This is a genomic window from Geobacillus zalihae (assembly GCF_030414215.1).
Classification (GTDB): Bacteria; Bacillota; Bacilli; order Bacillales; family Anoxybacillaceae; genus Geobacillus; species Geobacillus zalihae.
Genome location: NZ_CP129217.1, coordinates 395343 through 510685, shown reverse-complemented (window position 1 = coordinate 510685; position 115343 = coordinate 395343). Strand labels below are relative to the sequence as shown.

The 115343-nt window shown below is 53.8% G+C and carries 107 protein-coding genes, 5 pseudogenes and 2 riboswitches (2 of these 114 cut by a window edge); of the genes and pseudogenes, 46 read left to right on the top strand and 66 right to left on the bottom strand.

Features of this window, described 5'->3' with window-relative positions; all coding sequences use genetic code 11:
* A protein-coding gene (locus QWV57_RS02570; protein WP_011229976.1) for an ABC transporter ATP-binding protein crosses the window boundary here: on the bottom strand, positions 1–179 show its start. It extends 826 nt beyond the left edge of the window; the window shows 179 of its 1005 coding nt (coding positions 1–179); the start codon lies at positions 177–179; its stop codon lies off the left edge, out of view.
* 394 nt (positions 180–573) lie between these two features.
* Between QWV57_RS02570 and QWV57_RS02565 the strand changes: the two genes are divergently transcribed.
* From QWV57_RS02565 to QWV57_RS02555, 3 genes are all read left to right on the top strand, one after another.
* Positions 574–1860 carry a glutamate-1-semialdehyde 2,1-aminomutase gene (locus QWV57_RS02565; RefSeq protein WP_013146305.1) on the top strand — a complete coding sequence of 429 codons (1287 nt, stop codon included), beginning with the start codon at positions 574–576 and terminating at the stop codon, positions 1858–1860.
* 273 nt (positions 1861–2133) lie between these two features.
* On the top strand, positions 2134–3162 hold the full coding sequence (locus QWV57_RS02560) for a hypothetical protein (protein ID WP_015373975.1): 1029 nt from the start codon (positions 2134–2136) through the stop codon (positions 3160–3162).
* A 116-nt stretch (positions 3163–3278) separates the two neighbouring features.
* Positions 3279–4358: an FUSC family protein gene (locus QWV57_RS02555; RefSeq protein WP_060788701.1), complete on the top strand. Its 1080-nt coding sequence runs from the start codon at positions 3279–3281 to the stop codon at positions 4356–4358.
* A 13-nt stretch (positions 4359–4371) separates the two neighbouring features.
* On the opposite strand, the pseudogene QWV57_RS02550 reads toward QWV57_RS02555, so the two are convergent.
* The 5 genes and pseudogenes from QWV57_RS02550 to fabL all read right to left on the bottom strand — a co-directional run.
* Positions 4372–4518 (bottom strand): annotated as a pseudogene (locus QWV57_RS02550) (ABC transporter permease); the annotation flags it as partial.
* A 154-nt stretch (positions 4519–4672) separates the two neighbouring features.
* Complete coding sequence (ntdP, locus tag QWV57_RS02545; protein ID WP_013146310.1) at positions 4673–5206, bottom strand: nucleoside tri-diphosphate phosphatase; 534 nt, start codon at positions 5204–5206, stop codon at positions 4673–4675.
* Positions 5207–5340: 134 nt separating this feature from the next.
* Positions 5341–5550 carry a YgaB family protein gene (locus QWV57_RS02540; RefSeq protein ID WP_013146311.1) on the bottom strand — a complete coding sequence of 70 codons (210 nt, stop codon included), beginning with the start codon at positions 5548–5550 and terminating at the stop codon, positions 5341–5343.
* Between the two features lie 228 nt (positions 5551–5778).
* Positions 5779–5970, bottom strand: a complete 192-nt coding sequence (locus QWV57_RS02535) for a gamma-type small acid-soluble spore protein (protein ID WP_011229970.1) — start codon at positions 5968–5970, stop codon at positions 5779–5781.
* A 58-nt stretch (positions 5971–6028) separates the two neighbouring features.
* Positions 6029–6778, bottom strand: a complete 750-nt coding sequence (fabL, locus tag QWV57_RS02530; RefSeq protein ID WP_015373972.1) for an enoyl-[acyl-carrier-protein] reductase FabL — start codon at positions 6776–6778, stop codon at positions 6029–6031.
* Between the two features lie 60 nt (positions 6779–6838).
* On the opposite strand from fabL, the gene yfhS reads away from it, so the two are divergent.
* On the top strand, positions 6839–7063 hold the full coding sequence (gene yfhS, locus QWV57_RS02525; protein ID WP_011229968.1) for a mother cell protein YfhS: 225 nt from the start codon (positions 6839–6841) through the stop codon (positions 7061–7063).
* Here yfhS and mutY read toward each other — a convergent pair.
* The 4 genes from mutY to QWV57_RS02505 form a co-directional block, all read right to left on the bottom strand.
* Positions 7060–8160 (bottom strand): A/G-specific adenine glycosylase, encoded by a 1101-nt coding sequence (mutY, locus tag QWV57_RS02520; RefSeq protein ID WP_015373971.1) that lies wholly within the window; start codon positions 8158–8160, stop codon positions 7060–7062. The genes yfhS and mutY overlap by 4 nt on opposite strands.
* 105 nt (positions 8161–8265) lie before the next feature.
* The gene (locus QWV57_RS02515; protein WP_015373970.1) at positions 8266–9531 is read right to left on the bottom strand and encodes an L-lactate MFS transporter; all 1266 of its coding nucleotides are present in this window, start codon (positions 9529–9531) and stop codon (positions 8266–8268) included.
* Between the two features lie 16 nt (positions 9532–9547).
* Positions 9548–10339: a formate dehydrogenase accessory sulfurtransferase FdhD gene (gene fdhD / locus QWV57_RS02510; protein ID WP_013522986.1), complete on the bottom strand. Its 792-nt coding sequence runs from the start codon at positions 10337–10339 to the stop codon at positions 9548–9550.
* 260 nt (positions 10340–10599) lie between these two features.
* Positions 10600–10947: a Na-translocating system protein MpsC family protein gene (locus QWV57_RS02505; protein ID WP_013146316.1), complete on the bottom strand. Its 348-nt coding sequence runs from the start codon at positions 10945–10947 to the stop codon at positions 10600–10602.
* Between the two features lie 262 nt (positions 10948–11209).
* Here QWV57_RS02505 and fdhF point away from each other — a divergent pair, with 262 nt between their 5' ends.
* From fdhF to QWV57_RS02480, 5 genes are all read left to right on the top strand, one after another.
* Positions 11210–14173: a formate dehydrogenase subunit alpha gene (gene fdhF, locus QWV57_RS02500; protein ID WP_301100355.1), complete on the top strand. Its 2964-nt coding sequence runs from the start codon at positions 11210–11212 to the stop codon at positions 14171–14173.
* Positions 14166–14654 (top strand): helical membrane plugin domain-containing protein, encoded by a 489-nt coding sequence (locus QWV57_RS02495; protein ID WP_015373968.1) that lies wholly within the window; start codon positions 14166–14168, stop codon positions 14652–14654. The genes fdhF and QWV57_RS02495 overlap by 8 nt, the downstream gene beginning before the upstream one ends.
* A gap of 512 nt (positions 14655–15166) precedes the next feature.
* On the top strand, positions 15167–16150 hold the full coding sequence (locus QWV57_RS02490; protein WP_015373967.1) for a metal-dependent hydrolase: 984 nt from the start codon (positions 15167–15169) through the stop codon (positions 16148–16150).
* A 107-nt stretch (positions 16151–16257) separates the two neighbouring features.
* Entirely contained in the window at positions 16258–16419 is a 162-nt protein-coding gene (locus QWV57_RS02485) for a small, acid-soluble spore protein K (protein ID WP_011229959.1), read from the top strand.
* A 67-nt stretch (positions 16420–16486) separates the two neighbouring features.
* Entirely contained in the window at positions 16487–16648 is a 162-nt protein-coding gene (locus QWV57_RS02480; protein WP_011229958.1) for a YpzG family protein, read from the top strand.
* A 75-nt stretch (positions 16649–16723) separates the two neighbouring features.
* On the opposite strand, the gene QWV57_RS02475 is transcribed toward QWV57_RS02480, so the two are convergent.
* Positions 16724–17065: a YfhH family protein gene (locus QWV57_RS02475; protein ID WP_011229957.1), complete on the bottom strand. Its 342-nt coding sequence runs from the start codon at positions 17063–17065 to the stop codon at positions 16724–16726.
* Between the two features lie 169 nt (positions 17066–17234).
* Positions 17235–18044, bottom strand: a complete 810-nt coding sequence (recX, locus tag QWV57_RS02470) for a recombination regulator RecX (protein WP_301100349.1) — start codon at positions 18042–18044, stop codon at positions 17235–17237.
* Between the two features lie 93 nt (positions 18045–18137).
* Here recX and QWV57_RS02465 point away from each other — a divergent pair, with 93 nt between their 5' ends.
* From QWV57_RS02465 to QWV57_RS02445, 5 genes and pseudogenes are all read left to right on the top strand, one after another.
* Positions 18138–19055, top strand: coding sequence for a TIGR01777 family oxidoreductase (locus tag QWV57_RS02465; protein ID WP_015373965.1), 918 nt, complete (start codon positions 18138–18140; stop codon positions 19053–19055).
* Between the two features lie 244 nt (positions 19056–19299).
* Positions 19300–19854 carry a GNAT family N-acetyltransferase gene (locus QWV57_RS02460; protein ID WP_301100347.1) on the top strand — a complete coding sequence of 185 codons (555 nt, stop codon included), beginning with the start codon at positions 19300–19302 and terminating at the stop codon, positions 19852–19854.
* A 166-nt stretch (positions 19855–20020) separates the two neighbouring features.
* A pseudogene (locus QWV57_RS02455) lies at positions 20021–21075 on the top strand (RNA-guided endonuclease TnpB family protein).
* 229 nt (positions 21076–21304) lie between these two features.
* Positions 21305–21433 carry a YfhE family protein gene (locus tag QWV57_RS02450; RefSeq protein ID WP_013146323.1) on the top strand — a complete coding sequence of 43 codons (129 nt, stop codon included), beginning with the start codon at positions 21305–21307 and terminating at the stop codon, positions 21431–21433.
* An 89-nt stretch (positions 21434–21522) separates the two neighbouring features.
* Positions 21523–21708 (top strand): YfhD family protein, encoded by a 186-nt coding sequence (locus QWV57_RS02445; protein WP_011229952.1) that lies wholly within the window; start codon positions 21523–21525, stop codon positions 21706–21708.
* Positions 21709–21817: 109 nt separating this feature from the next.
* Here the strand turns inward: QWV57_RS02445 and QWV57_RS02440 are convergent, their stop codons facing one another.
* On the bottom strand, positions 21818–22648 hold the full coding sequence (locus tag QWV57_RS02440) for a glycosyltransferase family 8 protein (protein WP_301100343.1): 831 nt from the start codon (positions 22646–22648) through the stop codon (positions 21818–21820).
* 492 nt (positions 22649–23140) lie between these two features.
* Between QWV57_RS02440 and QWV57_RS02435 the strand changes: the two genes are divergently transcribed.
* Together QWV57_RS02435 and QWV57_RS02430 are read left to right on the top strand one after the other, a co-directional pair.
* Positions 23141–24325, top strand: a complete 1185-nt coding sequence (locus QWV57_RS02435) for a CaiB/BaiF CoA transferase family protein (RefSeq protein ID WP_301100341.1) — start codon at positions 23141–23143, stop codon at positions 24323–24325.
* A gap of 107 nt (positions 24326–24432) precedes the next feature.
* On the top strand, positions 24433–25632 hold the full coding sequence (locus tag QWV57_RS02430) for an acyl-CoA dehydrogenase family protein (protein WP_013146327.1): 1200 nt from the start codon (positions 24433–24435) through the stop codon (positions 25630–25632).
* 84 nt (positions 25633–25716) lie between these two features.
* Here QWV57_RS02430 and QWV57_RS02425 read toward each other — a convergent pair whose 3' ends face one another.
* From QWV57_RS02425 to QWV57_RS02395, 7 genes are all read right to left on the bottom strand, one after another.
* Entirely contained in the window at positions 25717–26034 is a 318-nt protein-coding gene (locus QWV57_RS02425) for a DUF3870 domain-containing protein (RefSeq protein WP_011229948.1), read from the bottom strand.
* 151 nt (positions 26035–26185) lie between these two features.
* Entirely contained in the window at positions 26186–28798 is a 2613-nt protein-coding gene (locus QWV57_RS02420) for a DUF2309 domain-containing protein (RefSeq protein WP_301100336.1), read from the bottom strand.
* Positions 28791–30293 carry an NADH dehydrogenase subunit 5 gene (locus QWV57_RS02415; protein WP_301100334.1) on the bottom strand — a complete coding sequence of 501 codons (1503 nt, stop codon included), beginning with the start codon at positions 30291–30293 and terminating at the stop codon, positions 28791–28793. The genes QWV57_RS02420 and QWV57_RS02415 overlap by 8 nt, the downstream gene beginning before the upstream one ends.
* 450 nt (positions 30294–30743) lie before the next feature.
* Entirely contained in the window at positions 30744–31112 is a 369-nt protein-coding gene (locus tag QWV57_RS02410; protein WP_011229945.1) for a Na-translocating system protein MpsC family protein, read from the bottom strand.
* Between the two features lie 431 nt (positions 31113–31543).
* Positions 31544–33250, bottom strand: a complete 1707-nt coding sequence (locus tag QWV57_RS02405; protein ID WP_301100331.1) for an ABC-ATPase domain-containing protein — start codon at positions 33248–33250, stop codon at positions 31544–31546.
* An 83-nt stretch (positions 33251–33333) separates the two neighbouring features.
* Positions 33334–35049: a putative bifunctional diguanylate cyclase/phosphodiesterase gene (locus QWV57_RS02400; RefSeq protein WP_060788726.1), complete on the bottom strand. Its 1716-nt coding sequence runs from the start codon at positions 35047–35049 to the stop codon at positions 33334–33336.
* A gap of 519 nt (positions 35050–35568) precedes the next feature.
* On the bottom strand, positions 35569–37026 hold the full coding sequence (locus tag QWV57_RS02395) for a protein adenylyltransferase SelO (RefSeq protein WP_060788724.1): 1458 nt from the start codon (positions 37024–37026) through the stop codon (positions 35569–35571).
* 193 nt (positions 37027–37219) lie between these two features.
* On the opposite strand from QWV57_RS02395, the gene QWV57_RS02390 reads away from it, so the two are divergent.
* Positions 37220–37621 carry a hypothetical protein gene (locus QWV57_RS02390; protein ID WP_013522973.1) on the top strand — a complete coding sequence of 134 codons (402 nt, stop codon included), beginning with the start codon at positions 37220–37222 and terminating at the stop codon, positions 37619–37621.
* A 192-nt stretch (positions 37622–37813) separates the two neighbouring features.
* Here the strand turns inward: QWV57_RS02390 and QWV57_RS02385 are convergent, their stop codons facing one another.
* The 5 genes from QWV57_RS02385 to QWV57_RS02365 form a co-directional block, all read right to left on the bottom strand.
* Positions 37814–38446 (bottom strand): response regulator transcription factor, encoded by a 633-nt coding sequence (locus QWV57_RS02385; RefSeq protein ID WP_015373952.1) that lies wholly within the window; start codon positions 38444–38446, stop codon positions 37814–37816.
* On the bottom strand, positions 38439–39473 hold the full coding sequence (locus tag QWV57_RS02380) for a sensor histidine kinase (RefSeq protein ID WP_060788713.1): 1035 nt from the start codon (positions 39471–39473) through the stop codon (positions 38439–38441). Before QWV57_RS02380 ends, QWV57_RS02385 begins: the two co-directional genes overlap by 8 nt.
* Entirely contained in the window at positions 39470–40201 is a 732-nt protein-coding gene (liaF, locus tag QWV57_RS02375; RefSeq protein WP_060788714.1) for a cell wall-active antibiotics response protein LiaF, read from the bottom strand. Before liaF ends, QWV57_RS02380 begins: the two co-directional genes overlap by 4 nt.
* Positions 40202–40265: 64 nt before the next feature.
* Positions 40266–40889, bottom strand: coding sequence for a PspA/IM30 family protein (locus QWV57_RS02370; RefSeq protein ID WP_015373947.1), 624 nt, complete (start codon positions 40887–40889; stop codon positions 40266–40268).
* A 27-nt stretch (positions 40890–40916) separates the two neighbouring features.
* On the bottom strand, positions 40917–41276 hold the full coding sequence (locus tag QWV57_RS02365; RefSeq protein WP_238980557.1) for a lmo0954 family membrane protein: 360 nt from the start codon (positions 41274–41276) through the stop codon (positions 40917–40919).
* Positions 41277–41610: 334 nt separating this feature from the next.
* Between QWV57_RS02365 and QWV57_RS02360 the strand changes: the two genes are divergently transcribed.
* A complete protein-coding gene (locus tag QWV57_RS02360; RefSeq protein ID WP_060788716.1) occupies positions 41611–42057 on the top strand; it encodes an SgcJ/EcaC family oxidoreductase in 447 nt (148 codons plus the stop codon).
* 65 nt (positions 42058–42122) lie between these two features.
* On the opposite strand, the gene QWV57_RS02355 is transcribed toward QWV57_RS02360, so the two are convergent.
* The 5 genes from QWV57_RS02355 to QWV57_RS02335 form a co-directional block, all read right to left on the bottom strand.
* Positions 42123–42704, bottom strand: a complete 582-nt coding sequence (locus tag QWV57_RS02355; RefSeq protein WP_060788717.1) for an MBL fold metallo-hydrolase — start codon at positions 42702–42704, stop codon at positions 42123–42125.
* A 323-nt stretch (positions 42705–43027) separates the two neighbouring features.
* Positions 43028–44431 carry a 23S rRNA (uracil(1939)-C(5))-methyltransferase RlmD gene (rlmD, locus tag QWV57_RS02350; RefSeq protein WP_301100320.1) on the bottom strand — a complete coding sequence of 468 codons (1404 nt, stop codon included), beginning with the start codon at positions 44429–44431 and terminating at the stop codon, positions 43028–43030.
* Complete coding sequence (locus QWV57_RS02345; protein ID WP_060788719.1) at positions 44428–45294, bottom strand: DNA-3-methyladenine glycosylase family protein; 867 nt, start codon at positions 45292–45294, stop codon at positions 44428–44430. Before QWV57_RS02345 ends, rlmD begins: the two co-directional genes overlap by 4 nt.
* A 178-nt stretch (positions 45295–45472) precedes the next feature.
* Positions 45473–46264 carry a delta-lactam-biosynthetic de-N-acetylase gene (gene pdaA / locus QWV57_RS02340; RefSeq protein WP_015373941.1) on the bottom strand — a complete coding sequence of 264 codons (792 nt, stop codon included), beginning with the start codon at positions 46262–46264 and terminating at the stop codon, positions 45473–45475.
* A 180-nt stretch (positions 46265–46444) separates the two neighbouring features.
* Positions 46445–47992: a fumarate hydratase gene (locus QWV57_RS02335; protein ID WP_020754329.1), complete on the bottom strand. Its 1548-nt coding sequence runs from the start codon at positions 47990–47992 to the stop codon at positions 46445–46447.
* 230 nt (positions 47993–48222) lie between these two features.
* Here QWV57_RS02335 and yfkAB point away from each other — a divergent pair, with 230 nt between their 5' ends.
* Entirely contained in the window at positions 48223–49347 is a 1125-nt protein-coding gene (yfkAB, locus tag QWV57_RS02330) for a radical SAM/CxCxxxxC motif protein YfkAB (RefSeq protein ID WP_015373939.1), read from the top strand.
* Between the two features lie 29 nt (positions 49348–49376).
* Here yfkAB and QWV57_RS02325 read toward each other — a convergent pair whose 3' ends face one another.
* Positions 49377–50165 (bottom strand): YfkD famly protein, encoded by a 789-nt coding sequence (locus QWV57_RS02325; protein WP_015373938.1) that lies wholly within the window; start codon positions 50163–50165, stop codon positions 49377–49379.
* A 150-nt stretch (positions 50166–50315) separates the two neighbouring features.
* Positions 50316–51368 (bottom strand): calcium/proton exchanger, encoded by a 1053-nt coding sequence (cax, locus tag QWV57_RS02320; protein WP_011229927.1) that lies wholly within the window; start codon positions 51366–51368, stop codon positions 50316–50318.
* A gap of 146 nt (positions 51369–51514) precedes the next feature.
* Here cax and QWV57_RS02315 point away from each other — a divergent pair, with 146 nt between their 5' ends.
* The gene (locus QWV57_RS02315) at positions 51515–52648 is read left to right on the top strand and encodes an MFS transporter (protein ID WP_015373936.1); all 1134 of its coding nucleotides are present in this window, start codon (positions 51515–51517) and stop codon (positions 52646–52648) included.
* Between the two features lie 124 nt (positions 52649–52772).
* Positions 52773–52919 (top strand): BH0509 family protein, encoded by a 147-nt coding sequence (locus QWV57_RS02310; protein WP_011229925.1) that lies wholly within the window; start codon positions 52773–52775, stop codon positions 52917–52919.
* Positions 52920–53263: 344 nt separating this feature from the next.
* Here the strand turns inward: QWV57_RS02310 and QWV57_RS02305 are convergent, their stop codons facing one another.
* Both QWV57_RS02305 and QWV57_RS02300 read right to left on the bottom strand, forming a co-directional pair.
* Positions 53264–54097 carry a YihY/virulence factor BrkB family protein gene (locus QWV57_RS02305; RefSeq protein WP_015373935.1) on the bottom strand — a complete coding sequence of 278 codons (834 nt, stop codon included), beginning with the start codon at positions 54095–54097 and terminating at the stop codon, positions 53264–53266.
* A 51-nt stretch (positions 54098–54148) separates the two neighbouring features.
* Positions 54149–54637: a low molecular weight protein-tyrosine-phosphatase gene (locus QWV57_RS02300; protein ID WP_013146347.1), complete on the bottom strand. Its 489-nt coding sequence runs from the start codon at positions 54635–54637 to the stop codon at positions 54149–54151.
* Positions 54638–54986: 349 nt separating this feature from the next.
* Between QWV57_RS02300 and QWV57_RS02295 the strand changes: the two genes are divergently transcribed.
* The 7 genes from QWV57_RS02295 (at position 54987) to QWV57_RS02265 (ending at position 60391) form a co-directional block, all read left to right on the top strand.
* On the top strand, positions 54987–55211 hold the full coding sequence (locus tag QWV57_RS02295; RefSeq protein ID WP_011229922.1) for a DUF1128 domain-containing protein: 225 nt from the start codon (positions 54987–54989) through the stop codon (positions 55209–55211).
* A gap of 129 nt (positions 55212–55340) precedes the next feature.
* Positions 55341–55445, top strand: a riboswitch (SAM riboswitch).
* Between the two features lie 125 nt (positions 55446–55570).
* A complete protein-coding gene (locus QWV57_RS02290) occupies positions 55571–56278 on the top strand; it encodes a phosphoadenylyl-sulfate reductase (protein ID WP_015373933.1) in 708 nt (235 codons plus the stop codon).
* 273 nt (positions 56279–56551) lie between these two features.
* Positions 56552–57712, top strand: a complete 1161-nt coding sequence (sat, locus tag QWV57_RS02285; RefSeq protein WP_015373931.1) for a sulfate adenylyltransferase — start codon at positions 56552–56554, stop codon at positions 57710–57712.
* Between the two features lie 12 nt (positions 57713–57724).
* The gene (gene cysC / locus QWV57_RS02280) at positions 57725–58336 is read left to right on the top strand and encodes an adenylyl-sulfate kinase (RefSeq protein WP_015373930.1); all 612 of its coding nucleotides are present in this window, start codon (positions 57725–57727) and stop codon (positions 58334–58336) included.
* Between the two features lie 148 nt (positions 58337–58484).
* Positions 58485–59261, top strand: a complete 777-nt coding sequence (gene cobA, locus QWV57_RS02275; protein WP_015373929.1) for a uroporphyrinogen-III C-methyltransferase — start codon at positions 58485–58487, stop codon at positions 59259–59261.
* Between the two features lie 10 nt (positions 59262–59271).
* Positions 59272–60018, top strand: a complete 747-nt coding sequence (locus QWV57_RS02270) for a sirohydrochlorin chelatase (RefSeq protein ID WP_033005041.1) — start codon at positions 59272–59274, stop codon at positions 60016–60018.
* 88 nt (positions 60019–60106) lie between these two features.
* Complete coding sequence (locus tag QWV57_RS02265; protein ID WP_013146356.1) at positions 60107–60391, top strand: acylphosphatase; 285 nt, start codon at positions 60107–60109, stop codon at positions 60389–60391.
* Between the two features lie 166 nt (positions 60392–60557).
* Here QWV57_RS02265 and QWV57_RS02260 read toward each other — a convergent pair whose 3' ends face one another.
* Positions 60558–61325, bottom strand: a complete 768-nt coding sequence (locus QWV57_RS02260) for an arginase family protein (protein ID WP_301100266.1) — start codon at positions 61323–61325, stop codon at positions 60558–60560.
* Between the two features lie 165 nt (positions 61326–61490).
* Here QWV57_RS02260 and QWV57_RS02255 point away from each other — a divergent pair, with 165 nt between their 5' ends.
* Together QWV57_RS02255 and bshB2 are read left to right on the top strand one after the other, a co-directional pair.
* Positions 61491–61838 (top strand): YojF family protein, encoded by a 348-nt coding sequence (locus QWV57_RS02255; RefSeq protein ID WP_013146358.1) that lies wholly within the window; start codon positions 61491–61493, stop codon positions 61836–61838.
* A 13-nt stretch (positions 61839–61851) separates the two neighbouring features.
* Positions 61852–62505, top strand: a complete 654-nt coding sequence (gene bshB2 / locus QWV57_RS02250; protein ID WP_015373926.1) for a bacillithiol biosynthesis deacetylase BshB2 — start codon at positions 61852–61854, stop codon at positions 62503–62505.
* 124 nt (positions 62506–62629) lie between these two features.
* On the opposite strand, the gene QWV57_RS02245 is transcribed toward bshB2, so the two are convergent.
* From QWV57_RS02245 to QWV57_RS02225, 5 genes are all read right to left on the bottom strand, one after another.
* Positions 62630–63442: a PhzF family phenazine biosynthesis protein gene (locus tag QWV57_RS02245; protein WP_129447380.1), complete on the bottom strand. Its 813-nt coding sequence runs from the start codon at positions 63440–63442 to the stop codon at positions 62630–62632.
* Positions 63439–64080 carry a precorrin-2 dehydrogenase/sirohydrochlorin ferrochelatase family protein gene (locus QWV57_RS02240; RefSeq protein ID WP_129447379.1) on the bottom strand — a complete coding sequence of 214 codons (642 nt, stop codon included), beginning with the start codon at positions 64078–64080 and terminating at the stop codon, positions 63439–63441. The genes QWV57_RS02245 and QWV57_RS02240 overlap by 4 nt, the downstream gene beginning before the upstream one ends.
* A 166-nt stretch (positions 64081–64246) precedes the next feature.
* Entirely contained in the window at positions 64247–64816 is a 570-nt protein-coding gene (locus QWV57_RS02235) for a PX domain-containing protein (RefSeq protein WP_015373923.1), read from the bottom strand.
* 205 nt (positions 64817–65021) lie between these two features.
* The gene (locus QWV57_RS02230) at positions 65022–65393 is read right to left on the bottom strand and encodes a DnaJ family domain-containing protein (protein WP_013144260.1); all 372 of its coding nucleotides are present in this window, start codon (positions 65391–65393) and stop codon (positions 65022–65024) included.
* 1 nt (position 65394) lies between these two features.
* A complete protein-coding gene (locus QWV57_RS02225; RefSeq protein ID WP_301100253.1) occupies positions 65395–67848 on the bottom strand; it encodes a putative bifunctional diguanylate cyclase/phosphodiesterase in 2454 nt (817 codons plus the stop codon).
* Positions 67849–68195: 347 nt separating this feature from the next.
* On the opposite strand from QWV57_RS02225, the gene QWV57_RS02220 reads away from it, so the two are divergent.
* Positions 68196–68648, top strand: coding sequence for a C40 family peptidase (locus tag QWV57_RS02220; RefSeq protein WP_020754354.1), 453 nt, complete (start codon positions 68196–68198; stop codon positions 68646–68648).
* A 339-nt stretch (positions 68649–68987) separates the two neighbouring features.
* On the top strand, positions 68988–69995 hold the full coding sequence (gene mreBH, locus QWV57_RS02215; protein WP_015373920.1) for a rod-share determining protein MreBH: 1008 nt from the start codon (positions 68988–68990) through the stop codon (positions 69993–69995).
* A 114-nt stretch (positions 69996–70109) separates the two neighbouring features.
* Here the strand turns inward: mreBH and QWV57_RS02210 are convergent, their stop codons facing one another.
* The 3 genes and pseudogenes from QWV57_RS02210 to QWV57_RS02200 all read right to left on the bottom strand — a co-directional run bounded on the left by QWV57_RS02210 (position 70110) and on the right by QWV57_RS02200 (position 74661).
* Positions 70110–71474 carry a (Fe-S)-binding protein gene (locus tag QWV57_RS02210; protein ID WP_020754357.1) on the bottom strand — a complete coding sequence of 455 codons (1365 nt, stop codon included), beginning with the start codon at positions 71472–71474 and terminating at the stop codon, positions 70110–70112.
* Positions 71471–72883 (bottom strand): glycolate oxidase subunit GlcD, encoded by a 1413-nt coding sequence (gene glcD / locus QWV57_RS02205; protein WP_060788166.1) that lies wholly within the window; start codon positions 72881–72883, stop codon positions 71471–71473. The genes QWV57_RS02210 and glcD overlap by 4 nt, the downstream gene beginning before the upstream one ends.
* Positions 72884–72988: 105 nt before the next feature.
* Positions 72989–74661: pseudogene (locus QWV57_RS02200) on the bottom strand (L-lactate permease).
* Between the two features lie 310 nt (positions 74662–74971).
* Between QWV57_RS02200 and QWV57_RS02195 the strand changes: the two are divergent.
* The 4 genes from QWV57_RS02195 to QWV57_RS02180 all read left to right on the top strand — a co-directional run bounded on the left by QWV57_RS02195 (position 74972) and on the right by QWV57_RS02180 (position 78693).
* Positions 74972–75697, top strand: coding sequence for a FadR/GntR family transcriptional regulator (locus tag QWV57_RS02195; RefSeq protein WP_033024674.1), 726 nt, complete (start codon positions 74972–74974; stop codon positions 75695–75697).
* Between the two features lie 109 nt (positions 75698–75806).
* Entirely contained in the window at positions 75807–76526 is a 720-nt protein-coding gene (locus QWV57_RS02190; RefSeq protein WP_015373915.1) for a (Fe-S)-binding protein, read from the top strand.
* Positions 76527–76543: 17 nt separating this feature from the next.
* Entirely contained in the window at positions 76544–77974 is a 1431-nt protein-coding gene (locus tag QWV57_RS02185) for a LutB/LldF family L-lactate oxidation iron-sulfur protein (protein ID WP_020754364.1), read from the top strand.
* The gene (locus tag QWV57_RS02180; RefSeq protein ID WP_237419770.1) at positions 77971–78693 is read left to right on the top strand and encodes a LutC/YkgG family protein; all 723 of its coding nucleotides are present in this window, start codon (positions 77971–77973) and stop codon (positions 78691–78693) included. The genes QWV57_RS02185 and QWV57_RS02180 overlap by 4 nt, the downstream gene beginning before the upstream one ends.
* Positions 78694–78834: 141 nt before the next feature.
* Here QWV57_RS02180 and QWV57_RS02175 read toward each other — a convergent pair whose 3' ends face one another.
* The 7 genes and pseudogenes from QWV57_RS02175 to hutP all read right to left on the bottom strand — a co-directional run bounded on the left by QWV57_RS02175 (position 78835) and on the right by hutP (position 85498).
* Positions 78835–79173, bottom strand: a complete 339-nt coding sequence (locus QWV57_RS02175; protein WP_020754366.1) for a hypothetical protein — start codon at positions 79171–79173, stop codon at positions 78835–78837.
* Positions 79174–79255: 82 nt separating this feature from the next.
* Positions 79256–80392 carry an amidase domain-containing protein gene (locus QWV57_RS02170; protein ID WP_033005045.1) on the bottom strand — a complete coding sequence of 379 codons (1137 nt, stop codon included), beginning with the start codon at positions 80390–80392 and terminating at the stop codon, positions 79256–79258.
* A 230-nt stretch (positions 80393–80622) separates the two neighbouring features.
* A pseudogene (locus QWV57_RS02165) lies at positions 80623–80799 on the bottom strand (response regulator transcription factor); the annotation flags it as partial.
* Between the two features lie 294 nt (positions 80800–81093).
* On the bottom strand, positions 81094–82026 hold the full coding sequence (locus tag QWV57_RS02160) for a D-2-hydroxyacid dehydrogenase (RefSeq protein WP_301100240.1): 933 nt from the start codon (positions 82024–82026) through the stop codon (positions 81094–81096).
* Between the two features lie 24 nt (positions 82027–82050).
* Entirely contained in the window at positions 82051–82737 is a 687-nt protein-coding gene (locus tag QWV57_RS02155) for a TerC family protein (RefSeq protein WP_060788194.1), read from the bottom strand.
* Between the two features lie 276 nt (positions 82738–83013).
* Positions 83014–84528, bottom strand: coding sequence for a histidine ammonia-lyase (gene hutH, locus QWV57_RS02150; RefSeq protein ID WP_301101995.1), 1515 nt, complete (start codon positions 84526–84528; stop codon positions 83014–83016).
* Between the two features lie 523 nt (positions 84529–85051).
* Entirely contained in the window at positions 85052–85498 is a 447-nt protein-coding gene (gene hutP / locus QWV57_RS02145) for a histidine utilization transcription antiterminator HutP (protein WP_015373909.1), read from the bottom strand.
* A 273-nt stretch (positions 85499–85771) separates the two neighbouring features.
* On the opposite strand from hutP, the gene QWV57_RS02140 reads away from it, so the two are divergent.
* The 9 genes from QWV57_RS02140 to QWV57_RS02100 all read left to right on the top strand — a co-directional run bounded on the left by QWV57_RS02140 (position 85772) and on the right by QWV57_RS02100 (position 94210).
* Entirely contained in the window at positions 85772–86617 is an 846-nt protein-coding gene (locus tag QWV57_RS02140) for an SPFH domain-containing protein (protein ID WP_020756503.1), read from the top strand.
* A gap of 15 nt (positions 86618–86632) precedes the next feature.
* Positions 86633–86812: a type II toxin-antitoxin system antitoxin gene (locus tag QWV57_RS02135; RefSeq protein ID WP_015373907.1), complete on the top strand. Its 180-nt coding sequence runs from the start codon at positions 86633–86635 to the stop codon at positions 86810–86812.
* A 208-nt stretch (positions 86813–87020) separates the two neighbouring features.
* On the top strand, positions 87021–88046 hold the full coding sequence (locus QWV57_RS02130; protein ID WP_015373906.1) for an XdhC family protein: 1026 nt from the start codon (positions 87021–87023) through the stop codon (positions 88044–88046).
* Complete coding sequence (pucB, locus tag QWV57_RS02125) at positions 88046–88684, top strand: xanthine dehydrogenase accessory protein PucB (protein WP_041470391.1); 639 nt, start codon at positions 88046–88048, stop codon at positions 88682–88684. The genes QWV57_RS02130 and pucB overlap by 1 nt, the downstream gene beginning before the upstream one ends.
* Complete coding sequence (locus QWV57_RS02120; RefSeq protein ID WP_301100227.1) at positions 88671–90998, top strand: xanthine dehydrogenase family protein molybdopterin-binding subunit; 2328 nt, start codon at positions 88671–88673, stop codon at positions 90996–90998. The genes pucB and QWV57_RS02120 overlap by 14 nt, the downstream gene beginning before the upstream one ends.
* Positions 90985–91827 carry an FAD binding domain-containing protein gene (locus QWV57_RS02115; RefSeq protein WP_015373903.1) on the top strand — a complete coding sequence of 281 codons (843 nt, stop codon included), beginning with the start codon at positions 90985–90987 and terminating at the stop codon, positions 91825–91827. The genes QWV57_RS02120 and QWV57_RS02115 overlap by 14 nt, the downstream gene beginning before the upstream one ends.
* A gap of 21 nt (positions 91828–91848) precedes the next feature.
* Complete coding sequence (locus QWV57_RS02110) at positions 91849–92334, top strand: (2Fe-2S)-binding protein (RefSeq protein ID WP_015373902.1); 486 nt, start codon at positions 91849–91851, stop codon at positions 92332–92334.
* A gap of 290 nt (positions 92335–92624) precedes the next feature.
* Entirely contained in the window at positions 92625–93053 is a 429-nt protein-coding gene (locus QWV57_RS02105) for a MerR family transcriptional regulator (RefSeq protein ID WP_015373901.1), read from the top strand.
* A 62-nt stretch (positions 93054–93115) separates the two neighbouring features.
* Positions 93116–94210 (top strand): MFS transporter, encoded by a 1095-nt coding sequence (locus tag QWV57_RS02100; RefSeq protein ID WP_301101993.1) that lies wholly within the window; start codon positions 93116–93118, stop codon positions 94208–94210.
* A gap of 188 nt (positions 94211–94398) precedes the next feature.
* Here QWV57_RS02100 and QWV57_RS02095 read toward each other — a convergent pair whose 3' ends face one another.
* The 16 genes and pseudogenes from QWV57_RS02095 to QWV57_RS02020 form a co-directional block, all read right to left on the bottom strand.
* A complete protein-coding gene (locus tag QWV57_RS02095) occupies positions 94399–95556 on the bottom strand; it encodes a saccharopine dehydrogenase family protein (RefSeq protein WP_301100225.1) in 1158 nt (385 codons plus the stop codon).
* A 157-nt stretch (positions 95557–95713) separates the two neighbouring features.
* Complete coding sequence (locus QWV57_RS02090) at positions 95714–97195, bottom strand: aldehyde dehydrogenase family protein (protein ID WP_301100224.1); 1482 nt, start codon at positions 97193–97195, stop codon at positions 95714–95716.
* Between the two features lie 70 nt (positions 97196–97265).
* Positions 97266–98921 carry a thiamine pyrophosphate-binding protein gene (locus QWV57_RS02085; protein WP_301100223.1) on the bottom strand — a complete coding sequence of 552 codons (1656 nt, stop codon included), beginning with the start codon at positions 98919–98921 and terminating at the stop codon, positions 97266–97268.
* Positions 98918–100096 (bottom strand): aminotransferase class I/II-fold pyridoxal phosphate-dependent enzyme, encoded by a 1179-nt coding sequence (locus tag QWV57_RS02080; protein ID WP_301100222.1) that lies wholly within the window; start codon positions 100094–100096, stop codon positions 98918–98920. The genes QWV57_RS02085 and QWV57_RS02080 overlap by 4 nt, the downstream gene beginning before the upstream one ends.
* 712 nt (positions 100097–100808) lie before the next feature.
* Positions 100809–102497, bottom strand: a complete 1689-nt coding sequence (gene thiC / locus QWV57_RS02075) for a phosphomethylpyrimidine synthase ThiC (protein WP_060788177.1) — start codon at positions 102495–102497, stop codon at positions 100809–100811.
* Positions 102498–102651: 154 nt separating this feature from the next.
* A riboswitch (TPP riboswitch) is annotated at positions 102652–102765 on the bottom strand.
* A gap of 134 nt (positions 102766–102899) precedes the next feature.
* Positions 102900–104153 (bottom strand): methyl-accepting chemotaxis protein, encoded by a 1254-nt coding sequence (locus tag QWV57_RS02070; RefSeq protein ID WP_060788178.1) that lies wholly within the window; start codon positions 104151–104153, stop codon positions 102900–102902.
* 240 nt (positions 104154–104393) lie between these two features.
* Positions 104394–104807: an RDD family protein gene (locus QWV57_RS02065; protein ID WP_015373893.1), complete on the bottom strand. Its 414-nt coding sequence runs from the start codon at positions 104805–104807 to the stop codon at positions 104394–104396.
* A gap of 189 nt (positions 104808–104996) precedes the next feature.
* Positions 104997–106523, bottom strand: a complete 1527-nt coding sequence (locus QWV57_RS02060; protein WP_020754985.1) for a PP2C family protein-serine/threonine phosphatase — start codon at positions 106521–106523, stop codon at positions 104997–104999.
* A 6-nt stretch (positions 106524–106529) separates the two neighbouring features.
* Complete coding sequence (locus tag QWV57_RS02055; RefSeq protein WP_033005556.1) at positions 106530–106862, bottom strand: STAS domain-containing protein; 333 nt, start codon at positions 106860–106862, stop codon at positions 106530–106532.
* 106 nt (positions 106863–106968) lie between these two features.
* A pseudogene (locus QWV57_RS02050) lies at positions 106969–107190 on the bottom strand (ATP-binding protein); the annotation flags it as partial.
* On the bottom strand, positions 107171–107332 hold the full coding sequence (locus QWV57_RS02045; RefSeq protein WP_223810967.1) for a hypothetical protein: 162 nt from the start codon (positions 107330–107332) through the stop codon (positions 107171–107173). The pseudogene QWV57_RS02050 and the gene QWV57_RS02045, both read right to left, overlap by 20 nt.
* A gap of 197 nt (positions 107333–107529) precedes the next feature.
* Entirely contained in the window at positions 107530–109182 is a 1653-nt protein-coding gene (locus QWV57_RS02040; protein WP_015373888.1) for a helix-turn-helix transcriptional regulator, read from the bottom strand.
* Positions 109183–109370: 188 nt separating this feature from the next.
* Positions 109371–110780: a phosphomannomutase/phosphoglucomutase gene (locus QWV57_RS02035; RefSeq protein WP_060788179.1), complete on the bottom strand. Its 1410-nt coding sequence runs from the start codon at positions 110778–110780 to the stop codon at positions 109371–109373.
* Complete coding sequence (locus tag QWV57_RS02030; protein WP_129447369.1) at positions 110731–111846, bottom strand: glycosyl transferase; 1116 nt, start codon at positions 111844–111846, stop codon at positions 110731–110733. The genes QWV57_RS02035 and QWV57_RS02030 overlap by 50 nt, the downstream gene beginning before the upstream one ends.
* On the bottom strand, positions 111827–113014 hold the full coding sequence (locus tag QWV57_RS02025; RefSeq protein WP_020754992.1) for a glycosyltransferase family 4 protein: 1188 nt from the start codon (positions 113012–113014) through the stop codon (positions 111827–111829). The genes QWV57_RS02030 and QWV57_RS02025 overlap by 20 nt, the downstream gene beginning before the upstream one ends.
* Positions 113011–114054, bottom strand: a complete 1044-nt coding sequence (locus QWV57_RS02020) for a nucleotidyltransferase family protein (RefSeq protein WP_033005560.1) — start codon at positions 114052–114054, stop codon at positions 113011–113013. Before QWV57_RS02020 ends, QWV57_RS02025 begins: the two co-directional genes overlap by 4 nt.
* 296 nt (positions 114055–114350) lie before the next feature.
* Between QWV57_RS02020 and QWV57_RS02015 the strand changes: the two genes are divergently transcribed.
* Positions 114351–115343, top strand: partial view of a Gfo/Idh/MocA family protein gene (locus tag QWV57_RS02015; protein ID WP_301100221.1) — the 5' portion only. Its footprint extends 186 nt past the window's final position; the window shows 993 of its 1179 coding nt (coding positions 1–993); its start codon is at positions 114351–114353; its stop codon lies off the right edge, out of view.

Below are 115343 nucleotides of genomic sequence, written 5' to 3'. Positions count from 1 at the left end.
CCGTTTTCGCCGATATAGCCGACGATTTCCCCTTGCTTAACAGCAAACGAAATGTCATCAACCGCTCGAACGAGCGTATAACGGCGCGTCCATAAATCGCGAAACGCTCCGACAAGGCCGGAGCGGCTTTTGTGCACTTTAAATTCTTTGCGCAAATGTTCTACTTCAATCGCGTTCATCGTTCTCCTCCTGACCTCTCCTTGGCGTCAAATGAAAAAGGCAGCTTGCGCCCTTCTCCCTATGTTGCATTATACATGAATCGCCGCCATTTTCATCTTTTTTGTTTTCCAGTCTGTTGACGCCATTGCGTTAGGCGCCGCCGCCGATTTGGAAAGAACGGCAAAATGCTTTTGTCCTAAATCAATGCCCACTCACCGATCGACCGTCGGCAACAGTTGGATGTCAGTTCCGCCCATACGGAAACAAACGATTTCCTGTCGGATTTTTTCGAATCGGCACGTCAATGATGGGAGAAACCGATCCGTCTCCCGCTTTACACCTATAGCATTGAAGTTTGAGTCTTCTCGGTTTACTATATAAAGAGGCAGTCAGCGGAAACAGGAGGATCAAACAATGCAGTGGACCAAATCAGAACAATTATATGAAGAAGCGCTCCAGCACATTGTTGGTGGAGTGAACAGCCCGTCCCGCTCATACAAAGCGGTCGGCGGCGGTGCGCCAGTCGTGATGGAGCGGGCGCAAGGAGCCTACTTTTGGGATGTGGATGGAAACAAGTACATCGACTACTTGGCCGCCTACGGACCGATCATCGCCGGGCACGCCCATCCACACATCGCGGAAGCCATCCGCCGCGCCGCCGAGACCGGTGTGTTGTACGGCACGCCAACGCCGCATGAGATCACGTTTGCCAAAATGTTAAAAGAGGCGATCCCGTCGCTCGAGAAAGTGCGGTTTGTCAACTCGGGAACAGAGGCGGTGATGACCACGATCCGCGTCGCCCGCGCCTACACCGGACGAAGCAAAATCGTCAAATTCGAAGGCTGCTACCATGGCCATTCGGACCTTGTGCTCGTCGCCGCCGGCTCGGGGCCATCGACGTTGGGGACGCCGGACTCAGCCGGCGTGCCGCCGAGCATCGCCCAAGAAGTCATTACCGTGCCATACAACGATGTCGAATCGTTCCGCGAAGCGATGAACGTTTGGGGCGAGCAAGTCGCAGCGGTCCTCGTCGAGCCGATCGTCGGCAACTTCGGCATCGTCCTGCCAAAACCGGGCTTTTTAGAAGCGATCAATGAGATTGCCCACAAGGAAGGGGCGCTCGTCATTTACGACGAAGTGATCACCGCCTTCCGCTTTATGTACGGCGGAGCGCAAAACTTGCTCGGTGTGGAGCCCGACTTGACGGCGATGGGGAAAATCATCGGCGGAGGCTTGCCGATCGGGGCGTACGGTGGACGCCAAGACATTATGGAACAAGTCGCTCCGCTCGGACCAGCGTACCAGGCCGGGACGATGGCCGGCAACCCGGCGTCGATGCTCGCTGGCATCGCCTGCCTTGAAGTGTTGAAACAAGAGGGCGTCTATGAGCATCTCGACCGATTGGGAGCAATGCTGGAAGAAGGCATCCTTGCCCATGCTCGCCAATGCGGCCTGCCGGTGACCGTCAACCGCTTAAAAGGCGCGCTCACCGTCTTCTTCACTGACGAAAAAGTGGAAAACTACAAGCAAGCCCAGCGCAGCGACGGCGAGTTGTTTGCGAAATTTTTCAAGCTCATGCTCAAACAAGGGATCAATCTCGCGCCGTCGAAATACGAAGCATGGTTTATCACCCTCGCCCATACGGAAGACGACATCGCCTACACGATCGACGCGGTCGGCAAGGCGTTCCGGCAGCTATAAGCGCTTGCGCCTCTATCACCCTCGCTGAACAGCGCCCGCGTCAGGCAGGCGCTGTTTTGTTTTCACTGCATTTGTTGACAATTTTGTGAACAACGCAGGAGAACGGGAAAGGGTCATTGATTTCCATCTGCCTGCATGGTATGATAAGCACCAAATTCTGAAAATTAAGACTCGCATTTTTCATCCAGCAAGCAGTGGAGGAGGTGACCGGCGCCGAGGGGAGAACGCCCTCCCGACCGCGCCTAAGTATACATGGAGCAACGTACATATCGTTTGGCAAACGAAGCGAACCAGCGCGGCGCCCTGTTGTTGGCGGCCGTGGAAAAGCGGAACATCCCGACCAACGAACATGTCCAAGCTGTCCTTCAGGCGCTTGCCCAATGGAGCGCAAAAGGAAACGCTGCGATTCAGCTGGACATCCCGCGCAAACTATGGATGGAAAAACTCGCGAATACTGGGCAAAATCCGGAAATTGCAACAAACAGCTATTTCACCGTCGGTCATATACACATTGCGCCTTCCGCTGACGCTGAGCGGGTTCGGGCGCACCTTCGTCAATTGTGCAAACAGTTTGGCTTCATTCTTCTGTTCGAAACCATCCGGCCATCCGCAGATGAAAGCGCCTTGTTTTGGCAAATCGCCATGCTGCCAGGCGATGTATTTTCGTTATCAGACCGCTTGTTTCGACTGACGGCCGCTATGGAACGCGAGCCGCACGTCCGCGTTGCTTCGCTCGGCCACACTCATGTGATCTATCAAGCATATACACTGGCTGATTTGTTGCGCGAACCGGATGTATCCCATCCGTTTTTCGCCTCAGCCGCTTCGTTCGCCTATGCCAATGGGGCGGAGTCTTTCTTTTGCCATCAGCGGCTCGGTTCAGCCGGCATGCTTGTCCATTGCGGGGAAATGTCTGTTGGCGCTGTGGAAACGCTCATTTACGACCACGGTTACAGCCTGCTCGAGGCAGCCGGAGCTGCCTTTTGGCCCGACGCGGCCAAACGACACAGCTTGCCGTCTATCGGACAGCTGCCGGCATGTTTGGCCGCCAGCTTCGAACAAGAAGCCGTATGGGTCGCCGGAACAGCCGGAGCGCTTTGGAAAACGGATGATTCCTCCCGTGTATTCATCGCCTCTCGTCCGCAGGGCGGCCATGCTGAACCGCTCGCTCCCGGCCAGCCGCTGGCGCTCATCCGTTCCACAACGGGGCGAACCCAATGGCTGAATGGCGACCATTTCCTCCAAGAGATGGCAATCCGCCTCTCCAATCGGCGCGATGCACATGCTCCGATCGCCTTTTGATCCTTCACGCCCTGCTGATTTCGGCAGGGCGTTATATTTTTTTCCTTGCACTCATATCTAAAAGTGTGTATAGTACTGAATGGTCTACGAAAATGGAAAAGGAGAGGTTTCCATAGATGAAGCTCGGTGCCCGCATTTTCAAAACGGGGATCGCGGTGGCGCTCGCCTTGTTTTTGGCGGCGCTCTTTCACTTTCCGTCACCGGTGTTCGCCGGCATTTCCGCTGTATTTGCCATGCAGCCAACCATTTATCGCTCATATTTGTCACTCATCGAACAAGTGCAGGCGAACGTGATCGGCGCCTTGTTCGCGATTGCGGCGGTTCTTATCCTCGGCCGCGACCCGCTGGTCGTCGGCTTGACGCTCATGGTTGTGATCGCTCTTTGCCTAAAAATGCGCCTTGAATCGTCGACAATTTCCGTGGCGCTTGTCACCGTCATTGCCATTATGGAATACACGGACCGCCAATTTATCGAATTTGCGGCCATCCGCTTTTTAACGATTATGTTCGGCATTTTCGCCGCCTTTCTTGTCAACTTGATTTTCTTGCCGCCAAAGTATGAAAAGAAATTGTACGAAAAAATTCGCGATGAGACGGAAGCGATTTTGAAATGGATTCGCCTTTGTCAACAGCAGGCGGCCGATCATCATCACTTAAAGGACGAGATCGAAACGTTGCACGAGGAAATGACGAAACTGGAGCACTTGTATTTAATGTATAAAGAAGAACGCACCTATTTTCGACGCCAACGCTTCCAAAAGTCGCGCAAGCTTGTGCTGTACCGGCAAATGATCGCCTCAGCCGACCGGGCGCTGTCCGTATTAAAATGGCTCCACCGCCTTGAGAATGAGTTGGGCCGCCTGTCCGACCCGTTTCGCCATGCCATCTGCCTGCACCTTGGCAGCCTGGTTGGGTATCACGAGCAAATGTTGCTGAAGTTTGTCCATCAAGCAAAGCCGCTTCCCCATCACATGTGGGCAGAAGGCATCGATCGCGAACGGGGGCGGCTCGCTTCCATGATTTACGCCGACGGGCAGCCACCTTCCGATTACCGCCTATTTTCGTTACTCGGCGCCATCATTGATTATGGAGACCGGCTTGAGCATTTAGACAAGTTAATTGATAGTTTTCACCATTACCATTACGATGACGAATTGGCCAAACAGCTCGAAAAGTCGGCAGGCGGCCGCTCCTAGCAGGTCGCCTCTCTCAATTTTTCATCCGCGGGTCAAGCGCGTCGCGCAGCCCGTCGCCCATTAAGTTAAAGCCAAGCACCGTCAGCATGATCGCCAATCCAAGGAAAATCATCGTCCACGGTGCTTGGGTCAAGAAGTCTTTGGCATCAGACAACATTTTCTTAATATTTTTGCTTACTACTGCAACTGCTGGATCGTCAACAAATGATAATAGCTTCCTCCCTTTTCCATCAGTTCCTCATGCGCGCCTCTTTCGACAAAAAAGCAGAAAAAACCTGCCAGCGATGCCGAACAGGCTTTTTTCATGCCGCTATTTACGTTTGGTACGCCTGAAACACTCCGTACCATTTGTCGATAAACTCGGGCGCAAACGGCCCTTTCCGCTCCTTAATCCAGCCGATCAGTTTTTGAACGTTGTTTTTTAAAATGCGGTCGATCACATCGGGATAGTGCATTTCGCGGCGATGCCGCTCATACTCATCTTCATCCAGCAGCATGTACGTCATATCGGGAAACACTTTAATATCCAAATCATAATCGATGTACTTCAGCGCTTCTTCATCCCAAACGAACGGCGAGCTTAAATTGCAATAGTAGTACACCCCGTCCTCACGAATCATGGCGATAATGTTAAACCAATGCTTAGCATGAAAAAAACAAATCGCCGGTTCGCGCGTCACCCACGTCCGGCCGTCCGCTTCCATGACGAGTGTTTTGTTATTGCCGCCGATCACATACGATGGCGTCCCTTTTAATACGACCGTTTCCTGCCAAATCCGGTGAATCGTCCCATTATGTTTGTAGCTATGGATTTGAATGATTTTCCCTTCCCGAGGGTAAGCTGGCATCATTCTTCCCTACTTTCCGATGGGAGCTTCTTCGTTATATTATACCCTGTTCCTTTTGCAAAAGGAAAGAAAAGCAGGCCGCCTTACTGAGGAAAAGGCAACTGGCGCGTTGGCTCAAGGACGCATCCTGTCCGTCAGACACCGGATGCCATCTGCCCTAAAAATGCGCGACGGATGGCTTCCACCTCCCGTTTCATTTGCCGCACTTCCTCGCGCAAGGCGGCGGTCGGCGCTTCACGTTCAAGTTCATCCAACTGGCGGGTGATCTCCTCGCAACGCTCCATCTCCTGTTGCAAAAACAGCGCCTCGTCGCCTACATTCGTCCATGCGTGCTCCATCGCCATTCCGTTCTCCCTTCCCCTTTGCCGTGTGATTTCCTTTCATCATTTCGCGTCCGCACCCACAAATCCCTTTCACTAATCTTGTAAAGAGATGACAGCTTTTGTCGACAAAAAAAAGCAGAGGCGCGCCGCCCCTGCTTTTGCCTTCCATCTTCGGCCTATCGCCTGCGCTCTTGCAGCAACATACGCCGTCGTCACAACCGCCAGGCGTCAGCCGTGGATGATCGTTGGTTATTGATTGACATTTTGCGCTTTGCGGGCTTCCGCTTGCGCATTTTGTTGTTTTACGTGTTGCACATTCGTCTCAGCCGCAAATTCCGTCGCAAATTGGCCAGCTTGAGCGGCTTGAGCCGATTGGGCATTTTGTTGTCTTACTTCTTGAATGTTTGTGCCAGCTGCTGTTTTGTTCGGTTGTTTGGCCATTGTTCTCACCTCCACGTGCTTTACTATACCCCGGGGGTGATCGTTCTATCCGCTGACATCACAAAAGTAAAGATCTTCCACCATCGACAATGATCGTCTGCCCGCGAATCATCTCGGCTGCATCCGAGAGCAAAAACAAAACCGCGTTGACGATATCATCGGGTTTGACCGGGCGGCCAGCCGGCGTGTTCGCAGCCGCGTCGGCGAGCAGCTCTTCACGGTTCGGGAAGTGCTTCAGCGCATCGGTATCGACCGCCCCGCCGGAGACGGCGTTGACGGCGATGTTTTTCGGCGCCAGCTCGACAGCCAAGTAGCGGGTCAGCGCTTCAAGCGCGGCCTTCGAGACGCCGACCGCCGTATAGTTTTCCAAATAGCGGATCGACCCGAGCGAGCTGATGCTCACAATTTTCCCGCCGCCGACCCGCTCCATTCTTTTGGCCGCTTCCTGGGCGCAAAACAAAAGCGCTTTGCTGTTGATATTCATCGTCCAGTTCCAATGCGTTTCTTCCAATTCCATCGCCGGGCGCAAGACGCCGGATGCGGCGTTGTTCACGAGCACGTCGACCCGCCCGAACACCTCATCGATTTGGGCAAACATGGCGTGAATTTTCTCAACGTCGCCGACGTTCGCCTTGACGACGAGCGCTTTTCTCCCGAGCCCTTCAATTTCGTGCGCCGTTTCTTCGGCGGCTGTTTTGTTGCGGGCGTAATTGACGACAATATCATATCCTTCCTTGGCCAGCCGCAAAGCGATCGCTTTGCCAATGCCGCGGCTGCTGCCGGTGACCACTGCTACTTTTCCGCTCATGTTTTTCACTCCTTATACATATAATATAGCCGAATTCCATAGATGAGGGAGGGGCTGCCTATGTACGTCGGCCGCGATATGACGGAGCTGTCGATGATTCCGAAAACGGAATGGACCGATGACGAACTCGCTTATTTTCATCATTCGTTCCAACAAATCGCTCCATATTTAAACGTTGAAGGGCAGACGATTCACCGCGAAATCATCGAGGAAATCGAAGCGCGCGGCGGCCTTGGGCGCCGTGAAGCAACGTATACACACGGCACGATGCCGGTGCCTGATTAATCGGGGCGGCGTACTCCGCCCGCCCATTCTTTATATTCGCGCCAAACACGTTGATGGGACACCGGAAAGGCGTACGCCTTCAACTCGTCTTCCGGCGCAAGCCGGTAAGGCTCCTCGACCGGTCCGCCATGAACCAAACGGCCGGGAAACACGGTCAACTGCCAGACTAAATGGGAAAACGCATGCTCAAACGAAACGATCGGTTCTGTAAGCTCCACTTGCAAACCGTATTGCTCCCCAACCATTTGCTCGAGCTTCTCTTTTCCATCTGCACCGTCCGTTTCGCAGCTGGGGAACTCCCATAAGTTCGCAAGCAAACCGGTGCTGTCGCGCTTGCGAATGAGAACGCGGCCTTCATCATCGGCCAGCACCGCTACCGCAAGCGGCACTTGTTTGACCGCTGTTTTTTTCATTTTCACCGGCAGCTCTTCCGCCACCCCTTCGGCGAACGCTTGGCAGTAGGCTTGCACGGGACAAAGAAGGCACGACGGGCGGCGCGGTGTGCAAACAAGAGCGCCAAGCTCAATCAGCGCCTCGTTAAACGCTCCCGGGTTTTCGTACGCCATAATTTCGCGGACGATTTGTTCAAATCGTTTTCTCGTCGACGGTTTGGCAATATCGTCTGTCACGAGAAACAGACGCGACAAGACACGCATTACGTTGCCGTCAACAGCCGGCTCCGGGACGCCATAAGCGAGGCTCAACACCGCCCCGACCGTATACGGTCCGACTCCTTTCAGCCTAGAAAATTCATCTGGATCGTCCGGCACTTTGCCTCCATAGCGCGTTTTCACTTCTTTCACCGCCGCGTGCAAATGGCGCACGCGCGAGTAATAGCCGAGCCCTTCCCACGCCTTCAGCACCTCGTCCTCATCAGCGTCAGCAAGCGCCTCCAGCGTCGGAAACCGATCGATAAACTGTTCAAAATACGGAATGACCGTCTCGACGCGCGTTTGCTGCAGCATCACTTCCGACACCCATACTTTGTATGGGTCGCGGTCTTTCCGCCACGGCAAGTCGCGGCGCTCGCGGGCGAACCAGTCAAGCAAATCGCGCTGAAACTCGCGCGCTGGAAATCGCTCTGTTTCTCTTGTCATTCAACGTTTCCCCCATGATGCCTATTATCCATATCCATTTTATTATATCAAAAAACCCCCGGCGTGGCTTGCCGCACGCCGAGGGGAAACGGAAGGAAATCGTTCTCAACTTTCCTTAGCCGCAGAAACATAGGCGATCGATTCATGTCGAGCACGCAATCGGCGAATATCAATGCGCACGAGCAACGAGATGATGAAAGCGATGACAAACAATCCGCCAAAAAAGGCCAAACTTCCTTCATAAGAACCGGTCGTGTCTTTAATATACGCGGCAAACATCGGTCCGACAAGGCCCGCTGCAGCCCAAGCGGTCAAAATATAACCATGGATGGCGCCAAGCTGCTTCGTGCCGAACAAATCGCCGATATACGCCGGGATACAGGCGAATCCGCCGCCGTAGCACGTATACACAATCGTCAGCATAACCACAAACAGCCATTTGATGGACACGTTCGGCAACAGGAAGAAAATCAAGATTTGCAAAACGAAAAACGTCGTATACGTATTCGGCCGCCCAATATAATCAGAAGCCGATGCCCAACCGATGCGCCCTAACCCGTTAAACACCCCAATGGCGCCAACTAATGCCGCCGCGGCCGTTTGGCTGATGCCGATGCTTTCCACCGCCAGCGGTTTGGCCACCGCTAAAACGGCAATGCCGCACGTCACGTTAATAAACAACATGAACCATAAATACCAAAACCGTCTTGTTTTGACCGCCTCATTGGCCGTCAATTGCGCCAAATCAAGCGAAGGTTTGGCTTTTCCAGCCTTCACTTTTTCCTGAAATCCTTCCGGCAGCCATCCTTCTGGCGGCTTTTCTAAATAAAGAGAAGATAACGTCATAATGACAAAATACGTAATGCCTAAAATGAAAAACGTATTTTGGACGCCGACGGAGGCAATCAAACTGTTCATCACCGGACTCGCGATCGCTGCGGCAAACCCAAACCCCATAATCGCCAGCCCTGTAGCCAACCCGCGCCGGTCTGGAAACCATTTGACAAGCGTTGACACTGGCGCAATATACCCGACGCCGAGCCCAATTCCTCCCAACACCCCGTAAAACAAATACAGCAAGTATTTCGAACCAAGCGCCACGGCCAAACCGGACCCCGTCACCCCGAGGCCAAAGAAGATGGCGGCCAATAGCCCGGATTTCCGCGGTCCGTGCTTTTCCACAAAATGGCCAAGGAACGCAGCCGACAATCCTAAAAACAAGATCGCAATGCTGAACGTGAGCGCTACTTCCTGATCGGACCATCCAAACAATTGTTTTAATGGATTGGTAAAATTGCTCCACGCATAAACAGACCCAATCGAAATATGAATGCCGACAGCCGATAACGCAATGAGCCAACGGTTTTTCACAGCCTCTCCTCCCCTTTTACCCGATTATGATCCGACTCTCATGCGTATACACGTTAAACACCTGTCCGCGCAAAAAGCCAACGACGGTTATGCCGAGTTCATCCGCCAAATCTAAGGCTAGCGTCGTCGGGGCCGATTTTGAGAGCAGGACGCTCACTCCCATTTTCGCCGCCTTTAACAGCACTTCCGACGAAACGCGGCCGCTGAATACAATAAGCTTGTCTTTCACCGCAACTTGATGACGCAGGCAATAGCCATACAGCTTATCGAGCGCGTTGTGACGCCCGATGTCAGAGCGGATGGCGACGATCCCGTCCGGTGTGGCGAGCGCGGCGTTGTGAAGACCGCCCGTCGCCGCAAAGTCCGTCGACTGCTCGTGCAGCGCTTTCATGAGGCGAATGCAGTCATCCGCCTTCACGGCGATGCCGCCGACGATCGTTTTCGCCGTCTTCACATCATTGTAAAAATAAAACTGCCGACTTTTTCCGCAGCACGAGCCGATGAACCGCTTGGCATAAAACTGTTTGGCCGGCAGTCCGCCCGCGGCGAGCTCAACATAAGCAAAGCCCCGCTCCCCATCAATGCTCATTCCTTTGATGTCGCTGTACGTCCGAATGACTCCTTCCGAGGCCAAAAATCCGATTACCAATTCATCTAGATGCGCCGGCGTGCAAACGATCGTCGCAAACTCCTCGCCATTGACCGTTATGGTCAACGGAAACTCGAGCGCGATCTCGTCCTCTTCCTCAACAAAGCGCCCGTTCCGGTATTTCGCAATCGGTCGCCGTTTCGCCGCAAACCCGCTCACCTTGCCATTCCCCCTTTCCATGCAAAATAAAACCGCCGCCTTCCGGACAAGAGGACAAACTCGCCCCTGTCAGCGAAAAGCGGCGGTAGTTTGCGCCCAGCACTTCTGCAGCGAAACCAACGCACATCCGTTTCCGAAACCTGCCTGCCAAGCGGCAAAACCGTTTAGCCGGCAAGGCTTCTACTATTTTCATCGTGCTAACTATTCATAAGCATACCACGAACAGTAACGAAAAACAATTGTTTCTGTTCACAAAATCGTCACAATTCAATCGGTTTTTCAAACACGAACACCGATACGGCCATATCTTCTTCCACTTTAATGTCGCTGAACAAATAAAGAAGCTTCGAACCGACAAGCTCTTCCATGCCGTCCGGCACATGCTGGGCGTACACATCTTGGATCATTTTCGTTCTCGCTGCATGCACCATGTCCCGCCCTTCCGGCGTGCGGGCGATAAATTTTTCCGTCGGCGTCAAATTGCCGTGCAAAATGGTGATCGCCAAATTGTCAACAAAATACGTTTTGATCCGCTCTGGCCCTTTCCCAAACAGCTGTTTGCGCACTTTGCGCACAATATCGTTGAAAGCGGCTTCTTTTTTGGACATTCTCATCCCTCCTTGCGGTCAGCAGAAAAACTTCCGGCCCATCCGTTGTGTTCTTCCTTTCGCCGTACTATAATAAACTATAGCAAATGTATACATAGTGGAAAAATAATAAGGCAAGAAGCGGCCTTGTTATTTTTCTACTAAATATAAAAAGTTTGGATTGGTTGTTTAGTATCGTTATGCTAAAGAACTACTCCACCCACGATGAAGCATTCGTCTCGTCGCTGGTGGAGTTTTTTATTTTAACAAAGGGGGAGCGATGATGGGAGCGCAAATGGTGACGGTAACCATCAACGGGCGTGCCTACCACGCCAAGCCAGGGATGACCATTTTAGAAGTCGTCAATGAACACGGTCTTCCGCATCCGCAAGTTTGTTATACGCCGGAGCTTGGCGCCATTCAGACATGCGACACGTGCATCGCTGAAGTCAATGGAACGCTGCTTCGTGCCTGTGCGACACCGGTTGAGGACGGCATGGTCGTCGAACTCGGCTCGCCGCGGGCAAAGGCAGCGCAAAAAGAAGCGATGGACCGCCTGTTGGAAAATCATCTCTTGTACTGTACGGTGTGCGACAACAACAACGGCAACTGCAAGCTGCACAACACGGCGGAAATGATGCAAATTGAACATCAAACATATCCGTACCGGCCGAAAGTCGACCCGTCCGAGGTGGACATGTCGCATCCGTTCTACCGCTACGACCCGAATCAATGCATCGCCTGCGGGCAATGCGTCGAGGCCTGCCAAAACTTGCAAGTGAACGAAACGCTTTCGATCGATTGGGAAGCGGAACGGCCGCGCGTCGTTTGGGACGGTGGGGTGCCGATCAACGAATCGTCGTGCGTCAGCTGCGGGCATTGCGTCACCGTCTGTCCGTGCAACGCGTTAATGGAAAAATCGATGCTCGGCGAAGCCGGATTTATGACGGGGCTGGACAAAGACGTGCTCAATCCGATGATCGATTTCGTCAAAGAAGTGGAGCCGAATTACACCGCCATTTTCGCCGTTTCCGAAATTGAAGCCGCCATGCGCGAACAACGGATCAAAAAGACGAAAACGGTTTGCACGTTCTGCGGTGTCGGCTGTTCGTTTGAAGTGTGGACGAAAGGGCGGAAAATTTTAAAAATCCAGCCGGTTTCTGAAGCGCCGGTCAACGCCATTTCGACATGCGTCAAAGGGAAATTCGGCTGGGATTTCGTCAACAGCGAAGAGCGCCTGACGAAACCGCTCATTCGCAAAGGCGACGTATTCATCGAGTCGACATGGGACGAAGCACTCGACCTCGTTGCCGAAAAATTGGGCGCGATCAAGCGGCAATACGGCGGCAACGCCATCGGGTTTATTTCATCGTCAAAAATTTCCAACGAAGAAAACTATTTAATGCAAAAACTGGCACGCCAAGTATTTGAAACGAACAACGTCGACAACTGTTCGCGCTACTGCCAGTCGCCGGCGACGGACGGCCTGTTCCGCACGGTCGGCATGGGCGGCGATTCCGGCACGATTCATGACATCGCTTCAGCCGGCCTTGTCATCATCATCGGCGCCAACCCAGCGGAAGGGCATCCGGTCATCGCCACCCGCGTCAAACGGGCGCATAAACTGTTTGGCCAAAAACTCATTGTTGCGGACTTGCGCCGAAATGAAATGGCCGAGCGGGCTGACCTGTTCATCCGCCCGAAACAAGGCACCGACCAAGTATGGCTGATGGCCGTGACAAAATACATCATCGACCAAGGCTGGCACGATGAGGCATTCATTCGCGAGCGCGTCCATTTCTTTGAAGAGTTTAAACAATTGCTGGAAAAATATACGCTTGATTATGCCGAACAAGTCACCGGCGTCGCCAAAGCCGACCTCATCCGCATCGCCGAAATGATCCATGAGGCGGACGGCACGTGCGTCCTCTGGGGCATGGGGGTCACGCAAAACACGGGCGGCAGCGATACATCGGCGGCGATTTCCAACTTGCTTTTGGCAACCGGCAACTACGGCCGTCCGGGGGCGGGCGCGTTCCCATTGCGCGGCCATAACAACGTCCAAGGCGCCTGCGACATGGGTTCGCTTCCTGCCTGGCTGCCTGGCTACCAACATGTCACCGATGATGAGGCGCGAGCGAAGTTTGAAAAAGCGTACGGCGTCCGCATCGATGCGAAACCAGGCCTTGACAACATCCAAATGCTCGAAGCGGCCGAGCGCGGCGAGCTGAAAGCGATGTATATCATCGGCGAAGATATGGCGCTTGTCGACTGCAACGCCAACCATGTGCAAGAGACGTTGGCGAAGCTTGACTTTGTTGTCGTTCAAGACATTTTCTTGTCAAAAACAGCGCAATTTGCGGATGTCATCTTGCCAGCAGCGCCAAGTTTGGAAAAGGAAGGAACTTTCACGAATACCGAGCGCCGCATCCAACGGTTTTACCAAGCGCTGGAGCCTCTTGGCGACTCCAAGCCAGACTGGTGGATCATTCAAGAAATCGCGAAGCGGCTTGGCGCCGATTGGAATTACGCCGGTCCGAAAGAAATCATGGATGAAATCGCCAGCCTCGCTCCACTGTACTCACAAGCGCATTACGACCGGCTCGAGGGCTGGAACAGCCTTTGCTGGGGCAGCCACGACGGCGCTGATACGCCGCTGTTGTACAAAGAGCGGTTCAACTTCCCGGACGGCAAAGCCCGCTTTGCGTTAGCCGATTGGGTCGAACCGGTGCAATATCCAAAAGAGTACGATTTGCTTGTGAACAACGGCCGATTGCTCGAACATTTCCATGAAGGAAACTTGACGTACAAATCCAAAGGCATCGAGCATAAATTCCCAGAAGTGTTTGTCGAAGTATCCCCTGAACTCGCCAAAGAACGCGGCATTGAAGATGGGGCGCTCGTTCGGCTCATCTCGCCGTACGGCCGCGTCAAAGTGCGCGTGCTCGTCACCGATCGAGTCAGAGGCAATGAACTGTTCTTGCCGATGCACTCCACAGCCAATGAGAGCGCCATTAACATGCTGACCGGCCCGCAAACCGACCATCGCACGAACACGCCGGCTTACAAACAAGCCCGCGTGCGCATGGAAGTCATTGAACGGTCCGGCAAGACGCCGCTGCCGCGCACAAATCCGCGCTTTAAAAAGCGGCATCCGCAAAACGGCGTCGAGGTGGAGCGGAAGTGGCGGCGAAGCGACTACGTGCCGCTCACCGAGGAAAACAAGGGGGTGACGATCGGTGGCTAAGCCGATTACCACCATTCAAAAGCGCCAAATGACGGAGGAAGAAAAACGAACTGAAGCGCTGGCCAAGCTAAAAGCCGCTGTCGGCGACAGTGAAGAGGCGGTCCGCGAGCTCTTGGAGTTCATCGAGCAGCTCCATGAAAGCGGCCTGCTCGAAGCGGCCAACGCCTTGTTAAAAGCACGGGAAGACGTGGCGAAAATCGTCGTCGGCCAGCTCAACCAAAAACCGGTGACAACGATGATCAACCATGCGTTCGCCATAGCTGCCCTTGCTGCTTCACTTGATCCGGAGAAAACGGCGAAACTGCTTGAGCACATCGCCGCCGGCGCGCTGGAGGCGTACGAACAAAACTCCGCCGAAACAAAAAAAATCGGGTTGTTTGATTTGCTTAAAGCGCTCAATGACCCGGACATCAACCGCGCGATCCGCTTTTTCCTGTCCGCTCTCAAAGCGATCGGCAAACGGTTCAGAAATGACGGCTAATCGATCGGCTGGCAGAGAAAAGGACAGTTGACCAATGAGCCGCCAAAAGAACGGATGGTGAACCGATCTTCCATCAAAATGGAATGCTCCCCACTTACACCTATATAGACGTTGAAGTGGGGAGCTTCTCGGTTCGAGATGATCAACAAAACGTCCCGCCTCATGCGGGGCGCTTTTCGTTTTTGGTTGAAGCGCTTCCCTTTTCGTCTGACGAACGGCTTGCTTCCTGTTTCTTTTTCTCACTCCACTGTCTATCAATCGTTTCCTTTTTTGAATCTTTGTGAAATTGGTCGTTCCGCCTCTCGCCAACGATTGTCGCCCTATGATACACTAGCCATAACCTTGTTTGTCTCTCGCCTCCTTTCGGCCAATGCCTCAAACGGTTATTGGCTGAACACAAGGTGGGGCATACTAATAGTTGCATGAAAAAGAAAGATGTGCTCCGGCCGAGAGACAACAGACAGTTTCCATCCGAACATGCAACGATGCTGCAAGAAGGAGGCGCCTTCACGTTGGATACAGGCACACATGTTTTGATGGGGGTGGCGCTCGGCAGTCTTGCTTCACTTGACCCTGCGATCGCCCACGATCCGCTCTTATCCCACGCTGTGTTGATCGGCGCGCTCGCTGGCTCGCAAGCGCCGGATATCGACACGATTTTCAAATTGCGCAACAACGCCCAATATATTCGCAACCATCGCGGCATCACCCATTCGATTCCCGCCGTCGTTCTTTGGCCGCTGCTCATCGTCAGCGTGATGGCCGCCATCTATCCGAAAACGGATTGGCTTCGCGTTTGGCTTTGGACGTTTGTTGCCGTCGCCTTGCACGTATTTGTTGACATTTTTAACTCTTACGGAACCCAGGCGTTGCGCCCGTTTACAAAAAAATGGATCGCCCTTGGCGTGATTCATACGTTTGATCCGGTCATTTTTGGGCTTCATTTGGTTGGCGTCGGTGGCTTGTTTCTCGGCGCCCATCCCGGTTATACGTTTCTTGTCGTCTACGTGCTTATCGCTGCGTATTATGGGCTTCGCTTCCGCCAGCAGGCCAACATCAAACGGCTCGTGCACGCCTCGATCGCCGGGGTGACCGAGATCATCACCGTACCGACATGGCGGCCGCGCGAATGGCATTTAGCCATTTCAACCTGCGACGAATTTTACGTCGCCCGCGTCAAACGCGGCGAGCTCATCATCCTTGACCGCTTCCAAAAGCGTGCGCTTCCCGACCATCCGGTGATGAACGCCGCCAAACGCGACGAAAATATCGCCGCTTTCTTATCTTTTTCCCCGGTTTACCGTTGGGAAATGAACGAATACGATGATTACTATGAAGTGCGCTTTACTGATTTACGCTATCGAAGCAAAGGGTATTACCCGTTTGTCGCTGTCGTCCAGCTCGACCGCGATCTCAATATTGTCAGCTCATACACCGGCTGGATTTTCAGCGAAGGCAAACTGCGCAAAAAGCTCGAACTTGCTCCAAACGGCTGATGGGCTCCGCCCCAATCATTGCCACACATAAGCGCTACAGGGTGTCCCATAATAAAAATACGTGTTGGCCATCCAACACGAGCACGCCGTTAAGGAGGGAATGTGCCGTGCGGAACAAAGCGCACAACTTCCCGAACCAAAACAACAACAAGCTCGAAGGCGAACCGCGCGCCAAGGCCGAGTACGCCTCGAAGCGGGCCGACGGCACGACCAACACCCACCCGCAAGAACGGATGCGCGCCTCCGGCGAACGAAGCGATTTCTTTTAACATGAAGGGGGAGCACGGCATCGTTCGCCGCACTCCCCCGGCACATTCCGCAGCGAGGTGAACAATCATGGGTCACCATCGGCACAAAAAATTTTATGACAACTTTTATTCGAACCCGTTTCAGCAGCCGTGGGCCAATCCAAAACACGCCCACTCGCAAGTGAACGGCGAAACGCAGCAAACGCTTGACCTCATCATTTTAGAGCGGCAGACGCGCAAGCAGTCGTAGCGGAACAACCTAGGGAGACACCCTCCCTAGGTTTTTAGGCTCTCTTTCCGTCCGATTGTGAACTTGTCCCGCCCGTCATGATTGAGGCAAATTCGGTTTACGAAGCAGTGAAATCGGCAACGCCTCCTCCTCTCCGTTTCCTTTCAATCGCCATCCCCAGGCAAACACTCCTTTTAAATAGCGCACTTTAAAATACTCTCCGGGCGCCCCTTCAATTTCATAAATCTCCCCAGGATGAAAATCAGCTGGATTAAGCATATACGCCTTCGCCATGGCGATTTTCCGCTCGTAGACGGCGTATTCGTTCACCATCCCCATCTGCTCCGCCTTGCGTGCCTTTTCCGTCAACATGGCGATTTCTTGTTGCAGTTCTTCTTTCGTCATTTCGCTGTACCGTTTTTGTTCTCCTTTGATCATAGACAAGCCTCCTTTTTGAGCATTCCGGATGGATCGTTTTCATCCACATGGAACTCGGCACAAGGCTCAGAACATCTCTTGATTTATGGAACTGGAACGATTTTGTGATCAACATTCAACGACAAAACTGATAATATCCCCTAATTTTTTTAAATCCTTTCATTCGAGATCACTCGTCATTACCGTGCATGCGCAGCCATTCATTGATCAAGTCAAGTGCGAATCCTTTTCGGTACAGGGCTTGGCGCATCTTTTGCTCATAAAGCGGCCGCGGGTGGTGCGCATAACGGCGGTGCGCTTTCTCCGCCTGAACACGGAGCGCCTCCCGTTCTTCTTGTTCAGTATGAGCGCCGCCATCCGCCAAAACGGCGGCAATCACCTCATGCGGAAACCCTTTGCGCATCAGCTGCTGCCGCACCCGTTCCAAAAACGCGCGAGCCGATTCAGCCCGGCGCTGTTTTTTCGCTTTTTCGTAAAGCGAGCGGGCGATGGCCACCTGTTCATCCAACGTATACTCCGCCAAACTCTGCTCGATCAAGCAGCCCAAAACACCGAGCCGTTCCAGTTCAGCGCGGATGAGAAGCGGCCCTTTCGCCGCCGTCTTTTTTTGCGTGCGCACATAAGCCGCCGCAAACGCCTCGTCATCGACATACCGCTCGGCGCGAAGTTTTTTGAGCACTTCATCAATCACCGAATCCGGAGCGCCTTTTTTTCGCAAGTGTGCGGCGACCTCATGCTCCGAACGCATCCGGTGTGCCAAAAAGTAAAGCGCCTGTTGATACGCCTTTTTCACCTCATCGGCATACACAATATGTTGAAGCAGGTCGTCGCTGATCTCCATCCCTTTTTTCAAGCGGAATTGAAGCAATACATCTTGATCAACTGTCAATCTCAACGACGGTGCGCCGTCACGGTGCACGACAATCCAAAATCGTTCAGCATTTTGTTCGGTTGCGACAATGTCGGCAATCGTTCCCATTGTTTGTCCCCCTTATCTTTTATCGTATCATAAGCAGGAACTTCTGACACCAAAAGCGAAGTCATAATATAAACCAATGGAAGGGGAATCAAGATGCGCATCGCCATCAACGGCGGCACTGGGCTGATCGGCCAGGCGCTCGCCCGCCATTTTTCCAAGCAAGGACATGAGATCTACATTTTCACCCGCTCTCCCAAACCTTCCGAAGGCAGCATTCATTACCTTTCCTTCGACAACCACCGAAAGCCTGAAGTTGTCGATGTCGCCATTAATTTAGCCGGGGAGCCGCTCAATCGAAAACGTTGGACGGCGAAGCAAAAAGAGATCATCCTTGACAGCCGCCTTCGATCCACCGAAGCGATGGGCCGCTACATCGATTCACTGTCCCGCCCCCCGTCGTTGTTTATCAACGCCAGCGCCATCGGCATTTACGGCACTTCGGACTCCGCAACATTTACCGAGCAAACGACCGATTACGGCGGCGACTTTCTAGCCCAGACCGTCCAAGCATGGGAAGCATCGGCCCGTCCGATTGAGCAGCTTGGCATCCGCACCGTCTACGCTCGCTTTGGCGTCGTGTTTGCCCGACATGGCGGCGCCTTGCCGATGATGATCAAGCCGTACCGGCTGTTTGTCGGCGGTCCAATCGGCAGCGGACGGCAATGGCTATCGTGGATTCATCTTGAAGACGTCGTGCGCGCGGCCTCGTATATCATCGAACACGAGGAATTGTCCGGCCCGATCAATTTCACCGCACCCTATCCAGTGCAAATGGATGAGTTCGGCCGCATGCTCTCCCGCCTTCTTGGCCGTCCGCATTGGCTTCCGATTCCCGCTTGGGCGCTTCGTCTTCTCCTTGGCGAAATGAGCATGCTTGTGACCGAAGGGCAGCGCGTCATTCCAGAGAAGCTATTGCAAGCCGGCTTCCGCTTTTCGTTTCCAACGTTGGAAGGCTGTCTCACCGATTTGCTTTTGCCCCATGACCGACAAAAAATATCCAAAAAAAATTAACAAAAAAACAATTCCCTTTTCGCCTCCGATCGTGTATGATAAAGGAGACCTTAGGCTAGTTGTCGTCATAATCGCATACGGACAGGAACAAGGGGAAGGCAAATGGTGCGTCACCAGCGCTCGCGCTGGTCCTAGTGGGTTCGATTCCCACCCCGAAATTTTTTTAATGAAGTTTTAATAAAAAAATTTCGAGGGTGGGTTCCCGCTGGGAGGCTGCCCTCGGCATCCAAAGGAGGGATTGGCCATGTTGAAAAAACACGAGCTGCAAGATTGCCATGCGCTGTACGAGCTGATGGTGCATCCGGACGTCTTCCCTTTCGTGCGCCAAAAAGCCAGCTCGTACGAAGAGTTTTTATTCATGACAAAACAGCTCATGGAGGCGGAAGAACGTGGCGAATTGATTTCGCGCACGATTTTAGACGAATGGGGAAACCCGATCGGCACAATCAGCCTCTTTGATATCCAAGATGGCGCCGGCTTTTTAGGCACGTGGCTCGGCAAGCCGTATCACGGGCTCGGTTACAATCGGCGCGCCAAAGAAGCGTTTTTCCATGAGCTGTTTTATGAGCTGTCGATCGAAACCGTGTTTTTGCGCATTCGCAAAGTCAACGTCCGCTCGATCAAAGCGGCGGAAAAACTGCCGTACGTCACGCCGGCCAATGAAACGCGGCGGGCGTTGCTCGAGCAAATCGGCGCGGATGTATACAATTTGTACGAAATTACAAAAGACAACTACACGCTCTATACAATGCGCCATCCTTCCTTTGCCCACAATGAAGAACAGCGCAAAGAGGCATAAGCCGCGGGAGAGCGCATCTGATGCAAAAAGAGGCTGTCCAAACGGACATCCTCTTTTTTACAGATTCGCGAACGAGAAAGCCCACGCTCTTTAGGCGTGGGATGAAAGTGAGCCGTTTTCTTCATATGGAAATGGCATCCTGTCATTGCTGCAAGGAGGTGAATCCATGCCCACGATCACCCTCAGGCTGGAACTGCACAAGCCGACGAAAGCCAAACAAGACATGTATGAACGGATGACAGAAGTGAATACCGCGTTTGCGAATTGGCTGTTGAATCATCCCGAGCTGAATCAAGCGACGAGCAAACATTTAAAGAGTTTTCGTCGCAGCGGTTTCCTTCCGCCGTCGTGAATCAGACGATTCGAGAAGTGAAGGCCCAAAAGAAAAAACAAAAGGCAAAGAAGTTCCGAACATTCTGGTGTTGCTTTAACAATCAAAACGTAAAGGTGGAAAAGAAAGGAGCGTTCTACACGGTTTCCTTCCCCACACTGGAGAAGCGAATTGGCGTGCCAGTGGTTGCGCGCCCCTACCAAGAAGCGTGGCTGAATCGGCTGCTCGATGGAACCGCCAAACAAGGGGCCGCCAAGCTCTACAAAAAGAGAAAGAAATGGTGCTTGGCGATCGCGATCACCTTTGACGTGAAGCCGCGGCACGAAACAAAGGTGATGGGCGTTGACCTTGGGCTTCGCTATATCGCCGTGGCCAGCGTGGGAACGAAATCGTGGTTTTTCAAAGGGAACCAATGCGCCTTTGTGCGCCGACGCTATGCGGCTTTGCGGCGAACGTTGGGCAAAGCCAAGAAGCTCCAGATGATTCGCAAAATCGGCCGCAAAGAGTCACGCTGGATGAAGGATCAAAATCACAAAATCAGCCGTCAAATCGTGAATGTTGCGCTCGCCAACGGTGTTGGCGTGATTCGGATGGAAGAGTTGACAGGCATTCGGAAACGGGCAACATCGGCTAAAGAAGCAGGACGAAGCCTTCATTCTTGGGCATTTCACCAACTACAAACGATGATTGCCTATAAAGCCGAAATGGCAGGCATTCGGGTGGAGTGGGTGAATCCAACTTATACGAGCCAAACGTGTAAATGTGGACATCGAGAGAAAGCGAACCGAAACGGCATCTGCTTCCGATGCCAAAGGTGTGGATACACTCTCCACGCCGACTTGAATGGCGCCATCAACATCGCCAAAGCGATTTCGGGCTTCGCCTCCTAACCTAGCGACTGGTCACAGGTGCGCCGCCCATCGGGGTACATCCTAACCCGATGGGACGGGGTGATGACACACCCCTAAACTTGGGCGTTGTCCGAACCAGAAATGGAGGAGGACGCGAACGACCCAAGAATCCCACGGCTTTAGCCGTGTGGAGTGTCAAGCATAAAAACGGCTGGTTTTGCGCAAAATGGAACTAAAGGAATATTGATGCAAAGCGAGGGAACAAGCGATGGCGGAAAAACGAAAACGCGAAAAAGCGAAGCATACGCTGACAAGCGCCCAAGAAGTAAGCTATGCCCGCGATTTTAAAATGGCGGACCAAGCGGGCGGCTATACGGCCAAAAAGGCGCGCCACTAGAAACGATTGCTATTTATACGCTGGCGCCGTCCATGCCATCCTAATGATTGAATCGTACGATTCACACTTCTCTATAGGGGGCATGGATGATGGGCCGTTCTCGCGGACAACGAACACGCGACAAAAACAAGGCGACTTTGCCGCAAGTGCCGAAACAGCTGAAATCTGACGGCATCGATGTGGAATACTCGGCAGAATTTGCCGACCATGAAGATCTTGAAGCACAGGCACGCGCTGCGGCAGCCGGCATCCGCCGGCAAGAGCGCAAACAGTAATCGAACATGGCGCCCGCTTTGATGGGGCGCCTTTTTCCTGTGAACCGCTTCCGCTTCGCTTTGCTTGGAGTGAGAGACTTTCTTTGTTCAACGCGTCTCTCAAGCCGCGCTACACCGTCGCCTCGCCCTCGAGCTCCAACACTTGGCTGTACCGTTTGTAAAACCGCCCCAGCTCCCCTTTGTAATGGTCTTTCCACGGTTTTTCCTTGCCGCAATAATGGATAAAAACGGTGTTTTCCTCAATCCAAGCTAAATCGTGTTTCGGGTTGGGCAAAAGCTGCAAAAAGTCATAATAGCGTGCGTCGTAGTTGTAGCGGTAGCAGTCGACCGGTTTAATTTTGTCCCAGTACAACCCGTTTAAGACGTCTTGGTCAGGAAGAACAAGCTTGAACCGGTTGTCGCGAATGAACTGGTAAATGTCCGCAAGCCGAACGTGTTCGCGCATCATCGCAATGTTCATCATCATCACACCCGTGTTGAAATACCCTTTCGCGTTCGGCGTTTTTAACCGCAACTTGTTGAACAAGTTTGCCACCTTCGTCGAATGGGTATGCTCAGCCGCAATGAACAAGTTCCCTTCAAAATCCATGTCATACAGCTCATCCATCGGGTTGATCGCCACAATATCCGGATCAAGGTACAAGACACGGTCGACATCTGGCGGCAAAAACAAATGCGCCGCCAGACGGTAATACATCTCCACCGTATAGTGGCGGAAAACAGGCGCATCATGAAACAGTTGCGGATCAACGTAAATCGGCACCAGCTCATGCCCCTGCCGGCGAACAAACTCGCCAAGCGCCTGAATCTCTTCCTCGGCAATGCGCGAGTAAAGCAAGTAAAACGTAAACGGGCGCCGGTTGTTGCAAAACAGCGAATGCATCAAGACTCTCAGCGGCGGAAGATAATTGGCGTCTGTCGTGACTAACACTTGAAACATGCACCATCACTTCCTTTTTTGCGTCATCGATTCCCCTTTCTCTACAATTATATAGAAATTTAGGTGAATGTTGCGCCCTTTTCATGCCAAATTGTCCGACCGGGCGACGATTTCTTGTCATTCCTTTACATTGAAAAGGGCCTATGCCAGCAACGCGGCAATGTGCCTTACTCCCCTCGCCAGCCGGCTTTCGCTGGCGAATTTCTTGTTCGACTATTTACAATTATCAAACAAATCACTATAATAAACGTATAAGCCGTCTCCTGCCAGCTTGGCCGCTTGTGCAGACCGGACGGCCCCTGCCATCTGTCCGATAGCCCCGTTGCCTGACAGGCAGCGTTGGCAGCTTTTATGCATCGACCACAAAAAGAACTGTGCGGCCTGACGGCATCTCCGCGCCGGAATGCCTTCTCAGTCCGTTCAAGCCGGTTCCTATCTTGCACGCTGTATAGGAACCGGCTTTTTGCATGTAAACAGAAAGGAGGGAAATCGATGCCAGGAGCGCTCGATGGCGTGCGCGTACTCGACTTATCGCGCGTGTTGGCTGGTCCGTATGCGACGATGATTTTAGGCGATTTAGGCGCTGATGTCATCAAAGTCGAAGCGCCCGGGGGGTCGGATGACACCCGGTTTTGGGGGCCGCCGTTCCAAAACGGCATGAGTGCTTACTATACCGCCGTCAATCGAAACAAACGAAGCATCACCGTCAATTTAAAATCGGCAGAAGGACAAGAGACGATTCGCCGCCTCGCCGAAACAGCTGATGTCCTCATTCACAATTTTAAGACCGGAACGATGGAACAGTGGGAACTTGGCTATGAATCGTTGTCACGCCTCAACCCACGTCTCATCTACTGCTCCATCACCGGGTTTGGCGAAACCGGTCCGCTCGCTTCGCTTCCCGGCTACGACTACATCATTCAGGCGATGAGCGGCTGGATGAGCATCAACGGCACTGCGGACACCGGCCCGCTCAAAGTGGGAGTGGCCGTCACCGACGTGTTTACAGGGTTGTATGCGGCCATCGCCGTCGAAGCGGCGCTTTTGGCTCGTGAAAAAACGGGGCGCGGACAAAAAATTGATTTATCGCTCTTTGACTGCGCTGTCAGTGCATTGGTGAATGTGGCGGCGAACTACTTAATGTCAGGTGACATTCCGCAGCCGCTTGGCAATGAACACCCGAACATCGTTCCGTATTCAACGTACGAGGCAAGCGACGGTCCGATCGTCATCGCCGTCGGCAATGACCGACAATTTCAAGCGCTTTGCTCGTTGTTGTCCGATCACTCGCTTGGAACCGATCCGCGCTTTCAAACCAATCCCGGCCGAGTCGCCCATCGCGAAGAGCTGAACCGGCGGCTGAACGAGGAAATCAAGCGGCGGACGCGGGCCGAGTGGCAGCGCCTTCTCGCCGAAAAAGGCATTCCATGCGGACCGGTGCAGACGCTCGATGAACTGTTCCGCCATCCGCAAACGGCGGCGCGCGAGATGACAGTCACGGTGCACCATCCAATCGTCGGTCCGTTAACGCTTGTCGCCAGCCCACTGAAACTGTCTGACACGGCGGTGTCTTATCGGCTACCGCCCCCGCTGGCCGGCGAGCATAACGGCGAGGTCGAAGCTGGATGGCAAGGCAAACCGGCCGCTGAAAACGGTCCGTACGACAAAAACCAATGAATAAACCGTTGTTCTCCTCGACCGCTTCAGCGCCCGCTGAAACAAGGGAAACGAACGTTGACACGAAAACCATGAAAAACAAACAGTTGCATAGGGGGATGGAAACGATGATGAACTTCGACTTTACACCCGAACAAGAAATGCTGCGGCAAACGGTGCGCAAATTCGTCGATAAAGAAATTATGCCTTATATCAAAGAATGGGATGAGCGCGGCGAATTTGACCGCAACATTTTCAAGCGGCTCGCTGAGCTCAATTTAATGGGCGTCTGCATTCCCGAAACATATGGCGGCATGGGCATGGATTACAACTCGCTTGCCATCGTCTGCGAAGAGCTCGAACGCGGCGATACGGCGTTTCGCACCGCCGTATCGGTTCACACCGGGCTGAACAGTTTGACGCTCCTTCAGTGGGGAACTGAAGAACAAAAGCAAAAATATCTCGTCCCACAAGCGCGCGGGGAAAAAATCGGCGCATTCGGCCTGACCGAACCGAATGCCGGCTCAGACGTCGCTTCCATCCAGACGACAGCCGTCCGCGACGGAGATGACTACATTTTAAACGGACAAAAAACATGGATTTCCCTCGCTGACATCGCTGACCATTTTCTCGTATTCGCCTATACGGACAAATCGAAAAAGCACCGCGGCATTTCCGCCTTTATCGTCGAACGGACGATGCCCGGCTTTTCGTCGCGCCCGATTAAAGGGAAACTTGGCATCCGCTCTGGCAATACGGGCGAGCTGTTTTTTGACAACGTCCGCGTCCCGAAAGAAAACTTGCTCGGGGAAGAAGGCGAAGGATTCAAAATCGCCATGTCAGCGCTTGACAACGGCCGCTTCACCGTCGCCGCCGGCGCGGTCGGCCTCATTATGGCATGTCTTGAGGCGAGCGTTAAATACTGCCACGAACGAAAAACATTCGGCAAAGAAATCGGCCGCCATCAGCTCGTCCAGCAAATGATCGCCCGTATGGAAGCTGGTTTGCAAATCAGCCGCCTGCTCGTTTACAAAGTCGGCTTTCTCAAAAACGAAGGCCGGCGTTGCACGAGAGAAACATCGCTCGCCAAATGGATCGCCTGCGACTACGCGAACCAGGCGGCCGACGATGCCGTGCAAATCCATGGCGCCTACGGCTATTCGAACGAATACCCGGTCGAGCGCTACTTGCGCAACTCGAAAGCGCCGGTCATTTACGAAGGAACACGGGAAATTCATACGATCATGCAGGCCGAATATGTGCTCGGTTACCGCCAAGACAAACCGTTGCGCAAAACGCTGCCGGCATGGCGGCCGGCTGAAAACTGAATCACCAACGAAATCATGGGCGGCCAAACCGCTGACCCGCACCAAAACGCCGCTGCCCCCCATCAACCGATGAGGGGCAGCGGCTTATGGCTCTTTCTCCTCCATTTTGCAATATTGTTTGTACAAATCTTTTAGCGCCGCGCACAGAGCAGAATGGGCTTTCCCTAAATACCCTTCGTCAAGCTCGGCGAGCAGACCGTCGATGCCATCGCGCAGCGAATGGCCGCGAAGCAGGCGGGCCACGTAATCGCGCCCATGTTCAGTAGCCAATGTGCATGATGCCTCCACGATCACCCCGTATTTTTTATCAATTTCCGCTGTGATCGTCAGCGTATCGTAAAGGCTTTTCGCCGCCATTCCGGCCGGCAGCCGCGCATGGCCGGCGATAAACTGCGTTTTCATCCGCTTTCCCTCTTTCCTCGTCTTTCTTGTTGCTGTTATACCAACTATTATCTTGTTTCGCGGCGTGCATCCATTTTCCCTGCCTCGTTTGGCGGTCAACGAAAAAAAGCCGCCGGCCAGACAAACCCGGCAAGCGGCATATCGTTGCTTTTTAGCGCTGCTGCACCGACGCAAGACGGCCTGCCTCCCAGTTCACCCACGCCCCGCTGTCTGGGTCAATCGAGGCGAGACGGAGCCAACCGTTTTGCACTTTGCGACGAAACTCTTCATTTCTGTCGAGCAGCTGCTCGATATAATAGGACGGCGCTTCGATGATGACAAGCAACCGAAGCGGAGCATGAAACAGTTCGCGATCGGACGCGGCGACCGACTGCCATGGCAAGCCGGCTAACAAGTCGCTTCCGTTCCCTTGCATGACGCCGATGCCGCCGGTCACCGTCTGGGTCGTTTTATCGCCGCTCCCGTAGTAGTGCGGTGCGACTGTTGAAGCGTAATATTGCAAGTTAATCCATTGTCCGACGGTCGCCGGCCCAGCGATGATGCCGGCCAGCGCCTCACCGGTCGGATCTTCGCGCCAATCGTAGCTGTGCAAAAACACCCGGCCGTCTAAATGAACGCCCTTTGTCAACGCCCGCCGCCCAATCAGGAAAGCGGCGTTCCCCGCCAATCCCCACTCCGGACGAATTTCACTCCAGTCGACGGCGCGCCGTTGCGCCTCCGCCACCGGATCGCGCGGCATGGCGCCGACATGCGGCAGCTTCGCCATCCGCTCAGCATTGGCTTGGCGGCTGACGTCGGCAAGCGCTTGTTTCAGCTGTCGAAACGCCGCCTCAGCCGCTTCGGATAACGGCGGCACTTCCACCCAACGCAACTCGTCAACGGTCGTGATATGTTCAGCGGCGACGAACACGGTCTCATCCGGGATGATGATTCCCTCTTTCGCCAATCCATCCCGCACGTGCGGTAAGTTGGCCAACGCGGCGAATACGCGGGCGTTGAACGCCCCAGCCGCGCCGCCGCACGCCCCGCAATCGAGCGCGGACGCATACGGGTTATTTGTCGTCTCGCTCTCATGGCCGCAGACGACGACAAGCGGGGCAAATGAAGACGTCAGGCCGATGTTCACGAGAAGCTGTTTTACGTATTGCACTTGCTCTTCTTTTGTCAACCCGATCGGCAGCCCAGTCGTTTCGTCATGCCCTTGGCAATCAAGCGACAGCGTCGTCTTCGGTTTTTGTTGCGCCGACATTTCCGCCTGATGAATGGCTTGCCCGGCCCAAGCCGGCGCCGCGCTGCGGGCGATCGTATGCAAACCGAGCCACGGGCCGCTCATTTCCGGAAGCAGCAAACCAGCCAGCAGATGCTGCTTGATTTTTTTAAACGTCCGCCCGACAAAGCGGAACAGATCGCGCCGCCGGCGGTACGGCGCCGCCATCTCGGGAGAAGCGGTTTCGTTGATTTCATGCCGCGGCGCCACAATCGCCGGGCAAGATGGATGGGCGTCATCTCCGTCAAGCACGCGCGTTTGGATCGGCAAGCCGAAAAAGCCAGCGCAGCCGTACGTTTCAAACGGGCCGACCGCCTCTACATGACGGCGGAACGGCTCGGAGCGCACATCAATGCAAAACAATAGCTGCGCTGCCGCCTGCTCTTTTGGCTCCTCAGGTTGACGGGTGAGAACCGCTTCTTTCAACTTCGCTTCATACGTATCTTCCCACGCCTCAAGCCAAAGATGGCGGCGGCCAATCCGCCAGAACCGATCGGCGAACACCAGACGAGCTTGGCGGTCTTCGAGCGACAGGCGCCGCCAGTCGTCCAGCGTCATGCCGCCCCAGTGGATCCAGGCGGCCAACAGCGGCCCAACCGCACGATCGTCCTCGTTTTCTTCCTCCTTCAGCGGCAGATGGGGCGCTGTGAACACCCACTCCAGCGACAAACGAACGGCCAAGTAGTTGATCAGCCCGCCGATTTCGTCACCTGCACGGCGCGATTGCCAGACCATCATCCCCGCCCAGCCGGGCAGAGCTAATAAATGCGCTTCTAAATAGGCCACTGCTTCCTCATCCTGCACCCCGAGCTGCTCAAGCGCCCGTTGCAGCGCCTCCTCTGGATGGTGAGGCCAATCGAAAAGCCGTTTCCGCTCCTCCTTGGACAAGGACGGATCAAGAGGCGCCAAGCGACGCCAAGACCCGTAAAAGCCGTGTTCACGGTGCGGCAGCGCCCACGCCGCCTCTCCCCGATCGTAAAACAGCTTGCACCATTTGATCATTTGTTGATTCAACCGCTTTTCCAAACCAAGGCGCACAGACCGCGTGCGGATGGAAACAGAACGCAGCGGCATAGCGGCGGCCAACTCGATCAGTTTCGGCATCTGAAGCGCTTCTTCGGGCACCGCATCGTTCCAAAGGAGGGCGCGGCATAGCCGTTCCGCTTCATGGCGCGGCGCAGGAAGCGGCTCGTCATCCAACCATCGTTGCAGACGCCGCTCGATGAAGGAAACGTCAATCTCCCCTTTGGATAGCGCCGCATGAAAAACGGCCATTGGCGGATACAAGTCGATGCCGTAAGCTTCTTGCAGCCGGTCAGCCGCGTCGACAAACGACTTGTCTTCCATCCCCATCCACGGATGGCGGGCGATAAACGCAGAAATCGGCCAAAGCGGAGCGATCACCTTCGCCGCTTCGCTGACGATCGCCTCGAGCGGACAAGCGGCTGCTTTTTTTGCCTCCGTTGACCGTTCAAGTGATATGACGCTTCTACTCATGAGCCATCCCCTCCTTTAGATAGGACGCCAAATAACGCGGGTGTGCTTCGGTCGCCGCCGGACGCGGTTCACCAAGATGAACAAACCACATGTACAGGCGAATGGCAAGCATGGAACTGCGCCGGTTCGCGATCCATACAGCAACCAGCGCCGCGGCAACAAACAGAGCGCAGACCAGCCATTCGAACGAAGCGGGCGGCAAAAAAGCGGACGACATCCCGTTATGAAGCAGCGCCATAAATTGATGGCGCACCGTTTCGGACACCAACGCCAAAGCAACGACAACCGCAAAGCCCAGCCAACGGCCTTCGCGAAAATCCGTAAGCCGTCCCCAGGCAACCGTTGCCGAGGCCGCAAGCAAAAGCGCGCTCAACAGCCGGGCCGGTTCGTGCGGAGCCGCCTGCCAAAACGCCCACCCAAGCAGCACGCCGAGGATGATGCCGCCCGGCCACGAACTGCCTGTTTTTCGCAATCCTGCCCGACCGACTCGCGGCACGACGGACCCGGACTGCAAAAAGAGCGTCGCTTTAAACAACCCGTGCAGCACTAAATGCACTACTGCGGCCCCGTAAGCGCCCAGGGCGCATTGCACAAGCATGACACCCATTTGCGCCATCGTCGAACCGACAAGCTGGCGCTTATAGTCGACGTGAACTAAGCTGATGCCCGTGCCAATCAAAATCGAGGCAAAAGCGATCAGAAACAGCGCCACATGCGCCCATGTTTCGTGAAAAAGCGGAGAAAAGCGCCAAAGCAAGAGCCCCCCAGCGTTGACAAGACCGGCATGCATCACCGCTGACACCGGCGTCGGCGTCACGGCTGATTCCATCAGCCAGCGATGAAACGGCCATTGCCCAGCTGGAATGACGGCAGCCAACATGAGCAATCCGCTCATCACCGCCCTTTCCCATAGAGCGAGACGAGCTAAACGTTCCGCCGACAACGCCGAGACGAGCGTCCATTCACCGACTCTCGCCCCAAGCCAAACAGCGGTGAGGGCCACAGCAATCCAACTTGCCAAAAACAGCATGCCCATCTGCCGGGCAACGAACTGAGCCGGCTCCCATTCTTTTTTCAACGCGGTCAACGCCACAAGCCCCACAAGCGGCAGCCCCCAGCACACTGCGATCAACCGCAAGTCGCCGGCCGCCCACGTGAGCGAAGCGGCAAACGACGTCCATGTCAAGAGCGAGAAATACAGCCGATAGCGGCGGTCGCCGTGCAAATAGCGAACCGCAAACCGTTGAATCGCCCAGCTGAGAAGCGAAATATAAACGGCGGACAGCCAGCTCGTCGCATCAAACCGCCACGGGCCGATGTCGACCGCGCCGGCGCCGATCCATCCGAATAGCGCCGCCGCCCCCGGCAACAGCAACAGCCAAACGTGCACATGCACATATCGTTCCGACACGCGCGGAAACAGCCACACGATCGCGCTTAGGAAAACGACCGCAATCGCCGCCAGCCATCCCCATGCGAACCATTCGTTCCCCATTGCCATCTCCTCCCCTCATCTGCTTGCACATCGTTCGAGAGAAAAAAGAAAAAACCGGCTATGTCAATCAGGCAAAACGGCCGAAAAAGGCCGTTCCATTGCCTATCGATTGCCCATAGCCGGTTTACCTTCAACCAATCATCGCTCGATTGTTTGAAGATCTCCCGTTCGTTGTCGCGCGGCAGGCGATGGTCGGTTTCCCTTCAACGAACCTAAGCCCACGTAGGTTTTTTGAAGGGCTCCCGACAGCATCGTCCACTATTTTATTCTATATAAGTTGCAATAAAGATTTTCCGATTGTTCGATTCTGTTTTCCTTCATAACAAGTCATTTTGATAGAATGCAGCGGGCGCTCTACTGGATGTAAAACAAAGTTTCAACTTATATATACTTACTATACAAAAGTTGTTTCAATTATACAATAACTTTGTTGATTTGTCATGGAAAAATTTATTTTGTCAACTGTTTCTCCAAATCGTTGAACAGCTTAAAGACAATAATCCGCTCACCCGTTCGGGTGCTTAAATCGGTATGAAAGCTTTTTACTTTTTCACCCGTGATTTCCAAAATCATCTTCTTCAAATCATCGACGCCCGATTCCACCAAACTCGTCCGCGACCGTTTCACCGCCAGCATCCCTTCCTTCGATTCACAAAGAGCGTACTCAGCAGGCGTCAGGATGCCGTGCAAAGAAACAATGATCATATCGCGCAAAATATCGGTTTTCACTGACACCGAGCCGCGGCCGAGAAAATCTTTTTCCCATTTCGTCAACGCTTTGCTGATTTCCGATTCCATCCAACCTTTTGACTTGTTCATGCCCTGATCCCCCTAACCAACCCGCGGCTTCTCGCCGCCATCCGCCACGTTGCACTGATAAACATTATTATAGCCGTAATTGGTGGATAGCGCTAGAGCAAAATGGGCAAGGCGCCGATAGAAAGCGGATTCATTCGCGTTTTGCCAGAGGCATGAGGCATCGTCTATTGGAACAAGAACAGCGGCCTCGCACCGGCCGCGCCTAGGTCAATACCGGCACGCGGCCGCCCCTGTTGAAACAAGAGCATCCGTTGTTCCGTTGGCCAGCAGGGAAAACAAACGCCCTTGCCGCACATCCTGTGACCCTATTTTTTGTTGCAACTGGGAAAAACAAAAACCAAGCCATTCCTCCTCCCCAATAACCCCGTCATCCAACCTGCACGGAAACGTCGCCAAGAACAAGCAAACCGGCTTTCTCCTTTCCAAGCTGGCTACTGCTTTATACACCGGAGCGACCGCAGCCGGTTCAGCGCCGCCGCCAGCTCGAAGCGGCGCGGGCGAGCAAGTTCACCCGGATTCCCTTTTCGGAACGAAACGGAGCCTAGCCCTTGACGGTCCCATTGTTCTTCGATCGCATCGAGTAGTTGGCGGATGGTTTTCTTCCCGTCGAGCCATCCTTTTCGTTCCATATACAGCAGCGCCGCGGCAATCGCCCGCGTTTGGCTGTCATCGACCAGCTGCTCAAGCGCATAAAGCAATAGATCGGTTTGCCCGTACTGAATAACGTGCCGTCCGCGCGCGACGGCTTTTGCTTTTTTTCCTTTTTGGCTGTTCAAACTTTCGGGCAGCGGAATGCGCTCGTGAATGCGGCCGAACGACTCTCCGCCTTCCGCTTTCCGTCCCGACGGCATCTCTGCAGCGATCCGCTTCGCCTCCCCGGTCACATCAAACGGGACGTACTGCTCCATTTTGATCACGCAATCCGCGATGTCCAAGTAATCCCCCAACCCGCCGACGACAAGAACCGTCGAAATGCCGTAATCGCGAAATAGTTGACGCGCCTTGTCGATATACGGCGTGATAGGTTCGGCTTCTTTCGCCACGAGCGCCTGCATGCGCGCATCGCGGATGAGCAAATTCGTCGCGCTCGTATCTTCGTCAATCAAAAACGCCGATGCCCCGGCTTCAATCATTTCAATCATGCTCGCGGCCTGTGAGGTGCTGCCGCTCGCGTTTTCCGTCGAAAACTGCGTTGTCTCTTTGCCGTACGGCAACGCGCCAATGAGCGGCGAAATGTCAACACTGGCGACGCTCCGGCCGTCTTCGGCGCGAATTTTCACCGCCCCGCTGTCGGTGATGACAAACTCCCGCCCGTCGCCGGCGATATGGTCATACACGCCGTGCTCTAACGCCTGAAGCAGCGTCGATTTGCCGTGATACCCGCCGCCGACAATAAGCGTAATGCCTTTTCGGATGCCCATGCCTTTGATCGGTTCAGCGCGATGCGGAACGGGGATCGCGATCTCCAGCTCCGGCGGGCTTTGAAACGGCACCGCTCCACGTTGCAGCGGCTTGTCGCTCACTCCGCTCTCCCGCGGCAAAATCGCGCCGTTTTTGACAAACGCCACCAAACCATGCTCGCGCAAATAACGGCGAATGGCGTGCTGCTGATCGGCCAGCTCCACCGCCGGGCGGATGTCTTCTTCCCGAAGGCCGTACACCGCTCGCTCAATGACGGATGGAATTTGCTCGAAAAAGATGGCCTCGGCTTCTTTCGCCAAAATGCGCCGTCCATTCGCCGGCAAACCGACCGATAAACAAACCGTAATCGTCTCGTCAGCCACTTGCACCGCCGTCCGCTCGAGCACTTTTTGCCCCGGCGCATCAATCAAGACGAGTCCACTTTTTCCCGACCCGCGCGCCCGCAGCGGCCATTGCCGCAATGCATGATGGATACGGCGCGCTAGCACATCTTCACACCGGACGCGCCGCGGTTTCGTATTCGTCCACTCCGCTGCCAGCGCTGTTTTCGCCCGCGGCACGATCACCCGCACCTTGGACGGCTCAGCGAACGGATCGCCTTGCACGTGGTCAATCGCGAGCGTAAACAGTGGAAACGAATACGTCCCTTCGATCGTTTTATACGCTTTATATCCCTTTTGATCAATGGATCGCAGCCGTTGTCTGAGCGTTTCCATGAAACCAGCTCCTTTTCCTCTTCATTCGTTGCCTCAACATACCCGAGTATGGCAAGACAACCTATATTGCCATTTTGAACTGTTCACTCATTGCATTGCAACAACGATCCAATCTCCGTTTCCGACACAGGTTGCCTCCAAAAATACCCTTGCCCTCCGTTGCACCCCATTTCCTTTAATATTTGAATTTGCTTCTCATTTTCAATTCCTTCTGCAACGACATCGATCGACAATTGATGAGCCATCGTGATCACAGCAGCCACAATGGCTTGGTCATCAGCGGATTGCGGTAAGTTTTTGATAAACGAACGATCGATTTTTAAACGGTCCACTTTTAACTTCTTTATATATCCTAATGAACTATATCCTACGCCAAAATCATCAATCGCCAGTTTAACGCCTGCCTCTTTTAACTGGCTTATGTTTTCGTACACGACCGCACTATCTTGCATCATAATATGTTCAGTCACTTCAAATTCCCATCGACATGGATCATCTCCATTGCTTTCAATAATGGAAAGGAGCCGTTTAGCCATGCCTGGTATTTGGAAATGGGAAGCAGACAGGTTGATGGATAAATCCGCTTCGACCCCCCCTCTTTGTTTCCACATTTTCCTGTGCCGGCATGCCGTAGACAGCACCCACTCATCGAGTTTTGGCATCAATCCTATTTTTTCAGCTAAAGGAATAAACTGATCAGGGCGGATCCATCCAAGCTCTGAATTATACCAACGAATCAGCGCTTCTAGGCGAATCAGTTCCCCAGTGAACAAATCGTACTGCGGCTGATAATACAGAATAAATTCATCTCTTTCGATAGCACGATGCAAATGGCTTTCTAATATCGTTTCCCTAATTAAGCGCTGATTGATCGTTCGATGATAAAATTGATAAAATTTTCCTTCCTCTTTCGCATGATACAGGGCCATGTCCGCATTGCCGAGCAACGTGTTTAAATCTTCTCCATCAAAAGGAAAAACGCTGATTCCGATATTGGCGGAGAGAATAAACTCTCTTCCTTCAATCTCCAATGGTCGGGCCAACATTTGTTGGATTGTCCGCACATACGCAAGGATAGACTGATAATTCACCCGCGGCGCCACAGCGACAAACTCATCACCGCCCACGCGAGTCAAAAACAGCTTTTGATCTAATACTGTTCGAAAACGAGCAGCCATTTGTTTCAACACTTCGTCTCCCACCGAATGCCCCAATGAATCATTAATGTTTTTAAACCGCGCTAAATCAATAAAATAAACGGCCAGCAGTCGTTCCTCCTCTTTCGTCTCTTTCAGCAATTTAGAAAACTGCTCTCTTAAAAAACGGCGATTGGGAAGGCCCGTCAAATCATCATGGTTGGCCATATATTTGATTTGCTCTTCATACTGTTTCAAACGGGTAATATCCGTTCGAATCGACACGTATTGATACGGCTTTCCTCGTTCATCCAAAAAGGGGACAATGGTAGACTGAACCCAGTAGTAACTCCCGTCTTTCGCTTTATTTTTGATCTCTCCCCTCCATATCTTCCCTTTCCCGATGGTTTTCCACATATGTTTAAAAAATTCTCGGCTATGGTATCCTGAATTGACAATGCGATGGGTGTTTCCAATCAGTTCCTCACGGCTATATTGTGAGATGCGGCAGAAAGCCTCATTCACATATGTAATTTTTCCCGTCTGGTCGGTAATCACAACAATCGTCGATTCATCCAACGCTTTTTGAATTGACTCTAATTTTCTTAATGTATGTTGCAGTTTGGATTCTAGATCTTTCAACTCTTCCGGAAGAGAAGGCATAACATTCACCTCATTGTACTTTGAATTCTTATGCTCCAAATTTTAATGATAACGTATGACCATTTCAATGGCATAGCGCTGAAATACGTCATCGTCCTAAATTGTGTTGCATGAAACGCTTCTGTTTGAAAACATTGCTTTCCAATCGCTGACGCGATGCCGCACAGAAAGGATTCGATTGTGCACTGGGGAATAGGCAACATCATCAAAGGCAGACATCCATCGAGTAGGAGGAGGCGGCTAACCATAGCCATCAAGTTAAGAATTTGATCTTTTTTCAGTGCCAAAAACATGGTATCCTTTCTAACGAAAATCATCGTTGGAAAGGATTATTTTTTTGGGGATATGGTAGTGTGGGTTATGGATATAAATGACAAATAACCCTCTTCTTGAGGGTTATTTGGCATGCCCAGCATTTGGTTTTCTCTTCATCCTTTGATTGATTTTTCGAACATGCGTATCATCCTAAAAAATTTTATACCGCTAACTTGACGGGTATGCCGCAAAGCCCCCCCTTCATTACGTCCCGCAAAACGTCCGATACGGGCGGTCGGACGGCGGCGGCAGTTCCGCGTATTTCTCTTGCTCCGGCGAGTAGGCGTACGGGTCGGAAAGAGCTTGAAGGAGACGATTCATCACGCTGTAATCGCCGCCGTTGACCGCAGCGGCCAACGCCTCTTCAACCCGGTGGTTGCGCGGAATGACAGCCGGATTATGGCGGCGCATCCGCTCATACGCTTCTTCCCTTGACGCCGATTCTTGGCTGAGCCTTGTTTGCCAGCGCTCATGCCACTCGCGGAACTCCGAAGCGTCAAAGAGCGCCATTCCCGTATACTCGCCTAACGTCAACGCCCGGAACGTGTTCGTATAATCAGCGCGATGCAGCTCCATCAGCCGCAATAAATCCGCAATCAGCTCCTGATCTCCTTCCTGCTCCTCGGCAAGGCCGAGCTTCGCCCGCATCCCGCTAAGCCAATGGTCGTGGTATTGCTTCGGATAGTGGTCAAGCGCCCCTTGGGCAAGCGCGATCGCTTTTTCTTCATTCTCATCAAGCAACGGCAGCAAGCTTTCCGCAAACCTTGCCAAATTCCACCCCCCGATATACGGCTGGTTTCCGTATGCATACCGTCCTTGCGTATCAATCGAGCTGAACACCGTCGCGGGGTCATACGTATCCATGAATGCACACGGCCCGTAGTCGATCGTTTCCCCGCTGATCGTCATATTGTCGGTGTTCATCACCCCGTGGACGAAACCAACGAGCTGCCATTTCGCGATCAATGCCGCTTGCCGTTCGATCACTTGTTCAAGCAAAAACAAATAGCGGTTCTCAGCTTCCTCAAAACCGGGAAAATGGCGCCAGAGCGCGTAGTCAGCCAGCGCGCGCAGCTCCTCGGCCGTTCCCCATTGCGCCGCGTATTGGAACGTCCCGACGCGCAAATGGCTTGAGGCGACGCGGGCCAACACCGCCCCAGGCAATTCCGTTTCGCGCATAATCGTCTCTCCCGTGGTGACGACCGCAAGACTTCGCGTTGTCGGGATGCCAAGCGCGTGCATCGCCTCGCTCACAATGTACTCCCTCAGCATCGGCCCAAGCGCCGCCCGCCCATCACCGCCGCGCGAATACGGCGTCCGGCCCGAGCCTTTCAGCTGGATGTCCACCCGCTCGCCGCTTGGGGTGACGTGCTCGCCAAGCAGCACCGCCCGTCCGTCGCCAAGCATCGTAAAATAACCGAACTGATGCCCCGCATACGCCTGCGCCAGCGGCTCAGCTCCGTCTGGAATTTTGTTTCCAGCTAAAACGACCACCCCATCTTCACTTCGCAACGCTTCCTCATTCAGCCCAAGCTCTGCGGCCAGCGAACGATTCAACACCGCAAGCTTCGGCGCGCGCACCGGCGTGGGGAGGACGTTGCTGAAAAAGCGCTCCGGCAGCCTTGCATAACTGTTGTCGAACTTCCATCCTGCGTCCAACATCGTCATCTCCTTTGCGGCCAAAACAGCCTTTTTATATGAGTTTATTGTACGGCAAAGCGGGCGGCATGATAAACCGAAAACGCGCGATCCTAAACCAAAAACCGAACCGTCAACGTTCGACGAAAACCACCATATTTTCTCTTTCTTTCTCGCCCCGTTTCTTTGTATAATACCTGTGAGGAGGTGAGAAAAAGTGGAAGAGAAAACAATCATTCAAGCGGTGCTTCAAGCGCTCGAACAGCATTCTGACAAAATCAGCTCGAAAATGCAGGAAATGGAGCAACGACTGCATCATGAAATGCAAACGATGGAACAGCGACTTCACCATGAAATGCAAACAATGGAGCAACGACTCCGCAGTGAGATGCAGGAAATGGGACAACAGCTCCGAGCAGAAATCCGTGCTGTTGAGACTCGGCTTGAGGCCAAAATCGACTCCCTTCGTGAGGAAATGCAACAGATGAACAGACAACTGAACGAACGAATCGACCACCTTGAAGAAGAATTAACAGATACTCAAGCCTCGGTCGAAGTGTTGACAACAAAAGTGCTCCACCACGACCGGAAGCTTCGCCAACTGACCAAGCAAGCGTAACCCCTCTCAGTTAGCCAGCCATTTTCCCTGTCCACCGCACGTCAAAAACCGCTTCCGTTTCATCTTCCATGTTCATCTTGATGAAACGGAGCGGTTTTGGTGTTCACCGAACACCTACTCCCTATCAAAAAATGAATCGCGTTCGACATAGCATACTCTCCATGCATAGCGCTTGTGCCGCTCACATGCTCTTCATTTCACCAAGCCATGCCGAAACGCGTAAATGACCGCTTGCGTCCGGTCTTGGACGCCAAGTTTGGCGAGGATGTTGCTTACGTGTACTTTCACCGTTTTCAGTGAAATGAACAATTCATCTGCGATTTGTTGATTCGTTTTCCCTTGCGCCATCAACAAAAGCACTTCCATCTCCCGGCTCGTAAGCTGCTCATGCGGCAGGCGCTCTTCTTGTTTCCGATAGTTTCGCATCACTTTTCCAGCCACTTCCGGTTCGAACACCGATTGCCCGTGGAACGTGGCGCGAATGGCGTCGGCAATTTCGCTCGCTTTCGATGTTTTCAATAAATAACTCGTCGCCCCTGCTTCGAGCGCGGCGAACACGTTTTCATCATCCAAAAAACTCGTCACGACAATGATCTTCGCCTCCGGCCACGCGCCGATGATTTCGCGCGTCGCGGCAATGCCGTCCATCGGTTCCATCACGAGGTCCATTAAAATGACATCCGGCCGCAACTGGAGGGCGAGCTCCACCCCTTTTGTTCCATCTTCCGCCTCCCCAATCACCTCCATATCCGGTTGGGCGGATAAATACGCCGACACGCCAAGCCGCACCATTTCATGATCGTCGACAAGCAGCACCTTAATCACGGTCATCCCCCCTGTGCAAAAGCGGCACTTTCACTTCCAACCTCGTTCCTTGACCTTTTAAGCTGACAATTTTCAACATCCCACCGATTTCCGCCGCCCGCTCATACATGTGCTGCAACCCGTACGAGCCGCTTTTCGAACGTTCCACATCAAAGCCAACGCCATCGTCGGTGACGCGCAAAATGGCAAACCCGTCCCGTTCGATGAGCAATACTTCCAACGACTTCGCTTTCGCATGGCGCAGCGTGTTGGAAAGCGACTCTTGCAAAATGCGGAACAGATGGTCCTCGACTCCTTTATCCAGCGAAATGTCTTCGATTTTCCATTTCATCTCGAGCGGCACTTTCCCCGCCAGTTCCGTCAGCAGTTCGTTCATCCCTTCTTGGAGCGATTTTCCTTTCAGATGCACCGGCCGCAAGTGCAGAAGCAGCGCCCGCATTTCCAATTGCGACTGATGAATCATTTGTTCGACCATTTTCAGTTGCTTCCGATGGCGTTCATCGTCCGACGGCATCGTTTCCATGACGGCCGACATCATCATCGAAGCGGCAAACAATTGTTGGCTTACGGAATCATGCAGTTCCCGCGCCAGCCGCGTGCGTTCTTCCGACAGAATGCGCTCAACGAGCCGCTCTTCCTGTTCGGCCTTTTCCGCCGCTAATTTTTGCACGCGTTTCGTTTGCTCGAGCCATTGCGTTTGCAGCTTGGCGATTTGTTGCCAAACGTCTTGCAGTTCCGGCGGCGGCCCTTCCCGATGCAACTCCCCCATCTCTCCTTGTTCAATGTGCCGAAGCGCCTGCACAACCGCTTGCCATTGCTTGCGAAAGAAGGAATCAAGCATAAGTCCAACAGCAATCCCCATACACAGGCTTACAGCGAACACAAACAACAAAAACGGCAACCCCATCACGGTTTGCTCCCACAAAGACGACCACATTCCAGGCGGAAGGAAATAGAGAAAGGAAATGAGCAACGCCACAGCAAGCACAAGCGCAAGCAAAACAGAAGCGAGCATCGGTCGGCTCATACGCGTGTCACCTCGACATTGCCAATGATCATCGAGGTGACGATTTTTAGCTTTTGCTCCGCTTGATCATACGAAGAAGTTTGATAAATGAGCGTCTCGTTGAACATTTTTTCCTGTTCCTTGCCAAACAGCGAGGCAACACCGAAAATGGCGGAATGAACGAGCCGTGTTTCCATTTCGTACGGAACGAGAATTCGAATGTTGCCGATCAACCCTCTCACGATAATGACCGCTTCCCCTTTCGGAAGCACAGTATAGCTGACATCAATGACCGTATCCCCGATCCCCGTTTGGATATTGACATCATTCCACTCATACGCCCGTTCTGGGGTCGCTTGCCGGCCAACCCATACATTTTGAAACAGCGGTTGACGGCGCACGATTTCCTCTCCCCCATACGAGTTCTCAGCCATAGTCGGGCGGATCACCGTCGGATGCCGCTTCGACTGAAACAATTGCCAAAGGGCATAACCCAACAGCGCGACCATGACAAAACGAGCGGCCATCATCGTGAACACATGAATGGCCAACATGATGCAGCCAAGCCAAAACAGCCATTTTCCTTTCCGCCGATGCCATTGTTTCCTTCCAACATAAATCAAACAGACCGATATACTTAACGAAAACAGCACGCCCGGGCGAAAAAACGAAATTTCGATTGCAAAAAGGAGCAGTGTCACCAAAACAACCCAACTGACATAGTCAGTTTTCTTCCGTTGATCAAGCATGTGGGGAGCCCCCTGTTGTCCAAAATGAAAAAGGCGTAACCATGTACGCCTTTAGCATATCCGGTTATTTTCCTTCCTGCAACTGCTTTTCCAGCTGAGCGATGCGCGCATCGATCGTGCTCCGGTAATAATCGGAGCGAACTTGCTGCTCAAGGCGGTCAAGGTAGACTTCCGCATCAGCAAACGCCGCCAACGCCGGGCCGGTGTCCCCGTTGACCACCCGATGGATGCGGTAGTGCGCCCGAGCCGCATTCTCCCGCCCCATCAGCTCCATGCGCCGCATTTGCATATCTTTCAGCTTATGCTTCATTTCTTCATATTTCGCTTCTAACTCAAACAGCTCGCGGCTCGTTTGCTCGAGCAGCTGTTTTAAGCGGGCCGCGCGTTCCGCATATTGCGCTTGTTCACGCCGCGCAAATTCGGCCAGCTCCATTTCCCCGGCTTGCGTCGCCACCTCCGCCTGCTTGCTTCGCTTTTCCGCCATCTGTTCGGCTTCGCGATGTTCGCGGGCAAATTGCTCTTTCAGCACATATTGGCGCTCGAGCAGCTGCCGCACCCGCTCGACTTCCTGTTCACATTGGCGCAAATAGTGATTGAGAAGCGCGATCGGGTTTTTCTTTTCTTTTTCGTCAAGCCATTCATGGAGATCGGCTTCAATGATCGTTTTCAAGCGTGAGAACACACTCATCATCGATTCGCTCCTTTTCCATTGATTTCATGAATAATGCTTTTGCAGCTCCGCCCATTGTTTTTCAAAGTTGACAAACGGGTCGTCTGCTTCTGGAACGACGCGCTCGTCTTTCACCCCGTTCCATTTTTTATACACGACATACAGCACATACGCCGCGACAAGCGCGATGAGCGCTGGCACATTCGAAGCGCTGGCCGCCAACGCCGCACAGCCAATGAGCGCCCACACCACTTTCCCCAATGTCGATGGGGCTTTCAAACATTTCTTGAACGCATAGTACAGCACCGCCAGCGTGATTGCCAACCCGACAAGCGGCCCAAGATGAAACAGCAGCACAAGCAACGCCACCGCGCCGGCAACGAACAGCCCGATCTTTTTTGCCATCCTTTCGCCTCCTTTCGTCTTCCATCTTACCCGAGTCCCCTTCTTTCCATCATGAACCAGGGATATATTTTGCCTACAACCGGAGGCGTATTTTTTTCACCGAGAGAGCATGCATCGGCTCCTCTTGCACCACAAGGTTGTCATAGCTTCCATATCAGAAAGCCTTGCCAATTTGAATTGTTTTAGGGAAATTTTTGACCATTTTCTTAATCTATTCTAAAATGGAATTGCCCTCACAATGGAGATTCCTCCCATTGTATTCAGGGCGTCTCTTTCATTTCACAGGAAGAACCGCAAACACCAGGTTCGTATTGCTTGACAAGGAGGAGCGTTGATGGAATCTCAAGTTGTCAACGAGGTTAAGGCTCTGTACCAACGACTGTTGGACGGATGGAACAACCGAAACGCCCGCGATATGGCGCAACTGTTCGCAACGGACGGAGAGATGATCGGCTTTGACGGAAGTCTAGCGTTGGGATCGGAGGACATTTTCTTTCACTTGGATTCGATTTTCAAAGACCACCCGACCGCACGGTTTATTAGCAAAGTGAAGAACGTTCACATCCTGAATCCTCAGGCAGCTATTTTACGTGCGATCGCCGGCATGGTTCCCCCTGGAAAATCCGATATCAATCCCGCGGTCAACACCCACCACACGATCGTTGCCATAAACCGGGATGGCGAATGGCGAATTCAGCTTTTCCAAAACACTCCGGCCCAGTTTCATGGGAGACCGGAACTCGTCGAGCAGATGAGCGAAGAACTGCGGCAGTTGATCTAAGTACAAGTGCCGCGGTTGATTTAAGTAAGGTGAGCATGGCTTTCCATTTGTGCTCTGTTCATGATTTACACACCCAGGGTGTAAACGTTCCCGTGTCCCGGATATATGACTTTTGCACCTTTCAACTTTAAATCATGCCAGCTTTGCTTGCTTTTATCATCGTCTTCCATTACTAAATTCGGGGAATATAAATCGCCGATAAAAGCAGTGCCGTCTTGAAATACGAGCGAAATACTATCATCAGAATGTCCGGGCGTTTTGATTGCCTGTGCAGGAATGTTATGTTCTGTGAAAAATAACCCTGCTTCATCAATGCTTAGCACAACATTCGAATTCATATCTAATGGCAAATAGGACCGATCCTTCCTGAGCATATTCTCCATCACTCGAATATAAGGTGCCTGATGTTCAAACAAAATAAAGGAAGTTCCAAATCTCTTAATGTTTTCTACCATGCCGGCATGATCAGGATGGAAGTGTGTCACGAACAGATATTTTATCATCTCTGGCTTAATGTTATAAGTTTTTAAAGCTTCTCTATATTGGCGGATGCACCCTGGCCAACCGGCATCTATGGCAACGTAAAAATCGTTTACCTTTACCAAATAACAATTTGTGTGTCTTATCGAAATACAATAAGTCCCCATGAGATTCCCCCTTCTTCGGGTCTTTATGTTCGTGAACTACATTTTGGGTTCATAACTAAACTCGTTCACCAACCTCTCGATGTTTTCGATTTTCCTTTTTACCTCTCGCTGACTCTGACTGGTTTCGAGTTTTAAAAAAGGGAAGAACGTGAGCGTTTCTCCCCCCTTTCTCCCTCTCATTTTTCTCTCATTTTGATCCTTTTTCCTTGATTTTTCAATGATTCCCCCACTTTTTCTCCCTCTCTTCTTTCTCCCAAAAAGGAGTGGAAGAACCCGATTTCATTTTCCATTGACACTCCACACGGCTGAAGCCATGTGAAGTGTCAAAATTGCAGCGTTAATTTCGCCACCGCTTCCACATGCGCCGTGTGCGGAAACATGTCGACCGGCTGGATGTAGTCGACGCGGTATTGTGCGGCCAAGGCATCGAGATCGCGGGCGAGGCTGGATGGGTTGCACGAGACGTAGACGACCGTTTTCGGGCGGACGTGGAGAATCGTTTCAAGCAACGCCCGGTCGCAGCCGACGCGGGGCGGGTCGACGATGATGACGTCCGGCTTCCAGCCTCCTTTCACCCATTTTGGCAGCCAATATTCGGCTTTGCCGACGACATAGTGCGTGTTGGTGAAACCATGCTTTTTGGCGTTGTTTTGCGCGTCTTCGATCGCTTCCGGAATCGTGTCCATGCCGCGCACTTCTTTGGCATCGCGAGCAAGCCACAAACCGATCGTGCCGACGCCGCAGTAAGCGTCAACGATCCGCTCCGTTCCGGTGAGGGCGGCCGCTTTTTTCACTTCGTCGTACAATTTCACCGTCTGCAACGGGTTGAGCTGGAAAAAGGCACGCGACGACAGTTCAAACGACAAATCGCCGAGCGTTTCTTGAATATATTCGTCGCCGGCGAGCACTTCTGTCTCGTCGCCGAAAATAAGCGACGTTTTTTCGCCGTTGATGTTTTGCACGATCGATTTCACTTCTGGGAGGCGGCGGCGAATTTCGTCAATGAGCAGCTGTTTGCGCGGGATGTCTTTTGTCGCCGTCACCAGCACAAGCTGGATGTCGCCCGTATGGAAGCCAACGCGGACGACGATCGTCCGCACGACGCCCGTTCTTGTCCGCTCGTTGTAAATCGGGATGCGCAAGTCTTGCAAAATCGTTTTCACAATGTTCGTGACGCGCGTCGTTTGCGGATGCTGGACGCGGCATTCCGATAAATCGATGAGCCGGTGGGAGTTGAGGCCGTACAGCCCGGCGAGCACCTTCCCTTCCTTCATTCCAACTTGAAACTGGCTTTTGTTTCGGTAATGCCACGGGTTGTCCATGCCGATCGTCGGGCGGATGTCAAGCTTGTCGACATCGAGGCGCCGGGCATGGCGGCGGAGCGCCTGGATGACAATGTCGCGCTTCGCCTCGAGCTGCGCCTCGTACGATAAGTGCTGCAACTGGCAGCCGCCGCACTGGTCATAGAGCGGGCATGGCGGCTTGATGCGGTTTGGCGAGCGCTTGCGGATGCGCTTGATTTTCGCCTCGGCGTAGGTTGGGTGGATGTCCGTCGCCTCAACGATGACTTCTTCCCCCGGCAACGCACCGGGGACGAAGACGACTTGTTTTTGGAAATAACCGACCCCTTCGCCGTTAATGCCGATCCGTTGAATCGTCACGGGAAATTGCTCGCCTTTTTTGATTTTGATGTTCATTTGTTGCTTTGCCATATCGGTCCCTCTCATTCAATGCTTCGCCATAAATAAAGCGCCGCATAGCTGGCGTACGGCTTCCACCGCTCGCTAAGCGCCGCCATCTCTTTGACAGTTGGCCGCTGTTGAAGCCCGAATTGTTTTTCAACCGCCCGCTGCAAACCGATATCCGCCGGCGGAAAGACGTTCGGACGGCCGAGGCCGAAGAGGAGGAAATTTTGCACGGTCCACGGACCGATGCCGCGCACGGCGGTCAACCTCTCCATCACCTCGCCGTCTTCCATCTGCTCGAGTTCATCAAGCCGCAGCTTCCCCTCGGCAATGAGGCGCGACACATCGACGATATATTCGGCTTTCCGCCCGCTCAGCTGCAAGGCGCGCAAGTCATCGTACGAACGGGCGGCCACTTCTTCCGGGCGCGGGTAAAACCAAACGCCGTCCCGCTCCTCGCCAAACGCTTTCACAAACCGCTCTGTGAGCCGGTAACCGACTTTAAGATGAAGCTGCTGGTGGATCAAACATTTCATTAGGCAAAAATACAAGTCAAAATCGAGCACAAGCGGCAGCCCCTCATACTCGGCAAACAGCGGCGCCAGCTCGGTCGCGCGAAAATGATCATACACCAGAACGAGCGGCGTCCGCCATTGAAATAAATGAGAGACGCGCTCGATGATGTCTTCCTGCCGCTTGGGATGCGGCGCCGAGACGACAAAGCGAGGATCGTCTTTTGTGCCGATGCTTTCAATCACGACCGGCACCTTTAAACCATCGAGATGAAGCGGCACGGTGATGCGCCGCCGCTCTAAATCGACCGCCAGGAGCGGATCCAATGCAAGCCGTTCAAGCGCGTGGGCGAAATCATACGGCGCCGGCACAGTGATCGTTCGTTTCCACATCGTTCTCACCTTTCTCATTTGTCCGTGCCCCTATTATAACGAAAAACGCCCCGTCGAACCAACTTGTTGGCAGGACGAGGCAGCGGCATATGGTTCGGTTGACAGAACGAGGCGGGTTTTCGAATGGTCCGACACACAACGTTTCGTACCGCTTTTGTGCTCAAGTGATGAAAGCGGCTTATGGGCGAAACAGCCACGGATGAAGGCCGGTCTTTTTGGCCATAAGGTCATCAAGGCTGGCGAACGTGTACCCTTGTTTGCGCAAGTCGTCGATCACGTTCGGCAATGCTTCGGCGTTGTCTTTGGACACGGAATGCAACAGCAAAATCGCCCCCGGATGGATTTGTTTCATGATTTGGTCGTAAGCATATTGCCAGCCGCGCTGGCGGTCGGTTTGCCAGTCGACGAACGCCAGCGACCAAAAGACGTGATAATAGCCAAGGTCGCGGGCGAGAGATAACGTCCGCTCGCTGAAAATGCCGCGCGGCGGGCGAAGGTACATCATCCCTTTTTGCCCGGTCAACTCTTCTGTCTTTTCCTTGACTTTTTCCAGCTCTTCGCGCACCTGCTCATCGCTTTCAGTTGTTAAATCGGGATGATGCCACGAATGGTTGCCGATGATATGCCCTTCCGCCGCCATCCGTTTGACTAAATCGGGCGCTGTTTGCAAATAATGGCCGGTGACAAAAAAGGCGGCCGGCACATGTTTTTCCTTTAACACGTCCAAAATTTGCGCCGTATAGCCGTTTTCATACCCGTTGTCAAATGTTAAATAGATCGTTTTTTCGCTCGTGTCGCCTAAATAAAAGGCGTCATATTTGGCGAGCAGCTCATCGAGCTCTTTTCCCGCCGATGGGGGCTCGTGGTTTTCGCTTCGCTTCAATCCCCAATGGATCGGCGCATTGCTTATGGCAAAAGCAGGGGCGGGAAAAAGCGCGAGCGCTAAAACGAGAGAAATGAGCCATCTCATGCCTAGTTCCTCCTTGGCCGCCATCTTTTCCTCTTTCTTATTGTTTTCACCCCTGACCGCTTTACGCGCGCCATTTTTTGCAAAAAAAAGCCCCAAAAGCGAGCGCTTTGGGGACAGAGAAGAAAACGGGATCAGCTTGTGAATACCAATAGCCATGTGCTTGAAATTCAGCTCTCCCTCTTACTTGAACACCGGCTCTTTGAACTGGGCCAGCTTTTCAAGCGACGATTTTTCCACATCTTCATGCAAGCTGTTGCCGTGCGAATCCATCGTGACAACAGCAGTGAAGTTTTCGACGCGCAAATGCCACATCGCTTCGGGGATGCCAAACTCCAGCAAATCAACGCCTTCCACGGATTTGATGCAATCGGCGTAATATTGCGCCGCGCCGCCGATGGCGTTCAAATACACGCCGCCGTGTTCTTTTAACGCTTGCAGCGTCTTCGCGCCCATGCCGCCTTTGCCGATGACAGCACGGACGCCGAATTTTTTCATGATGTCGCCTTGGTACGGCTCTTCACGGATGCTTGTCGTCGGGCCGGCAGCTTTGGCGTGCCAGCGGCCTTCTTCATCTTTTAACATGACCGGGCCGCAATGATAAATGATTTGCCCGTTCAAGTCGACCGGCGCGTCATGGTCCATCAAATATTTATGAATGGCATCGCGGCCGGTGTAAATGACGCCGCTGATGCGGACGACGTCGCCGACGCGAAGCTGGCGCACTTGTTCTTCCGACAGCGGCGGAACAAGGTCGATGACGCGCGTGTCGCCTTGTTCAAGCGCCGCGGCGGCTTCCGCTTTTTCCAACTCTTTTGCAAAATCGACGTCTTCGCCGTCTTGGTACAGCCATTCGATGATCTCACCGGTCGCCGGATCGATTTTCACGCCCATGCGCCGGAACGCCCAGCAGTTGTAGGCGACCGAAACGAAGAAGCTCGCCGGGATGCGGTGCATGACGCCGATTTTACAGCCAAGCAGCGTCGATTCGCCGCCAAAGCCCATCGTACCGATGCCAAGTTTGTTGGCGTTTTCCATCATGTATTCTTCGAGTTGGCGCAATTCTTCGATCGGGTTGACGTCATCAACCGGACGGAACAGCTGTTCTTTGGCGAGCTCATAGCCGGATGAGCGGTCGCCGCCGATGCCGACGCCGATAAAGCCGGCGCTGCATCCTTGCCCTTGCGCTTGGTACACCGCATGCAAAATGCATTTGCGGATGCCGTCCAAATCGCGGCCAGCGCGGCCGAGCCCCTCGAGTTCACACGGAAGGCTGTATTGGATGTTTTTGTTTTCACAGCCGCCGCCTTTTAAAATGAGACGGACGTCAATGTAATCGTTTTCCCATTGTTCAAATTTAATGACCGGCACGCCTTCCCCTAAATTGTCGCCGCTGTTTTTGCCGGTGAGCGAATCGACCGAGTTCGGGCGCAGTTTGCCGTTTTTCGTCGCTTCGACAATGGCGGCCCGAATCGCTTTTTTCATTTCGATTTGATTGACGCCGACCGGCACTTTGATTTTAAACGTCGGCAAGCCGGTGTCTTGGCAAATGGGAGACACGTTTTCATCCGCCATCTGAATATTCTCGACGATCGTATTGAGCGCCATGGCCGCCCGCGTGCCGGCGTTTTCGCGCGCTTTCGCCCGAGCGATCGCTCGACGGACATCCTTTGGCAGCTTCGTAGATGTTTCCACAATCAAGTCATACATGCTTTGCTGGAATTTTTCCATTTGTCTAAACGCCCCTTCCCCTGTTTATCGTCCATATGCAGTTGTCCCATCTTTTCCTATTATACTCCGTTTTCCAGCGTTGTGTAAAAAATCTTTCTTTTCGATCTCATGATTGTTCCATCCTCATCATACGAATGGGGTAGAGGCAAAACATCCAAAACGATTGACAAGCGCTGCTAAGGCGGCTAATAATGAACGATAGGACTTTGTCATGGAGAGAGGAGAAAGTGATGCGTTCATCGACCATACCGGCCATTACGCCGGCGTATGACCCTTGGGAAGCGTACGTCGATATTGAAGAATATGGACAACTACAACTGACGAATATTGAGTTTACCACAACGACGCTTTGCAATATGCGCTGTGAACATTGTGCTGTTGGCTATACGTTGACAATGAAAGATCCCGAGGCGCTGCCGCTTGATATGTTGCTCCGCCGGCTCGAGGAAATTCCGCATTTGCGGTCATTAAGCATCACCGGCGGCGAGCCGATGCTGTCATTAAAATCCGTCGAACAATACGTCGTTCCCCTTCTCCGCTACGCGCACGAGCGCGGGGTGCGGACGCAGCTTAATTCGAACTTGACGTTGGATTTGTCTCGCTATGAACCAGTCATTCCGTATTTGGATGTGCTCCATATCTCGCACAACTGGGGGACGGTCGACGACTTTGTCGAAGGTGGTTTTGCCATGATGGAGCGGAAGCCGACGCGCGCCCAACGCGAGAAATACTTCCAGCGCATGCTTGACAATGCAAAAGCGCTGGCAAATGCCGGCGTGATGGTATCCGCGGAAACGATGTTAAACAAACGGACCGTCCGCCACTTGGAAGCGATCCACCGCCAAGTTGTCGAGGAAATGGGCTGTCGGCGCCATGAAATCCATCCGATGTATCCGAGCGATTTTGCCAGCGCTTTAGAGACGTTGAGCTTGGACGAATTGCGCGAAGCGATTCACCATTTGCTTGACATTCGCGACGAAAACGTCTGGATGCTGTTTGGCACGCTGCCGTTTTACCCGTGCAGCGACAACGAAGAAGATGTGCGCCTATTGAAGCGGCTGTATGAAAGCAAAAACGTCACCGTGCGCAACGATCCAGACGGACGTTCACGGCTCAATGTCAATATTTTCACCGGCGATGTCATCGTCACCGATTTCGGTGATGAACCGCCGCTTGGCAACATCATTCACGATTCGCTGCCAGACGTGTATGACAAATGGCGGCGCTCAAAGCTTGCTAGGGAGCTTCTTTGCCACTGCCCGTCGGCACGCTGCCTCGGACCGAACGTCCTTGTGAAGCAGACGTATTACCGCGGCGTCGATTTTACGAAGCGGTCCGCGCGCATTGGCCGATAAAAAACGTCAAGGAGCTTTTCCTTGACGTTTTATCTTGGCTGTTCACTCACCACATATGACATGTACAGGCGATCCTGCACCGGAATCCACGCCCCAACCCCTCTTGTCGTCACGTTTTTGACGACAATTTTCTTTTTGTTTCCTTTGAGCACGACGTACACTTCCCCGTATGTTACTTTCCCTTTTTCATTCACCGCCGGAGCGTACGCGTACAAATAACCTATTTTTTTCGCCGGTACGTTGTACGGTTGGTCTTTTTTCGTGCCAAGGCCGACAACCGTGCTGAAAGAGAGCGGCAAGTTCGTCTTTTCCATCGCTTTGTTTAACATCATCCGCTTAACCGCGTCTTCATTCGGCACTTTCACCGTCAACCCGCCGCGGACGTATTTTTGCATTTCTTGTTTATAGTACAACTTTTGCGCCGTATCGCCGCCGCGGTTATCAAGGAAATTCGTGTTGACCTTTTGATATTCCCAGTTCGTCGACGTTTCGATCGACTGGTAATTGAGCGGCCATTGGCCTAAATAAATCGTCGCCCTGAAGCCAATGGCCCATGGCGTGTCGGTCGCCGAAGATTCATTAAAGAGATGGATCAATTCGGGATTCTCAATTTTCACATTCGCCGATCTTAACAGCTGTTTTGTAAACGAGCTCGGTTCCAAATGCGGCAAATCTTGAGTCGGGTTCGGATACGTATTTTCCTTCGATATATCCATCACCGCACCGGGCGCCGGTTTGCCGGCAGCCGCCAGCGCCGAAAACGCCGCCGCATAAAGAAGAAGCACGCTCCCAAACAGCGAAACAGCCCACTTTTTCATCGTCTTCACTCCTTTCTTCCCACGTTATTCACTGTTAGTTTCTTTCAAAATGCGCCGTTTATCCGCGGCGGCGAAAATTTTCCCCGTTTGACGCCCCACTTCCCGCACCCGCAAAAAACACCCGGACGGCGAACGCCCGGATGCAGTCACTTACAGCAAGTAAAAACCGATGCCCATGATCGTATAGGCAGCGAGCAATGTTGCGCCTTCAAACCAGTTCGTATCACCATCATTTGACAGCACGATCATCAAAAGGACGGAAGCAGCCATCGCCACCAGCTCAGGAAGTGAAAAGACAAGCGGCATCTTTTCCGGAAACAAAAGCGAAACGAGCACAAGCACCGGCGCAACGAACATGGCGATTTGCAATGTCGAGCCGACGGCAATTTCCACCGCGACATTCATTTTGTTTTTGTACGCCATAATAACCGCGGAAGCGTGCTCCGCCGCATTGCCGACGATGGCCACGATGATGATCCCGATAAACAGCTCGCTCCAGCCGAATGACTCAGCGACCGTTTCAAACGTGTGAACGAGCCGTTCCGATAAATAGGCGACCGCAACCGTCGCCAGCGCCAAAATGGCGGTCGCTTTCCCTTTGCCCCATTCGGGCTCTTCATGTTCTTCCACTTCTTCTGATTTATGCTGATATACGCCGCGATGGGTGACAAGCCGGAAATAAAGGGCAGCGGCGTAAAGCAAGATCATGATGATCGAAATGCCAACGCTCAACGCGACTTGTTCGCTGTGATTCATATGCATGGTAAACACTTCCGGAATGACAAAAGCGATGAAGATGGCAAAAGTCAGCAGCCCGGCATTATGACGAGCATCATAAATGTTGAATTCTTGCCGCTTATATTTTAGTCCGCCGACAAAAAATGATAGCCCAGCCACCAAAAGCAAGTTCCCGAGCACCGAACCGGTTAAGGAAGCGAGCACGACGTCAACGAGTCCAGCCTGCAAGGCAAAAATGGAAATGATCAGCTCGACCGCGTTGCCAAACGTCGCGTTCAACAGCCCGCCAATGCGCGGTCCGGCGACGATCGCCAAGCTTTCCGTCGCTCGCCCCATGTAGCTGGCGAGCGCAATGATCGTCAAACAGTACAACACAAACATCAAGACAGTCGGCCAATGAAGAAACCCGCCGATGACCGACACCGGCACGCCGATCCATGTCATCCAAGCAAACACCTTGTTCATTTCTCTTCCACCTTTCCTCTTGATTGTTTTCGTTGCATTGACCGCCGTTTCTATGTACGATGGATAAGGGCATTCATTCGCCCTGGGAAACATCCGGCCTCGCTTGTTTGATCGGCCGGCGATTTCAACTGAAATGGGGATGCACGATGCGTTTTGCCATCTTAACCGGGATTGTCGCCGTCTCTGGTCTGTCGCAAGGGATGTTGCTGCCGCTTCTGGCGATGCTTCTTGATGAAAACGGCGTCTCTTCGTCCGTTAACGGGGCGCACGCCGCCGCCCTGTATATCGGTGTCTTGACCATTTCGCCATTTTTGGAGCGGCCGCTGAGACGCTATGGCTATCGGCTCCTCATTCTCCTTGGTGGTTTCATTGTAATATGTTCGCTTATTCTTTTTCCACTTTTTCCTTCTCTTTTCTTTTGGCTCGTTCTTCGCTTTGCCATCGGCATCGGCGATCATATGCTTCATTTTGCGACGCAAACGTGGATTACGGACTTTTCGCCGCCGGCGGAGCGCGGACGGCGGCTGTCGCTGTATGGGTGGGCGTTCGGCCTCGGCTTCACCATCGGCCCGCTGTTGGCTTCACTCGCTTCGGTCGAGAAGGCGCTTCCGTTTTATTTAGCTGCTCTCCTTAGTTTCGCCGGTTGGATCGGCGTCTTTTGGCTGCCGAACGAAAAACCAAAGCCGCTTGAACGCTCTTCGTCGGCGGCCGGTCGGTTTATTGGCGCTTGGAAACAGGCATGGCCAGCGCTTTTGTTGCCGTTTGCGTACGGTTTTTTAGAAGCGGCTGTTCATTCCATCTTCCCGCTGTACGCCTTGCGTGAGCGGATGAGCGCTGAGCAGATCGCCTTCATCTTGCCATGCTTCTCGCTTGGGGGCATCATCTTTCAGCTTCCGCTCGGAGCGCTCAGCGACCGGTTCGGGCGGCGCGAGATCATCACCGGTGCACTCTTGGCCGGCGCCGGTTGTTTTTTGATTGCCCTCACTGTCGGTGCGTCCATGGTTGGGTTGGCTGCCTGTTTGTTCACCGCTGGCATGTTTACCGGTTCGCTCTTCTCTCTCGGCATCGCCTATATGACCGACCTGTTGCCGAAAGAACTGCTTCCCGCCGGCAATTTGTTGTGCGGGATGCTATACAGTCTCGGCAGCATGACAGGCCCGCCGCTTGCCGGCAGCGTGGTGGATCTCTCTAGTCGCGCCTTTTTCCTTGCGGTCAGCGCTGTCCTCCTCGTTCCGGCCATTTGCCTCGTCAGCCGCCGGGAACAGGAAACAGCGGCTTGACCGTTTTTTTGTTTTTTATTTTTTATTTTTTCAAAAAAATCGTTGACCATTTTGTTCCCTCTGTTATATAATAAAACCAAGATATCAAGTTTCTGTTTTAAAACAGTATAAAGGAGTGGCGATCATGAGCAGAACGGAACGGAAAAATATGATCGAGTTTATCGAAAAAGTGCGGGGATTGTCGCGCGAGGAACTCGCCTATATGACTGATGCAGAAATTGAATACATTTATGAGCGCTATTACCACCATCACGAAGAAATCGTTGAATAAAGCGGCAGCGGCTCGATGTGCCTGTGTTTGCATGAAAGGAAAGGTGCCCTCAAAAAAGGAAGGGCACCTTTTTTTGATTTCCATCTATACACATAAAACGACCGCCGGGGCACAATATTACAATATGTTGTGGTATGTTGAACGAAGAACCACCTTTTGAGACAGCTTCTTTCAATGATAGCCGTTTTGGCCGTTGGCGCTGCCACTCGTCTTATGCTTTGGTCTGTTTTTTCCTTTTTGCTTCGTGCCCCCGTCTTTTTTCGTATGTTTCGTCATCTTGATCCCCCCTATGCCAAGATCCCTTGCATTGTTACGATATCCCGCCTCGGCACCGTTTATGCACGCTAACGCTGCCGTCTTTTCCCTTCGCGCTCACAGTCAAACATGGCGTTGAGTTCCCCGCCTAAGACAAGAATCATGCCGGACAAATAAAACCAAACCATCAACACGATCATCCCGCCAAGGCTGCCGTACATCGCCGTGTAATCGGCAAAGTTGTTGACATAATACGCGAACGCCAGCGACGCCGCAATCCAGCCGGCGGTGGCAAACAGCGCACCGCGCACGACGTTGACGCAACGAAGCTGTTTGTTCGGCGCGAAATAATAAAGGGCAGTAAAGACAGCAAACAATAACAGCGAACTCGTCACCCAACGAAATGCATTCCAAACATTCAAAAACTGTTGCGACAACCCGAGAGCAGAGAACAAAAACAGCCCGATTATCCGCCCGAAGACCGGAAGCACGAGGGCAACGATGATGACCATGATCATGCCGAGCGTCAACACAATCGACAGCCCGCGTACGATCCAAAACGGCCGGTCTTCTTGCACATCATAAGCGCGGTTGAATGCCCTCATAATGGCACTCATGCCATTAGACGCTGACCAAATCGCTGCGATGATGCTAAACGACAACAATCCTCCGTTTTGCTCATCGATGAGGCGATGAACGTTCGTCTCAATGAGGTGAAGCGCCTCTTTCGGGGCGTATTGCCGCACGAGCGCAAGCACATCTTCATGCGGAATCGGCAAATACGCCAACAGCGTCATTAAAAACAGCAAAAACGGAAAGAGCGACAGAAGAAAGTAATATGCCAATTCCGCCGACAAGCGCGGGATTTCATCTTCCGTAAAACGGCGGGCCAACTCACGGATGAACGCCAAATTTACGACCATCGGCTGCCCTCCTTCCCCGTTTTTCCCTAGACGGGTGCGCCGCCCTCAAAGTCATTTTGTTTCCTCCACACCAAGTCGATGGTCGCGGATGATCCTCTCAAGCAAATGCTCGCACCCTGAGCGGACGAGGCGATACACTTCGGCAAAATTCCCGGTATAATACGGATCAGGCACATCGTCTTTTTCCCGGTCGGGAACAAAGTCAAGCAACCGGGCGAGCACCGCTTTCGAACGGGAGCCAGCCAATCGGCGCAAATCGTTCAAGTTGGCTGCGTCCATGGCGATGATGTAATCAAATTCTTCCAAGTCACGATGGTTCACTTGCCGGGCGCGGATGCCGGAGTAGTCGATCTTATTTTCCGTCAAAACCCTTCTTGTCCCCACATGCGGCGGCTCACCGACATGCCAGCTGCCTGTTCCCGCCGAATCAACGGCAATCAGACCGTCAAGCCCCCGCTCTTTCACCAAATGACGGAAGACCGCTTCCGCCATCGGCGAACGACAAATGTTTCCAAGACAAACAAACAGCACTTTAATCATCCAAACAGCCACCCCTCTCTCTATGTCCACGGTGCTTTCCACCGTTAGTTTTCCTTCATTTCTTTTCATCTAGCCCTTTTTGGCCCTAAAAGGACGGGGATGTCACGACAAAACAACTCCAGCGGGGGAGCGTGTGCGAATGGGCCAACAACTCTTGCGCGCGTTCACGACAACCATTTTGAAGAAAACGCGGTGTTTCACCAACCTTTTAGACTGGCACTATGCATGTGCACCTACATTTTACCACATCATCCGTTTTTCATCAGAAAAGCAAGCCATGCAATCTCTCCCCATTCTTCCTGCACCTATGGTACAATACATAGTAACTTGCCATGAAAGGAGTAAACGAATGGATTTATCAAAACGGTCGGCGGAAAACGTCGCCTACATGATCGAACAGTTGAAGCAAAAGTTGAAAGTGCTGAACTTGGATGCCATCAAGCCGTCCCATTTTTCCGAGGAATGGTACGATGAGTTGAGAGACATTTACGAGATGGTGATGAAACGCGAGACGTTCAGCCCAAGCGAAATGCAGGCGATTGTCGAAGAGCTCGGAAGCCTGCGCAAAAAATAACGCTCCCATCTGCTGTTAGGCAGGCAATGCAGCTGTTTCGTATAAAAACAATTCCTATCGAAAAACTATGATTGACATTATCGTCAATTGTGCTAAAATTTTAATCAATTAAATGACATGCGTTGCATACGTTGCTCGAGAGTGAGGGAGGAATGGGCTCAATGAACTCCGACAACCTGCCGCCTATAGCAAAGTGCCAATTCCAGCTAAAGAAGATCTTTAGTAAAATAAGGGGCTCCCTTTCTCCCGCTCTTTCTGATTCATGCAAGGAAGGATTTTTGCCGCCGAATTGCCGTTTGGCCGCTATATATCCGACTAATTACGTGGATTTTCTTTGATTTTGTGAGGAGGAGAAACCGATGCTCACGTATGATCAGTGGGAAACGGCGGAAAAACCGTCTTTTCCGTCCGATAATGAAACAAAAGGGGCGCTTGACGTCCTGGCCTGGGCGTATCGCGAATACGGCGATGAGATCGTATACGCGTGCAGCTTCGGCATCGAGGGGATTGTGCTGATTGATCTCATCTCTCGGGTCAAACCGAACGCCGAAATTGTCTTTTTGGATACCGGTCTGCATTTTCCAGAGACATACGATACGATCGCGAAAGTGAAAGAAAAATATCCGTCGCTTCGCATCGTGATGAAGCAGCCGCGCTTGACGTTGGAAGAACAGAAGGCGCAGTTTGGCGACGAGTTATGGAAACGCGACCCGAACAAATGCTGTGAGCTGCGCAAAGTCATTCCGCTGCGCGAGGTGCTGACCGGGGTGACGGCGTGGATTTCCGGCTTGCGCCGCGAGCAATCGCCGACGCGGCGGCATGTCGAGTACATTAACAAAGACGACAAGTTCCGTTCGATTAAAGTTTGTCCGCTCATTCACTGGACGTGGAAAGACGTTTGGAATTACGTGTATAAACACGGCCTTCCGTACAACGTGCTCCACGACCGCGGCTACCCGAGCATCGGTTGCGCCCCGTGCACCGCTCCGGCTACAGATCCGAACGACTTGCGCTCCGGGCGCTGGGCTGGCCAAGGAAAGACGGAATGCGGTCTCCATCTCGCCTAAGGAGAGAACATTGACATGCTCCTTGCCATTGCTTTGATCGCATCCTTTTTCTTCGCCATGAACATCGGGGCAAGCGGCGCGGCGGCCTCGATAGGCGTCGCTGATGAATCGGACGCCATTCCGAATCGTCAAGCTACTGTTTGACAGCGACGTCTATACGGTCATCGCCATCTTGAGCGTCTGCTTGGCGTCATTAGCCTAAAAAAAGAGCGCTTGCCTCATGAACATGGCAGCGGCATTTCACAACATCTATCAATCTAGGAGGTTATGAACATGAGCGTAAGCATCCCGCATGGCGGCACATTGATCAATCGTTGGAATCCGGACTATCCGCTTGATGAGGCGACCAAAACGATCGAGCTCTCCAAAGCCGAACTGAGCGACTTGGAGCTGATCGGAACGGGCGCCTACAGCCCCCTCACTGGTTTTTTAACGAAAACGGATTACGACGCGGTTGTTGAAACCATGCGTCTTTCTGACGGCACCGTCTGGAGCATTCCGATCACGCTCGCGGTAACAGAAGAAAAAGCGAAAGAGCTCGCCGTCGGCGATAAGGCGAAACTCGTTTATCGTGGCGACGTCTACGGCGTCATTGAGATTGCTGACATTTACCGCCCGGACAAAACGAAAGAAGCGAAGCTCGTTTATAAAACGGATGAACTTGCCCACCCAGGCGTGCGCAAACTGTTTGAAAAGCCGGATGTGTATGTCGGCGGGGAGATTACGCTTGTCAAACGGACCGACAAAGGCCAATTCGCCGCGTTTTATTTTGATCCAGCGGAAACGCGGAAAAAGTTTGCTGAGTTTGGCTGGAACACCGTTGTCGGCTTCCAAACGCGCAATCCGGTTCACCGCGCCCATGAATACATTCAAAAATGCGCGCTCGAGATCGTTGATGGCCTGTTTTTAAACCCACTCGTCGGCGAAACGAAAGCGGACGATATTCCGGCTGACATCCGGATGGAAAGCTATCAAGTGCTGCTGGAAAACTATTACCCGAAAGACCGCGTTTTCCTCGGCGTCTTCCAAGCTGCGATGCGCTATGCCGGTCCGCGTGAAGCCATTTTCCACGCAATGGTGCGCAAAAATTTCGGCTGCACGCACTTCATCGTCGGCCGCGACCACGCTGGTGTCGGCAATTATTACGGTACGTATGATGCGCAAAAAATCTTCTTGAACTTTACGGCTGAAGAGCTTGGCATTACGCCGCTCTTTTTCGAACATAGCTTTTACTGCACGAAATGCGAAGGGATGGCATCGACAAAAACGTGTCCGCATGACGCGAAATACCATGTCGTCCTTTCCGGCACGAAAGTTCGTGAAATGCTGCGCAACGGCCAAGTGCCGCCGAGCACGTTCAGCCGCCCGGAAGTGGCCGCCGTCTTGATCAAAGGGCTGCAAGAACGCGAAACGGTCGCCCCGTCAGCGCGCTAAAGGAGGATGGCGATGAGCACGAACATCGTTTGGCATCACACATCGGTCACAAAAGAAGATCGTCGCAAGCGCAACGGCCATCATAGCGCCATCCTTTGGTTCACCGGGCTGTCCGGCTCCGGCAAATCGACGGTGGCCAATGCCGTCTCCAGACGACTGTTTGAGCTCGGCATTCAGAATTATGTCTTAGACGGCGACAACATCCGGCACGGGCTCAATAAAGATCTCGGCTTTTCCGCCGCCGACCGGACGGAAAACATCCGCCGCATCGGCGAAGTGGCAAAGCTGTTTGTCGACAGCGGCCAGTTTGTGCTGACGGCGTTCATCTCGCCGTTTGCCGAAGACCGGGCGCTCGTCCGCCGCTTAGTCGAAGAAGACGAGTTTATCGAAATTTACGTCAACTGCCCGCTTGAAGAATGCGAAAAGCGCGATCCGAAAGGGCTGTATCAAAAAGCTCGCCGCGGGGAAATCCGTGAATTTACGGGCATCGACTCGCCGTACGAAGCGCCGGAAGCACCGGAGCTGACGATCGAAACACACCGTTATTCGGTTGACGAATGTGTCGAGCAAGTGCTCGCCTACCTGCGCGAGCGAGGAATGATCCCGGATGCGAAAACAGACTGATTCCCCCGTCCTCTGCCAAAAAAGAACGGGAGGTCATTTGACAAGGTCGTTTTCATCCCAAGGCAGACCATTTACAATAAAAGCAGCCGAGCATCCATGCCGTTTTCCGGCGGCTGGCTGAATCATGCACGAAGGGGCTGAAACAACGATGGGCAAAGTATATCTTGTCGGCGCCGGCCCCGGCGACCCGGAACTCATTACCGTCAAAGGATTAAAATGCATCCAGCAGGCGGATGTCATTTTGTACGACCGTCTCATCAATGAAGAGTTGCTTTCATATGCCAAGCCGGACGCCGAACTCATCTTTTGCGGCAAGCTGCCCGGCTTCCATGCCATGCAGCAGGAAACGATCAACCATGCGCTCGTCTGGCATGCCAAAAAAGGAAAAACGGTCGTCCGCTTAAAGGGCGGCGATCCGTTCGTGTTCGGGCGCGGCGGCGAAGAGGCCGAGGCGCTGGCCAAACATGGGATCGAATTTGAGATCGTTCCCGGCATCACCTCCGCCATCGCGGCGGCGGCTTACGCCGGCATCCCTGTCACCCATCGCGCGTTCAGCTCAAGCGTCGCCTTTGTCACCGGGCATCGGCGCGACGGAAGTCGTGACGAGATCAAATGGGAAAGCCTCGCCAAAGGCATCGATACGATCGCCATTTACATGGGGGTTCATCACTTGCCATACATTTGCGGCCAGCTGATGAAATACGGCAAAGCGCCGGAGACGCCGGCGGCGGTCATCGAATGGGGAACGACAACGGCTCAGCGCACCGTCACCGGCACACTCGCGACGATCGCCGGAATCGCCGCCAAAGAAAACATCCAAAATCCGAGCATGATCATGATCGGAGACGTCGTCCGGCTGCGGGCCAACATTCAATGGTTCGAACGGTTGCTTGCGTCATCGGCAGCCGCTGAGGCAACATCGTGAGGCGATGGCGATGGAAGCTGTTTTATATGTCAGCCACGGCAGCCGCATTGCCGCCGCGCGCCATGAAGCGGCGCGTTTCGTCGAACAGTGCCGGAGGGTCATCGATATTCCGATTCAAGAGCTATGCTTTGTCGAGCTCGCGGAACCGGACATTGTCACCGGCGTTGACCGTTGTGTCGCCCAAGGGGCGACACGCGTCATCGTCGTTCCGCTTCTCCTTCTTTCTGCAGGGCATGCCAAACACGATATTCCAGCGGCATTGGACATCGCGAGACGGCGCCATCCGTCCGTTGATATCCTCTGCGGCGCTCCGTTCGGCGTCCATGAAGCGATGATCGACATCGTGATCGACCGCATCAGCGAACAGTCCGCACCGCTTGACGGCGAATCGATGATCCTTCTTGTCGGCCGCGGCAGCAGTGATCCAGACACGAAGCGCGACATGTCCGCCATCGCTGCGCTTTTAAAAGAAAAAACGAACGTGCCGCACGTGGACGTTTGTTTTCTCGCTGCCATCCGCCCGACGCTTGATGAAGGGCTCCAACGGGCCCATGCATCGGCGTATCGGCGTGTGTTTGTCGTCCCGTACTTATTGTTTACCGGCGTCTTAATGAAAACGATCGAACGGAAGTTGCAGGGGTTCTCTGTTTCCGACAAAGAGTGGCATTTATGCTCTTACCTAGGCGATCACCCGCGGCTTGTGCTGCTCATTCAACAACAAGTATTATCGCTATCATCCGTAAAAAAAGGAGCTTGAACCATCAAGCTCCTCTTTTCATGTACTTTCCGCCTCATCTATTATATGATGGAAACAGAACAACCGTGATGAAGGAGGACTCATCGGCGTGAAAAGAGTTCATGTCATCGTGGAAGGGCGCGTGCAAGGCGTCGGGTTTCGATACTTCGTCCAACACGAAGCGCTAAAACGGCAGCTGACCGGTTGGGTGAAAAACAATGATGACGGAACAGTGGAAATGGAAGTTCAGGGGGATGAAAGCGCCCTTCAACTCTTTTTGGACACCATTGAAGCCGGAACGATGTTTGCCAAAGTCGCCCGCATGCACATCGAGCCGCGCGATGTCCGCTCCGATGAAAAACAATTTCGCATTATGTACGGGAGCGGCTTTTGACAACTAGGCTCATCCCCTCAAGCAGCGGCCTTCCCGGCTTTTTCGGCCATCGAGCCGGCAGAAGCGCCGGCTCGCTTGCCAAAATCCGAAGGGACAGCGTCTTCCTTGCTTTTCTGATCGCCAAACCAAAAGCGGTTCTGCCTTTCCCACGCTTCTCGCCGCTCGATTACGTCGGCCGCAAATGCGGCGCCGCATAGTGGAAATATGTCTCCAAGATGGCCATGTTCGCCTGCTCATTTTTTCCCCGCGCTTCGCGACAAAGCGGGTCGAACATGTCGACAGCGGAGGGCGGGTATTCGCCGCATATGTCCACGCCGAGCACTTTTTTATGGAATAAAAGCAACCGCAGGCAGGCGAGCAACCGGGATAGCGGAATCACTCCTTGATCCCAGTTCGTGACCGCGTCTTCGCGACGAAGAGCGTCTTTATCGATGCTGATATAGATGCTTCCGGTCGGGATGGCCTCGATGAGCGCTTTTGGCCATTCATCATGATCATCAAATGGAAGAACAGTCATTTTCGGAGATAAACGGAGTTGATGCGAAGAAGCAGTTGGGCCAACGATCACGACTTTTTGCAGCCGCGGATGCTTAAGTGCATAGGAGACCCATGAGCCGCACGAAATGACATCATCCCCTCCTTCAGCATCCGTATGGCGGTCAAAAAGCACAAGCATAAACGGTTCGTTGATTTCTTTAAGCAATAAATACGTGACATAATGGTAGTTGCCGCTGCCGATCAGCACCGCCCCGCGCTTCCGCCGCCGCTCAAGCCGCCGCTCAATTTCAGCAAGCGCCGCTTCGCTGCAATACAAATTCGTCTCCGGCACGTCGGCGAGATCGACCCATTCGTGCGGGAACTGAAACAGCCGCTTTTGCGGCCGGTACACGCCGTCAAAATTCAACACCGTGACACCATTGCCTTGAAACCCCATCGATCATCACCCTTCTTTCGTTGAATCATCATTCAACGCTTTGTAGGTGCGGATGAGTCCAAGATGTGTCTCTTTTTTTATTATACAATAGAAGTCGAAATAGTTCCGCTCACACGCCTCGGTCATGTACAATAATAGAAAAACAAACAGCAAGGAGGGAGCCGCTTGCAACCGATCGACACGGCCGCCGTACAAGAGGCGCTGAATCGTTTTGCCAATCGCGACGTATATATTCATTTGGAAACGACGAACGGAGCATACGCCTCCCATCATAACGATGGCTTTTATTCCGTCGGCGCCTACATCCGCAACGCCTGCATTCGCTTCACCCGCGGCAAGATTACCGGCCCTGGGCCATATCGCGTCGGACTGAAGCTTGATCTTGGCTGGGTGTACGCCGAAGGGCTGACCCATTGGGAATGGACAGAAAAAGGACAGTTGCTGCTAGCAGGCCATGATGATCAAGGGAAATTGGCCGTGGCTCTCGAACTAAGCAACGAACCGTTTGTGTAAGGAGGGAGTTCCGTTGAATGAACGACATGTGCTCGTTGTTTTTCCCCACCCGGACGATGAAGCGTTCGGCGTGTCGGGAACGATTGCCGAGCATGCGCAAAACAGCACGCCGGTGACATACGTTTGCTTAACGCTCGGCGAAATGGGGCGCAATATGGGCGTGCCTCCGTTTGCCAACCGCGAAACGCTTCCACACATCCGCAAGCAAGAACTGGAGGAAGCATGCCGCATTCTTGGCATTCATGATTTGCGCCTGCTCGGCTATCGCGACAAGACGGTCGAGTTTGAGGATGAAGAAGAGCTGGCTGACCGGATCGCCGCCATCGTGGCGGAAACGAATCCATCGCTTGTCATTACGTTTTACCCCGGCTACAGCGTCCATCCCGATCATGACGCGTGTGGAGCCGCTGTCATCCGCGCCTTAAAGCGCTGGCCGAAAGAAGAACGGCCAACCGTCCATTGCGTTGCGTTTGCGAAAAACTGCGAACAAGACCTTGGCCAGCCGGATGTCGTGCGCGATGTCAGCTCGGTGATCGAGACGAAGCTGGCCGCCATTCGCGCCCACCGTTCGCAAACCGAAGGGCTGATGCAGGCAGCCTCCAAGCGCGGCGATGCGCTTGCCTGGCTGAAAACGGAGCGGTTTTGGACGTATCGGTGGGATGATTAAGCGGTCGGACACCGATTTGGGTGGGGGCGCTTTGTTCCGCCCCCCCTATTTTCCTATTGGGTGCGATCCCATTGTCCAAACGCATGCAAACATCGCTGTCCGGCCAGGCAGCTGCTATCTTCATCTATAGCCAAACATACGCTTCTTCGGCCAATTCCCCCTTCAGCACAGTGACCGCTTTTCCTTCCAGATGCACTCTCTCCCCCGCCATCGTCACCCGCACAATGCCGCCGCGGGCTGAAGCTTGGTAGCCGACTAACGTCGTTTTCCCAAGCTTGTCCGCCCAATACGGCCCAAGGCAGCAGTGCGCCGAGCCGGTGACTGGATCTTCAGGAACACCAATAGTTGGAAAAAAAGCCCGCGATACAAAGTCTACTCCCTCCGTCATCGAGCGGCTTGTTACGATCACACCGAGGGCATCCACTTGTTGAAGCAAGTGAAAATCCGGCTGCAGCTCATGCACGATTCGTTCTGAATCAACTTCCACTAAATAGTCAAACCGGTTTCGCCCGATAAACAGCGGTTCAGCTGGCAAGGCACCAACAAGCGCAGCAGGAGGCGACTCGTCCAACATTGGCGCTTCATTCGGAAAATCAAGCCGAATCCAGCCATCGTTGTTGACAGCCGTTAACACCCCGCTGTTCGTGAAAAAGGCAATCGCTTCATCTCGGCGGTGTTCCCCGCGCTCCCACAGCACATGGGCGCTCGCCAACGTTGCATGGCCGCACAAGTCAACCTCTGCTTTAGGAGTAAACCAACGCAGACGATAGCCGCCCTCATGTGGAACTAAAAAAGCCGTCTCAGACAAATTCATTTCTGCGGCAACACGCTGCATCCACTCATCACGGGCCGGCTGCGGCAACAAGCAGACGGCCGCCGGGTTGCCGGCAAACGGCCGGTCAGTGAACGCATCGACAATATACATCGGAATGTTCATAGCTCTTTCCCTCTTTCCCCATTTCGTTCTTTTTCGTTCGCCAATAGCTGGGCCAACTCTTCATCCCATCGGCCGCGCTGCCGGAAAGAATCAGCAGCGAGCGCCTGAAACAGCCGCTTCCGTCCCTCAGCGTCCTCCACTTCGCGCAATACAACGTCGCGGGCCCGCTGCAAAAACTGAAGATACGGCCCATACTCTTCGCCATACTTCTCCTCAAGCTGGCGGCGAATGCGGCGGGCCACCGCCGGACTTGCCCCCCCGGTCGACACGGCAATGGTAAGCGGACCGCGGCGGACAACAGCGGGAACGTGAAAATCGCATCGCTCCGGGTCGTCCACGACATTTACGAGTTGACCGGGTGTTGCTGCTTGCGCCACCGCTTCATTCACCTTGCGATCATTCGTCGCGGCAATCACCAAAAAGGCCTCCGCCAAATCGTCTGGGTCAAACCGCTTTTTCTTCCAAACGATCATCCCCCCCGCGGCCAACGCTTGAAGCTCCGGCTCCGCTTCAGGCGCAATCATCACGATTTCCGCCCCTGCCTCTAACAATCCATGAATTTTCCTTGCCGCCACCTTCCCGCCGCCGACAACGACCGCGCGGCGGCCGCGCACATGAAGAACAATCGGATACCCCACGGCGCAACCCTCCCATTCCAGCATCAGGCAGACTGAGTCGGTTTCTGCGCAAAAACAGGCGCAATCTTCCCGGACTGCCTGCCTTGGCAGACAACCAAAAGGCGTTTCCAACCAAAATGTAAAAAAAGAAGCCGTGCATTGAACACGGCCTTTTTCTTCCATTATATCATCCTTGTTTCACTTCCTGAAGCCATTTCGCCAACCGTTCATTTTTCTTTTTCATATGCTCAAGCCATTGCGGAAGCAGCTTTTTCATCGCCTCCTGGTCGTTGTTCTCCATCGCTTGCCTCGTTTGTTCATGAAGCTGGTGAAGCTGTTGTTTTTCTTCTTTCGTCATCCACCGTTTCTTTTTATGCAACTGTTTCAGCTCTTGTTTAAACTGTTCTTTGGTGATTTTTTTATTGGCCAGCTGGTCGATGAGCCGGTCAAGCGCTGCTTCGCGCTCTTTTTTCATCTTTTTGCACTTTTCTTTGATGGCCTGTTTCACATTTTCATCGTTCAACTGCTGACGCAACGCGTTCCGCTCATCCAGCACTTTTTTCCATTCTTCTTCCTGCTCAGGCGTATATTTTTGGACCATCTCCATCCACTTTTGCTCGTCAAGTCCCTCATGCTTCCACATATGGCCGACCGGCAAATGCACATCGGCCCCCCCGCCTGCATGGCTTCGAGCAGACACCCATGACGGCATCGCCAGAACGAGCGAAGCAAAAAAGGCAACCCATAATTTTCTCATCATGTGCACTCCTTTTTTCATTTCGTTCACGATCCATCAACGACTAGACAGCTGGGATCAATCATTCTTTATTTTCCCTCCTTTGCGCTGCCTCCTTTCCGATCATTTACTCCTTCCTTATTTTCCCCGTTTTTTGGACATCTTTGCATAAAAAATGAGGAAACCCGCAAAACAATCGTGTTTCCTCAAGATATGAAGGAATCGTCTAGCGAAATTTCTCTTCAATGCGCCGCCCGTAGTCGCGCAATGCCTTCGAGTTTGTCTGCCCCCGTTTCTTCATCAGTTCCGCAAACCGAAGCTGTTTTTCCGTCCGCTTTTTCTCCAGCTCCCGTTTTTCCTCATCATCCTCGCAGCAACGAAGCAAGTCCTCGAGCGTCAAAAGTTCTTTGCGCAACTCCGCTTCTTCCCTCACATAGCCGGCGTTTTTCAGCAACAAATACCCGAGCCGCAGCTCCTCTGGAATGCGGGAAAGGTCTTCAATCTCAAGCGGTTTGCCGAAGCCGGGCAAGTTGTCGAACTCGCCGTTTTTCATCGCCTCGCGAATTTTCTCCTCGGCGATGCGCCAAAATCCGTCCATGTTACCTCAGCTCCTGCGCCTGCCGCCTCACGCGCTGCTCGTTTAAGAACCGGACGAGCTCGTCATACGGAAGCGGCGGGGAAAAATAATAGCCTTGCGCCTCATCGCACCGTTTTCCTTGCAAATAAGCCGCTTCGGTCTCCGTTTCGACCCCTTCAGCCAGCACCTTTACACCTATATTATGCCCGAGTCGGATGATCGCCGGCAAGATGACATCTTTTTTTCCTTGAATATGCTGAACAAACGAACGGTCGATCTTCAGCCGATCGATCGGCAAATCCGTCAAGTAGCTGAGCGAACTGTAACCAGTGCCGAAATCATCCATGCTGATCGTCACACCAAGCCCCTTCAGCTTTGACAAAATATCGAGCGCACGCTCCGTATCCATTGTCATTCGTTCCGTAATTTCCAGATCTAAATGGTGCGGCGGCAGCCCGGTGTCGGCGAGCAGGCCGGCGAGCTTATCCACAAATCGGCGGCTTTCAAACTCGTATGGCGACAAATTTACCGAGACAGACAAGTGCGGAAACCGGTCAAGCAGCTGTTTTGTTTGCCGGCAAGCCGTGCGGATGACCCATTCATTGATCGGAATGATCATGCCGGTCTGTTCGGCAACCGGGATAAACAATGACGGCGAAACCATCCCTTTTTCCGGATGGCGCCAGCGAATCAACGCCTCCATGCCGATCACTTGCCGGTCGTGAAGCCGAATTTGCGGCTGATAGTACAATTCAAATTCCTCATGTTCAAGCGCACGCCGCAAGTCGCGTTCCATCGCCATCTTTTCATTGAGACGAATCGCCATCGGCTCCGTGAAAAAGAGAAAATCGCTCGCCGCTTTTTTTCGCGCCTCGTAGCGGGCAATATCCGCCTTGCGAATCAACGTTTTTGCATCCTCCCCATCTTTTGGGTAGACGCTGATGCCGATGTTCACGGTCACATATAGCTCAAGGCCGTTGACAACGATCGGTTCGTCAGCAGCTTCAATCAACCGTTTCGCTGCTTCCTCCGCTTTTTCATTGGCGCTATCCGGCAGCACAGCGATAAATTCATTTCCGCTCCAACGTCCAACCATAATTCCTTTCTGTTCTCGCCAAAGGCGGGCCAGCTGGAGCAAGACCTCATCTCCAACAGCATAGCCGTAAAAATCGTTGATCGTCTTAATGCCGCTCACTTCCAAAAACATGACAGCCGCTTCTTGGCCATTCCGTTTAGCGCCGGCGAGGCATTGTTCGATCTGTTTATACATCGCTTCCTTGTTCGGGAGACCGGTCAGTTCATCATGGCTGGCAAAGTATTGCAGCCGCCTTTCGTTTTGCTTCTGCTCGGTCAAGTCGCGGACGGCAGCAACCATCACATTTTGCCATTCGTAATCGTAACGGCGCTGCAACACTTCCGCCGGAAACACCGTTCCATCCTTTCGGCGCAGTTCGATTTCAAACCGCTTGCGCTCCCCATCCGAGCGAGCTTCTGTCATCGACCCTTGAACTACAAGATCATCTACAGGCAAATGAACCAATTCACTTTCTGTATAACCAAGCAAGCGACACGCCGCCTCATTGACTTCGATAATTTTGCCGCCCGCATAGACGATCAAGCCTTCCATCGTCATTTCCGCCAGCCTCCGCAGTCGATGCTCGTTGGATGCGAGCGTTTTTTTATAGACAGCCAACGCCTTCCGTTCCATTTGTTGATGCAAAGCGAGCAAATAGGCAACCGCTGACGCCAAAAACATGGCCATCATCGTCCACAGGGCCTTTTTCCGTCCTCGTTGCAAATGTTGCTCATACGTTTTGGCATCAAAATCGATGCCAACAACCGCATCCACTGTCCCGTCCGATTGACGAATCGGCATAAACGCGCTGATGCTCCTTCCCCATTCATCCGTTGTCGGATGCTGTTCCATCGCAAACCGGCCGTGGAACGCCTCTTCGATCTCTGGAAAATGGCGGCGGTAAACTGTCCCAGGTGGAACCGCTTGTTCCTTTTCGCCGTCGATGCGGCCGTTCCGATTGTAGTCAGTCGCTGGCGCTGCCACGAAATATAGCTCACCGTGTTCATTCTTTTTTAACGTATACACGCTCAACACGCGGCCATAATGTTGCCAACGCTCCAGCACCGCCATCACCGTGTGATACGCAGGCAGATGTTCCGCCCTTTCATCGAGCCGTTCGTGCCCCATGGCGGCCAAATCGCCGGCGATCATGCCGGCGATTTGCTTTGTGGCTTCCTCATATTCACGATGTTCTTGTTTTTCAGCATAATGGATATAGATCATCCCTGCCCCTAAAAAAAGCAAGGAAACGGTGGCAAACACAACAGTCAGTCTCGGCGCCGCCAGCCATGGGATGCCTCCCCAGTGCCGTTTTGCCATCCAATGGCCGTATACATAGACACCGCCGACCGTTAAAAAAAGGCCAAAAATATACAAGATATATTCCAGTTGATTCGACATCCTCCATCACCGTCATCGATTCTTCGACGCTTTGCTTTCATTATAAGACGACCATTCTTCGCTCTGCCTCCCTCCACCGTTCCTATTTGTTCGACAGCTTACGACATTCATCTACCGGTCATAGGACTCGGGTATGAGACACCGTTTCCACGCTTACGACCATAAAGCCAGGTCGGCCGAAACGAAAAGATCTATCTATTGGTATAAGCCTTTAGGACGAGGTGCTATATTTGTAACGGCGCTGTAACATTATTTAATCCAACTGTAAAAAACAAGTCTAGTTTCCTCTGCTATACTCTAGTTGAGAGACGTCGAATCGGAAAAGATTTTGTCGGGGGTTAGGGGAAATGAAAAAATGGTATTCTCTCCTGTTCGTATCCATGATCGTTCTATTTTCCTCCTTCTTTGTAAGCACTTCCAGTTCTGACGCAGCCGCCAACAAGACGAGGCTGATCGCCGAGGCCAAAAAACTGGTCGGCACTCCGTATCGGTATGGTGGCACAACGCCAAAAGGATTTGACTGCTCGGGATTTGTTTACTATACCCATAAAAAAGTCGGCGTCACGTTGCCTCGTACTTCGCGAGAAATGTACAAAGAAGGTGCATACGTACATAAGTCCCAATTGCAGCCGGGAGATTTAGTGTTTTTCGACACTTCCAAACAGACGAAAGGGGTCTCCCACGTCGCGATCTATATTGGCAACAACCAAGTGATTCATGCCGTTTCCCGCGGTGTCAAAATCGACAGCTTAAACAGCAGCTATTGGAAAACAAGATATGTCGGAGCCAAGCGTCTGTAGCGGTTCATTGCAAAAGCTCTCTGTCATATTAAGCGCGCTTAATAGGCAGGGGGTTTTTATTATGCAAAAAAAAAAAAAAAAGCGGCCCTCCGAAACCGAAGGGCCCAATATATATTCATAGGGGATCGGGGGAATACTTGGAAAACGTTACGCTATTATTCATTTCCTCCCTTTTCGTCTTTTATACATGAAAACAAAAAAATTTTTTATGATCCCCAGCCGCAACAGCTTCTCCCTCTCGTTTCGACAATGTGGACATAAAACCGCCGTTCTTGTCGAATGGTATAGATGATGACTGGTTGTCCGTTCATCGATTTTTGACAAAGGCAGGTGTTTCCGTTGTTCGCTTCCTCACAGCTGGGCGTTGATTTAGGGACGATGAATGTCAGGCTGTTCAGCCAGACGAAAGGGCTTCTGTTTGACGAACCAGCAACAGTCGCCTATAACCGCCAGGCGGACAAGCTCATGGCAATCGGCCAAAAGGCAAAACAAATGATCGGCAAAACTCCGCCCCATGTTGAAGTGACGTATCCATTGCGAAACGGCGTGATCGCTGATTTTGACCGCGCCAAGGCGCTGTTGCAGCAAGTCTTTAAACAATCAAGCAAACAGCTCGGCCTCGCTTTCAAAAAACCAGACGTCGTCATGAGCGTCCCATTCCACGCCACCTCCGTCGAGCGCCGCTCTTTTTACGAAATCGCCAAACATTGCGGAGCAAAGCATATTCAGTTTATTGAGGAACCCGTCGCAGCCGCCATCGGCGCAGATTTGCCGGTCGGCGAGCCAGTCGCGAATGTCGTCGTCCATTTAGGGGCCGGCAAAACAGAAGCCGCGATTATCTCGTTTGGCGGCGTTGTTGCCTGCCGCTCGCTTCGCATCGGCGGCAACCAGCTTGACGAAGACATTATGCAATATGTCCGCCAGCACTACAGTTTGCTAATCGGCGAACAGACGGCCGAACAAGTGAAAATCGAAATCGGCAGCGCCCCGGGAACGGTCATGGAACAGTCGGTGACGATCCATGGCCGCGATTTTGTCACCGGCTTCCTCAAAGCGGTGTCCTTGGACCCAACCGAAGTGCAAACGGCCATCAAAGAATCGCTTTGGCAAATCGCCGAAGCCATTCGCGCTGTTCTTGAAGAATGCCCGGCCGAACTGAGCGGCGACATCATCGACCGCGGCGTCGTGCTCACCGGCGGAGGCGCCTTGCTGCATGGCATCGAGCAATGGCTGAGCACGGAACTGCACGTGCCCGTGCATGTCGCGCCCAATCCGGCTGAAGCGGTCGCCATCGGCACAGGGAAGGCGCTTCGGGCGATGCCAAAGCGCCTCGATGCAGCGCTGTAGCTTATTTCCAACTCCCAATCATGGAAGCAACTCAAAGCCCCCGCGTCATCGCGGGGGTTCTTGTTAGACCGGCTATGGACATCCCTGGCGCGCAAGAGGCCGCTCACTGTGGTGTTAGGACGTCTGCCAAATGCGCTCCTCCCCTTGCGCTGCCTGTGCTCCCTCGGCGGCCTCAAGCAGCAAGTCCACAATATGGACGGCGCGGACGCTTCCTGACAGCCCGGCCCGTTCAATGCCAAGTTTCATTTGCAGCAAGCAGCCTGGGTTCGCCGTCACGATCGTCGTCGCTTTCGTTTGTTTCGCCATTTCCATTTTGTAGTCTAAAATTTGCATTGACATCTCCGGTTCCACAAGGTTGTAAATGCCGGCCGATCCACAGCAGCGGTCAGCATCTTTCATCTCGCGGAACTCGACGCCGTCAATCGCCCGCAACAAACGGCGCGGGGCTGCCGCTGTTTTCATAACGTTGCGCAAATGGCACGAATCTTGGTAGGTGACCGTTTGCGGCGCCACGCGGAGCGGCCGTTGATGAAATCCCAGCTCGACAAGCACTTCGGAAATATCTTTCACTTTCGCCGCAAACGCCGCCGCCCGTCCGCGCCATTCGGGATCGTCTTTTAGCAAATGTTCATATTCCAACAAAAACGCCCCGCAGCCGCCGGCGTTCGTCACAATGTAGTCGACGTCGAGCTGCTCAAAAGCGGCAATGTTTCGCTTTGCCAGCTCTTTCGCCATCTCCTTCTCCCCGCCATGCCCATGCAATGCTCCGCAGCACCCTTGGGACGGCGGAATGATGACTTCGCAGCCGGCGAGCTGCAACAGACGCAGCGTCGCATCGTTTGTCGCCATAAACATCGTATCCATCAAGCAGCCGGCGAAAAAGGCGACCCGTTTTTTCACCGCATCATCTGGGTTGAAGCGATGCGGCCGGTTTTTCATCTCTTTTGCGGTCGGCACGTCCGGCAACACGCGCTCCATTTGCCGGAACGAGGCCGGAAGCAGGCGAAGCAGCCCGGTTTTGCGGGCAAGCGTCCGCAAGCCGGAGCGCTGATACCAACCGAGAAGCGCCGTCGCCTTCCGCATCCGTTCTTGATGCGGAAACAGTCCGGCAAACACAAGCTTGCGGATGAGGCGAACCGGAAGCGGCATTTTTTTATGCTGGGCGATAATGTCACGCGCCTCTTCCAACAGATGGCCGTAGCGGACGCCGGACGGACAGACTGGTTCGCACGCCCGGCATCCTAAACATAAGTGGAGCGCTCGTTCCACTTCCTCGTCCGGTTCAATCAAACCGTCCACGACCGCTTTCATCAACGCAATCCGCCCGCGCGGCGATTGGGCTTCTTGCCGCCCCGATTCGATGTACGTCGGACATGATGGCAGGCAAAAGCCACAGCGCATACAGTTCATCAGTTCATCCTCATCCATCCGTTCTTGAAACGCTTTCTGAATGAGCGCTCGTTCTATCTTCGTTGTCATCGTGTCACCACCACCCGTTTTCTCGTGCTTTTGGCGAACACTTTGCCCGGATTCATAATATTGTTCGGGTCGAGCGCCTGCTTGACCGCTTTCATGGCAGCGATGCCGGCCGGACCGAGCTTCCATTCCAAATACGGCGCTTTCATCACCCCGACGCCGTGTTCGCCGGTAATCGTGCCACCCAATTCAATCGCTTTGGCGAAAATTTCTTCAAACGCTCGTTCCACCTGCTCCATTTCTTCACGATTGCGGGCGTCGGTCGGACAGGTCGGGTGCAAGTTGCCGTCGCCGGCATGGCCGAACGTACAGATCTTTACTTGATACTTCTCGGCAATTTCGTTGATCGCTTTGACCATTTTGGCGATTTCCGAGCGCGGCACGGTTGCGTCCTCTAAAATCGTCGTCGGTTTCAAACGCGCCAGCGCCGACAGCGCCGCCCGCCGCGCCGTCCGCAGCGCCTCTGCTTCTTCCTCCGAGCGGGCGAGCTGAACGGACACCGCCTGCTCGGCCCGGCAAATATCGGCCATCTTTTTCATATCGCGCTCTACCACTTCCTTCGGTCCATCCTGCTCAATCAGCAGCACGGCCTTGACATTGGTCGGCAAGCCGATGCGGGCAAAATCTTCGACCACTTCCAATGTCGGCTGGTCCAAAAACTCGAGCGTCGCTGGAATGATCTTGTTGGCGATGATTTTCGACACCGAACGGGCGGCCGCCTCCAAATCTTGATAAAGAGCGAGCATCGTCTGCTTCGTCTCTGGCATCGGAATAAGTTTTAACGTCGCTTCGGTGACAATGCCAAGCGTTCCTTCCGATCCGACAAACAGACGGGTTAAGTCATAGCCAGCTACATCTTTTGCCAGCTTGCCACCGGTGCGGATGACATCGCCGTTCGCTAGGACGACTTCCAACCCGAGCACATAGTCGCGCGTCACCCCGTATTTCAGACCGCGCAAGCCGCCTGAGTTTTCGCTGATGTTGCCGCCAATCGTTGAAATTTTCATCGACCCCGGGTCCGGCGGATAAAACAATCCTTTTTCTTCAACGGCTTTCGCCAAATCAAGCGTCACCACTCCCGGCTGAACAGTCGCGGTTAAGTTTTCCTCATCAATTTCCAAAATGCGGTTCATATGGTTAAACAGAAGAACGATCCCGCCTTCGACCGGACACGTGCCGGCGCAAAGGTTCGTGCCCGACCCGCGCGGCACGATCGGGATGCGATACTCGTTGCAAATTTTCGCGATTTCCGCCACTTCCTGGGTAGTTCGCGGCGCAATGACCGCATCGGGGAGCGACTGAAACTGCGGCGTGGCATCATACGAATAGACGAGCCGCCCCGTTTTCGTGTCATCGTAGTTTTCAGCTCCCACGACTTGAATCAACCGTTTTTTCGCCTCATTTGGAATCAATGGTCTCACCCTTTCCACATCGTCTGCATTCGTCGACAGTGGAAAAGGGGCCGGGCTTGGCGCCCGTTTCCATCCCGGCCAAGCCTCGTCCCCCCTTCGTTGCCGTTACGGAATCATCCACGACAATACCGTCGATTGCAAGTAAACAAGAATGCCAATCAAGATGATTAAGAACACGCTATGTTTGACCGTGAAGCGGAACAAGTCGGATTCTTTGCCGGTCAAACCGACGGCCGCACAGGCGACCGCGATCGATTGCGGCGAAATCATTTTCCCGACAACGCCGCCTGATGAGTTGGCCGCCAACGCCAGCACCGGATCCATGCCGATCGATGCCGCCGTCACTTTTTGCAGGTTGCCGAACAACAAGTTCGACGACGTGTCGGAACCGGTGATAAACACGCCGAGCCAGCCTAAAATCGGCGAGAAGAACGGGAACAACGGGCCTGTTTTGGCCAACGCCATCCCAAGCGTCGTGCTCATGCCTGACGAGTTGGCAATGTAGGCAAAGCCGACGACCGAAGCGATCGTCACAATCGGATATTTCAATTCGTTAAGCGTTTCCACAAACGTGCGGCCCCACTCTTTCCACGAGATGCCGATGATGAACTTGGTGACGACCGCCGCCAGCAAAATCGCCGTCCCAGCCGCGCCGAGCAGCTCAAGCTTATACACCGCAGCGATCGGTTGGCCGCTTGGGTTCAAAATTTGGTTGTTGAGCCCCGGCACCGGCGGCATAAACGTCAAGTGGACGCCGATAGCGTTGACCAACTTCAACAAGCCGTTTGTCCCTTCATAATGGCCGGTGAGCGCCGCTTTCACTTGCGGGATGCCCCAAAGCGAGATCAAGGCCGTCAGCACAAGAAACGGCGACCAAGCGCGGAATACTTCCCCGCCGCGATGCGAAATGCGAGCCATTTGACCAGCGGCCGCCACTTCCGACTCCGTTGCAAAGCGGAATGTGCTTTTCGGCTTCCAATATTTCAAAAAGACAGCCAACGCGACGATCGAAACGAGCGAGGACAAAATGTCCGGCAGCTCCGGTCCTAAAAAGTTCGAGGTGAAATATTGCGTCAGCGCAAACGAAACGCCGGAGACGATAATGGCCGGCAACACTTCGACTGTCTTTTTCCATCCTGCCATAATCAAAACGAGATAGAACGGAATGAACACCGATAAAAACGGCAGCTGCCGCCCGACCATTTTCGAAATTTCCATCGCCGGCACACCGGTCGGCCCTTCCATCGAGATGATCGGAATCCCGACCGCCCCGAACGCCACCGGCGCTGTGTTGGCGATCAAGCAAATGCCCGCGGCATACAGCGGGTTGAACCCCAACCCGGCAAGAAGCGCCGCTGAAATCGCCACCGGGGCGCCAAACCCAGCTGCTCCTTCCAAAAAGCGCCAAACGAAAAGGCAATCAGCAGCGCCTGCAGCCGCCGGTCTTCGGTGAGCGAGACAACCGAATTGCGGATAATGTCAAAGTGGCCTGTTTTCACCGTCAGCTTGTATAAAAAGACAGAGGTGATGATGATCCAGCCGATCGGGAGCAGCCCGTACACCGCCCCTTGCGTCACTGACATCACCGCTTTTCCAGCCGGCATTCTGTAAGCGATTACAGCCAACACCAAAGCAAGCAGCAGCGTCGTCAACCCAGCGATGTGCCCTTTCATCCGCTTGACAGCCAGCGCCCAAAAGAAATACAAAATCGGAATGAGTGCAACAATGGCCGATAACCAAAGCTGGTCGGCGATTGGCGTGAAGTCCTGCTTCCACATGCGGTTTTCTCCTCCCCTTTGCGCCTGACTTCGCGGCGTTTGCGAGATCGTCCGCCCATCCTTTTCATTCTAGTCTTCTAGTCATCAGATGACCGGATAAGAAACGCCGTCTGTCTCACATTATAAAAGTACTCAACAAAAAAGACAATAGTATTTTTTCATTTTTCTAACTTTTTCTCTTATCCCCTTCTCCTTTCCGTCCGCAAAAAAGCGCTTGTCCTTCCCCTTTATGCTGTATCATAATAGACAGTGCGGATGCATTGCTTTTGAAAACGGGAAATCCATTCTTCCGAACATTGAGGTGGAACCATTGGCATTTAAACGAATCAAAACGAAAAAAATCTATGAAGAAGTGGCCGAAGCGATTTTTGATATGATCAAAAACGGCGAGCTGAAACCCGGTGACAAACTTGATTCCGTCCAGCAGCTCGCTGAGCAATTTCAAGTTGGGCGCGCCGCCATTCGCGAGGCGCTCACTGCCTTGAAAGCAATGGGGTTGATCGAACTGCGGCAAGGAGAGGGGACGTACGTCCGTGAGTTCGATCCGACGATGATGACGTTTCCGTTATCCATGGCGGTCTTAATGAACAAAGAAGATATTTGGCATTTGCTTGAAGTGCGCAAGCTGCTTGAGGCAGGAGCCGCCTCGCTCGCCGCCTCCAAACGGACAGAGCGCGACCTTGAGGCGATGGCACAAGCGCTTCGGCAAATGAAAGAAGGCATCGGCAGCGGTGAGCTTGGGGAGAAGGCCGATTGGGCGTTTCATATGGCCATCGCCGAGGCGTCGCAAAATCCGATGCTCACAAGCATCATGAACAGCGTCTCCGGCATGATCGTTGAAACGATGCGGGAAACGCGCCGCATTTGGCTGTTTTCGAAACAAACGACGACCGAAAAGCTGCTTGCCGAACACCAAGCGATTTTCGAAGCCATTCGCGACCAAAATCCGGACGCCGCCCGGGCGCGCATGCTTGAACATTTGACCAATGTCGAAAACGTATTGCGCCGCTACATTCGCACTCAGCAGCCAAACTGAGTGCGTTTTTTGCAAAAAAGAGCTACGAATCTGAAAAAATGGTTTATAATAGACATATAGTCATCAGATGACCTGCTCACCCATCCCCAAAAAACAGGAGGGAGAAGAAGTGAAAGTATCGTTGTTTGTCACTTGCCTCATCGACCTCTTTTACACGAATGCCGGCAAAGCGACCGTCGAACTGCTCGAGCGGCTCGGCTGCGAGGTTGATTTTCCGGAGGCGCAAACGTGCTGCGGCCAGCCCGCGTATAACAGCGGTTATGTCAAAGAGTCAAAAGAAGCCATGAAACAGATGATGCGCGCGTTCGCCCACGCTGATTACGTCGTCACCCCATCCGGCTCGTGCGCGGCGATGTTAAAAGAATATCCGCACATTTTCCACGGCGACCCGGAATGGGAAGCGGAGGCGAAACGGCTCGCAGCGAAAACGTACGAGCTGACGCAATTTCTCGTTGACGTCCTGAAAGTCGAAGATGTCGGCGCCTCGCTTCACGGGCGGGCGACGTACCATACGTCTTGCCATATGACCCGCCTTCTTGGCGTGAAAGACGCACCGCTCCGGCTGTTGGAACATGTCAAAGGGCTTGAGCTCGTTCCGCTGCCGAACGCCCACCAGTGCTGCGGGTTTGGCGGCACATTTTCTGTCAAAATGGGGCCGATTTCCGAACAAATGGTCGATGAAAAGATCGGGCATATCGAAGAGGTGGAAGCAGACTATTTAATCGGCGCCGACTGCGGCTGTTTAATGAACATCGGCGGCCGCATCGGGCGGCTTGGCAAACCGATTCGCGTCATGCATATCGCCGAAGTGCTCAATCAACAAAAGTAAGAGAGGGGGACTCGGACATGCCGATGAAAATTGAAAACGGTCCGTTTTGGAAGCGGGTCGAGGAAAACTTGCAAAATGATTTTATGCGCGGGGCGGTCGCCGGCATGCAAGACCGCGGCTATGTGCGGCGGCTTGGCGTCATCGAAGAGCTCGGCCATTGGGAGGAGTGGCGCTCGCTCGCCGAACAAATCCGAAAGCATACGCTGGAAAACTTGGACTATTATTTAATGCAGCTCAGTGAAAACGTTGCCAAACGAGGCGGCCACGTTTTTTTCGCCCAGACGGCTGAAGAAGCGAACGACTACATCCGCCGCATCGCCTTGGAAAAACAGGCGAAAAAAATCGTCAAATCAAAATCGATGGTGACCGAAGAAATCAACTTAAACCCGGTGCTCGAAGCCATCGGCTGCCAAGTGGTCGAAACGGACCTTGGCGAATACATTTTGCAAATCGATGACCATGACCCGCCGTCGCATATCGTGGGTCCAGCGCTCCATAAAAACAAAGAGCAAATCCGCGACGTCTTCCGCCGCAAGCTCGGCTATACGAAGTCGTCCGATCCGGTTGAACTCGCCCGCCATGCCCGTGAGATGCTGCGGCGCGACTATTTGACCGCTGACATCGGCATCACCGGGTGCAACTTCGCCATCGCCGAATCGGGCTCGATCACGCTCGTCACGAACGAAGGCAACGCCGACTTGGTGACCGCATTGCCGAAAACGCAAATTACCGTCATGGGGATGGAGCGGATCGTTCCGACGTTTGAGGAGATGGAAGTGCTTGTGAGTATGTTGACACGCAGCGCCGTCGGGCAAAAACTGACGAGCTACATCACCGTTCTCACCGGTCCGCGCGACGAAGGAGACGCTGACGGTCCGGAAGAATTCCATCTCGTCATCGTTGACAACGGACGCTCCTCGATTTTAGGGACGGAATTCCAGCCCATATTGCAATGCATCCGCTGCGCGGCTTGCGTCAACGTTTGTCCAGTATATCGCCATATCGGCGGCCATTCGTACGGCTCGATTTACTCCGGCCCGATCGGCGCGGTATTGTCGCCGCTGTTGGGCGGCTACGACGACTACAAGGAGCTTCCGTACGCCTCCTCGCTGTGCGCCGCCTGTACCGAGGCGTGCCCGGTGAAAATCCCGCTTCACGAGCTGCTCATCAAGCATCGCCAAATCATCGTCGAGCGGGAAGGAAAAGCGCCGGTCGCAGAAAAACTGGCGATGAAAGCGTTCCGCCTCGGGACAGCCTCATCGTCGCTCTACCGCTTCGGCACGAAATTCGCACCGAGCGCCTTCGCTCCGTTTGTAGAGGACGGGCGCGTCACAAAAGGACCCGGGCCGCTGAAAGCATGGACGGAAAGCCGCGAATTTCCGGCGCCGAGCAAAGAACGGTTCCGTGACTGGTTCCAAACACGCCAAAAAGGAGGGAATCCATCATGACGCGTGGCACCATTCAAAACCGCGATGCGTTTTTGCAAACCATCGCCGAGCGCCTTGGGAGAAGCCCGCGCCTGTCCGGCGTCTCCCGGCCGCAATGGGATTATGCGCCGCAATGGACGGTGTTTGCCGGCTATAGCCAAGACGACTTGCTGAACGTGCTGCAAAAACAATGCGGATTGATCCATACCGATTACATCGAGACGACAAGCGCCGAACTTGCCGGCGCACTGAGGCGGCAAGTGGCCGCCTACGGCGGCGGTCCGGTCATCGTGCCGGATGACCCGCGCTTTGCCGAGTACGGGCTGTCCGCCTTGCTTCGCGACGAATGGCCCGCGGAACAAACGACCGTCCATATTTGGAATCCGGCGCTTGGACGCCAAAACATTGACGCCGCCGAGCAGGCGAACGTCGGCATCGCCTTCAGCGACATCACGCTCGCGGAATCAGGGACAGTCGTGTTGTTTTCGCGCAATGAACAAGGGCGGGCCATTCACTTTTTGCCGAAAACATATATCGCCATCGTCCCGAAAAGCACGGTCGTGCCGCGCATGACGCAAGCGGCGGCGGTCATTCACGAGCAAATCGAAAAAGGCGGGCTCGTCCCGTCGTGCATCAACTTCATCACCGGGCCGAGCAACTCGGCTGACATTGAAATGAACTTAGTCGTCGGCGTCCACGGCCCGATGAAAGCGGCGTATATCGTCGTCACCGACCGCTGACCAAAACGAAACGGTGCCCTTTCTTGATCATGGGGCACCGTTTTTTCTTCAATATTGCCGGCTGACATCGACCGCATTGGCAAGCGGTTCGCCGGTTTCGATGCAGCGAAAATGGTTGTTCGCAACGGTTTGACGTCTTGATCAATTCGGATGGAACGGACTGACAGACACTTTCGCGTGATTTTTCACATCCGTAACGACCAGCAAAATCAGCCTTCCCTTCTTCTCATACACAAAAGCTGACCCCCACCGGTCAACTTGAGTCCATTGACGTTTCTCCAATTCGTCAAGATAATAGTCAGCCACTTCCTCCGCCGAAGAAGACGCAACAACAAACTCCACCCGTTCATCCACCGAACGAATGTCACTCGCCTTTGGGTGCAGGGGAATATCGTCATACCCTGGGACCGTCTGTTGTTGCTCACAACCTGAAAAGAAAATCATGACAAGGAGCAAAACTAGCGGGATGCCTATACGCACTTCATCCCCTCCCGTAGAATACTAGCTTTGGAATTAGCCCGTTGACGGCCAAATGGATTGATCATCCATCGCGATTTCCCATTTAGTTCACCCAATAGTAATCTGTCACATGGAGGAACCGGGTCGTCTTGGCCCCCAAATCCCAATAGCGATGGTACGTATCATTGGTATGATAGTTGACATACGGTTGACCATTCCTGATCTCAACGACAATCGCGCTGTGGTCCAAGATGCCATCACCGTCAAAATCGTAATATATGCTGTCACCCAATTGCAAATCAGTTGCCCTGGAAACGTATGTGCCGCGATGCTCATCTGTCTCATTGTTGCGGGAAAGATGATACGCTTGATCGTGGGCCACGGACCAGCTGTAAGTCCATGCGTCATCCCCGGTCCCTGAAGTTCCTTTGGTATTGTACCACCAAACATACGGTTCCGCCCAAGCTTGCCGAGCGGAGCCTCCTTCGTAGAACGACTGAGACACGAAATTAGCGCAGTCATTCGAAAAAGATCGGTATTTCGGGTTACGCCCATTCCACCATCGATTCGCGTAGTTGACAGCTCCTTGGCGAGAGTAGTAGGTGTAAAAACCTTGAATGACAACATCGCCTCCAGCGATTGAGATAGGTGGAGTCTCTGAACCCGATGCCCCAACCTTCCGCACGTTTTCCTGTCCTCTTTTCGAATACGTATCTTGGTAGTTCATCCCAACAATCAGCCAATCTCCATCACGTTTGATCAATGTAGCCGAATAAGGAATGTTAGCCTCTTTGGTGATCACAGATTCATTCGATCCCGGAAACACGGACTCATACTCAACAGAAACCAGGGCCCGGACCTTAGCCATTTTACCATTGATCTCAACACTTTCAAAAACAGGGTGAACCTCCACATTTGAATATCGAAATCCAGCACGATAAGCAGGTTCCAAGTAGTGCCTTCTTACGTAAGCACGCTCACGGCTTTCCTCTTGTTCGGAAACACTCGGATCATAAAACCGTTTCACGTTCACTTGCGGATCAATCATCAACTGCCATCGAGCCTCTAAAGCATGGACAACCTTCTGCTTCACAGCAGCAAGATCACTATCATTTGAAGGATTTACCACTAAGTTAGCAGCTCCAGCCAAGCTGCCTCCTGAAATGAACAGACTCGTTAGTCCTCCTACGAACACAATCAGTGAAATGACCAATCGTTTCAAGTGTAATGGGTGAAACATAACCTTCACTCTCCCCCTCTACACCATTTTTCATCACCATATCAACACCAAGTCAGTTTATAAAAAAGATATCTCGAAGTCACCCTAATTTATCGATCCCCCTTCCTTAGTGGTTTAATTTTTAATATAAATCAACACGATCATTTTTTCACCGCCAATTTGTGTCGGAACCCCGCCATTTTTTGGCGGAATACCGACACGAAATGGCGGACTTCAAAAAGAAAACTCCCTCACCTATCAGATGAAGACGTTAACAACATATGAAGTTCTGGAATGAACCCTAATTGTTTTGCTTTTTCCACGGCTTCTACCCTCGAAGATACATGCAGCTTCGTGAAGATGCGCGATAAGCGTCTTTCTATCGTTCGTTGGCTCGTGTGATGTTTTTTGGCAATGTCTTTATTGCATGAACAAATTTGGCAACTTTCGTTAGGTTGTGCCGCTCCAGCCTGAGTGTAATCGTGGGCATGGCTTCGCCCCCTTTTCTTTTGAGATTCCACACCGAAAGAGAAAAATGGTGGCTCGAAGCCATCCTCTTGAGGGATTGCCGAGCAATGCCGGCTTTCATCCCTCGATTGAAACCGTAGGCTTTTAGATGGCTTTTTCTGTAAATTTCAACAGGATTTCTAACATTCCTTCTTCTTTTCACAATGATGCTATAGAAAAAAGGCGTCCCATTGTTTTTGAGACACCTTTTTCCTTCAATATTGCCGGCTGACATCGACCGCATTGGCAAGCGGTTCGCCGGTTTCGATGCAACGGAGCGTGTCTAAAATGCTTTGGGCGGCGTCTTCGGCTGACGTGAGCGCCGCGATATGCGGAGTGATGATGACATTCGGATGAACCCATAGCGGCGAGTGCGGCGGAAGCGGCTCTTCTTCAAACACATCGAGCACGGCGAGGCGCACATTTCGGTTTTCCAACGCGCCGACAAGCGCCGTCTCATCAACCGTCGCCCCACGCCCAACATTGATAAAGCTCGCGTTGTGCAAACAGGCAAAAAACGTCTCGTCAAAGAGATGATGCGTTTCCTTGGTGAGTGGAAGGGCCGCGATCACCCAATCAGCACGGGCAAGCGCTTCCCCCGCCTCTTCATGGCGGTAAACAACCGAAAACGGCGGCGTGTCTCGGCCGCTTCGCGAGACGCCGATCGGGGAAACCCCAAATAAACGAAGCGTTTCCGCGATGCGCCGGCCGATTTCGCCTGTCCCGTAAATGACAACCCGCTGTTCGCCAAGCCGCTTCGGAGCGAACGGCTTCCATTGCCGCTGCTCTTGATGCCATGCATACACGTCATGGCATTGGGCGTCGCGCAGCAAGTAGCTGAGACAATATTCGGCGATCTGCTCGCCGAACGAGCCGACCGTCCGCGTCAGCAACACGTTCTTCTTCCATTCCCGCTTCCACAAAAACGCGTCAACGCCCGCGCCGAGCGAATGCACCCAGCGCAAATTGGCGAGCGAAAACGGCCCGGCCGGACGAAAGCCGACGTACGCATCCGCCCAGGCGAAATCATTGGCCGTCAATTCTTCTTCCGCCACAAAGCGAAACGCTTTATCGGGCCGCTTGTCCGGAAGAAGGGCGGCAAGCTCGGCATAAAGCCTTCCTGTCACAAGAATGCGTTGGATGTCCATGACGTCAAACCACCCCTCAACCGTTCAAATCAATGTACCTTCCTCACGCTCAGCTCTTTTATTCGTGATATAGCCGGCCGCCAATACCACAATTGTCACGCCGGCGGCAACCACATAAACGAACGGGCCGTAAGAAAGATGAAGCCAATGAAGCACCCCTTCATCCCCCGCCATCATCTTTCCGGCCGTCCACGCCAAAATGCCGGAGCCGACATACGCGATCCAGCGGTGTTTTTCCATAAGACGCACGATCGCTTTTGAGCCAAAAATCATGATCGGGATGCTGATGGCCACCCCAAGCGCCAGCATGCCAAGATGCCCTTCCGCCGCCCCGGCGACGGCGACGACATTGTCCAAGCTCATGACCGCATCGGCGATGATAATCGTCATGATGGCTTTCAGCAAACGGTCCGCCGCTTGCACATTGGCCTCCTCCTCCCGCTCAACGAGCACTTTATAGGCGATCCAGACAAGCAGCAACCCTCCGGCGAAGTGAACGAACGGGATGTTGAGCAAAAAGACGATGACCGCCGCAAACAAAATGCGGAGCAGCACCGCCCCCGCCGTTCCCCATACGATCGCTTTGTTCCGCTGGTCATTCGGCAGCCGGCGCGTCGCCATCGCAATGACGACCGCATTATCCCCCGACAAAATGATATCAATTGCAATAATCTTCCATAACGCCAACAGCGCCGCGGCAGAAATAGTCAACAAAAGCCCCCCTCCCCTTTGCCTTTCTTCTTCATCATACTGCAAATTCGACTGGGGGACAACTGTCGAATAGTCTGTCCATGCTCTCGCCCTAACCAATATGGGAAAGGCTCTCTGCATCGTCCGAACTTCGCAGAAAAAGTGAAGGAAGCAAACCATCTTCACTGATGACTGCTTCCCTATCTCTAGCGGAAAAGGTCTATATCACTGCCATTTTTTCAAACACCTATCCTTGAACGCTCCCATGCCTCTACGCCCACTATGCTTTGCCCTTTTCTAAGCTTTCGTTTCATCGCGGAGGGAGTGATGTTTTGCCCTTTCGCTCAACCACGCAGCCACCGCTTCAATGTCATTGGAAAAGACGCGGTCAGCTGTAATGGAGGAAACCATGCGGCGCGCCTCATGGTAAAACCGCCGCGTTGACGGGGCCATGCGCTCGATGCCGCGTTCCTCCACCGCCTGCAAAGCGCAAATGAGCTCAATCGCCAACACTTTTCGAGCGTTTTGCACGATCATGTGCGCATGGCGGGCGGCGGTCGTTCCCATGCTGACATGGTCTTCCTGGTTGGCCGATGACGGAATCGAATCGACGCTGGCCGGATGGGCGAGCGTCTTGTTTTCCGATACGAGCGAAGCGGCGACATATTGCATAATCATTGCTCCCGACTGCAAGCCAGGCTGTGGGCTTAAAAACGGCGGCAAGCCTTCGCTAAGCTGCGGATTGACGAGCCGTTCGATGCGGCGTTCGCTGATGTTGGCCAGCTCCGCCACCGCGATTTTCAACAAATCCATAGCGATCGCAACGGGCTGGCCGTGGAAGTTGCCGCCAGAGAGCACCGTCCCGTCCGCAAAAATAAGCGGATTGTCCGTTGCTGCGTTCATTTCGATTTCAAGCGTTTCTTTTACATAGCGAATCGCCCTGAGCGACGCTCCGTGCACTTGCGGGAGGCAGCGGATGGAGTACGCATCTTGCACGCGCCGCTCCCCTTGCCTTGTTGTGAGTTGGCTGCCAGCTAAATAGCGGCGCAGCCGTTCCGCCACCTCGGCCTGTTCCTGAAACCCGCGGGCTGCGTGGATGCGGGCGTCAAACGCGTCCACAATGCCATAAAGCGCCTCAGTCGTCAGCGCCGCGATCCATTCACTGTCATACGCCAGTTGTTCCGCCTCTAAGTAAGCAAGGGCTCCGACGGCTGTCATCGCCTGCGTGCCGTTAATAAGCGCCAGCCCTTCCTTCGCTTGCAAAGAAAGCGGCGAAATCCCTGCTTTTGAGAGCGCCTGATGAGCAGACATCCGCCGCCCTTCGTACATCACGTCACCCTCGCCGACCAGCGCCAGCACCAAATGGGCGAGCGGCGCTAAATCGCCGCTAGCGCCGAGGGAACCTTGCTGCGGCACGATCGGATGGATGCCGGCGTTCAAAAACGCGAGCAGCTGCTCAATGACCGCCGGACGCACGCCGGAATACCCTTTTAACAACGCATTGGCTCGCAAAAGAAGCATCGCCCTCACGACATCTTCGGCAAACGGCGCGCCGACCGCGCAGGCGTGCGAACGGAGAAGATTCAGTTGCAGCTGCTCAAGACTGCTCCCTTCAATGCGCACATCGGCGAGTTTGCCAAAACCCGTATTCACGCCATAGATCGTCCGTCCATTGGAGATCGCTTGCTCCACTGCCGCGCGGCTTTTCGCGACCGCCCTCATGCTTTCCTCCGCAGCCGCCACCCTCTCCCGCTCATAGACAACACGTCTTACCTCATCAATCGTCAATGTATGTCCGGTCAACACAACCATCATTCCCATCCCCTTTCATCCTATTTCGCGCAGAAGACTCCCACTTCAACGACCAAAGAAAGTAAGTAGGAGAGGAATGCGCGTTCCCCCTTTCTTTTGTGTATGATAGAATAAAGACGTGGAGAAAACCGTTCAATAAAGGCACTCCAATCACGGCTGCTCGATGGATGGAGTTGGCTGCAGGAAACGTTGCAACCGTCAAACATCGAGCGTAGGTCTGTCTGTTGTGTGTGGAAGCCAAGTACTGCCAACAGACACACCGAGAGAATCGGTAACGATGCAGGCATGACCTGCGTCGTTGGGCAGCTGTCAACCTGCCCCTAATGCAACCCCAAGTCAAGGAAGGAGGACGAAGTCCGTTTGCACTTCTGGGGAGTTGCAAGCCTCCACTTCAAGCGTGAGCGAAGTGGGGGTAGTTGACTGGTTTTCCCAATCAAGCTCCTTTCCCAATTAAAAAGGAGGCGGCCTGCCATATGGCAGTGTTCGCCTCCTCATGACTCATCGCTCTAGGCATGGAGCGTGCTTATATATGATTGATTCCAAGCCCCGCCGCCTCGTGCTCAAGCCCGCGCACCGGGGCACCGATCGTCCCGTACAAGGCGACAGCGATCCATTCCCCTTCGTTCGGCTGTTCATACGGCATGCCGCGCACGACGGCGAAACGAAGGCCAGCGGTTCTCAACAAATCTCCCAGCTCTACCTGCCCCCTCGTCACGCCATGCACCGCCTCTAAAATCGCATGGTATAAGGCGTGCATCTCGCGGTACAAGCCGCCGTCCACCACTCCATGCCGCTTTGCCGCCGTCTCAATCGCCGCGACGATTTTGTGCGGCTCCATCGCCCCGACCCGCCCTTGGCAATAGCGCCACGAAAGCGCCTCAAGCTGGTTGAGGATCGGGTCTTCCTCTCCCTCGTCCAGCATCGCCAGCAGCAATGCCAGCCGGCCGATGCGCGCTTGTCTTGGTTCCATGGCTTCTACACACCTATTGGTCTTTTTTTCTATTGTATGATGACAATGAAAGCGATGTCAATGATGAATTTCCATTTTTTAGCACATTAAAACATTAACAGGCTGAACGATCGCCTTTATACTTCTGGATGGAAAATAGTTAGAAACATCTGCCTCGTGGCGAGCTATGGGCGACTCCCTCTTCTCGTCTTACCATGATCAATTCCGGTTTCCATTTTTTTGATTATATGATATCATATAAGTATCAAATTGACACTATTAGGGGGATAGGTTATGAGAGAACAAGAAGCATGGCGCATAGATGGATTTATCGGCATCGGATGCATCGCTCTTTTCGTTCTGGCTGGTTTTGTCAGCCTCATTCAAGCGCAGCTCTTATTGGCCGTTTTCTGCTTCGCCCTTGCCGCCTTCTTGGCGACTGGCATCACGATCGTTCAGCCGAATCAAGCAAAAGTGATCATTTTTTTCGGCCGCTACTTTGGCACGATTCGCGACAGCGGGCTGTTTTTCACCGTGCCGCTCACCGTTCGAAAGAAAGTATCGCTGCGCGTGCGCAACTTCACGAGCAACAGGTTGAAAGTGAACGATGTTCAAGGCAATCCAATTGAAATCGCCGCCGTCGTCGTCTTCCGCGTCATCGATTCAGCCAAGGCGGTGTTTGACGTTGATGATTATGAACAATTCGTCGAGATTCAAAGTGAAGCCGCTATCCGCCATGTGGCGACAAAATATCCGTACGACACGTTTGAAGACGACAACGAGATCACGCTGCGCGGCAATGCGGATGTCATTTCTGATGTGCTTGCCCAAGAATTGCAAGACCGGCTGCGCATTGCCGGAGTTGACGTGATGGAAGCGCGCCTCACCCACTTGGCCTACTCGCCGGAAATCGCGGGCGCCATGCTCCAACGCCAGCAAGCCGCCGCCATTTTGGCCGCCCGGAAAAAGATCGTCGAAGGCGCCGTCTCGATGGCGCGCATGGCGATCGAACAGCTTGACAAAGAAAACGTTTTAGAGTTAGATGATGAACGAAAAGCCGCAATGGTGAACAACTTAATGGTGGCGATCGTCTCCGAGCGCGCCGCCCAGCCGGTGATCAATACCGGCAGTCTATACTGATGGTTGTGGAGTGCGATGGCAGCGAAAAAACAATTCCCTTTGCGCATTGATTATGACCTGTACGCCATACTAGAGCAATGGGCGCAGGACGAGTTTCGCAGCGTCAACGCCCAAATCGAGTATTTGCTGCGGGAGGCGGCAAAGCGCGCTGGACGGCTCGGAAAAGGAAAAAACGATCCAAAACAAGGAAGCTAGCCAATGACGGCTGGCTTCTTTTGTTTTTCAGTCATGGGCATTTGTTGCCGAAATATAATGATAGCAGAGCTCTTTTTCGAAAGGGGGACGACCTGATGGCCCACCCGCTGCCGCCGCTTACAGCCATTACGAAATCTTATGGATCGTCCGTCCCACCGCGCTTTCAACAGCTCAGCCGCCTTTGGCGCCATGCGGAAGGAGGATGAGCATGGAAAGCTACTATGCTGTGCTCGAAGCGATCGCCGGCGCACCAGGCGACGGCGTGTTAGCCATCATCATCAGTGTGGAAGGCTCGGCTTATCAAAAAGAAGGAACATGCATGTGGATTGGCGCAAACGGGGAAACGGTCGGGCTGCTGAGCGGCGGCTGCCTGGAAGAAGCAGCGGCAGCTTACGCGCGTGAGATATTGGCGAACCGCCAGGCAGCCGCTGTTTCGTTTGACTTGCGGACTGAGGATGATTGGTCGTGGGGGCAGGGCGCCGGCTGCAACGGCCTCGTCCACATTTGGCTCGAGCCGGTCACAAGCGACGCAAAACTCGATTGGCTGGCGCTCAAGCGTTGCCTTGACCGCGGCGAACATGTACTGATGGTCCGAAGCATCTTGTATCCAGACGAGCGGCCGTTTTTCCAAAGCGAAACAGGCGAACAATTCGGCGGTTGCCGTCGGACGCCGCATCGGGAATGGCGCGAATGGCTTCACAAAACGCCGTTTTATCAAGGGCGAAGCGGTTTGTACGAAGTGGACGGGGAAACATTTTACGTTCAGCACTTTTGGCCAAAACCGCGCCTTGTCGTATTCGGCGCCGGATCAGACGCCCCGCCGCTCGTCTCAGCCGCCAAAGCCGCCGGGTTCTCCGTCACCGTAAGCGATTGGCGTCCGGCGTTTTGCCATCCATCCCACGTGCCGGACGCCGATGCCTTCGTCATGGGCTTTCCCCATGAAACTGTTCCGCGGCTTCGCCTAAACGAGCGCGACTTTGTTGTCATCATGACCCACCAGTTTGAACGCGACCGCGAACTCGTTTCCTTGTTAGCCGACATGCCACTCGCTTATCTCGGTGTGCTCGGTCCGCGGCGGCGCACGGACCGCCTCTTTCCTTCCGGCTCGACGCCTCCATTTGTCCGTTCGCCGGCAGGGCTTTCCATCGGCGCACGCGGTCCGTATGAGATCGCCGTCAGCATCACTGCCGAATTGATCAGCGTCCTTCGCAGGCGGTCAACGGAGAGAGTATGATGAGTCGCCCAACCATCGCTGGCATTTATTTGGCGGCTGGAGAAAGCCGGCGGATGGGAACGGATAAACGCGCTTTGCCCTGGGGGGAAAGCACGCTGGGCGCTGCCGGCCTTCAGGCTGCGCTTCATTCTTGCCTTGCGCCCGTCATCGTTGTCGTCCCTCCAGACGATGCGCTCGCGTGGCTTCCGGCTGAACTTCGGAATCATGAAAAGTGCCGCTTCGTCCGTTGCGCAGCCCATCATGGCGGTCAAGCGCATTCACTTGCCTGCGGCCTGCAAGAAGCAATCGCTAGCGGGGCCGACGCCGCCGCTGTGCTGCTCGCCGATCAGCCGTTTGTCACGTCTGAAACGATCGAGGTGCTGGCCGGCCTTTATCGCCGCCACCGTCCTGATTACGTCGCCTTCGCCCGCTTCGGCACGCCGATGCCCCCAGTCATTTTTGGAAAACAAATGTTTCCTTCCCTGCTTTCTCTAAAGGGCGATGCCGGCGGGCGTGCGCTCCTTCGCGACCCCCACTGGCGCGGCCTTTTGTATGAAGGCGGCGAAACAGCCAGCCTCGACATTGACACGAAAGATGATTATAAACATGCCGTCATCGTTCGAGAAAAAAAGGAGGGACGCCCCCATGGCCGTCGGTAAAAGCATCATCCGCAAAGAAGCATGGGATAAAGTGACCGGCCGGGCGAAATATACGAACGATTTCAAAGAACAGGGGATGCTTCATGCCTCTTTGGTGACAAGCCCATACGCCCATGCGCGCATCCTCTCGCTGGAGGCACGCCGCGCGCTCGCCGCCCCCGGCGTCCGCGCCGTCGTGACCGGCGAGGGGCTGCCGCTTACCGGTGAAGACATGCGCGACCGCCCTCCGATCGCTTTCGACAAAGTACGCTACTATGGAGAGGTTGTGGCGGTCGTCGTCGCCGATACGCTCGTTCAAGCCGAACAGGCGGCCCGCCTCGTCCGCGTCGTTTACGAACCGCTTCCGGCGGTCGGCTCGCCGCGTGAGGCGTTGAAAAAGGGCGCTCCATTATTGCATGAACACCTCGACCGTTATGAAAAAAACAAAACGACTCATCCTGAGCCGGGGACAAACGTCGCCCACCGGACGAAAATCCGAAAGGGCAACATTGAACAAGGGTTTGCGGAAAGCGACGTCATCGTCGAAACGAGCGTATCGTTCGCCCCTTCCGATCATATCGCGATGGAAACACGCTGCGCCACGGCGGAAATTTGGCCGGATGGCACGATCCATATCTCTGCCTCTTCGCAGTCGCCGTTTATGATCAAGAAGTTGCTTCATACGTATTTTGGCGAAGAAACCGGCAAAGTCATCGTTCATACGCCTCTTGTCGGCGGCGCCTACGGAGGAAAAGCGCCCGTCCAGCTTGAGCTGCTTGCCTACCTTGCCTCCAAAGCGGTCGGCGGCCGAAAAGTGAGCGTCTGGAACAGCCGCGAGCATGACATGGTCACTTCGCCCGTCCATATCGGTTTGGAGGCAACCGTCAAAATCGGCGCGACAAAAGAGGGCTTGTTCAAGGCCATGGAAATCTTATTTCTATTTGACGGCGGGGCTTATTCCGACAAGGCGATCGATGTCAGCCGCGCCGCAGCCGTCGATTGCACCGGCCCGTACCATGTCGAAAACGTCTTTTGTGATTCATTGTGCGTCTATACGAATCGCCCGTACGCGACGCCGTTTCGCAGTTTTGGCCATTGCGAACAGGCATTTGCCGTCGAGCGGGCCATCGATGAATTGGCACGAACGCTTCAACTTGACCCATGGGAGGTGCGGCGCAAAAATGCCATCCGCCCGGGGCATACGACCCCGACGCAAGTGCGGCTCACGAAAAGCAACGTCGGCAACATATCAGCCTGCCTCGACCGGTTGCGCGAGCTGATGCGCTGGGACGAATGGCAGCGCGTCGAAGTGGACGCCTATACGGTAAGAGCAAAAGGAATCAGCGCCGGCTGGAAAACATCGACGATCGACACCGACGCGAGCTCGGGCGTCATCTTAACGTTCAACTCCGACGGCAGCGTCAACGTCATCTCCGGCGTCGTCGAAATCGGAACGGGCACGAAAACGGTGCTCGCGCAAATCGTCGCCGAACGGCTGAAGATGGATGTCGATCGTGTCCATGTCAAAATGGATATCGATACACAAACGACGCCGGAACATTGGAAAACAGTCGCCAGCCGCGGGACGTTTATGGCCGGACGTGCGGCGCTTGCCGCTGCCGACGACGCCATCCGTCAGTTAAAAGACATCGCCGCCTGCGTCTTGCGGGCCTCGCCGGACGATTTGGAAGTCGGGTTCGGGCGCGTCTTTTTGCGCGATGACCCGGCCATCTTTCTTCCGATCAAAGACATCGCCTATGGCTACAAGTTTCCGAACGGCAACGCCATCGGCGGGCAAGTGATCGGGCGCGGCCACTACATTTTGCGCCGCTTGACCCCGCTTGATCCGGAGACCGGCGCCGGCCAACCGGGACCGGAATGGGGCGTATGCGCCGAAGGAGTGGAAGTTGAGTTCAACCGTCGCGACTACACGTATCGCATTGTCAAAGCGTATGCGGTCATTGATGCCGGCAAAGTGCTCAACCCAAAGGCAGCGCTTGGCCAGGCCATGGGAGCGATGAGCATGGGGCTGAGTTTTGCCAGCCGTGAAGGGTTTCTTTTTGACAACGAACAGCGCGTGTTAAACCCGCAGCTGCGCACATACCGGCCGATTCGCTTCGGCGAACATCCGGAATACATCGTTGAGTTTGTCGAAACGCCGCAAATCGATGCCCCATACGGCGCTCGCGGCATCGGCGAACATGGCCTGATCGCCATGCCCGCCGCCTTGGCAAACGCCTTGTCGCTCGCTGCCGGCGTGCCGCTCAATGAACTGCCGCTTGTGCCTGAACTCATTTGGCGGAAACAGAAAGGGGACTCCTATGGTTCCGTTTGACTTTGCCTACTACCGGCCGCAGTCGATCGCCGAAGCGACAGCGCTGTTTGCGGCGCTCGAGCGGGATGGAAAACGACCGCTCTACTACGGCGGTGGCACGGAGATCATCACGTTGTCTCGTTTGAACCTTGTCCGCACCGCGGCCGTCATTGACATAAAATCGATCCCTGAGTGCCGGGCGCTTGAGGCAAGCGCCGATCCTCTCGTGCTTGGAGCGGCGCTCTCCCTCGCCGAGCTCGAAGAAGCAAATCCGTTCCCGTTATTGACAAAAGCGGCGCGAGAAGTCGCCGACCGGACAGCGCGCAACCAAATTACGCTCGGCGGCAACATTTGCGGGCAAATTTTTTACCGTGAGACCGCACTGCCGCTATTCGTCGCCGAGGCGGATGTCATCATCGCCGGACCATACGGCATCAGGCAATGCCGCTTCCTTGACTTGTTTCATCAACAGCTGCAGCTTGGCCGCGGTGAATTTGTCGTCCAGTTCAAAGTTGACCGTGCCACCGCCACCCTGCCCCATTTCCACCGCAAGCGCCGCAAGCAAGGGGAAGTCGGCTACCCGCTTGTGACGATTGCAGCGCTGAAAAAAGACGGGACGGTTCGCGCTGCTCTAAGCGGCGTCTGTCCGTTCCCGTTCCGCTCCGCTGAAGTTGAGGCGCATGTAAACGACCGGAGCCGCCCAGTTGGTGAACGAATCCAAGCAGCGGTTGACGCCTTCCCGCGCCCGATTTTGCACGATATTGAAGGCTCGGCAGACTACCGGCTGTTCGTGGCCGCCCAGCTGCTTGAAGATATGCTTCGTGAGCTCGGAGATGAGGAAACCGTCTAAACAGGAGGTGAGCATGCGGACATGGAGGAAACGACAAAGCGGGAGCTTGTGCTGCACGTTAATGGAGAACGAAGATCGATCGTCGCTCGCCAAGCCGAAACGCTGCTGTTTGTTTTGCGTGATGGGCTGGGGCTGACCGGGGCCAAGCCAGGCTGTTTGAACGGCGACTGCGGCGCCTGCACCGTCTTAGTCGACGGCACGCCGATCAAATCATGCATGATGCTGGCTATCGAAACGGTCGGCAAAGAGATCACCTCGATCGAAGGGCTTGATGATGCCCCCATTCAGCACGCCTTCGTCCGCCACTTCGCCTTTCAGTGCGGCTATTGCACTCCTGGATTCATTATGAACGCCCACGCGCTCATCGAGCGGCACCCAAACGCCGATGAGGCGACGATTCAAGAATGGCTGGAGTCGAATATTTGCCGCTGCACAAGCTATCAAGAAATTGAAGCGGCGGTCAAAGAAGTGCTCGAAGCCAAAAAAGCAAAACCAACAGATCCTTGACGAGCAATGGATATCCCGCACCCAATCGGGATATTCTTTTTTGATGCGGTATACATCTCATCGAAAAGGCTGGTGATTTACTAGGGCAACAGCTTCCCGGAATCGCTTCTCAAGTAGAAAATCCTTGTAGCATCAGCCCCTATTTTCACACGTTCACCCATCGATCAAGGAAAACAGCGGTTTTTCACCGGCCTTCTAAATAGCTATTGACAAAAATATAACGTTAACGTTAATGTTATGTTTGTAAAACAGATCGTTCACTGTGATCACGGGAAAGCGAGGGGCCCCGAATGGAGCGATTCAAAATCGATGACGTCGCCAAAGCAACCGGCCTAACAAAACGGACGATTCGCTATTATGAGGAGATTGGCTTGATCAAGCCGCCGGCGCGCAGCGAAGGCGGCACACGCCTTTATACAGCTGAGGACATCGAACGGCTGAAAAACATCGTTGCCGCGCGCGAAGTGCTCGGCTTTTCGCTGCAGGAGCTGCAGCATTTTTTGGCGCTGAAAGAAACGATGGAGACGCATCGGGCGGAATATCGACATGCGGCTGCTGGGAGCGAAAAACGGCGTGAACTGGAACAAATCAGCGCTGGATTGCGTCGGCAAATCGCCATGCTGGAAGAGAAAATGAAGAAGATGGCCATGCTGAAGCAAGAGCTGGAACAAATGGCAGAGCGGGTAGACGCCCTCTTGCAAGAAAGGAGAGAAGAATAGTGGAGGAAGGGAGAAAAACAAAGGCGCGATGGATTACCGTCGCCGCCGCCTTTTTAGCGTTTATGGGCATCGGGATCGTCGACCCGATTTTGCCGGTCATCGCCGAAAGCATCGGCGCCACCCATTGGCAAGTCGAAATGTTGTTTACCGCCTACATTTTGACGATGGCGGTCATGATGATCCCGGTCGGTCTTGTTGTCAACCGTATCGGCGATAAACAAATGATGGTGATCGGGCTTGGCCTCGTTACGATTTTTTCGTTGTTGTGCGGCTTTGCTTCTACTATCCCGCAGCTGTCGCTCTTTCGCGCCGGCTGGGGATTGGGCAATGCGACGTTTTTCGCCACAGCCATGACGTTGTTGATCGCGTTGACGCCGCAGGCAAGCACCGCGGTCGGCCTGTATGAAGCGGCGATCGGCCTCGGCATGGCCGGCGGTCCGCTCGTCGGCGGACTGCTTGGCCAACATTCATGGCGCTATCCGTTTATCGGCACGAGCGTCTTGATTTTCATTGCCTTTTTACTCGTCACCTTTTTCGTCTATGATCCGAACAAAGGAAAGCCGAAAAAAGCGGTCGGCCTGCAAGAAATGCGGCGGTTGCTTTCGTTCCCGCCATTTTTAAAAGGGGCGGTCGGCGGCATGCTTTACTATTACGGCTTTTTCGTCGTATTGGCGTATTCGCCTTTGATCATTGGACTGTCGGCCATCCAAATCGGCCTCGTTTTCTTCGGCTGGGGGCTCTGCCTTGCTTATGGCTCAGCGGTGCTCGCCCATCAGCTTGAGAAACAATATGAACCAAGGGAAATTTTGCCATACGGTTTGCTGATGTTCGCAGCCTTATTGCTGCTTCTTGTAGTCGCCAAGCCGACATGGCTTATGGTAACGCTCATCATTTTGTCTGGGCTCGTCTCCGGACTCAACAACGCTTTGTTTACAAGCTATGTGATGGAAACATCGCCATATGAGCGGGGAGTGACGTCCGGCACGTACAACTTCGTCCGCTGGCTCGGAGCGGCCATCGCTCCGGTGCTGTCCGGCATCATCGGCCACACCATTTCCTCAAAAGCACCGTTTATGGTCGCCATGGCGCTGGCGCTCGTCGCCTTTCTGTTCCTTTCCTGGCGCAAGCGCAAGACTTCGGCACCCAAAACGGCATAGCCGTAAAAAAAACAGGCGATCACAATCATTTCGCGTCTAAAATCAGAAAACGCCCGTTCCAGACGGGAACGGGCGTTGTTCACAATTCGCTTCCCGGCCGCAGCCATTTTGTCATCGTGTTCGCGGCGGCGAAGCATTGCCCTTTTTCACGAAACTGCTTCCATCCTCCTGCTTATGGCGCTCGCTGTTCAGCTATGAACCGTCCGCTTCTCGCTGATAAGAACGCCGCGTTTTTTCATCTCGTCCATATACACATCCCCCGGAACGATTTGCTCCGGCGGATAGACGCCGCGCTTTGTGATCACCCCGCGGCCGATGAGCTGGGCGACAGCGGAAATGGTGTAGGCCGTCGTGCGCGCCATCGCCGTTACCTTGTTTTCGCGGTCATTAAACGTGACGGTCTCGTATTCCAATACCGTTTCCTTCCCGCCTTTTCGGCCGCCGACGATGACCCGAAGCAACACCACATCATCTTTCCCTTTCAAATCAAGCAGCGGCTTCAGGACGGAAAGCAGCACATCGCGCGGTTTGACTTTGCATCCATTGACCTCCACTTCCACATCATTGCGCGTCAAATTCAAATCGACGAGCAGCTTAAATTTTTCTGCATGGCCGCGGTAGCGGATCGTTTTGTACTCGAGCCGCTTCAAGTTCGGAAACGAGCGCGAGAGCGTCGACGTCCCTCCTGAGGTATGAAACGCTTCAAGCGGCCCAAACCGGTCGAAATAAATCGGCTCGACTTCCGAAAGCGACGGCACTTCCTGCTTTTGGCCGTTGCGGATAATGAGAGACGGATCGGTGTAATGGTCAAGCAGCCCTTCCAAGGAAAACACATGGTTGTACTCGAGCGGCGGCTCAGGGCGGACGGGGATGCCGCCGACATACAGCAAGATGGATTCCACCTCATCGAGTTGACTCGCCCCATAGCCGGATAAAATGTTGATCATTCCGGGTGCGACGCCAAGATCCGGAATGATCGTCACCCCCGCTTTCTGAGCCTCCTCGTGCATTTCAAGCACCCGATCGGTAATATGGCCGATATGGCCGCCTAAATCAACGGAATGAACACCCGTTTCGATCGCTGTTTTCGCCACCGTTTCATTGAAGCGGTAAAACAAGGCATTGACGACGACATCATGCCCTTGCATGGCCGCTGCCAGTTGTTGCGGATCGCCGGCATCCACCCGCACAGCGGCAAGCTTTTCGGAATGAAGCTGCCGCACCGTCTGCTCCACTTTAGCCAAATCGACATCCGCCAGCGTCACCGCCTCAACATCTTGGCTTTGTACTAAATCGCGCGCCGCTTCTTTGCCCATCAGCCCCGCTCCAAGCACGAGCACTTTCATCGTTCTTTCCCCCTCTGTCACCGATTCTTTGCCATACGCTCACATGACAGCCGCTTTTTTCACATCTTTGCCGCGGCCGCCGCTTCGATTCACGATATAGGTTCCACGTTGATCTTCGCTTCTCTTTTGCCGACCATGTTGCAAGCGACAGCCCGGTTCAATCATCGGTATCGATTTGCGCCCGTTGCAGCTTGCCGCTGAAATCGACATAAATGCTCCGCCATTCGGTGAAGACGTCAAGCGCAGCGACGCCGGAGTCGCGGTGGCCGTTGCCCGTCCCTTTCGTGCCGCCAAACGGCAAATGAATTTCCGCTCCCGTTGTGCCGGCGTTGACATACACGATGCCGGTGTCCAAATCGCGCATCGCTCGGAATACATGGTTGACATCGCGTGTGAAAATGGCGCTTGACAGCCCATAATCGACGCTGTTGTTGACGGCGATCGCTTCGTCCAAACTGCGGACGGACATGACCGATACAACCGGGCCGAAAATTTCTTCGCGGGCGATGCGCATATTCGGCGTGACATCGGTGAAAATCGTCGGCGCGTAATAAAAGCCGCGCGCATAGTCGCCCTCGCGCAATATATAGCCACCCACAAGCAGTTTCGCCCCTTCTTCTACGCCAATGCGCACGTAGCGGTCGATTTTTTGCAGCGCCTCTTCATGGATGACGGGTCCGACTTTGACCGTTTCATCCAACCCGTTGCCGATTTTCAATGTTTTCACGGCTTCAAGCAGACGCCGCTCAAGCTCCTGTTTCACCCGCTCATGGACGATGACCCGGCTGCACGCCGTGCACCGCTGGCCTGATGTGCCGAACGCACTCCAGATGATGCCGTCAACCGCCAATGTCAAATCGGCATCATCCATGACGATCACCGCGTTTTTCCCACCCATTTCGAGCGACACTTTTTTCAACAGCCGTCCGCATTTTTCCGCAATCATCCGCCCGACTTCATTCGATCCGGTAAATGAGATGACCTTGACATCAGGATGCTCGACGAGCGCATTGCCGACTGTCGGCCCGTCACCGTGGACCACATGAAACACTCCCGGCGGCAAGCCCGCTTCTTCAAAAATGCGAGCTAATTCCTGCGCCATGATCGGTGTCTCGGGCGCTGGCTTCCATACGACCGCATTGCCGGCAACAATGGCCGGAAACGACTTCCAAGTGGCGATGGCAATGGGAAAATTCCATGGAGTGATGATGCCGACCACTCCAACCGGCGTGCGGACGCTCATCGCAAACTTGTCTTTCAGTTCAGACGGCGTCGTATCGCCGAACAGCCGCCGCCCTTCCCCCGCCATATAAAACGCCATATCAATGCCTTCCTGCACTTCGCCGCGCGCTTCCTCGATCACCTTGCCCATTTCCATCGTCAACAGCCTTGCCAATTGTTCTTTCCGCTCCTTTAGCAGCATGCCGACTCGATATAAAACTTCCGCGCGTTTCGGCGCCGGCACGAGCGCCCACTGTCTTTGCGCTTCTTTGGCTGCTTGAACGGCCTCGTCAATATCGTTTGGCCCGGACATCGCCACCTCGGCAATCGTTTCCCCCGTCGCCGGATTGATCACCGGCGCAAATTGCCCGGTGCTTGGCTCCTTCCATTCTCCATTGATATAGTTTTGGATTTTCACTGTATACTCCCCCCATTTTTCTAGATGATTTATTGAGATAATTTATACATTGAACGCCGAGCGATGATCGTCAGGACTTCCTCTTGGCCCGCAAGTCCTGGATCGTGGCGGCCACCGAAATGTGGTCCGGATCGGTCAACACCTCAATCACCGTCGGCTTCTTGGCCTCAAGCGCCAACAGAAGCGCTTCCGTGAACTGTTGTTCCGTCTGTACTTGGAACCCGCGGCCGTTTAGGCATTCTGCCAAACGGGCAAACGACACGCGGCCTAAATCGGTGCCGATGACCCGCCCCGGAAACTGCAATTCTTGATGCATGCGGATGGTGCCGTACATATGATTGTTAAACACAATGCTGATGATCGGAATATCGTATCGAGCGGCCGTTTCCAACTCCTGCACCGTCATCATAAAGCCGCCATCCCCGGATAAAGAAACGACGGTCCGGTCGGGAAAGGCCAGTTTCGCGCCAATGGCCGCCGGCATGCCATATCCCATCGCTCCCGACGTGGGGCCGATGTACGTGTGCCCATCCCCAAACGGGAAAAAAGCATGAAGCCAACCGGCGAAATTCCCGGCATCGTTCGTAATGACCGCATTTTTTGGCAAATGGCGCGCCAAACTCGCCATCACAACTTCATAGAGATTGCGATGTTCCACCGGCAGCCTGGCCGTTTGTTCGTACCGTTTCCTCCGTTCAGCCGCCCATTCTTGCCAAGACGGCCGCACCGCGATATCGAGCAAACGGGACAGCACTTCCTGACAGTCAGCCCAAACCGCGAGATCCGGTGCATACACTTTTCCGAATCCATCGCTGTCGATATCGATGTGAATCAGCGTCTGATTGGGAGAGAGCAAACGGTAATCTTGTGTCGTCACTTCCGATAGCCGCGTTCCCAACGCCATCACCACATCCGCCTGCTCGGCCGTTTCCATGACCGCTTTGGGCGCCCCTAGACCTAGGTGTCCGACATAGCACGGATGGTTGTGGGGAAACACGTCATGCCGCCGGAACGCCGCCATGACCGGAAGTGCATACTTTTCCGCCCATAAGCGCAGCAATTGCTCGGCTCCCGACCATTTAACGCCGCCGCCGGCAATCACGAGCGGCCGTTTGGCGCGCTTCAGAATCTCTTCAATGTTCTGTATATCCTCTTGCCTTGGTGCCGGCTTCGGCACATCAGTCTCGGCTATCACTGCTTCCGCTATCGTTTTGGAAAAGACATCTTCTGGCAGTGAAACGACGACGGGGCCGGGCCGCCCTGTTTTCGCGGTGCGAAACGCCCGTTGCACCAGCTCTGGCACCCGCTCGGCTTCGCGAATTTCGACCACCCATTTGGCGATCGGACGAAAAAACGCTTCCATATCGACTTCCTGAAATCCTTCACGCCCTAGGAAGCGGCTGTTCACTTGCCCCAAAAACACGACCATCGGAGTGGAATCTTGCCTCGCGGTATGGACGCCAATCGCCAAATTCGCTCCGCCAACCGCCCTTGTAGCCAGCACGACGCCGCACTTTTGCGACGCTTTCGCATACCCTTCCGCCATAAAGGAAGCACCCCCTTCATGGCGGGCGGAGATGAACTCGATGGATGGCTCATCATAGATGGCATCAAGCAGGGGCAAATAACTTTCCCCCGGCACACCAAACACATAACGGATTTGTTCCTGTTTGAAACATTCGACGATGGCTTGAGCCACCGTGATGTGACGCACCGTTCGCTTCATGGCGCCGATTCCTCCCAATTCACTTGCTTCCATCGTTCAACGGCTTGCTGCAGACGCTCCATCGGCGCTGACAGCGATACGCGGACATATCCTTCCCCTGCGGATCCAAACGCTGTTCCCGGTGTTACGATGACTCCCGCTTCTTCGAGCAGTTTGGCGGCAAATCGTTCGGACGAGTATCCGTCATAGACCGGGATCCACAAGAAAAAGGTCGCTTTCGGCCGCTGCACGTCGATGCCCAGTTCTCGAAGTCTCTCGGCCATCATATTCATGCGTTGTTCATAAATGCGGCTATTTTCTCGAATAAACGTCCGTCCGTTCGTCAAAGCGGCCACCGCCGCCTTCTGGATCGGAATAAACTGGCACGTATCCGTGTTGCTCTTGATCACCGAAAGCGCTCGAATCATGTCCCGGTTTCCGACTACGTATCCGATGCGGCAGCCGGCCATGTTATAGCTTTTGGACAACGATCCAAATTCCACCGCCACTTCCTTTGCCCCGTCCACCTGCAAAATGCTCGGCGCTTGAAAACCAGCAAACGTCACGAACGAGTAGGCCGCATCATGAGCAATGAACATCCGGTGGCGACGGGCAAGTGAAACGGCTTCGGCCAATACATCCAAATCGACAGCGGCGGCCGTCGGATTGCTCGGATAATTGAGAAACATGATTTTCGCTTGGTCATAAACGGACGAGGGAAGCGCATCAAACCGAGGAATATAACCATGTTGCGCATCGAGCGGCAGCGATAGGCTCTGGCCGCGGGCAAAATGGACGGCCGTCCGGTAGACAGGATAGCCCGGATCAGGCACTAAGGCGAGCTCGCCGGGATTGAGAACGGCTTGCAGCAAATGGACGATTCCTTCTTTCGAGCCGATTAACGCCAACACCTCGGTCTCCGGATCGAGCTTGACGCCATATTCCCGTTCATAAAAACGCGCGACCGCTTCCCGATACTCCCTGCAGCCGCCATACGGCGAATACGTATAGTGTTCTGGCGCATCGAGCGCTTCTTTCAACGCTTCGATGACAAAGGAAGGGGGCGGCAAATCGGGGGCGCCGATCCCTAAATCAATGACATCGACCCCGAGCTTTAGCAGTTCTTCTTTTTTCTTTTGAAATCGGGAGAACAAATATGGCGGCATCGTCTGCACAATATCGGAAAATGTGTTCAATCCCATCCCTCCTCATGGCCCTTCGTTTCAGTTTATGCGCACGCCCATCCCCCTCATGCCCGTCTCACGTTCCAGAAGCAGCCTATAATATTAATGGCTTGCGCACATCAAGACATCATCAAAATCTTTTTTCTCGAATAGCAGGCTTTTTCACGAAGCTGCTAGAAGGCCGGTGATTTACTGGAGCAACAGCTTACTGGAATCGCTTCTCAAGTAGAAAAAGCTTGTAGCATCGACCCTATTTTCACACGTTCACCCATCGATCAAGGCAAACAGCGGTTTTTCACCAGCCTTCTGGAAAAACGCGATCCAACCATCTGAAACCCGACCCTTTCGCCATAAAAAGAAGCGGCCGGCATCATCCACGGTTCGATGACGCAACTGGCCGCTGTCTATGGAAGCGAAGCGCCGGCGAAGGCGTCGCGATAGACTGCGCAGTTTTCCCCTCATGATCATTCTATGATTCAAAATTTGCACCTTATGCCATTATCATAATCCATCTGAAACGATTTGTAAATATATTTTTTGAAAATTATATATTTTAAAAATAATAAAGAACCACACCAATTTGCACAACAAACAAGAGGGGCGATGAACGTTCGCCCCCCTCCGCTGCTTCGATCAGCACTGAGCGCTTTCCAGCTCATGCTTTTTCCGTTGATCGAACTTCCATATCCTCTCCACCATGCCGAGCATCGCAGCCCGCTTCTTGTCATTGATACAGCGATGACCCTTGCCGAATAAATTGTTGCGCTTTTTCTTTCATCCCCTCCTCTTTGATTTTCCGTTGCAGTTCATGTGAAATGTTCATGGAACAAAATTTCGGCCCGCACATCGAACAAAAATGAGCCGTTTTCGCCGCCTCAGCCGGCAATGTTTCATCATGGTATTCGCGGGCCCGTTCCGGATCGAGGGATAAATTGAACTGATCGTTCCAACGAAATTCAAAGCGCGCTTTCGAGAGCGCATCGTCACGCTGCTGAGCGGCTGGATGCCCTTTTGCCAGATCAGCCGCATGGGCGGCGATTTTATAGGCCACGACCCCGGCGCGTACGTCCTCTTTATTCGGCAGCCCTAAATGCTCTTTCGGCGTTACGTAACAAAGCATCGCCGTTCCATAAGCGCCGATGATCGCGGCGCCAATCGCTGACGTAATATGGTCATACCCGGGCGCGATGTCGGTGACAAGCGGCCCTAACGTATAAAACGGCGCCCCGTGGCAAATTTCCTGTTCCTGCTCGACATTTTCGCGAATTTTATGCATTGGAATATGTCCGGGCCCTTCGATCATCACCTGCACATCATGCTTCCAGGCGATTTTCGTCAGCTCGCCGAGCGTCTTGAGTTCCGCAAACTGCGCCTCATCGTTCGCATCGGCGATGGAGCCGGGACGCAAGCCGTCGCCAAGGGAGATCGCGACATCGTATTGTTTCAAAATCTCGCAGATTTCTTCAAAATGCGTATACAAAAAGTTTTCTTCATGGTGGGCCAAACACCATTGGGCGATGATCGAGCCGCCGCGCGAGACAATTCCGGTCGTCCGGTTGGCGGTGAGCGGAATGTAATGAAGCCGCACACCGGCGTGGATCGTCATGTAGTCGACTCCTTGTTCAGCCTGCTCGATGAGCGTCTCGCGGTACACGTCCCATGTCAGCTTCTCCGGCACCCCTCCTACCTTTTCGAGCGCCTGATAAATCGGCACCGTTCCCACGGGGACCGGCGAATTGCGGATGATGTACTCGCGCGTTTCATGAATGTGTTTGCCGGTCGATAAATCCATGACCGTATCGGCGCCCCAACGCACCGCCCAAAGCAATTTTTCCACTTCGTCTTCAATCGATGAAGAAACAGCCGAGTTGCCGATATTGGCATTAATTTTCACATGGAAACGACGGCCGATGATCATCGGCTCACTCTCGGGGTGATTAATGTTCGCCGGAATGATCGCCCGTCCGGCCGCTACTTCCTGGCGAACGATTTCGGGGTCGATTCGTTCACGGATGGCGACGAACTCCATCTCTGGTGTGATGATTCCCCGTTTGGCGTAATGCATTTGTGTCACGGTTTTTCCGGGCTTTGCCCTCAATGGACGGCGCACGAACGGCAGCGGGCGGACGCCGGCGGTCGCTGATGGCTTCACTTCTTCGACATCGCCGCGCTCGACAATCCAGCGGCGGCGAAGAGGAGGCAAGCCTTTCTCCACGTCCGGTTCAAAATCGGGATCCGTATACGGGCCCGTCGTATCGTAGACGCGCACCGGTTTGTTTTCCACCATTCCTTGCGGCGTTTTCGTTGGCGACAAAGCAATTTCTCTCATCGGCACGCGCACATCCGGACGCGACCCTTCGATGTACACTTTGCGGCTTTCCGGAAACGACATAAACGAGCGGATGTTTTCCATGCGGCTTTCCTCCTTTGAAATGGTGGTTGAGACCTGCAGCCGCACCAGCAAAAGAGAGGCAAAAACGGGGGATATTTACGCAAAAACGGGTTCCGCAAAACGAACGGAACCCGATCAAGGCAAAAAGGCCAAATGAACAGCCTGTGCGTCCATCTGTTCCCGCTGCCTGCTTCCCTACGCTGGCATGACCCAGATCAGGTTCAAAGGGTCAAAGAACTTCATCGCGTTCTTTTCTCAGCCCGGCTCCCGGACTCCCCCAGCAGATAAGCGTATCACAATGATGACTGACTTTTTTATTTTATCAGGCAATTGGCAAAGATGCAAACCATTTTATTCCAAACGTTGACTCCCACACGTCGTTTGAAAGCCCCTCTTTCTCGAAGAAAGCGTCCTTTTCCTCACTCACACAGAAAATTTCTTCAGCATTGCCCGCATCTCGTCCGCCATCTGACCGAGCGATGTCGACGAAGAGGCGATTTCCTCGACGGAAGCCATTTGTTCCTGCGTCGCTGCCGATACGTTGGCCGCACCGGACGCTGACTGTTCGACAATATTGGTCATCTGTTGGAGTGCGTCGTTCACTTGGCGGGCATGCTCCGTCATTTGCTCGATGGCGGACGATACTTGTCCAATTTGTTTGCTCACTTGGCCGACCTCCTCGCGAATATGGGCAAATGATTGGCCGCATGCCGCCGCCACGTTCAATCCTTTCGCCACTTCGGAGATCACCTGTTCGGCAGACGCAACCGCCCGCTTCGTTTCTTCTTGAATGTAACCGATCAGCTCGGAAATTTGTTGCGCTGAGCGCGCTGATTGTTCTGCGAGCTTCCGCACTTCATCCGCGACAACCGCAAACCCTTTCCCTTGCTCGCCGGCGCGCGCCGCTTCGATCGCCGCATTGAGCGCCAACAAATTCGTCTGCGACGCAATGCCGGTGATCGCTTCCGTAATCTGTCCAATCTCGTTGGAGCGCTCCCCAAGCCCTTTCACCACCTGGCCGAGCGTTTGCACATGATCGTAAATGAACTGCATTTGCTCGGACATTTGTCCGATTGACTGCTTGCCGTCCTCTGCTTTCGCCGATGTTTTCTCAGCCCGGTGCGCCACTTCTTTCGTATGGAAAGCGACGTCGCTCAATGTTTGGGAAATATCATGCACGGACGCGGCGGTGGTGCGGACAGCATCGGCCTGCTCCTCCGCACTTGCCGCAAGCGTTTCCATCGTTGTCGCAATTTGCTCTGTCGCTTTCGTCGTCTGTTCGGCGACGGCGGCAAGCTGCTGAGAATATTGCGCTACTTCTTCGGCATGATGTTGGATTTGCCCCATCACACTTTGCCAAGCGTTTGCCATATCGTTTAACGACGCCGCAATCGGCCGCAGCTGCTGCACGCGATCAAGCGGTATGCGCGCCGTCAAATCTCCGCCTGTCATCTTGCCTAAATGTTCGTTAATAACGGCAATCGGGGCAACAAACCGTCGATAGTTGAGCGTTGCCGAAACGAAGCCGAGCATCGCGCCAAACAGCACCGTAGCAACAAGCGTCCACCAAAATGCCGCCCCGCGAATGCCGTTGACCAGGCATGTGGCCATGCCGATCGCCGCTGTGCCAGGGATGACGATGAACATGGTGCGGATGATATAACTTGCTAATGACAAAACGCTCTCCTCCTTTTGCCATGATGCAAACACCTTTCTTATTTCTTTACCACATAAATAGATTCGTGAATGAACGTTCATTTTCCTTCCTAGCCCTAATCATGAATAGGGGTGGTTGCAAAGTTTTCTGATCTAACAAGGACCCGCTCAAAAACATCATGCTTTTGATCGCCTATAATCGGTGACGAAAATAAGAAAAGGCGCCCCGTTCGATTGGGGCACCACCTGTTGTTTTCCGCTTTACACCGCCGGTTTTTCCGTTGTCACATACGTCCCGGCAATAAAATCGTGAATGGAGCGTTTGTCTTCTCTCGCCGCGACCATAATCGCACTAATGATGAGACCAATGCCGAACGTGATAAAGTATACGAGTCCGCCAACGAACGAGCGCAAAAACATCGTGCCGATGCCGACTTTTCCGCCGTTGACTTTCGCAATCCGGATGCCAAGCATCCGCTTGCCGACCGTATATCCGTACCAAACAGCCGGAACGATTAACGCGTAAAGGATGTTCGCTAATGACGTAAACCAGTTCGTTTCCCAACTGCCAGTGATGAAATAGCCGATGATCGAAATCGGAATACCGACGACAATCGCATCCAACAAGTTAGCCAACAGCCGCTTCCAAAATCCAGCCGGATTTGTCACCGCCATATGCCTTCCCTCCTGTTGCCTTTTCTATATTGTATTCTCCATTAACAGTATAATTGTCTTCATTTTACCGTAAATGGCGTATAAAAGAAAATCGGTTTTTTCGACATCACATCGATTTTTTGCTTCGATGCGGTGGTCCCTGCTGCACACGCTCAAGATGATGGAATCGATCTTCTTGCAGCAATTTCTTTAGCCCAGCTTCGCCACCACAGCCGAAAAATCGTCTGGAAGCGGCCCTTTTTGCGCAAAATGGCGGCGCAGATGGTCCAAAAGCACTTGCTCGTCCAATAAAATATGCGGCGCCAGCGCATCGCGGAACGCTTCAATCTTTTGCCGGACGGAACCCGTTTCCCCTTCGATCGCCCCGTCGGAATACAACACAAGCGTCGCCCCCGGCTCGTAGCGCAACCGGCCGCTGTCGACAAAAAGGCGCGGAAGCAGCCCGATCGGCGCGCAGCCGCGGTCCAACTCCGCCACCGTTCCATCCGGTTGGAACAAAAACCCCGGCGGATGGCCGGCTGATGCATATTCAATCATCCGTTCCTTGACATCCACCAGAACATATACGGCGGTGAAATAATACGTCATCCGCCCGTTTTCATGGTACAACTGGCGCATATGGCGGTTCAACTCGCGAAACACTTCCGTCGGAACGATCCCTTTGCGGATGACGCCGTTTAAGAGCGAGCGGACCGACATGCAAATGAGCGAAGCCGCTGCCCCATGACCCATCACATCCATTAAAAAAATGCCGTACCGCTGTTTGTCGATCGGATACCAGGCGTACATATCGCCACCCAGCTCCCGCGATGGGATGTACGTTCCGGCAATCTGGATTCCTTTGGCCGACAACGGCTTGCTCAACACGCGCTTTTGCACCTCGCGGGCCAGCCGCAAGTCATCTTTCATCGCTGCGATGTATAGGTTCTCGTAAGTTGGACCGGCAAATAAAAACAAGTAAAACGCGATTTCTCCATCATGGCCGGGCACAGCCCGCACCGTCGTCTGCCTGACATAGACCGAACCGTTTTTCCGCCGCCAGCGCACCCACCCCCTCCATTCTCCACTTTCCCCAGTGCTCGCTTGAATCACCTCATAAAGCCAGGCCTCGTAATAACCCGCGTAAAGCGTATGCAACGGCTGACCGACAATCTCTACATCATGACCAGTGATTTTTGTGAACGCCGGATTGACAAACTGAACGACAAACTGGCCATCGGTGACGAGCATCGCCTGTTCCATCGCTTTGTACACTTGTTCAGCGAGCTGTCGTTCATTCTCGTTTCGCTTTGCTTCTGTCAGATCAGCGACAAACCCGCTGACGAGCCTCACTTCCCCGAATTGATCAAGCACAGGAAACGTCCGTTCAAGCACCCAACGGACAGAGCCATCCCGCTGATTGATGATGCGATACGTCTGGGCGCCCGCATCCGCTCCTGAAAGAAGCGACCATTTTCTTTCCGCCTTGGCGCGGTCATCTGGGTAAGCCACCTTTGCCCATATGTCTTGATCGTGGTAAAAGTCGTCCGGAGGTAGGCCGTACAGCTGCTCGCATGATGACGAAATGAACAAGAGCCGCCTTCGTTCCGGCGTTGCGAGCCAATACACATAGTCGCCCGGCCCAACGAACACATTCATTTTTTCCAAGCCGAGAAGCAACTCCCGCCACGCGAGGTGGTCATAACGTTGAACATGTTCCCAAAACCCATCCACCATAGAACGTCATTCTCCACTGAAATAATCCATGGCTTCCTTCTCTGTGGCAAATAGTTTGATAAACGAAGAAAATTTGACAATATGGAAAATTTCTGCAAGCGACCCTTCCACTCCGGCAATGACCAACTCTTTTTGTCGGGCTCTCGCCTCCATGACGCTGTCAGCGATGACACCGAGTCCGGCGCTGTTTATGTAGTTGACCCCCTCCATGTTGACGATCAATTGATCCGCCTGTTTGTCCAGCAGCCTTTCCAGCGCTTGACGGAACGATTCGACGTTGTTTAAGGTAATATCTTCTGCCCATGTCAGCGCGCAAATTGCCCCTTGTCTCATCCTCATCTTGCTTCCTCCAATGGTCACTCATTTTTTTGCATTTGCACATGCAAAACAAGACGTTGTTTCCCGCTCGCTTCACGTATACATCGTCGACAATATGGGTGATCAGCTGCAGCCCTCTGCCGCGCGGCCCTGTGTTGACGACATCGGTTTGGGCTACGGAGAAGCATCCTCCTCGCTGTTTGACAATGATCATAAACTGTCTCGCTTCCATTTTCCAAAATATCCTAAATGGCAGTTTTCTCGTTTTTTGACAATATTCATACGCATTCGTGCACGCTTCCTCTGTCGCGAGCCGAAGAAAAAGGCAATCACGCGGCAAAAACCCCATTCTCTTCGCCAGTTCCTCGGTAATGTCCATCGCTTTTAAAATGTCCGCCGTTTTCATGATCGCCATCGTTCGGATCATGGTCCTGGGCTTCATCGGCATTTCCCCTATCTTTGTTATGCTTATACACCGGCCAAAGCAACATGGCAGCTTTTCCACTATCGCACGTTCCAGCGCTGGGGAAAACGGATTCGAATGCTATTTTTCTCCTTTATTGTTCCATCTATCGAAAAATAGTTCTTATTTACTACAATTCATTATAATACAAAATGGGGCTCATTCCAATTTCCTACATCCAAAAAAAAAAGACATCATGGCACCCATCGTCCAATGATGTCCCCCTTAACGGCGCTGCCGGCGGTGGTTTAGTTGATACACAAGGGCAATCAACTGTGACCGATCGTTGACGCCAATTTTTTGAAAAATGTTTGTAATATGATTTTTCACGGTATGGACGCTAATGAACAGCCGTTCTGAAATTTCGCGATTGCTGCAGCCTTGAATGAGCAGCTCCAATACATCCATCTCCCGGGCCGTCAACTGCTTGGACAACATGTCGATATTGACCGTCCCATCATTCCCACCGTGAGCCTTGCCGCTGATCATCATCGCCCCAATCGCGGCCAACGCCGTCATATACACTTCCGCCTCTTTCGCTTCCCTTTCTTTCTTTATATGAACGGCGAGAACGCCATAGCGGCCATCGCTGACGAAAAACGGCACTTCCATCACCGATTTGCCCTCAACATCAAGCAGCGCCGGCACCTCGCTTTTCGCCTTCTCGCCGTGACAGCCATAGCGACGGCAGACATCATCCCGATAACGAACAGCCATTTCTACGTCCATCGCTCCTTCGCGGACAACGGCTGTTTGGCCATCGCTAGACCATACCACGCAGACGAAATCGCCGTAAGCGAGCTCCGCGGCAAATTCGGCCATCATCCGGATGATGTCTTCCTCGTTCTGCACCACACGCATGGCCCGTCCAATTTCCATCAACATCGACAGGCGCATCAAGTGGCGGTCCATTTTCATATCAACCTCTGTACATTTAGCCAGGAGCAGCCAATGTTGAACGAGGGCGGAACCGACCGAACGAAGCGCCGCCGGCAGTGAAGAGGACGCCTCGCTGCCGATCATGATCCATCCTTCCACTGCTTTCCCGTACGTCGCCGGATACGCAATCATCGCTTTCGGACGGATGCCATGGCGAACAAAAAAGGAAAAGCGTGGATCCAAAGCGGCATCTTGAACGTAAACCGAACGAAGCGGCGGCTCCGAAGACGAAAGCGGCGGAAACAACGCATCGATCATCTTGCCGCGCAGCTTTCCGGCCTTTTCCCCGCTTGCCGCCGCCACCATCCATCCTTGCGGACATTTGGCGATATACAACGCCATATCGACGCGTTCATCGAACGCCCGCAACTCAAAAAGCAGCTTGTCCACGTCCGCTAGGGCGGAGCTGTCCGCAACCACTGCTTCGAGCCGTTTTCCGTATTCACAGCATTGTTGCTTGCGGCGCTCGCCGCTGATTAATTCCCCGCATATGACCGCCATCTTTTCTATATCTTTTAACTTCGCTTCGACCGCCCGCGCCGGCAACGCCGCCACCTGTTCGATCGCTGACATCCATTCTCCAGTGTCCATCAGCGGTTGTTCGCAAATGAGCCATTTCGTTTCTTCCTCGATAAACACGCCTGCCCAAATCCAATATTCCGCCTTCTCATCGACAAACACGGGAGCGACGATGCTCTTCATGCCAAAACGCCCGACCGGCACGACCGATGGACGCTGCCATCCGTCCATGACAAGCTCCTGCGGGCAGAAAAACGATGGCGCTTCCCTTTTAGCGGCAAACAAAACGAACTCCGCCAACTCGGTCATATTCGATACTTTCGTCACGGGAGCGCCGTGATCATCGACGATCAGCATGCTCAACTCCGTCAATGCCGCGTATGCATCTTGAATATATTGCAACGATTCACGGATCACCACGCCTTCAACTCTCCTACAATACATTTTTATCCTTATCTATTATGGACAAACCATTTGCAAGAAATCAAGCATGAGCCCCCTCACAACAAAAATAAACCGGCGTGGGAGCCCTACGGACGACCCACGCCGGAACAAATCTTTTGAAACGGACAGAGGGCGACAAGCGCAGACCATTCGGAGAAAAGGCGTCACCAGTCAATGCGCAATTCAAGGGTGGCGAGGCAATCAGCCAGCTGCCGCTTAATCTCCGCCAATGCAGCCTCCGTCTTGGCTTCTGCACGCAACACAAGAATCGGCTGGGTGTTCGACGGCCGCACCAACCCCCAGCCGTCTGGGAACTGAATGCGGGCGCCATCCACATCGACAACAGGGAAACGGCCGGCAAATTTCTCTTTTACTCTGGCAATGGCAGCCGCTTTTTTCTCTTCCGGGCAAGCAACTCGCGTCTCCGGCGTCGCCGCGTACCGCGGCACATCGGCAAACCACTCGGACAGCGGGCGCTCATCGTGCGACAGTAATCGAAGCAGGCGCCCAGCGGCGTACAGCGCATCGTCATAGCCGTAAAACTCATCATTGAAGAACAAATGACCAGACATTTCACCGGCAAACGGGATCTCCGGACGACGGCGCAACGTCGCTTTGACGTGCGAATGGCCGGTGCGATGGAAGAACGGTTTCCCGCCGAGCCGCTCAATTTCCTCAACAAGCGCTTGCGAACATTTCACTTCAACGGGCGCGTCGGCTCCCGGATGACGCTTAAGAATCTCGCGCCAGAACAGCACCATCAGTTGGTCGCCCCAACGGATCGCACCCGTTTCATCCACAACCCCGATCCGGTCGCCGTCGCCGTCAAACGCGATGCCAAGATCAGCCTGCTCCTTGCGCACCATCTCAATCAAGTCCGTTAAGTTCTCCGGCACGACCGGGTCCGGATGATGGTTCGGAAACGTCGGATCGGATTCACAGTAAAGCGGGACGACATCGCACCCCCATTCTTTGAGCACTTGTGGCGCAATGATCGATGGGGTGCCGTTGCCGCAGTCGACGACGACCTTCAGCTTGCGCGGACCGAGCTTAATTTTCTCCTTCAACATCTTGATATAGGCCGGAGCAAGGTCAAGCGTTTCCTCGCGCCCGCGCGCTGTTTCAGGACGCGGCTGTTCCTGGCTGAGCCGCTCCATCGCCCGCCGCAGCGCTTGGATGCGCTCGCCATAAATTGTCGTTTTTCCCATGGCAATTTTAAATCCGTTCTCATCCCCTGGGTTATGGCTGGCGGTGATGATCATGCCGCATGGAATATTCGTGTAGTATAAGCTGTAGTAAAACATCGGCGTCGTCGAAAGCCCAATATCGACGACATCGCAGCCGCCATCGAGCAGCCCATCTTTGAGCGCCCGATGCAAGCCAGGCGATGACAGACGATTGTCATGACCGACAACCGCCCTCTTCTCGCCTTCCTTTTGCATCATGTCGGCAAAGGCCCGTCCGAGCCAATACGCGAACGACTCATCGAGCTCCTCACCGGCTCGTCCGCGGATGTCGTATTCTTTAAACACGTGTGCCGGCCATGCGAACGGTTTCGTTGTTGACGTATTCATCGACAACCACCTCCACCGAAATCGATTGAGCGATTGCTGCTGTTAACAAGTACGACAATGTTGACTCCGCCCCCCGATTCGGGTTCGGGCCGTTCGGGCCAAGCCCGTCGCAGCAACTGCCGTCGCTTGGGTCCGCAAGCGGCGCGTTGCCGTCGTTTTGTCCGTAAAACCAAGCGAGGCAGCGGCGGACGACGCCGCGATAACGCTCGTCGTCCGTTGCCCAATACGCTTCGCGCGCCGCCAAAGCGAGCTTCATCACATCAAGCGGCTGTTGATCCCAATCAGCGCGGTAGCGGCGGCTGCACCAGCCGCGGTTGCCGACCGGACGGATGACACCTCCCGGTCCGCTCATTTTTTCAATAAGGAAAGCAAGGCTTTTTTCCGCCACTTCCTTCACCTCATCCCGCGGCGCGCGCCGATATGCCGTCCAAAGCGACCACGGCAGCACCCCGTTGGCGTATGTCAGCTCCGGTTCGTACCAGCGCCAGCTGCCATCCGCGTGCGTTTCGTAGGCCTCAAGCAGCTGACGCTCAAACCGCCCCGCCAACGCGGCCAACTCCTTCTTGTCAACGCCGGGCACCCCCTCCTCTTTAAGCGACCCGCTGCACGCCGCCAGCCCCCAAGCGATGCCGCGCAGCGAGCGAAGCTCCCATGCCGCCGGCAGCGCCCGCCTCAACATGTCCGCAGCCGCCTCGCGCCGCGCCGCGTCATCCAATTGCCTATACGCGATCGCCGCCGCCCAAAACGACCGCCCGAAGCAGTCGTCTGAGGGCGTCTCTTCCTCTTTCGTCCGATCGAAGAAAAAGTTGTTATGGAACGTCCCGTCATCGTTTTGCGCCCAAAGCAAAAAGGCCAAATATCGGTCAAGCAGGCGATACAGCCGCTCCTTCGTTTCTTGATCGTCGAGCAACGCCAGCCACTCGAGGCACGCCCATATGGCGCGGGCGTTGTCATCGGTCGAATACCCTTCGCGCCGCCGCGGAATGCGGCCGAGGCTATGCTCAAGCAACCCGGTGTCGTCAGTCATGCGCTCGAGATGGTCGAACTTAATGACTGACGGTGCCAATGGTCTTCACCTCCCCACGTTTCGCGGCGCACATGCGCGCAAACAAGGCGACATGCTGTTCGCCGACGCGCGGCCAATGCGTGTTTGCCCCGATTTGGCGCACCTTTTCCTCCCATCGCTTCAGCGCCGCCTCGTCGGCCAACAGCTGCCCGAGCCGCTCTTCCCAGGCGGTCGTATCGCCATACGGCAACAACAGCTCTTCACAACCTTGCAACAAATCGCGCGCATGCTCATACGGCGTCGAAACGACCGGACGGCCGACGCCGACCGCATAGGCAAGCGTGCCGCTTGTAATTTGCTGCATGCCCGGGTACGGGGTGACGTACAAGTCGCATGCCGTCAAATAATCAATCAGCTCTTCCTCGCTGAAATACCGGTCCTCCATGCGAACATGGCCATCGAGCCCGAGCCGATGAATCAACGCTTTCAGCTCATCGCGATACGCCTCCCCTTCCCGCTTTTTCACTTCTGGGTGCGTCTGTCCGGCAATGACATACAGCGCTTCCGGCACCTTGCGCACGACGCCCGGCAATGCGGCCAAGACCGATTCAATCCCTTTGCCGCGGCTTAGAAGCCCGAACGTCAACATCACTTTGCGGCCGCTGAATCCGAGGCGGCGGCGAAGCGAATCGCGATTTTCGCTGCTTGGGCCTGGAGCACCGTGCGGAATGTAGACAATTTTTTCTTCCGGCAAGCCAAACGCTTTGACCAAATACGGGATCGCCTGCCGGTTCATGACGATGATGGCGTCGCTTGCCGCAGCGATTTTTTCTTGAATCGGGCGGTACGGCAGCGGCGGTTCGGCAAACACCGTATGGAACGTCGTCACGAGCGGCTTTTCGAGCGCCGCGATGAAATCGAGAATGTATTCGCCCGCCTCGCCGCCGAAAATGCCAAATTCATGCTGCAGGACGACAACATCGATGTCGCTCTCATTCACCCGTTTCGCCATTTCGGCATACGCCGTGCGGTTTTGCGCCGGGAGCGGCCAATACGCCGGGTTGTGGCGATAGGCGTCATCGCCGTCGCTTTCGTTGTACAACACGATGACGCGGTCGCCATCGGACGGTCCGCGGACGCCGTCAATACTTTGCCGCAAATGTTCCGTAAACGTCGCCAGCCCGCACCGCCGCGGCGGATACGTGCTGACGTACGCGATTCGAATCATGCTTGCACCGCCTCCTTAAACTGGTTGATGATTGAATCCTCGAACACTTCTCCCGCCGTCGTCACCGTCCGGTAGCCGAAAATGCTGTTTTGCAACCGGCTGCGGTCGCGGATGACAGAGCGGTCCCAAACGATGGTTTGCGCGCAATGGACGCGGGCGCCGATTTGGCAGTGGTCGCCGATGACCGCATTCGGGCCAATGACGGCCTGCGGACCGATTTTCACATGGTCGCCGATGAGCACAGGCGGCACAAACAAGACGCCAGACCCAATCTCCACGTTTTCACCGACAAACACGCCCGGTTGAATTTCACGTCCTTTGAGCGGAATCGGAAACTCCCGACGCAACGCATCCCAATGCACCTGGCGGTATCGTGCCGGCGTCCCCATATCACGCCAATATCCGTTGCTGACGATGCCATATACACCGACATTCTTCTCGATCAGCAGCGGGAATGTTTCGCGTTCAATCGACACTTCCCGCTCAGCCGGAATATAGCGCATCACGTCCGGCTCGAAAATATACATGCCGGCGTTGATGCGGTTCGATGGCGCTTCTTCCCGGCGCGGCTTTTCGACAAAGCGCAAAATTCTCCCGCTGTCGTCTTGTTCGACCACCCCATAGGAAGAAGGATCGTCTACTTCCGTTAAAACAATGGTCGCCAAACCGCCATGTTGACGATGGAAATCAAGCAGCGGGATCAATTGCGGCAAATGCACGATGTCGGCGTTAAACACGAGAAACCGTTCATCAAGCCAGCGCTCGGCGTTTTTGATCGCCCCAGCCGTTCCGAGCGGGAACGGTTCGAGCGCGTATGTAATCTTGACGTTCCAGCGCTTCCCATCTTCGAAATAGCGACGGATCACTTCTGAACAATGATGTGCGGCGATGACAAATTCGTTGACTCCTTGGTCGCGAAGATGAATGATGAGGTGCTCAAGCCATGGCCGATTCGCAATCGGGGCCATCGGTTTGGGGATGTTTTCGGTCAATGGACGAAGACGTGTGCCTAATCCTCCTGCCAGCAACAATGCTTTCATTTCGTCATCCCTCCATACGATTTTTTTCACAAAACTAGACACGATTCTTGATGGATGAACGAGAAAATGAAAGTGATTCATAGATTGCTAGCACTCGGCTGCGATGGTTGCTAATAATAATATACATAATATTCCTTCTGTTGCGCAAGCGAAATGATTGTCGGATGGTGTCGATGAGGAATGATTGATGCTTGCAAATTTCAAAACTTTCATTTTCTCGTTCTTCTTTTTCTTTGCGGTATAATGAACATCGTTAATGCTATATATATATATGTGAGGGAGGAGGAGAATACGCCATGATTTCTTCATTTTTCCGTTACCGTGTCGGCATCGCCGGTGCCGGCGCATTCGCTGAATTTCTCGCCGGCGCGCTCGCCCCGCTTCCTTCCTTCCATCTCGCCGCTGTCGCCGGGCGGACGGACGAAAAACGCCAGCGCGTCATCGACGCCTATCGCCGCCGTCAGCCGCAGGCGGGCGACGTGCGCGAATACCGCGAAGCTGAACAATTGATCGTTGACCCGCACGTTGACATCGTCATTCTCACCACCCCGCCGCATTTGCACGCCCCGCTTGCCGAGCGGGCGCTTGAGGAAGGAAAACATGTGCTCCTTGAAAAGCCAGGCGGCCTCACCGCCGAGGCGCTGCGGGCGAACATCCAGCTCGCCGCCCGCCAAAACCGGGCGTTGGCGGTCAATCTCGTCTTGCGCTACCATCCGCTCGCAGAAGCCGTCAAGCAACTCATCCACCGCGCGCTTCTTGGCCCAGTGGACTACGCAAGCCTTCACAACGCGGCTCACCGCGTCGCGGAAGGCCATTGGTTTTGGGACGAGCGGCGAAGCGGCGGCATCCTGATCGAGCACGGCGTCCACTTTTTTGAAGTCGGTCGCGATTGGTTTGGCGAAGCGGTTTCCGCGCACGGATTCGCGTTAAGGGAAACAGACGGCACGCAGCCGCGCGTCGGCGCCACGGTGATTCATGAAAACAACGGCCGGCCCGTCCCGGTTCACTATTACCACGGCTTTACGATGAACCCGGACGCTCCTGAGTCGACACATTGGGACATTCATACGGCACGCGGGCGCATCGTGCTTGACGGCTGGATTCCAACGCAGCTGTCCGTCTCCGGCCTCGTCACTGACGAGGAGGCAGCCTGCATTGACGCCTGGCTTGACGCCATCCCGACAAAGCCGTCGGCTGACGCTATCGAACAACTGCAGCAAGCGGCCGACCGGCTGTTGCCGCCCACGGAACCTTCAGCCGCTCCGCGCCGCCCATACGAGCGCACCGTT

Excerpts from the sequence above, each read along its gene's own strand:
- liaF (WP_060788714.1), bottom strand. The coding sequence starts at position 40,201 with ATGCTTGATCAACGGAAGAAAACTGACTATGTCAGTTGGGTTGTTTTG.
- QWV57_RS02310 (WP_011229925.1), top strand. The coding sequence starts at position 52,773 with ATGAGCAGAACGGAACGGAAAAATATGATCGAGTTTATCGAAAAAGTG.
- cobA (WP_015373929.1), top strand. The coding sequence starts at position 58,485 with ATGGGCAAAGTATATCTTGTCGGCGCCGGCCCCGGCGACCCGGAACTC.
- QWV57_RS02180 (WP_237419770.1), top strand. The coding sequence starts at position 77,971 with ATGACGCGTGGCACCATTCAAAACCGCGATGCGTTTTTGCAAACCATC.
- QWV57_RS02220 (WP_020754354.1), top strand. The coding sequence starts at position 68,196 with ATGAAAAAATGGTATTCTCTCCTGTTCGTATCCATGATCGTTCTATTT.
- QWV57_RS02060 (WP_020754985.1), bottom strand. The coding sequence starts at position 106,523 with ATGGTGGATGGGTTTTGGGAACATGTTCAACGTTATGACCACCTCGCG.
- QWV57_RS02325 (WP_015373938.1), bottom strand. The coding sequence starts at position 50,165 with ATGAAAAAGTGGGCTGTTTCGCTGTTTGGGAGCGTGCTTCTTCTTTAT.
- QWV57_RS02270 (WP_033005041.1), top strand. The coding sequence starts at position 59,272 with ATGGAAGCTGTTTTATATGTCAGCCACGGCAGCCGCATTGCCGCCGCG.
- QWV57_RS02235 (WP_015373923.1), bottom strand. The coding sequence starts at position 64,816 with ATGAGAAAATTATGGGTTGCCTTTTTTGCTTCGCTCGTTCTGGCGATG.
- QWV57_RS02540 (WP_013146311.1), bottom strand. The coding sequence starts at position 5,550 with ATGGCGATGGAGCACGCATGGACGAATGTAGGCGACGAGGCGCTGTTT.
- QWV57_RS02400 (WP_060788726.1), bottom strand. The coding sequence starts at position 35,049 with ATGCCTTCTCTTCCGGAAGAGTTGAAAGATCTAGAATCCAAACTGCAA.
- QWV57_RS02045 (WP_223810967.1), bottom strand. The coding sequence starts at position 107,332 with ATGTTGCTTTGGCCGGTGTATAAGCATAACAAAGATAGGGGAAATGCC.
- QWV57_RS02160 (WP_301100240.1), bottom strand. The coding sequence starts at position 82,026 with ATGGACATCCAACGCATTCTTGTGACAGGAAGGCTTTATGCCGAGCTT.
- QWV57_RS02140 (WP_020756503.1), top strand. The coding sequence starts at position 85,772 with ATGAGAGAACAAGAAGCATGGCGCATAGATGGATTTATCGGCATCGGA.
- hutH (WP_301101995.1), bottom strand. The coding sequence starts at position 84,528 with ATGGTTGTGTTGACCGGACATACATTGACGATTGATGAGGTAAGACGT.
- QWV57_RS02395 (WP_060788724.1), bottom strand. The coding sequence starts at position 37,026 with ATGTTGGACGCAGGATGGAAGTTCGACAACAGTTATGCAAGGCTGCCG.
- pdaA (WP_015373941.1), bottom strand. The coding sequence starts at position 46,264 with ATGAGATGGCTCATTTCTCTCGTTTTAGCGCTCGCGCTTTTTCCCGCC.
- yfhS (WP_011229968.1), top strand. The coding sequence starts at position 6,839 with ATGTACGTCGGCCGCGATATGACGGAGCTGTCGATGATTCCGAAAACG.
- QWV57_RS02065 (WP_015373893.1), bottom strand. The coding sequence starts at position 104,807 with ATGGCGGTGACAAATCCGGCTGGATTTTGGAAGCGGCTGTTGGCTAAC.
- pucB (WP_041470391.1), top strand. The coding sequence starts at position 88,046 with ATGAGTCGCCCAACCATCGCTGGCATTTATTTGGCGGCTGGAGAAAGC.
- QWV57_RS02480 (WP_011229958.1), top strand. The coding sequence starts at position 16,487 with ATGGGTCACCATCGGCACAAAAAATTTTATGACAACTTTTATTCGAAC.
- ntdP (WP_013146310.1), bottom strand. The coding sequence starts at position 5,206 with ATGCCAGCTTACCCTCGGGAAGGGAAAATCATTCAAATCCATAGCTAC.
- QWV57_RS02120 (WP_301100227.1), top strand. The coding sequence starts at position 88,671 with ATGGCCGTCGGTAAAAGCATCATCCGCAAAGAAGCATGGGATAAAGTG.
- QWV57_RS02360 (WP_060788716.1), top strand. The coding sequence starts at position 41,611 with ATGGAATCTCAAGTTGTCAACGAGGTTAAGGCTCTGTACCAACGACTG.
- QWV57_RS02230 (WP_013144260.1), bottom strand. The coding sequence starts at position 65,393 with ATGGACGGATTTTGGCGCATCGCCGAGGAGAAAATTCGCGAGGCGATG.
- QWV57_RS02100 (WP_301101993.1), top strand. The coding sequence starts at position 93,116 with ATGGGCATCGGGATCGTCGACCCGATTTTGCCGGTCATCGCCGAAAGC.
- QWV57_RS02420 (WP_301100336.1), bottom strand. The coding sequence starts at position 28,798 with ATGAGTAGAAGCGTCATATCACTTGAACGGTCAACGGAGGCAAAAAAA.
- QWV57_RS02210 (WP_020754357.1), bottom strand. The coding sequence starts at position 71,474 with ATGACAACGAAGATAGAACGAGCGCTCATTCAGAAAGCGTTTCAAGAA.
- QWV57_RS02105 (WP_015373901.1), top strand. The coding sequence starts at position 92,625 with ATGGAGCGATTCAAAATCGATGACGTCGCCAAAGCAACCGGCCTAACA.
- mutY (WP_015373971.1), bottom strand. The coding sequence starts at position 8,160 with ATGACAAGAGAAACAGAGCGATTTCCAGCGCGCGAGTTTCAGCGCGAT.
- QWV57_RS02370 (WP_015373947.1), bottom strand. The coding sequence starts at position 40,889 with ATGAGTGTGTTCTCACGCTTGAAAACGATCATTGAAGCCGATCTCCAT.
- QWV57_RS02475 (WP_011229957.1), bottom strand. The coding sequence starts at position 17,065 with ATGATCAAAGGAGAACAAAAACGGTACAGCGAAATGACGAAAGAAGAA.
- cysC (WP_015373930.1), top strand. The coding sequence starts at position 57,725 with ATGAGCACGAACATCGTTTGGCATCACACATCGGTCACAAAAGAAGAT.
- QWV57_RS02505 (WP_013146316.1), bottom strand. The coding sequence starts at position 10,947 with ATGTCCAAAAAAGAAGCCGCTTTCAACGATATTGTGCGCAAAGTGCGC.
- QWV57_RS02290 (WP_015373933.1), top strand. The coding sequence starts at position 55,571 with ATGCTCACGTATGATCAGTGGGAAACGGCGGAAAAACCGTCTTTTCCG.
- QWV57_RS02185 (WP_020754364.1), top strand. The coding sequence starts at position 76,544 with ATGCCGATGAAAATTGAAAACGGTCCGTTTTGGAAGCGGGTCGAGGAA.
- QWV57_RS02345 (WP_060788719.1), bottom strand. The coding sequence starts at position 45,294 with ATGTGGAAACGAACGATCACTGTGCCGGCGCCGTATGATTTCGCCCAC.
- QWV57_RS02435 (WP_301100341.1), top strand. The coding sequence starts at position 23,141 with ATGCCAGGAGCGCTCGATGGCGTGCGCGTACTCGACTTATCGCGCGTG.
- QWV57_RS02170 (WP_033005045.1), bottom strand. The coding sequence starts at position 80,392 with ATGTTTCACCCATTACACTTGAAACGATTGGTCATTTCACTGATTGTG.
- QWV57_RS02110 (WP_015373902.1), top strand. The coding sequence starts at position 91,849 with ATGGAGGAAACGACAAAGCGGGAGCTTGTGCTGCACGTTAATGGAGAA.
- QWV57_RS02025 (WP_020754992.1), bottom strand. The coding sequence starts at position 113,014 with ATGATTCGAATCGCGTACGTCAGCACGTATCCGCCGCGGCGGTGCGGG.
- QWV57_RS02415 (WP_301100334.1), bottom strand. The coding sequence starts at position 30,293 with ATGGGGAACGAATGGTTCGCATGGGGATGGCTGGCGGCGATTGCGGTC.
- QWV57_RS02020 (WP_033005560.1), bottom strand. The coding sequence starts at position 114,054 with ATGAAAGCATTGTTGCTGGCAGGAGGATTAGGCACACGTCTTCGTCCA.
- QWV57_RS02245 (WP_129447380.1), bottom strand. The coding sequence starts at position 63,442 with ATGAACATTCCGATGTATATTGTCGATGCGTTCACTGACCGGCCGTTT.
- QWV57_RS02445 (WP_011229952.1), top strand. The coding sequence starts at position 21,523 with ATGGGCCGTTCTCGCGGACAACGAACACGCGACAAAAACAAGGCGACT.
- QWV57_RS02055 (WP_033005556.1), bottom strand. The coding sequence starts at position 106,862 with ATGAGGATGAGACAAGGGGCAATTTGCGCGCTGACATGGGCAGAAGAT.
- cax (WP_011229927.1), bottom strand. The coding sequence starts at position 51,368 with ATGAACAAGGTGTTTGCTTGGATGACATGGATCGGCGTGCCGGTGTCG.
- QWV57_RS02130 (WP_015373906.1), top strand. The coding sequence starts at position 87,021 with ATGGAAAGCTACTATGCTGTGCTCGAAGCGATCGCCGGCGCACCAGGC.
- QWV57_RS02315 (WP_015373936.1), top strand. The coding sequence starts at position 51,515 with ATGCGTTTTGCCATCTTAACCGGGATTGTCGCCGTCTCTGGTCTGTCG.
- thiC (WP_060788177.1), bottom strand. The coding sequence starts at position 102,497 with ATGGAAAACATCCGCTCGTTTATGTCGTTTCCGGAAAGCCGCAAAGTG.
- QWV57_RS02305 (WP_015373935.1), bottom strand. The coding sequence starts at position 54,097 with ATGGTCGTAAATTTGGCGTTCATCCGTGAGTTGGCCCGCCGTTTTACG.
- QWV57_RS02380 (WP_060788713.1), bottom strand. The coding sequence starts at position 39,473 with ATGAGCCGACCGATGCTCGCTTCTGTTTTGCTTGCGCTTGTGCTTGCT.
- QWV57_RS02450 (WP_013146323.1), top strand. The coding sequence starts at position 21,305 with ATGGCGGAAAAACGAAAACGCGAAAAAGCGAAGCATACGCTGACAAGC.
- QWV57_RS02535 (WP_011229970.1), bottom strand. The coding sequence starts at position 5,970 with ATGGCCAAACAACCGAACAAAACAGCAGCTGGCACAAACATTCAAGAA.
- hutP (WP_015373909.1), bottom strand. The coding sequence starts at position 85,498 with ATGGAACCAAGACAAGCGCGCATCGGCCGGCTGGCATTGCTGCTGGCG.
- QWV57_RS02365 (WP_238980557.1), bottom strand. The coding sequence starts at position 41,276 with ATGGCAAAAAAGATCGGGCTGTTCGTTGCCGGCGCGGTGGCGTTGCTT.
- QWV57_RS02410 (WP_011229945.1), bottom strand. The coding sequence starts at position 31,112 with ATGAACAAGTCAAAAGGTTGGATGGAATCGGAAATCAGCAAAGCGTTG.
- sat (WP_015373931.1), top strand. The coding sequence starts at position 56,552 with ATGAGCGTAAGCATCCCGCATGGCGGCACATTGATCAATCGTTGGAAT.
- QWV57_RS02115 (WP_015373903.1), top strand. The coding sequence starts at position 90,985 with ATGGTTCCGTTTGACTTTGCCTACTACCGGCCGCAGTCGATCGCCGAA.
- QWV57_RS02300 (WP_013146347.1), bottom strand. The coding sequence starts at position 54,637 with ATGATTAAAGTGCTGTTTGTTTGTCTTGGAAACATTTGTCGTTCGCCG.
- QWV57_RS02295 (WP_011229922.1), top strand. The coding sequence starts at position 54,987 with ATGGATTTATCAAAACGGTCGGCGGAAAACGTCGCCTACATGATCGAA.
- QWV57_RS02035 (WP_060788179.1), bottom strand. The coding sequence starts at position 110,780 with ATGAATACGTCAACAACGAAACCGTTCGCATGGCCGGCACACGTGTTT.
- QWV57_RS02355 (WP_060788717.1), bottom strand. The coding sequence starts at position 42,704 with ATGGGGACTTATTGTATTTCGATAAGACACACAAATTGTTATTTGGTA.
- QWV57_RS02460 (WP_301100347.1), top strand. The coding sequence starts at position 19,300 with ATGTTGAAAAAACACGAGCTGCAAGATTGCCATGCGCTGTACGAGCTG.
- QWV57_RS02425 (WP_011229948.1), bottom strand. The coding sequence starts at position 26,034 with ATGAAAACGCAGTTTATCGCCGGCCATGCGCGGCTGCCGGCCGGAATG.
- QWV57_RS02085 (WP_301100223.1), bottom strand. The coding sequence starts at position 98,921 with ATGAAGCGAACGGTGCGTCACATCACGGTGGCTCAAGCCATCGTCGAA.
- QWV57_RS02335 (WP_020754329.1), bottom strand. The coding sequence starts at position 47,992 with ATGGAAAAATTCCAGCAAAGCATGTATGACTTGATTGTGGAAACATCT.
- fdhF (WP_301100355.1), top strand. The coding sequence starts at position 11,210 with ATGGGAGCGCAAATGGTGACGGTAACCATCAACGGGCGTGCCTACCAC.
- rlmD (WP_301100320.1), bottom strand. The coding sequence starts at position 44,431 with ATGAGAGGGACCGATATGGCAAAGCAACAAATGAACATCAAAATCAAA.
- QWV57_RS02405 (WP_301100331.1), bottom strand. The coding sequence starts at position 33,250 with ATGGAAACGCTCAGACAACGGCTGCGATCCATTGATCAAAAGGGATAT.
- QWV57_RS02465 (WP_015373965.1), top strand. The coding sequence starts at position 18,138 with ATGCGCATCGCCATCAACGGCGGCACTGGGCTGATCGGCCAGGCGCTC.
- recX (WP_301100349.1), bottom strand. The coding sequence starts at position 18,044 with ATGGGAACGATTGCCGACATTGTCGCAACCGAACAAAATGCTGAACGA.
- QWV57_RS02440 (WP_301100343.1), bottom strand. The coding sequence starts at position 22,648 with ATGTTTCAAGTGTTAGTCACGACAGACGCCAATTATCTTCCGCCGCTG.
- QWV57_RS02260 (WP_301100266.1), bottom strand. The coding sequence starts at position 61,325 with ATGGGGTTTCAAGGCAATGGTGTCACGGTGTTGAATTTTGACGGCGTG.
- QWV57_RS02135 (WP_015373907.1), top strand. The coding sequence starts at position 86,633 with ATGGCAGCGAAAAAACAATTCCCTTTGCGCATTGATTATGACCTGTAC.
- QWV57_RS02555 (WP_060788701.1), top strand. The coding sequence starts at position 3,279 with ATGAAGCTCGGTGCCCGCATTTTCAAAACGGGGATCGCGGTGGCGCTC.
- QWV57_RS02225 (WP_301100253.1), bottom strand. The coding sequence starts at position 67,848 with ATGTCGAATCAACTGGAATATATCTTGTATATTTTTGGCCTTTTTTTA.
- QWV57_RS02430 (WP_013146327.1), top strand. The coding sequence starts at position 24,433 with ATGATGAACTTCGACTTTACACCCGAACAAGAAATGCTGCGGCAAACG.
- yfkAB (WP_015373939.1), top strand. The coding sequence starts at position 48,223 with ATGCGTTCATCGACCATACCGGCCATTACGCCGGCGTATGACCCTTGG.
- QWV57_RS02565 (WP_013146305.1), top strand. The coding sequence starts at position 574 with ATGCAGTGGACCAAATCAGAACAATTATATGAAGAAGCGCTCCAGCAC.
- fabL (WP_015373972.1), bottom strand. The coding sequence starts at position 6,778 with ATGAGCGGAAAAGTAGCAGTGGTCACCGGCAGCAGCCGCGGCATTGGC.
- QWV57_RS02095 (WP_301100225.1), bottom strand. The coding sequence starts at position 95,556 with ATGAAAGTGCTCGTGCTTGGAGCGGGGCTGATGGGCAAAGAAGCGGCG.